This window comes from Streptomyces sp. NPDC002888 (assembly GCF_042888465.1).
Classification (GTDB): Bacteria; Actinomycetota; Actinomycetes; order Streptomycetales; family Streptomycetaceae; genus Streptomyces.
On sequence record NZ_JBIAPU010000001.1, the window covers coordinates 1 to 114365 of the forward strand.

Below are 114365 nucleotides of genomic sequence, written 5' to 3' on the forward strand. Positions count from 1 at the left end.
GCCCCCCCCCCGGCCGGCCCCCCCCGGGGGGGGGGGCGGCCCCCCGGGGGGGCGCCCCCCCGGGGGGCGGGGCCCCCCGGGCCCCGGGGGGCCGGGGGGGGGGGGGCCCCCCCCCGGGGGCCCCCCCCCCCCGGCCCGAGATGGTGTCCGGGGTCAGAAGCGGCCAGAGCCGCGGTAGAGCTCCAGTTCGCCGTCGAGTTCGACCGCGAGCACCGTGGCGTGCGGGTCGAGGTCGGCCTCGGCGGGCGGCTCGATCCACAGCACGCCGACCGCCTCGTGCAGCCCGCCCACGACCCGGTGGGCGAGTTCCGTACCGGTGCCGAGGACGGTGACCCTGCGGACCGGTGTGGCGAGGCCGCGGACGCCGATGTCGGCGCGCGGGGCGTCGAACAGGGTGAGGTAGAGCGTGCGGCGGTCGGCGGAGAGGGTGCTGGGACCGTAGTGGTGCCCGGCCGGGAGGCCGCGCACCGTCCCGTACACGGCCTCCGCGTGCCTGCCGATCCACTCCCCCAGCGCTTCGAGGCGCTCCACCTGCGGCTGCGGGATGGTGCCGTCCTCCCGCGGGCCGACGTCGAGCAGCAGGTTGCCGCCCCCGCCGATGGTCTCGGTGAAGTAGCGGATCAGCTGGTCGACCGACTTGTGGTTGTGGTCGTGGTGCTGGTAGCCCCAGGAGTCGTTGATGGTCAGGCACAGCTCCCACGGCTCCTCGGGCGGCACCACCGGGGCGCCCTGCTCGGGGGTGGCGTAGTCGCCCTCGCTGAGCATGCGGGCGTTGAAGACGACGTCCGGGACGTAACCGCGGATGAGCGCGGCGAGTTCGGGGATGCGCCACTGCTCCTCGCTGCGGTCCCACTCGCCGTCGAACCACAGCAGGTCCGGCCGGTAGCGGGAGGCCAGTTCGCGGATCTGGCCGTCGCGGTAGGCGAGGAACCGTTCCCAGGCGGCCAGGTCCTCGGACTCGGCCGCGACCTCGGAGTAGCGGTTGTCCTCCAGCTCCGGCGGGCGGCCCGGCTTGCGGGTGGAGGCGTAGTCGGGGTGGTTCCAGTCGGAGTGCGAGTAGTACAGGCCGACCTTGAGGCCCTTCTCGCGCAGGGCCTCGGTGTAGGGGCCGATGTAGTCCTTGCCGAGGTTGAGGTCGCCATGCGCCGTGTCCCACAGCGCCACGCCGTCATGGTGACGGCTCGTCAGCACCGCGTAGCGGGCGCCGGCCCGGGCGAACAGGTCCGCCCAGGCCTTCGGGTCGTACCTGGCGCCGGTGAAGCGGTCCAGCTGGGACATGTACTGCTCGTGCGGCACGATGTCGTCGTAGAACGACCAGGACTCCTGAACGCCGTCGACCGCGTAGATGCCCCAGTGCACGAAGATCCCCAACTTGGCGTCGGTGAACCACGGTTGCATGGACACGGGTCAGCTCACCCCGGCGCGCTTCAGACGGAGCGTCAGGATCTGGAAGGGGCGGAGCGACACCGCGACCCTGCCGTCGGCGTCCGCGTCCGCATCCTCCAGCGGCCGTTCCAGCAGATCGGTGACCTGGGCGCCGGCCAGCGGGAAGCCGGTACGCAGGGTGCCGGTGGCGCGGCCGCCGCGGGACTCGTACAGGCGGACCACGACGTCGCCGGACTCGTCGTCGGCGAGCTTGACCGCCTCGACGGTCACGCCCTCGCCGGTCACGGAGACGACCGGCTGCGGGGCGCCCGCCGACTCCGCCACGCGCAGCGGCAGGTTGAGGGCGTAGCCCTCGGCGACGGCGTCCTCGATGCTCGCGCCGGGCAGGAGGGAGTACGTGAAGCGGTGCCTGCCCTGGTCGGCTCCGGGGTCGGGGACGCGCGGGGCGCGGACCAGGCTGAGGCTGACCTTCGTCGTCGTGCCGCCGTCCTCGCGGACCGTGCGGGAGACGTCGTGGCCGTACGTCGAGTCGTTGATGACCGCGACGCCGTAGCCGGGCTCGCCGACGTGCACCCAGCGGTGGCCGGAGACCTCGAAGCGGGCCGCCTCCCAGCTGGTGTTGGTGTGGGTGGGGCGCTGGACGTGGCCGAACTGGATCTCCGCGGAGGAGTGCGGGGCCCGCACGTCCACCGGGAAACCGGCCTTGAGGAGCTTCTCGGCCTCGTGCCAGTCGATGTCGGTCTCGAAGTCGATACGGGGGCTTCCGGCGCGCAGGGTGATGGTCTGGGTGATCGTCGAGCCCTTGCCGAAGGAGCGGGTGACGCGGAGGGCGCCGAGCAGCGGATCGTCCTCGACCACGGTCACCGAGTCCGGGTCCAGCAGGTCGGTGAAGCGGTTCTTGTAGTGCTTGTCGATGTCCCAGGCGTCCCAGTAGTTCGGGAGGTCGGTGTGCAGGCGGAGCAGGTTGCCCTGGCCGGCGAGGACTTCACGGTTCGCCCGAAGATCGAATACGGACGACAGTGTGCCGTCTTCGGCCACCTCGACGCGGACCAGGCCGTTGTCGAGGACCCGGCCCGCGACCGTCACGGGCTGCGGCGACCCGACACCGGCCCCGGCGAGGGGCGCGCTGCCGCTCGCCGGCACCTCCACGTACGCCGGCGCGCCCGCGGAGGTGCGGATCACCTCGGCGCGGTCGTACGGGCTCGTGTTGAACACACTGGTCGCACCCCCGCCGAGCGCCGCCACCGCCTCCGCGGTCAGCGCCTCCAACTCCTGTGCCACCCGGGCGTACTCGGCCTCGGCCTCCCGGTGCACCCAGGCGATCGACGAGCCCGGCAGGATGTCGTGGAACTGGTGCAGCAGCACCGTCTTCCACAGACGGTCCAGCTTCTCGTACGGGTAGGCGTAGCCCGGCGCGTGCAGGGCCGCCGTCGTCGCCCACAACTCGGCCTCTCGCAGCTTGTGTTCGCTGCGCCGGTTGCCCTGCTTGGTGCGGGCCTGGGAGGTGTACGTGGCGCGGTGCAGCTCCAGGTAGAGCTCGCCGTTCCAGACCGGGGCGTCCGGGTACTCCTCGCGGGCCTTGGCGAAGAAGTCGTCCGGGTGCTCGACGACGACCTTGGGCGAACCCTCCAGGTCGGCGAGCCTGCGCGCCCGTTCCATGATCTCGCGGGTGGGGCCGCCACCGCCGTCGCCCCAGCCGAAGGGGGCGAGGGAGCGCGTACCGGCGCCCTTCTCGGAGTAGTTGCGGACCGCACGGTCCATCTCCTCGCCGCTGAAGCGGGCGTTGTAGGTGTCGACCGGCGGGAAGTGGGTGAAGATGCGGGTGCCGTCGATGCCCTCCCACCAGAAGGTGTGGTGGGGGAACTTGTTGGTCTGGTTCCAGGAGATCTTCTGGGTGAGGAACCAGTCGTTGCCTGCGAGCTTGGCGAGCTGCGGGTAGGCGGCGTTGTAGCCGAAGGAGTCCGGCAGCCAGACACCCTTGGTCTCGATGCCGAAGTGCTCGATGAAGAACCGCTTGCCGTGGACGAGCTGGCGGGCGATCGCCTCGCCGCCGGGCAGGTTGCCGTCGGACTCGACCCACATGCCGCCGACGGGCGCCCACTGGCCCTTCTTCACCGACTCCTGGATGCGCGCCCACACGTGCGGGTAGTGGTCGCGCACCCACTCGTACTGCTGGGCCTGGGAGCAGGCGAAGATGAAGTCGTCGTACTCGTCGGCCAGGGACGTCACGTTGGAGAAGGTCCGCGACGTCTTGCGCTTGGTCTCACGGATGGGCCACAGCCAGGCGGAGTCGATGTGGGCGTGGCCGACGCCGGAGATCGTGTGGGCGCTGGCGTGGGCGGGGCGGGCCAGGACCGGGGCCAGCACCTCGCGGACGGCCGGGGCGCTGCCCGAGATGTCGTCCAGGTCGAGGGCGTCCATGGCGCGGTCCAGGGCGTGCATGATCTCGTGGCGGCGCGGCTCGTGCTCACCGAGGTGGACCATGAGTTCGCGCAGCACCTGGAGGTCGAGGTCGAGGTGCCAGACCTCCTCGTCGAGGACGGCGATGTCGGCGCGCTGGAATGTATACAGTGGACGGTCGCCTGCCGTCAGTACATCGCCGAGCGGCGTCGGTGCCGCGAAGTTGTTCGCCAGGATGTCGGGGTTCGAGGCCGCCTCGACCAGGTAGTCGATCTGCTCCCCGCCCGTCGCCGGGTTGGCGATCGGCACGTACTGGTTGAGCGGGTTGACCGCCTTCAGGGGCCGGCCGTCGGGCAGGTGCACCAGCGCCTCGGCCTGGTTGCCCGGCCAGTCGCCCACGAAGCCGAGGTCGATGACCGCCTCGACGCGCCGGCCCGCCCACCCGGCGGGCACCTGGCCCCGCATGCGGAACCAGGTGGTGCCCCACGGCGGACCCCACGGGGTGTCCATGGCGAAGGGCTGATAGCGCGCGGCCGCGGCCTCCTCGAAGGAGACCGGCTCCCCCGGTGCCTGCCAGGCCTCGACCTCGAAGGGGACGGTGGCCGCGTAGATCGCGGGCTTGATGCGCTGGTTGTGGACGCGCTCGACGCGCTCCTCGATGCGGCGGCGTTCGTCGTGCATGAAGGTCTCCAGAGAGGGAGAGGTGTGGAGGGCGAGGCGCCGGGGAAAGCGCTTTCCGCCGCGAGCTTACTTGAGGTACCCGAGACCGGGGTGGACGGCCGTGTAGCCCTCGACCAGGCGCCGGGCCACGTTGACGGAGTCGACGAGCGGGTGCAGCGCGAACGCCTTCACTGCCGTCGTACGGGAGCCGGACCCGGCCGCGGCGAGCACCTCGCGCTCGACCGCCTTCACCGCGCAGACCAGGCCGGTGGCGTGGTCGGGCAGCGGGGCGACGGCGACCGGGTGGGCGCCGTTGGCGTCGACCAGGCAGGGGACCTCGATGACGGCGTCCCCGTCGAGCACCGAGAGGGTGCTCTGGTTGCGCACGTTGAGGATCAGGGTGGTGCGTTCGTCGCGGGCGATGGCCCGCATCAGGGCGAGAGCCACCTTCTCGTAGCCGCCGGAGAGGTCGTCGGCGTCGCGCTCGCCGGCGCCCGCGGTCTCCCGGTTCTCCGCCATGTAGGTGGCCTCGCGCTCGGCGCGGGTGCGGTCCCAGGCGGTGAGGGCGGCCGCGTCCGGGTCGCGCATCTCCTCGTAGAAGCGTGACTGCTGGTCGGCGAGGAACGCGCCGCGGGTCTTCTCGGCCTGCTGATAGGCGCGGACGGCCTCGCGGTTGAAGTAGTAGTAGTGCAGGTACTCGTTGGGGATCGCGCCGAGGGACTGCAGCCAGTCGACGCCGAAGAGCTTGCCCTCCTCGAAGGAGCCGAGCAGGTCGGCGTCGGCGAGCAGGCGCGGCAGCTCGTCCCGGCCGGCGATGTGCAGACCGCGCACCCAGCCGAGGTGGTTGAGGCCGACGTAGTCGATCCAGGCGTCCTGCGGGTTCGCGCCGAGGACGCGGGCGATACGGCGGCCGAGGCCGACCGGCGAGTCGCAGATGCCGATGACGCGGTCGCCGAGATGGCGGGACATGGCCTCGGTGACCAGACCGGCCGGGTTGGTGAAGTTGATGACCCAGGCGTCGGGGGCGAGGCGCGCCACCCGCCGGGCGATGTCCGTGGCGACGGGGACGGTGCGCAGTCCGTAGGCGATGCCGCCCGCGCCGACCGTCTCCTGGCCGAGAACGCCCTCCGCCAGCGCCACCCGCTCGTCGTCGGCGCGGCCCTGCAGGCCGCCGACGCGGATCGCGGAGAAGACGAAGTCGGCGCCGCGCAGGGCTTCGTCGAGGTCGGTGGTGGCGGTCACGGTGGGGGCGTCGGACACACCGGCGGCCTGTTCAGCCAGCACACGGGCGACCGCATGCAGTCGGCTGTCGTCCAGATCATGCAGAACGACCTCCGTGACCCGCCCCTCCGCGCGGTCCGTCAGAAGCGCTCCGTACACGAGCGGCACCCGGAACCCGCCGCCGCCCAGAATCGTCAGTTTCACCCTTGCACCTTTCCTGCCACGACCACCTCGACACCCGCCTCCTCCAGGGAGGACCGCGTCGTCACGTTCACCGGCGCGTTGGTCACCACCACGTCCAGTTCCTCGGGACCGCAGACCCTCGCCATGCCCGTACCCGGGAACTTCGCCGAGTCGGCGAGCAGGACGACCTGGTCACTGGCCTTGATCATGGCCCGTTTGACCGGCACCTCGACCACCGTCGTGTCCATCACCTGCCCGGCCGGGCGCACTCCACTGGTGCCGAGGAAAAGCCAGTCGGCGTGCAGCTGGCGCAGGTTGTCCTCGGTGAGGAAGCCGACCAGGGAGCGGTACTCGCGCCGGAGCATGCCGCCCAGCAGCACCAGCTCGATGCCCTCGTCGTCGGCGAGCTCCTCGTAGACCACGAGGTTGCTGGTGATCACGGTGAGCCGGCGGCCGTGCAGCTGACGGGCCAGGCGGTAGGCGGTGGTGCCGATGTCGAGCAGTACCGACTGACCGTCCCCGATCATCGCCGCCGCGTGCGCGGCTATGGCGTCCTTCTCGGACACGCGCACCTCGGCGACCTCGGCGAAGGGCTGGTCGCCCTCCTCGACGACGGCACCGCCGTGCACGCGCGTGAGGAGACCCTCTTCCTCCAGTTTGAGCAGGTCACGCCGGATTGTGGCGGGGCTCACGCTCAGCTGCTCGGAGAGATCGGTCACGGCGGCGGGGCCGCCGGAGCGCAGGGCGCGCAGGATGAGTTGGTGTCGTCGTTCTGCCAGCACGGCGTGAACACTACTCGTCATCTTCAATCATTTCCATGCTCGCTTCTGCTCGGGTATTGACCAATCTCCGGGGCGGCGCAACGATTCCGGTCATTGAAATGAAGAGTTTTGACGATCTCCCCCAGGATCCGACGAGCTCCGACGAGCTCTGCCGACCGACGAGAGGATGTGCACGCGTGGACGACGACCGGCCCGATGTGCTGCTGACCGGGCTGCTCTTCTACGACCTCGTCCTCACCGGTCTCGGCAAGCCGCCCACGCCGGGCGAGGAGATCTGGACCGCCGGGATGGGCTGCGGCCCCGGCGGCATCGCCAACCTGGCGGTGGCCGCGTCCCGGTTCGGCCTGCGCACCAGTCTCGCGACGGTCTTCGGCGACGACTTCTACGGCGCCCACTGCCAGGAGGTCCTCGCAGGTCAGGAGGGCGTCGACCTCTCGCTCTCCCGCGTCTTCGACGGCTGGCCCACGCCGGTCACCGTCTCCCTCGCGTACGGCCAGGACCGGGCCCTCGTCACCCACGGCCAGGAACCGCCGTACTCGCAGGACGAGCTGCTGGGCGACCCGCCCGAGGCGCGCACGGCCCTGGTGCACCTGGAGGCAGAACCGCGCGCGTGGCTCGCCAAGGCCGCCGCGAACGGCACCCACATCTACGCCGACGTCGGCTGGGACCCCACCCAGGAGTGGTCCAGGGACCTCCTGGACCAGCTCGCCCTGTGCCACGCCTTCCTCCCGAACGAGACCGAGGCGATGGCGTACACCCGCACGGACAGCGCGATCGCGGCCCTCGGGACGCTCTCCGAGCTGGTGCCGGTGGCCGTGGTCACGCGCGGCGGCGACGGCGCGGTCGCCGTCGACCAGACGACCGGCGAGTACGCCGAGGTCCCGGCCCTGGCCGTCGATGTCCTGGACGCCACGGGCGCCGGGGACGTCTTCGGCGCAAGCTTCGTCGCGGCCTCGCTCGGCGGCTGGCCGCTGGCGGAGCGGCTGCGGTTCGCGGTGCTCGCCGCGAGCCTGTCGGTCCGCCACCACAGCGGGGCCCTGGCGGCCCCGGGCTGGTACGGCGTCGACCGCTGGTGGCGGTCGCTGACCGACCCCGAGCTCAAGGCCGCGTACGGCTTCCTCACCGACCGGCTGCCGAGGGACCTCGGCGCTCCCGTCCGGTACGCGCCCGTCACCCCACCCGCACGGCAGCACTGACCCCCTGCACCGACCCCCTGCGCGAAGACGAAACCCCCCATGCGTGAAGACGAGAAGATCCGAAAGGCGGTGGGAGCTGTGCGGCTCTCACGAAGAGGCCTGCTGCGCGCGGGGCTGGCCGGTTCGGCCGCCACCGCGCTCGGCGGCCTGGCGTCCGGCTGTGCCGTCCCGACCGGGTCGACCGGCCGGAACATGGTCCTGTGGTACTGGGACGGCGGCCTGGGCGACACCGTCATCAAGAAGGCCAAGGCCCGCTACGACAGCTCGGTCGACCTCCAGGCCATCAAGATCGGCGGCTACTACCGCTCCAAACTGATCACCACATTGGCCGGCCGCGCCCACGTCCCCGACATCGCGGGCCTCAAGGGCGAGGACATGGCGTCCTACCTGCCCAACGCCGACCAGTTCGTGGACCTGCGCACGCTCGGCGCGCAGAAGTACAAGAGCCAGTACCTGCCGTGGAAGTGGGACCAGGGCATCGCCGACGACGGCTCGATGATCGGTTTCCCGATCGACTGCGGCCCGGTCGCGCACCTCTACCAGTACGAGGTCTTCCGCAAGGCGGGGCTGCCGTACGAGCCGGCCGACGTGTCCCAGGGGCTGAACACCTGGGAGAAGTTCTTCGCGGCCGGCGAGCGGCTCAAGCGGCGGATCCCGGGGACCTACCTGCTCACCGACGTCAACAGCGTCTTCGAGAACGCGGTGCAGCAGGGCAGCAGGCGGTACGTCGACAAGGACCGTCACTTCATCGGCGACCAGGAGCACGTGCGCGACGCCTGGGCGCTCGCCGTGGAGGCCAAGCGGCGCAAGATCGTCTCCAACCTCGTCAACGGCACCCCGGACCAGCTGTCGGCGATCGAGGAGGGCAAGCTGCCGAGCCAGCTGGGCGCCTCCTGGGCCACCAACGACATCAAGAACGGCGTGCCGAGGACCAAGGGCAGGTGGCGGGTGGCCGACATGCCGGTGCGGCCCTCCAACAACGGCGGATCGTTTCTGTCGATCACGAAGGCGTGCCGGGAGCCCGAGCGGGCCTTCGAGATCATCAGCTGGATGCTCGACGCGGGCAACCAGGCGCAGGGCTACGTCGACGCGGGTCTCTTCCCCTCGACGCCCGCCTCGTACGGCCTGAAGCAGCTGCGTGAGGCCGACCCCTTCTTCGGCGGCCAGGTCACGATGGACGTCTTCGGCCCCGCCGCGCAGAAGATCGTGGTCGCCTACAACAGCCCGTTCGACGTCGCGCTCGGGCAGCCGATCAAGGACGAGATCAAGAACGTGGGTGTCCTCGGCAAGGACCCGCGGAAGGCCTGGAAGGACGCCATGAGCAAGTGCAGGCGGATCGCGGCGCACCTGGGGGTGAGCTACTGATGGCCACCCTCCCCGCAGTCAAGACACCCCAGCCCCCGGCGCCGGTCGTGGCAGCGCCTTCCGCGCGGCCCCGGACGGGCTTTCGCAAGTACTGGCACCTCTACGCCGCGATCTCCCCCTTCTACCTGCTGTTCCTCTGCTTCGGCCTGATCCCCGTCGGCTTCTCGCTGTACCTGTCCTTCCACCGCTGGGACGGCCTCGGCCCGATGGAGTCCGCGGGCCTGTCGCAGTACACGTACCTGCTGAGCGACAGCGACTTCTGGAGCTCGATCGGGAACACGATCGTCATCTGGGCGCTCGCCACCTTCCCCATGATCTTCCTGGCGATGATCACAGCCGTGATGCTCAACTCGGCGGTCCGGTTCAAGAACGTCTACCGCTTCGCGTTCTTCCTGCCGAACGTGACCTCCGTCGTGGCGGTCGCGATCATCTTCGGCTCGGTGTTCTCCACGAACTTCGGCCTGATCAACGCCCTGTTGCAGGCGGTCGGGCTCGACCAGGTGGCGTGGCTGAACACACCGTGGGGTATCAAGGTCGCCGTCGCGACGCTGATGACCTGGCAGTGGACCGGCTACAACGCGATCATCTTCCTCGCTGGGCTCCAGACCATCCCGAGCGACCTGTACGAGGCGGCGCGCATCGACGGCGCCGGTCCCGTGCAGACGTTCTTCCGCATCACGCTGCCGCTGCTGCGGCCGACGCTGCTGTTCGTGCTCGTCGTCTCCACGGTGACGGGTCTGCAGAGCTTCTCCGAACCGCAGGTGCTGCTGCAGAACACCTCCAACGACTCGACGTTCTCGGGCGGTCCGGACCACGCGGGCCGGACGATGGTCCTCTACTTCTTCCAGCAGACCTTCGACAACAACGACTTCGGCTACGGCGCCGCCGTGGCCTGGGGCATCTTCCTCGTCGTCGTCCTCTTCTCGATCATCAACTGGCGCCTGGTGCAGCGCCGGGGCGAAGAACAGTGAGGCCGCACACCATGGCATCCCTCAAGGGCTCCGGGCGCCGGGGCATCGGACTGCACGTGTCGCTGATCGTCGGTGTGCTGCTGTCGGCCTTCCCGTTCTACTGGGCCGTCATCATGTCGACGCACACGACGACCGAGATCTTCTCCTACCCGCCGAAGCTGCTGCCGGGCACGCACTTCCTGGACAACGTCCGCAGTCTCTTCGACAACATCGACTTCTTCGGCTCGATGTTCAACTCACTGCTGGTCGCGAGTGCGGTGACGTTCCTCGTCCTGTTCTTCGACTCGCTCGCCGCGTTCGTGTTCGCCAAGTTCGAGTTCCCGGGCCGCAAGGTGCTGTTCGCGCTGCTGATGCTGATCTTCATGGTGCCGACGCAGCTCCAGGTGATCCCGCAGTTCGTGATCATGGCGAAGATCGGCTGGATCGGCTCGATGACGGCGCTGATCGTGCCGGCGGCGGCCAACGCGTTCGGCATCTTCTGGATGCGCCAGTACATGAGGAGCGCCATCCACGACGAACTGCTCGACGCCTCCAAGCTCGACGGGGCGGGCTTCCTGCGCCAGTACTGGCATGTGGCGCTCCCCGTGGTCCGCCCGGGGCTGGCCTTCCTCGGCATCTTCACCTTCATGGGCCAGTGGAACGACTACGCCTGGCCGCTGATCGCCCTCACCAACCCGGACAACGTCACTCTCCAGGTGGCGCTGTCCCAGCTCAACGGCGTCCACGGCACGACGGACTACGGCATGGTGATGACCGGTGCGCTGCTCGCCCTCGTCCCACTGCTGATCGTGTTCGCGGTGGGCGCCCGGCAGATCATCGGCGACCTCGGCAAGGGGGCGGTCCGAGGATGAACGATCCGTCGATCACCAGGCCCCCGACCACCGATCCCCTGATCGCCCTGCGTCCCTGGGAGGCACCCGAGGTCACCTCCTGGGGGCGGCTGCCCATGAACGCCGTCGACCGGCGCTCCGGATGCCTCTCCCTGGACGGCGACTGGCGCTTCAAGTTGCTGCCCGCTCCGGACGTGCCGGTCGGCGGTCCGTGGTCGTCGGCGTACGTCCCCGGCGTCTGGACCCTGCAGGACACGGACGACCTGCCGCAGTACACGAACGTCCGTATGCCGTACGCGGAATTCCCTCCGCAGTCGCCCGCCGCCAACCCGACGGGTGTCTACGAGCGGACGGTCGACGTGCCCGCCGAGTGGGCCGGACGCCGGATCGTGCTCCAGGTGGGGGCCGCCGAGAGCGTGCTTCTCGTGCATGTGGACGGGCGGCCCGTCGGCATCTCCAAGGACTCCCACCTCGCCGCCGAGTTCGACCTGACGGCGGTCGTGCGCCCCGGCGGCCGGGCCCTCGTACGGCTCACCGTGGTGAAGTGGTCGGACGCCTCGCACATCGAGGACCAGGACCAGTGGTGGCACGGCGGGATCACCCGGTCCGTGCTGCTGTACGCCACGGACCCGCTGCGTCTGGCCGACGTGACCGTGCGGGCCCGGCGTGACGGGGAGCTGCGGGTCGACTGCCAGGTGCGGGACGCGCGGGGCGCGCTGCCCGAGGGGTGGTCCGTCAGCGGGGACCTGGACGGTCATCCGCTCCCGCAGGACCGGGAGTTCGACCGCGCCAACGCCGAGGACGACCGGGTCTCCGACTTCCTGGGTGAGGCGCGGCTGCGCGCCACCGTGCCCGAGGTGCGCACCTGGACCGCCGAGACGCCCGAGCTGTACGACCTGACGGTCCGGCTGCACCGCGCCGACGGTACGGTCGCCGACACCTCCCGCCACCGCGTCGGCTTCCGCGACGTCGAGATCGTCGGCCGGGACCTGCTGGTCAACGGCGAGCGGGTGTTCATCCGTGGCGTCAACCGGCACGACTTCCACCCGCTGACCGGCCGGACGGTGTCGTACGACGACATGCGCGCGGACCTCGTCCTGCTGAAGCGTTTCGGCTTCAACGCGATCCGCACCGCGCACTACCCGAACGACCCGGCGCTGTACGACCTCGCCGACGAGCTCGGGTTCTACGTCGTCGACGAGGCGGACATCGAGTCCCACGACCACGCCCACGAGATCGCCGACGACCCGCGCTATCTGAACGCCTTCGTCGACCGTGTCTCGCGGATGGTGCTGCGGGACAAGAACCACCCGTCCGTCATCATCTGGTCGCTGGGCAACGAGTCCGACTACGGCGCGGGCCACGACGCGGCGGCGGGCTGGGTGCGCCGGCACGACCCGACCCGCCCCCTCCAGTACGAGGGCGCCGCCAAGCGCGGCTGGGCCGACCCGGACCTGGCCTCCGACATCGCCTGCCCCATGTACGCGCCGCTGGAGGAGTGCGTGGCGCACGCGCTGTCCGGGGAGCAGACCAAGCCGCTCATCCAGTGCGAGTACTCGCACGCCATGGGCAACAGCAACGGCACGCTCGCCGACCACTGGGCGGCCATCGAGGCAACCCCGGGTCTTCAGGGCGGCTTCATCTGGGAGTTCTGGGACCACGGCATCCTCCAGCGTGTGAACGACGGAAGACCGGCCGGACGTGGGGGCGTCGGGCTCTACGACAACGGTGTCGCCGCGCCCGGCCATCGCTGGGCGTACGGCGGCGACTTCGGCGAGACGATCCACGACGGCGCGTTCATCGCCGACGGGATCGTCTTCCCCGACCGCACGCCCAAGCCCGTGATGTACGAGCACCGCGAGATCGCCGCGCCGGTGCGCATCGACTGCTTCCGGCACGAGGGCGTCGTCCTCTCCAATCACCAGCACTTCCGCGGCCTGGAGTGGCTGTCCGCCGAGTGGGAGCTGTCGGTGGACGACGGCCGCACCTTGACGGCGCCGACCGAGCTGCCCGACCTGCGGCCGGGTGAGACGGCGGCGGTGCCGCTGCCGTTCGAGCTGCCGGAGGGCGGGGGCGAGGCCTGGCTGACCCTGCGGGTGACGACGGCCGAGGACCTGCCGTGGGCGCCGCGCGGCACGCAGGTGTGCGCACCACAGGTGCGGCTGCGCGTGGCCGAGCGGCCTCTCGCGACGGAGCCCGTCGAGGTCACCGAGCCCCTCGGGGCAGACCCCGTCGAGGTCGACACCGACGGACTCCTGGTCCATCCCCTGCTGACGGCCGCACCCACGCTCTCGCTGTGGCGGGCGCCCACCGACAACGACGAGCTGGGCGGGATGGCTCTGCGCTGGCGTGCCTGGGGGCTCGACTCGCTGGTGCGCAAGGTCGTCTCCGTGCACCGGGACGGGCCGGGCGTGACGGTGCTGGCCGAGTACGCCGGGGCCGTCGCGGCCGTGCGCCACCGGCAGGTGTTCACGCCGGTCGAGGGCGGGGTCCGGATCGAGGAGTGGGCCGAGCTGCCGGACGAGCTGCACGACGTGGCGCGGGTCGGGTCCGTGTTCGAGACGGTGCCGGGCCTCGATCTGCTGGAGTGGTTCGGTCAGGGCCCCTGGGAGTCGTACCCCGACCGCAGCGCGGGCGCGCCCGTGGGTCACCACTCCGTCCCCGTCGACGCGTTGTTCACCCCTTACCTGCGCCCGCAGGAGAGCGGCGGCCGGCACGGCGTACGGCGCTTCACACTGTCCGCGCCGGACGCCACCGGTCTCGCGGTCGAACTGGACGAGCCCCGCCAGGTCTCCGTCACCCGCTACCGTGCCGCCGATCTGACCGCGGCCGCGCACCACGACGAGCTGGTGCCGCGGCCCGGCTGCGTGGTGCACCTCGACGCGGCGCACCGGGGCCTCGGCACGGCCTCGTGCGGCCCCGACACCTCACCGTCGTATCTCGTGGCACCGGGCGTCCATCACTGGAGCTGGACGCTGCGGGTGCTGTGAACCCACCCCCCACGCTTCGTTGTCACTTCCCTTCCCACGGAGCAACACGTGTGCAATTCCCCTGAGCACGACCACGGCGAGGCCGAGCAGGCCGGTGCCGGAAGACGCGGTTTCCTGCGGGCGACCGCGCTGCTGGGCGCCCTCGCCACGGCCGGGGTCGCCCTCCCGGCCACCGCGGAGGCCGCGACGTCGGACCGGTGGCGGCCCGACCCGGAGAGCCGCCGCTTCACGCTCGCCGTCATGCCCGACACCCAGTACCTCTTCGACGGGCCGAGCATCGACAGGGCGCCGGTCGAGGCGTCCCTGCGCTACCTCCTGGAGCACGGCGAGGACGAGAACGTCGTCTTCCTGTCGCACCTCGGCGACCTCACGCAGAACGGCGCCCAGGCCGAGGTCGACGCGATCAGCGCGGCGTTCGGGCTGCTCGACCGGCGGGGTGTCGGCTACAGCGTCCTGGCCGGCAACCACGACGTGAAGTCGTCGACGGACGACCAGCGCGGGTCGACGCCGTACCTGAAGGCCTTCGGTCCGCAGCGGTTCAAGGGGAAGCCGACGTTCGGGGGCGCCTCGCAGGACGGCTACAACACCTACCACCTGTTCAGGGCCGCCGGGCGGGAGTGGATGGTGCTGGCCCTGGACTGGCGGCTGTCGGCGAAGGGGTACGCCTGGGCCAAGGAGGTCATCGCCGCGCACCCGGGAACGCCCGTCATCCTCACCACGCACGAGCTGGTCGTCGAGGACGACTCCCTCTCCGCGTACGGGCAGCAGCTGTGGGACCAGCTGGTCGAGGACCACGACCAGATCTTCCTCACCCTCAACGGCCACTACTGGCCGGCCGCCCGGTCGACGCGGAAGAACGCGGCCGGACATGACGTTCACCTGCATCTGACGAACTACCAGAACCGGTACTTCGGCGGCGCGGCGATGATCCGCCTCTACCGCTTCGACCTCGACCGGAACGTCATCGACGTGGAGACCGTCTCCCCGTGGATCCTGGGCCGGGCCGCGAAGGGGCTCAACGAGCTGGAACGGCAGGAGATCGAACTGAGCGGGGACGCCGACCGGTTCTCCGTCGACATCGACTTCCAGGAACGTTTCTCCGGCTTCGCCCCCGTACCGGCGCGACCGGCCCGGCCGACATCCCGGATCGTCGTGCCCGGCACGGTCGCCTACTGGCGCTTCGACGGGCACGAAGACGGTACGCCGGTGACCGGCACCGTCCGGGACCTGTCCGGTCGCGGCAACGACCTCACACTTGTCACGGTGGGCGGCGGTGCGCTGACCTGGTCGTCCGACCACCACCCCGACCAGCCGGGGCACGGCAGCCTGGAGTTCCAGGGCTTCAAGTCGCCGCTGAAGGGCGCGTATCTGCGCACGGTCGACGGGGCGCCGCTCAACGCGACCACGTTCAAGGACGGTTACACGGTCGAGGCCTTCTACCGCCTCCCCGCCGACTGGGACCCGGACCACCACGCCTGGTCCGGCATCGTGAGCCGCACCGGCACGGGCGGCGCCGCGGGCAAGACCGCCGACGACCCCGACGAGCCGCTCGCCACGCTGTCGCTGTCCAACGACCGCGAGCCGCAGTGGGCCGCGCGCCCGCTCAACCAGGAGGGCATCGCCACCAACTGGGGCCAGGAGACACCGCTGGAGACCTGGTGGCACCTCGCGGTCGTGAACGACGGCACGCACACCACGCTGTACGTCGAGGGCTGCCCGGTGGTCCGCAACCCGAAGGCGGCCGCCGCCGGGCTGACCTCGGTGGGGCTGCCCTGGCTGCTGGGCGGCTACGAGTACGCCGGGAAGATCGACCAGATCCTGCACGGACGGCTCGGTGACGTCCGGATCGTCGCACGGGCGCTGCCCGTCACCTCGTTCATGAACCACTGACGCCGTCTCGAGGATCACGATGACCGAGCAGCAGCTGCCCGACTGGGCCGACCCGTCCGTCTCCCCCGCCGACCTGGACGCGCAGGGCGTCTCCAGGCGCCAACTCCTCCGCCGCACCGGCCTGTTCGGTGCCGCCTTCGCCCTCGGGTCGGTGGCCACCCCCGCGCTGGCCTCGACGCAGCGCGGCTTCGGCGGCGAAGACCCGCGCCTCGCCTATCTCGTCGGCGACCACCACGTGCACTCCGTCTACAGCCACGACGCCAAGTACACCTTCTCCCAGCAGGCCCGCGCGGCCGCCAGGTACGGCCTGGACTGGATGGTCTTCAACGAGCACTCCAACTTCGGGCACGCCCACTACGGCGCCGAGCTGGAGCACGAGGAGATCCTCAAGGCCCGTGCCGACAACCCGCGCCAGCTGATCTTCCAGGGCCTGGAGTGGTACATCCCGGCCGCCGAGCACTGCACGGTGTTCGCCGCGCCCGGCAAGCACGAGGTCGACCTGCTCACGCGGTTCGAGCTCGCCTACGACGGCAAGCTGCTCGGCTACACCGAGGGTTCCGCCGGCGCCGCGGACACCGCCCGCAACGAGGCTCACGCCGTCAAGGCCATCCAGTGGCTGGCCGAGCAGCGCCGCACCGGGTACGTCGACGACGTCCTGGTCCTCGCCAACCACCCGCTGCGCCTCGGCATCGACTCCCCGCACGAGGTGCGCGCCTGGCGGGACGCCGCTCCCGAGATCATGATCGGCATGGAGGGCGCCCCCGGCGCCCAGGGCGCGGCGATCCCCGGCTGGCGCGGTGCGACGTCGATCCGCGGCGAGTACGAGAACAAGCCGTCGGCGCAGTCCTGGGCGGGCTACCCGGCGGACGCCTACCTCACGTACGGCGGCTTCGACTGGGCGACCGCGACCGTCGGCGGGCTGTGGGACTCGCTGCTCGCCGAGGGGCGGCTGTACACGATCACCACCAACTCCGACAACCACCGGACCGTCTTCGACACCTGGAAGAACGGCGACTGGCCGGCCGGGCAGAACTTCGACAACACCGGCAGGCTGCCCGACCCGGTCGACACCGACACCCCGCAGCCGGGCAGCGACTTCTGGCCGGGCCAGTTCAGCCGCACCCATGTGGGCGTGACCCGCTACGGCTACCGCGCGGTGATGGCGGGGCTGCGCGCGGGCCGTGTCTGGCTCGACCACGGGCATCTGCTCGACGGGCTCGACGTACGGGTGAAGCGGGACTGCGACGCGGGCCGGGGCGTCACGCTGGGCGGGCGGCTGCGCGTCCGCAAGGGCGAGAGGATCACGCTGAACGTGACGGTGACGACCGCGTCCCGCGCCAACCCCCAGGGAATCCTGCCGGAGTTGGCCCACGTCGACGTCATCCGGGGCGCGGTGCGCGGCCCGGTGACCGACCGGGACGCCTGGAAGGCCCCCGACACGAAGGTCGTCCACACCAAGGACGTCAGCGGCCGCAAGGGCACGTACACCCTGCGCATCCCGATCACGGCGGGCGACGAGTCCTTCTACCTCCGGCTGCGGGGCAGCGACGGCAAGCGCAACGGGGCGGGCTACCTGGGCGCCGCGATCGATCCCCACGGCCCGATTCCTCACGCACCCGGAGACGGTGACCCGTGGGCCGATACGTGGTTCTACTCCAACCCCGTCTTCGTCGAGGTGGCCGGAGCCTGATGAAGCGTCATCTCGCCATGACCCGCCCGCGGGACCGGGCGGTCAGCATCTCGTTGATGCGCACGTGTACATACCTATCGCCATCATCTGCGTCGCCCTCTTCGTCGCGGCGCTCGTCTTCGCTGCCAGGCACAGGCAGCAGTCCGTCCACAAATTCGCCGGACTCGGGGTGGCGGCCGCGAATCTCGCGGTGGCCTCGGTCATGTTGATCAACGCGCTGAACTCCCCCGGCACCTCCGCACCGGACGACACGAAATCGACGGACGTCACGATCGCGGGAGAACCGAACTCCCAGGTCGACCTGTGCTTCAAGGGCGCGCACGGTACTGGACGAGCCGGGAAGGGCTCGTCACTGGTGCTCTTGGTGCACGGCCTCGACAACGCGGAGTACCACCTCGCTCATCACATTGCGGACGAGCAGGAGTGGCGCGTGCCCACGTTCCAGGTAGGTGCCTCCAAGACACAAGCCGGAACGCGTTATGAACTCGTCGTCTGGAAGTTCGACGCGAAATCGACCGAGGTGGCGAGCCGCCTGAATCGCGCCCAGTTCGAGAGTCGCCCGCCCGGCGTCGAGGAAGTCGCAAGCCTTTCGGTCATCCGGAAGGCAGCGGGCGAAAAGGACCACTGTTGAGAGCACGCACAGGGGCCGCGGCCCCGCGGCGCGCTCCCACAGCGGTGGATCAGGCGTAGAACCGCGACAGGCTCTGCAGGACGGCGGCGGGCTTCCCGCCGCCGTCGATCTCGATCGTGCCGTCGACGGTGATCTGGACGCCGCCCGGCACCTCCTCGACCTCCGCCAGCTTCCCCACCAGCCGGATGCGTGAGCCGACCTTCACCGGGGAGGGGAAACGCACCTTGTTCAGGCCGTAGTTGACCTTCGTGGTGACGCCCTGGACGTCGAGCAGCTCGGTGAACAGGGGGATGAAGAGGGAGAGGGTGAGGTAGCCGTGGGCGATGGGGGCGCCGAAGGGGCCCTCGGCGGCCTTCTCGGGGTCCACGTGGATCCACTGGTGGTCGCCCGTGGCGTCGGCGAACGTGTTGATGCGCTCCTGCGTGACCTCGATCCACTCGCTCGTGCCGAGGTCGCTGCCGGCGAGCTTCTTGAGTTCGTCGATGCCGTTGACGGTGATACCCATGTGGCTTTCCCTATCTAGGAGTTGAACGTCAGGACTCGGCGCCGAAGCGCTTGCGCACCCGGGCCTTGAGGAGCTTTCCGGAGGCGGTGCGCGGGAGTTCGTCCGCGAGGACCACCGACTTCGGGATCTTGTACTTGGCGAGGCGGCCGGCCAGGGAGGCCAGCACCTCGTCGGGGTCGGGCGAGGCGCCCTCCCGTGGCACGACGACCGCGCGCGGCACCTCGCCCCACTTGTCGTCCGGCACGCCGATGACCGCGCACTCGACGATGTCCGGGTGGGCGAGGAGCAGGTCCTCGATCTCGGCGGGGTACACGTTCTCACCGCCGGAGATGATCATGTCTTTGATGCGGTCGACGATGTGCACGTATCCGTCTTCGTCGACCCGTGCCGCGTCACCGCTGCGGAACCAGCCGTCGGCGAAGGAGGCGGCCGTCTCCTCGGGCAGCCCCCAGTAGCCGGGCATGACGTGCGGTCCGCGCACCACGACCTCGCCGGTCTCACCGACCTCGACGGGTGCCAGGTCCGGCCGTACCACCCGGACGTCACTGAAGAAGTGCGGGACCCCGGCCGAGCCCGCCTTGCTGATGGCGTGCTCGGCATCCAGGAAGAGCGTGCCGGGGGCCGCCTCCGTCATGCCGTAGCCCTGGAGGAAGGTCAGGCCGCGCTCCTGGTATGCCGCGATGAGCGGCGAGGACACGGGGGAACCGCCGCAGGTCAGGATCCGCAGGGAGGACAGGTCCGCGCGCGGCCAGCGCGGATGCCGGGCCACCTGCTCGAACATGGTCGGCACCCCGAACATGAAGGTGATCCGGTGCCGTTCGATCATGTCGAAGGTGGCGTCCGGGTCGAACGCCTCCACCAGGACGCAGGTGCCGCCCTTGAGCAGGACCGGGAGGGTCAGCATGTTCAGGCCGGCCGTGTGGAACAGCGGGGCGGAGACCAGGGCGCGCTCGTCGGCGATCAGGTCGGTGTCGACGAGGACGTTGATCGCGTTCCAGGTCAGGTTGCCGTGCGTGAGCATGGCGCCCTTGGGGCGGCCGGTCGTCCCCGAGGTGTACATGATGATGCAGGTGTCGTCGGGACCGACCGGTTCGTCGATCGGCTCCCAGGCGGCGGCGGCCACCGCCTCCTCGTACTCGGCGCCGACCTCGACGTACGTCCGTACGTCCGTGCTGCCCGGCAGGCCCGCCACGAGGCCCGCGTGCGAGGGGCCGTAGACGAGGGCCTTGGCGCCGGAGTCGGCGAGCTGGTAGGCGATCTCGGGTCCGGCGAGGCGGGTGTTGAGCGGGACGAAGACCGCGCCGAGGGTGCCTGCCGCGAACAGGGTCTCGAGGTAGGAGGGGTGGTTCGGGCCGAGGTAGGCGATGCGGTCGCCGCGGCGCACGCCCCGGGCGCGCAGGGCGTGCGCGAGCCGGGTGGTGCGTGCATACAGGGTGCCGTAGTCGGTCGACTGCTCACCGTGGACCAGGGCCGTGCGGTGGGGGGTCTTGCGGGCCCGGCGTGCGGGCCACGACCCCAGTCCCTCGTTGCGCATCTGGACGCCCCTTACGGTGTGGTCAGCCCGAGCAGGCGGGCGGCGTTCTCCTTGAGGATCTTCGGCTTCACCTCGTCCTTGATCGACAGCTTCTCGAAGTCGGCGAGCCAGCGGTCGGGGGTGAGGACGGGGAAGTCGGAGCCGAAGAGGACCTTGTCCTTCAGCAGGGTGTTCGCGTACTGCACCAGCTGCGGCGGGAAGTACTTCGGCGACCAGCCGGACAGGTCGATGTGCACGCCCGGCTTGTGCGTGGCGACCGCCAGGGCCTCGTCCTGCCAGGGGAAGGACGGGTGCGCCAGGATGATCTTCAGGTGCGGGAAGTCCGCGGCCACGTCGTCGACGTGCAGCGGGTTGGAGTACTTGAGGCGGATCCCGCCCCCTCCCGGTACCCCGGCGCCGATGCCGGTCTGGCCGGTGTGGAACAGCGCGATCGTGCCGGTCTCCTCGATCACCTCGTACAGGTCGTACGCCACCGACCGGTCGTTGGGGAAGAAGCCCTGGATGCTGGGGTGGAACTTGAAGCCGCGCACCCCGTACTCCTCGACCAGGCGGCGGGCCTGCTTCACGCCCGCCTTCCCCCGGAAGGGGTCGATGGAGGCGAAGGGGATCAGGACGTCCGCGTTGGCGGCGGCCGCCTCGGCGACCTCCTCGTTGGGGACGGGGGCCGTCCCGGTCGCAGACTCGGCGTCCACCGTGAAGATCACGGCGGCCATCCGCCGCTCGCGGTAGTACGCAGCTGTCTCCTCCAGGGTGGGCTTGCGCTTCCCCTCGACCTTGAAGTAGGCGGAGGAGGCGTCGTGCAGGTCGTCGTCCAGGGAGGAGTGCCCCTTGGAGGACACCTCCGCGTGGGTGTGGACGTCGATCGCGACGAGTTCCTCGACATTGAGGGTCGCCATGCTCAGGCCTCCGGGAACTTCGGGGCGGGGATGCCGACCGTCTGGAGTTCCGCGCCGACCGAGGTGGGCCACGCGGCGGCCAGGGTGTCGGGCGTCCAGCCGCCATCGGCGTAGGCCGCCTTGATCTCCTGCGGATGCGACCAGAGTGCCACCTTGTCGCCGCCGATGCCGATGGCCTGGCCGGTGATGCCGCGGGCGGCCTCCGAGGCGAGGAACGGGACCAGGGCCGCGCAGTCCTCGGGGGTGCCGAAGCCTTCGCCCTTGCGCAGGAAGTCCGGGAACGGCTGCCCGTTCTTCAGGGCCTCGACGTACGGCGCGAAGGCGGGGATGGTCTCGGTCATCGCGGTCGCGGCGACCGGCACGATCGCGTTGACGGTGATGTTCGCGCGGCCCAGCTCCATGGCCCAGGTGCGGGCGAACGCGGCGATGCCGGCCTTGGCGGCGGCGTAGTTCGTCTGGCCGAAGTTGCCACGCTGGCCGGCCGGGGAGCCGACCAGGATCAGCGTGCCGCCCTCGCCCTGCTCGCGCATCCGTACGGCGGCGGCGCGGGCGCAGGTGAAGGTGCCCTTGAGGTGGGTGGCGATCACCGCGTCGAAGTCGTCGTCGGTCATCTTCCACAGGACCTTGTCGCGCAGGATGCCCGCGTTGGTGACCAGGATGTCGAGCCGCCCGAACTCCTCGACCGCCCGGTTCACGAGCCGGTCGGCGGCCTCGGTGGTGCCGACGGCGACGACCTCGGCGACGGCCTTGCCGCCCGCCTCGACGATCGACTTCACGGCCTGCTCGGCCACGGCCTCGTCGACGTCGTTGACGACCACGCGGGCGCCGTGGGCGGCCAGGGCGTGCGCGTAGGCGAGACCGAGGCCCCGGCCGCTGCCGGTGACGACGGCGACCTTTCCGGTGAGATCTGTGGTGGACACGAGCGAGTCCCTTCACGAGCGGATGCGGGGGTGAGTGCCGGATGGTGCGGCTCCGAGATCGAAGCTAAGAGCAATAATTGTTGACGTCAATAGTTGTTGATGACCTCGGGGTGCGGCATGCTGAAATCTCCCTCACGACGCACCACCCCGTCCGAGACAGATCACAGACCGAGTCCAGGGAGCCCGCCATCACCCGCCAGCACGCCATGAACCCGAATCCCATCGACGCGGACGAGCCGTGGATGCGCGGGCTGCACGCGGACACGGGCTACCTCCTGTACCGCCTGGGCCTGCGCTCCGGACAGTTGTTCAACACGTCCCTCCAGGAGTCGGGGCTGCGCCTGCGCCACTACGCGGTGCTGCGCTTCCTCGCCGGCGCCGACGGCGCGCTCCAGCGCGAGCTGAGCACCCGCCTCGGCTACGACCCGAGCGCGATCGTCGGTCTGGTCGACGACCTGGAGAAGCTGGGCTTCGCGGAGCGCCGCCCCTCCCCCGACGACCGCCGCAGCCGGATCGTCGTCCTCACCGAGGACGGCCGCGGATTCCTGCGCGACACCGACGAGGCGGGCCTGCGCGTGACGAACGAGCTGCTGGGCCCCCTCGACCCCGCCGAACGCCAGACGCTGCACGATCTCCTGCTGCGCGTCGCCGAGGACGGACTGACCTGACGAGGACCGGATGACCGCCACGACCACCACCCGCTCCGCGCCCGACCGGCTCCTGGCCGTGCTCGCCGCGTTCGACCACGAGCACACGGCGCTGTCCCTGACCGACATCAGCCGCCGGGCCGGTCTGACGCTGACCACCGCGCACCGCCTGGTGGCCGCCCTGACCTCGTGGGGTGCCCTGGAGCGGGACGGCGCCGGCGTCTACCACGTCGGACTGCGACTGTGGGAGGTCGCGGCGCTCGCACCGCGCGGTCTCGCGCTCAGGCAGATCGCGCTGCCGTACCTGGAGGACCTGTACGAAGCCACGCACGAGAACGTGCAGCTGGCGGTGCGGGACGGAGCGGAGGTCGTCTACACCGAGTGGCTCTCCGGGCGGTCGGCGGTCGGCGTGCACATCCGCGTCGGCGCGCGCTGGCCACTGCACGCCACGGGCGTCGGACTCGCGCTGCTGGCGCACTGCGCCCCGGAGGTCCAGGACCGGTACTGCGCGGGCCCCCTCGCGTCCTTCACCCCCTACACCATCACCGACGGCGAGCGGTTGCGCCGGGTGCTGGCCGAAGTACGGCGCACCGACGTGGCGGTGAGCAGCCGTCAGGTCACCGAGGACGCCCTGTCGGTGGCCGCGCCGGTGCACGGGGCGGGCGGTACGGTGGTCGCCGCCGTGTCGGTCGTCGTACCGCAGGCCGACGCACAGGTACCGGTGCTGATCCCCGCGGTGCGGATGGCGGCGCGCGGGATCTCACGGGCGTTGGGGTGGCAGCCGGGCACGGCCTGAACCGCGGGTCCGGCGCGGCCCGCACCCGCCCCGTCGACTCTGCCGGTGCACCGGGCGATCACCGGCTCAGGTACCGCGAAGACAGTCCTGCCGCGTCAGCTTCTCGTACGTGACGGACACCGGCGCCACCCGGACGCGGAACGCGTAGCAGTACCAGACGGCCGATGTCTCCCCCTCCAGCCGCACGAGCGCGGTCAGCCGGCCCTCGGCGTTCTCCTGGTCCTGGAGCCTGACGCCGCCGGTGCGCCACACCTCGGCGTCGCCGGCCGCGTCGAGTCCGTCGCGGGCGACGGTGGCGCGCAGCTCGGCGACGACGTCCGGGGCGACCTCCTCGGGTGCGCGGTAGCCGACGTGGGGCAGCTTCAGGCAGTCCTCGTAGGGGAGTTCACGCGCGGAGACGTCCGGCGGGTCGGCACGGAAGCGGTAGCAGCCGTCGGCCGTGGTGCCGCCCACCATCCAGCCCGGCGCCGCCCCGTGGAACCGGGCCGTCACGGTGACCGTGCGCCCCTGCCGCCGTACGTCGCCGCCCGGCATCGGCTTGCCGAGGCCCCGGGCGATCTCCGTGCCCAGCAGGGTGCCGTCTGCCGCGGAGGCGGCCAGCCGCTCCCGCACGGCCTCCGCGGCCCCCTTCATCTGGGCACGCGCCTGCGCCTCGTTGTCGTTCTCGGTGTCCACGGCCCACCACCAGAAGCCACCGGCCAGCAGCGCGACGAGCGCAACGAAGCCCAGCAGCACGGTCACGCAGCAGTCCGCCCCGTTCCGTCCCCCGTCAGTCCCCATGGCGCAAGGCTCTCCCGCGACGGCGGACGGGCCGGGTCCCGTGTCCGACACGTGATCGAACAGCAACCAGCCAACCGCCCCCACCGCTCCTTGCGGTGGGGGCGGAGGCACGAGCTCTGAACCTGACCTCCTATTCGGTGCGCAGGGCCGTGGCGGTTCGGGCCCTGGCGGCCCAGCCGGCGGGCAGGAACGCACCCAGGGTGGCGATGAGCAGGCCGCCGAGTGCGAGCGGGAGCAGTTCGGCCCCGTGGTAGACGGCGATGACGGAGTCGGGGAGGCGGAGCCCCACGCTGTCGCCCATCGCGGGCATGACCCAGCCGTGCAGGGCCACGCCGAGCGGCACGCCCAGAGCGCCCGCGACCAGTCCGGTCACGACGACCGAGGTGAGGACCATCGCGAGGGTCTGCCGGGGGGTCATGCCGAGCGCCTTGTGGACTCCGATCTCCCGGACGCGTTCGCGGGTGTCGAGCAGCACGCCGTTGAGCACGCCGAGCGCGGCGACGGCGACGAGCATCAGCGTGAGGATCGCGGACAGCGCGTTGAGCGTGAGGACCATGTCGCTGCCGGCGCCGAGCCCGCCGGCCAGAGCGGTGGCCCCCAGCGGTGCCAGATCCCTGTTCAGCGCGTCGACGTAGCCGGTCACGTCGGTGCCTGACGTGAGCGCGATGTGATGGCTCGTCTCCGTCAGGTCGGGATGTGCGGCCGTGAGGGTCGAGGCGTCGGTGAAGACCTGCATGCCGTCGTTACGGGGGTCGAGGACCTCACCGACGATCCGGACCGTGACCGGCTCGGCCAGGCCGTTCAGGGTGACGGTGTCGCCGATGCGGGTGCCGGTGGCGGCCAGGAAGGGGGTCGGGACGACGGCCTCGCCGGGCCTGTCGATCCAGCGGCCCGAGACCAACGCGAAGCCGCCCCAGGAGGCGTCGCCGGTGAAGGCGTTCACGTCGATGGTGCCGGTCAGGCCGGACACGGTCGCCCGTACCGTCGCGGCGCTGTAGTACTTCCCGGTTCCGGCGGCGGCCTCGATGGCCGCGGCGACCGCGGCGGGATCGGCCTTGGGCTGCTTCCCGGGGCCAGGGCCTTGTGGGCCTTGGGGTCCGAAGTCCGGCAAGGGCGCGGGCACGACGACATCGGCGGCGTCGTGGGCCTTGGCCTTCATCACCTGGCCGAGCGAGGCGCCCATTCCCACCGTGAACGTGACGGCGATGGCACCGAACAGGATCGCCGTGCCCATGGCCAGCGCGCGGGCGGGCCGCGCGAAGGGCCGGGCCAGGCCCAGGGCGACCGGCTGCGGCAACGGCAGCCGTCCGGCCAGGCGGGCCGCCCACCGGCCGCGCCCCGCCGAAGCGGTACGCCCGACAGCGAACGCATCGACCGTACGCAGCCGGCCGGCCCGCCAGGCACTCGCCCACGCGGTCGCCGCCACCAGGCCGAGCACCCCGGCGATCACCGCCAGGTCGACCCAGGGGGCGACGGTCGGGGACGAGGTGCCGTAGACCTCCCCGGTCTCGGCCAGTACGGGGACGGCGAGCAGGTGGCCGGCGAGGACACCGAGGGCCGTGCCGGCGGCGGCCGGGATCAGCGCCTGGCCCACGTAGGCCCGCACGACCTGGGCCGGGGTGAGGCCGACAGCCTTGAGGATGCCGATGCGGCGCGTTCCCGTGCCGACGGCCGACGCGACGACGTTGCCGACGATGAGCACCGACATGACCAGGCCCAGTGCGCCGAACGCGATGAGGAACGGGACGTAGACGGCGGTGTCGCGCTCGGCGCTCTTCTTGACGGTGAGCCAGGACTGTTCGCCGACGGCCGTTCCCGGCGGCAGGGATTCCGTCACGGCCTTGCCGCCCGCCGAGATCTGCGCGGCGGTGCCCGCGTCGGTGAAGCGGTAGAGCATCTGGTAGCCGCCGCTGCCGAGCGCGGTGAGTGCCGGCATCTGGGACGGAACCACCCAGGCGTCAGCGGTCTGCGTGACCGAGCGGGCCACACCGACCACCGTCACTGTCGGACCGCCGGGCAGATCGGGGAAGGCGAGCTTCATGCCCATGGTCGGGAAGAGCGAGGAGTTGGCGGACAGCACGATCTCGCCGGAGCGCGTGGGCCACCGCCCGTCGAGCAGTGCCACCTCGTCCACGTCCCGGCCGGGATCGCCCCGGCCGACCACGGTCATCGGCCCCCCGGGGCCCGCCCCGTCCGACCGCGGGGTGACCGTCGCCGTACGGAACGGCCCGGCTGCGGCGCTCACCCCTTCGGCGTCCTTGGACTTCGACAGCTGCCCGGCGCTCGCCTTGCCCGCGTCGAACTCTACGGACAGATGCGCGCCGTGCTGCCTCGCGAAGGCGTCGTCGAAGGGCGCGCCGGAAACCACGAGCAGCGATCCGCCGAGGACGGAGGCGGCCACCGCCATCATCGTGGCGAGCCCGATCACCAGCGTCTGCACCCGGCGTCGTCCCACCCCCGAGCGCACCACCTTGCCGAGCGCGCTCATCGGACGGCCTCCGGGGCGACGGCCCGCGACCGGACGTCTTCGGTGATCCGGCCGTCGGCGATCCGGACCGTACGGTTCGTGCAGGACCGGGCCAGAGCCAGGTCGTGGGTGACCACGACGATGGTCTGGCCCTCGGCATTGAGGCCGGTGAGCAGCCTGCTGACGTCCTGTCCGGCGGCCGTGTCCAGGGCCCCGGTCGGCTCGTCGGCCAGGAGCAGCGGCGGCCGGTTCATCAACGCCCGGGCCACCGCGACGCGTTGCCGCTCGCCGCCGGACAGCCGCGTCGGGTAGGCGCGGGCGTGCCGGTCGATGCCCAGCAGTTCCAGGAGTTCCACCGCCCGGCGGGCTGCCTCGCCACGTGCCATGCCCGCGAGGCGCGCGGGCAGGACGACATTGTCGGTGACGGTCAGATCGTCGAGCAGGTTGAAGAACTGGAAGATCATGCCGATCTTCGACCGCCGGTAGAGCGCCGATCCGGCTTCGCCCAGCCGGTCCACCCGCACCCCGTCCACGGTGACGGTCCCCGTATCGGGCCGGTCCAGACCCGCGATCAGATTGAGCAGCGTGGACTTGCCGCTGCCGGAAGGGCCGAGGATCGCGACGGCCTCGCCGGGCTGCACGGTCAGCGACGCCGCGTGCAGGGCGGGCGGGCCGTCGTCGTATCGGCGGCTCACCTCGCGCAGTTCGATCACCGGCATGGTCATGAAAGGCTCCTTGGGTACGGGCAGTTGGCTGCGTGAACGCTAGGAGCGGGCCCGGCCCGCGCGCGTCGGCCGCCCGGCCCCATTCCGGTACCGCGCTGGGATGAGCCCCAAAAACGTCATCCCTGCGATGTAGGCGGGTGATGTATCCGGTGCGGCGGGAATGACCACCGGGACGGACTCCGCGGGTCCGTTGCGGCGGCGACAATGAACCGGTGATGGACGTAGGTACGACGCTGGAGCGGCTGCGGGAAGCCGCCCGCCGGACGGTCCGCGACGCCGGGCTTCCGAGCGGTCCGCCGCTGCGGCCCACCCGGCGCGCCTGGCAGTTCGACGCGCTGGTGGCACTGGCACTCGGAATCGCCACCGTCTACTACGGCATCGACAACGCCAATAACGTCGTAGTGCGTGAGATCGCACCCGGCGTGGAGCGCGTCGTGCCGCGCCCGTCCGGCCCCGGCGGAATGGCCTTCATGGTGACCCTCGCGGTCATCGCCTCGAGTGCCCTGGCGCTGCGCCGCCGCTACCCGCTCGCTGTGCTGTGCGTCGTGACGGCCGCGACGCTGGCGACACCGCAGAGCGTCCTGCGGCTGACCTTCTACGCGTTCGTCATCGCCGTCTACAGCGCGGCCGTGTTCAGCCCGTACCGGGTGGCGACCCTGGCGGCGCTGCCGGTGTCGGTCGTCCTGGTCGGCACCTCGGGGAACTCGGTGACACCGATCGTCCCCAACGAATACATCGCTCTTCTGATCCTGGTCCCGATGGCCGTGGCCGCCGTCGGCCTGCGTACCTGGAAACTCCGGACCGACGAGGGCCGCACCCGGCTCTCCGCCCTGGAACGCGAACAGGCCGAGGCGCTGCGCCGGGCCGTCGAGCACGAGCGGGCCAGGATCGCCCGCGAACTGCACGACGTCGTCACGCACAACGTCAGCGTGATGATCATCCAGGCGGGCGCCGCCCGCAAGATCATGAAAACCTCCCCCGAGCAGGCCGGCGAGGCGCTGCTCGCCGTCGAGGCGGGCGGACGGGCGGCCATGACCGAGCTGCGCCACGTCATGGGGCTGCTCACCATGGCCGACGAGGGCGAGGGGACGGACAAAGGTGCGGACCTGGCCGATACGGCGGCGGAGCTGGCCCCGCAACCCGGCCTGGACCAGCTGGAAACGCTGGTCGGGCGGGTCCGGGACACCGGACTGCCCGTCGACCTGACCGTGGCCGGCCCGCCCCGTCCCCTCCCGCCCGGCCTCGAACTCGCCGCCTACCGCGTGGTTCAGGAAGCCCTGACCAACACCGTGAAGCACGCGTCCGGCGCCACCGCCGCCGTGACCGTCGAATACGGCCCGCAGCGGCTCCGGGTGGAAGTCACCGACACCGGTGGAAACCCGGGCGCGGGCGCGCCCACCGGCAACGGCCGGGGCCTGATCGGCCTGCGGGAGCGCCTCGCCGTCCACGACGGAACCCTGAACACCGGCCGGCGCCTGACCGGCGGCTACCGTGTGGAGGCCCTGATCCCCTTGGAGACACCGTGACCGAGCCCCTGCGTGTGCTCCTCGCCGACGACCAGACCCTGGTCCGCACCGGATTCCGGTTGATCCTCGGCGCCGACGGCATCGACGTCGTCGCCGAGGCGACCAACGGAACCGAAGCGGTCGAGGCCGCCCGCCGCACCCGTCCCGACGTGGTCCTGATGGACGTCCGGATGCCCGAGATGGACGGCCTGGAGGCCACCCGCCGTATCCTCACCGGCGCCTCCGACAAACCCCGCGTCATCATCCTGACCACCTTCGACCTCGACCGATACGTCTACGCGGCACTGTCCGCCGGGGCCAGCGGCTTCCTCCTCAAGGACGTCACCCCCGAGCATCTGACCGCGGCCGTCCGCACGGTCCGTACCGGCGACGCTCTCCTCGCGCCTGCCATCACCCGCCGCCTCGTGCAACGGTTCGCCCAGAGCGGCGGCGACACCGCCGCCCTCCACCACGACCTCGCCTCGCTCACGCCGCGCGAACTGGAGGTCCTCGGCCTGCTGGCCCGCGGACTGAGCAACGCCGAACTCGCCACCCGCCTCCACCTGGCCGAGGCGACCGTCAAGACGCACGTCGCCCGCATCCTCGCCAAGCTCGGACTCCGTGACCGTGTCCAGGCCGTCATCCTCGCCTACGAGACAGGACTGGTCAGCGCCGGCGCACACGAGGCCGCCCGGCAGTCCACCGAGGAGACGTAGACCGAAGCCGCAGCTCAAGAGATGACGACACAGCCGTCGTCCGCTGAGCGCAAGGGTCGACCGGCACCTGTCGGCCGCGGTCTTCACCGGGTGAACCGCCGTGCCCCAGAACGACATTCTCTGCTTCACCTCTTGACGACCGGGATGGCTGAGAGCACATTGGGCGCACTTTGAGAGCGCTCTCAAAGACTCTCGAAGGGCTGTCCCAGGCACCCGCGCACCCCACTCCGTACCCGAGAGGCATCCCCCCCATGAGTGAAACCTCCGGCATACCCCGCAGACGGCGCCCCCTGAGGCGGGCGCTCGTCGCCGTGATCGGCACCCTGGGCCTGGCGGCGGCCGCCGCCACCACCGCCGTCCTCCCCGCGAACGCCTCCGCGCCCACGCCCCCGTCGGGCTGGACCCAGGTCTTCCTGGACGACTTCAACGGCGCCGCGGGCACCGGCGTCAACACGGGCAACTGGCAGTACGCGACCGGGACTTCGTATCCGGGCGGCCCCGCCAACTGGGGCACCGGCGAGGTCGAGACGATGACCAACAGCACCAACAACGTCTCGCTCGACGGCAACGGCAACCTGCGTATCACCCCGCTGCGCGACGCGGCCGGCAAGTGGACCTCGGGCCGCATCGAGACCAACCGCACCGACTTCCAGCCCCCGTCCGGCGGCAGGCTGCGCGTCGAGGCGCGCCTGCAGATGCCCAACGTCACCGGCACCGCCGCCGAGGGCTACTGGCCGGCGTTCTGGATGCTGGGCGCGCCGTACCGGGGCAACTACCAGAACTGGCCGAGCGTCGGCGAGCTGGACATCATGGAGAACGTCCAGGGCCGCAACACGGTGTGGGCCACGATGCACTGCGGCACCAACCCGGGCGGTCCGTGCAACGAGACGTCCGGTATCGGCAACAACACCGCGTGCCCCAACACCACCTGCCAGTCCGGCTTCCACACCTACACCATGGAGTGGGACCGCTCGGTCAGCCCGGAGGCGATCCGCTTCTCCGTCGACGGCGTCACCTTCCACACCGTGACGGCCAACCAGGTCGACGCGACGACCTGGTCCAACGCCACCAACCACGGGTTCTTCGTCATCCTGAACGTGGCGATGGGCGGCGCCTTCCCGGACGCGTTCGGCGGCGGCCTGGACGGTGACACTCGCTCCGGCGTCCCGATGGTCGTGGACTATGTGCAGGTGCTCCAGTCGACGGGCGGTGGGGGCGGTACCACTCCCCCGCCGACCGGCAACCGCGACGCCTACAGCGCCGTCCAGGCCGAGTCCTACGACGGCCAGTCGGGCGTGAGCACCGAGTCGACGTCCGACACCGGCGGCGGCCAGGACATCGGCTCGCTGGCAGGCGGCGACTGGGCCCTCTTCAAGGGCGTCAACTTCGGCTCCAGCGCGGCCAAGCAGTTCTACGCCCGGGTGGCGAGCGGCGCGGCGGGCGGTGTCAGCGGGCTGGTCGAGGTCCGCCTGGACAATCGCACCAACGCCCCCGTCGGCAGCTTCTCCGTGGCCAACACGGGTGGTTGGCAGTCGTGGAAGACCGTCCCGGCGAACATCACCTCCGTGACCGGTACGCACGACGTGTATCTGACCTTCACCAGTGGCCAGCCGTCGGACTTCGTGAACGTCAACTGGTTCAACTTCGGTCACTGACACGGCGGTACACGGGTGCCCCGCGAGGAGGACCTCGCGGGGTCACTCGCGTCACCGGCCGGAAAAGAGACAGAACTCGTTGCCCTCGGGATCCCCCAGGACGACATGATCCGCATGCCGGCCGACGATGCTCGCGCCCAGCTCGCCCAACCGCTCGACCTCCCCCTCCAGATCCTCGGCACGCAGGTCCACGTGCACGCGGTTCTTCCCGCACTTGCCCTCCGGCACCCGCTGGAACCACAACCGCGGCCCGCCGTCCGCCGGTTCGACCAGCACGGTCGGATCGTCCTCGGTGCTGGTGATGCCGAGCGCGCGCAGGCGGGCGAGTTCGGTGTCGTCGTAGGGGGCGACGGCGTACCCCTCCAGGGCCGCGGCCCAGAAGCGGGCTGTCGCGGCGGGCCGAGCGCAGTCGAAGACGATGTCGTGAAGTCGCGCCACGCGGCCCATGATCCGCCCCCGTGGCGCACACGTCACCCCTGAACCGCGCGCCGGTTCACCGCAGCTCCGCCCGGAACGCCGCCGGCGTCAGGTCCGTGTGCTGGTGGAAGAACTTGGAGAAGTTCGCCGCGTCGGGGAAGCCGACCGCCGCGCCGACGCGGCCGATGGGCAGGGCCGTGTGGGCGAGGAGGCGTTTGGCCTCCAGGACGACCCGCTTGTCGATGAAGCCCTTGGGCGTCTCGCCGGTGGCGGCGCGGACCGCGCGGACGAGGGTGCGGCGGGAGTAACCGAGGGCGTCGGCGTAGGCGCTGACGCTGTGGTTGGTGGCGAATCCCTTCTCGACGGCGTCCCGGAAGAGGGTGAAGGTGGTGTCGGCCTGGCGGCGCTCCGCCTCGGCGGAGCGGGACGCGAGGTGTGACAGGCGCAGCAGGAACGCCGTGAGGGAGTGGCGCAGGACGGCGGTGTGCAGGCTCGGCGGCAGGGTCTCGGTGTCCTCGTACTCGCGTCTCAGCTGGGTGAGGGCCGCGCGCAGGGCGGCGAGGTGGGGCTCGTCGGGGTGGAGCAGGGGCGGCAGGTCGTAGCGGTACAGGCCGGTGGCCTCCACCGTGGCGCGGGGCAGGAAGCCGGGCTGCATGGTCAGGACGGTTCCGCGGTACTCGCTCGTGCGCGAGAAGCGGTGGACCTGGCCCGGGCGGATCCACAGCACGTCGCCGGCCGTGGCCTCGTACTCGGCGAAGTCGACCATGTGCCGGACCGGGCCGTCGCCGAACAGCATCACGACATGGAAGTCGATGCGGTGGACACGCTCGAGAGGGGCGTCGGCGTGCCAGGTGCGGTCGGTGCCCATCGGGCCGACCTGCATCCCCACGCCGCCGACGCTGAGACCGACCGGGAAGGGGAACGTTCTGATCGCGTTGGTGCCGCCGTCACCGTCCGCGGGTTGGATGGTTTCGTCCGCCATGTCCTTCTCGTGCCGCCTCAGGCCTGGTGTTGGTGTCCCACTTTCACCAAAGGCTGGCACACGGAGACCTACCACCGTAAAAGTCAGACTTTTAAGTTTGAACACGTCAGAGCAGCTTCCCCGCTCCCATCGAGGACTTCTTGAAGATGAGCACGCAGACGCCCGACAGCTTCGAGTGGACCGAACTCGACCGGCGTGCCGTCGACACCGCCCGCCTTCTGGCGGCGGATGCCGTACAGCAGGTCGGCAACGGCCACCCGGGCACCGCCATGGCCCTGGCCCCGGCGGCGTACACGATCTTTCAGAAGGTGATGCGCCATGACCCGGCCGACCCGGAGTGGACCGGCCGCGACCGGTTCGTGCTCTCCCCCGGCCACACCTCGCTGACCCTCTACACCCAGCTCTTCCTCGCCGGCTACGAGCTGGAGCTCGACGACCTGAGGGCGTTCCGGACGCACGGCTCGAAGACCCCCGGCCACCCCGAGTACGGGCACACCGCCGGCGTCGAGACCACCACGGGACCGCTCGGCCAGGGGGTCGCGAACGCGGTGGGCATGGCGATGGCCGCCCGCTACGAACGCGGCCTGTTCGACCCCGACGCCCCCGAGGGCACCTCCCCCTTCGACCACACCATCTGGGCGATCGTCTCCGACGGCGACCTCCAGGAGGGCGTCTCCGCCGAGGCGTCCTCCCTGGCCGGGCACCAGCAGCTCGGCAACCTGGTCTTCCTCTACGACGACAACCACATCTCCATCGAGGGCGACACCGCCACCGCGTTCTCCGAGGACGTGCTGAAGCGGTACGAGGCGTACGGCTGGCACGTGCAGCGGATCGAGCCGGCGGAGAACGGCGACGTCGACGTGCACGCGCTGCACGCCGCCCTGAAGGCGGCGCGGGCCGAGACCGGGCGCCCCTCGATCGTCGCGATGCGCACGATCATCGCCTGGCCCGCCCCGAACGCGCAGAACACCGAGGCCTCGCACGGCTCCGCGCTCGGCGAGGACGAGGTCGCCGCCACCAAGCGCGTCCTCGGCTTCGACCCCGCGCAGAGCTTCCAGGTCGCCGACGACGTCCTCGCCCACACCCGGACGGCCCTGGACCGGGGCGCCGAGGCGCACAACGTCTGGGACAAGCGGATCGCCGAGTGGCGCGCCGCAAGCCCGGAGCGCGCCGAGGTGTTCGACCGGGTCGTCGCCGGTCAGCTCCCCGAGGGCTGGGAGGACGCCCTGCCGGTGTTCGAGGAGGGCCAGTCCCTCGCGACCCGCGCCGCCTCCGGCAAGGTGCTCCAGTCGCTCGGCGCCGTGATCCCCGAGCTGTGGGGCGGCTCCGCCGACCTCGCCGGTTCGAACAACACCACCATCGACAAGACGTCGTCGTTCCTGCCGAGGGGCAACCCGCTGCCCGAGGCCGACCCGTACGGCCGAACGATCCACTTCGGCATCCGTGAGTTCTCGATGGCCGCGGAGATGAACGGCATCGCCCTGCACGGCAACACCCGTATCTACGGCGGTACGTTCCTGGTCTTCTCCGACTACATGCGCAACGCCGTGCGGATGTCGGCCCTGATGCAGCTGCCGGTGACGTACGTGTGGACGCACGACTCCATCGGCCTCGGCGAGGACGGCCCCACCCACCAGCCGGTCGAGCATCTGGCCGCCCTGCGGGCCATTCCCGGTCTGAACGTGGTCCGTCCGGCCGACGCCAACGAGACCGCGATCGCGTGGGCGGAGATCCTCAGGCGGCACTCCACCGACCCGGCCCCGCACGGCCTCGCCCTCACCCGTCAGGGTGTACCGACCTACGCGCCGAACCCGGACGCCGCGCGCGGCGGGTACGTGCTGAAGGACTCCTCCGGCGAGACCCCGGACGTCGTCCTGATCGCCACCGGTTCCGAGGTCCGGCTCGCCGTCGCGGCCCGCGAGGCGCTGGAGGCCGAGGGGATCGGCACCCGTGTGGTGTCGATGCCGTCGGTGGAGTGGTTCGAGGAGCAGCCGCGTGCTTACCGCGAGAGCGTCCTTCCACCGTCCGTGCGGGCCCGCGTCGCAGTCGAGGCCGGGATCGGTCTGACGTGGTACCGGTTCACAGGAGACGCCGGACGCATCGTCTCCCTCGAACACTTCGGTGCCTCCGCCGACGCGAAGGTGCTGTTCGCCGAGTTCGGCTTCACCCCCGAGAACGTCGTCGCCGCAGCCCGGGATTCCCTGGCCGCCGCGCGTGGTTGATCCGACCGCCAGAAAGAAGATGATCACTGTGAGCGAAGCAACCGCGAACGCGGGAGCACTGAAGCGCCTGTCCGACGAGGGCGTCTCGATCTGGTTGGACGACCTGTCCCGCAGGCGCATCGAGTCCGGCAACCTCGCCGAACTCGTCGAGACCAGGAACGTGGTGGGTGTCACCACCAACCCGTCCATCTTCCAGGCCGCGATCGGCTCGGGTGAGGGCTACGAGGAGCAGCTCGCCGACCTCGCCGCGCGGAGCGTGACGGTCGACGAGGCCGTCCGGATGATGACGACCGCCGACGTGCGTGCCGCCGCCGATGTGCTGCATTCCGTCTACACCGCGACCGACGGCCGCGACGGCCGGGTCTCCATCGAGGTCGACCCCCGCCTCGCCCACCACACCGCGGCCACGATCGCCGAGGCCAAGCAGCTCGCCTGGCTCGTCGACCGCCCCAACGTGATGATCAAGATTCCGGCGACGAAGGCGGGCCTGCCGGCCATCACCGAGGTCGTCGGCCTCGGCATCAGCGTCAACGTCACGCTGATCTTCTCCCTGGAGCGCTACAGCGAGGTCATGGACGCCTACCTCGCCGGCCTGGAGAAGGCACGGGCGGCCGGCCTCGACCTGTCCCGCATCCACTCCGTGGCCTCCTTCTTCGTCTCCCGCGTCGACTCCGAGATCGACAAGCGGCTCACCGTCCTCGGCACGGACGAGGCCCTCGCGCTGAAGGGCAGGGCCGCGCTGGCCAACGCCCGGCTCGCCTACGAGGCGTACGAGGCCGTGTTCGGCTTTGCCGACAGTTCGACACAGCCCGGTGCGCGCTGGACCGCCCTCGCCGGGGCGAAGGCCAACAAGCAGCGCCCGCTGTGGGCCTCGACCGGCGTGAAGGACCCGGCGTACAAGGACACCCTGTACGTGGACGAGCTGGTCGCGCCCGGCACGGTCAACACCATGCCGGAGGCCACCCTGAACGCCACCGCGGATCACGGGCGGATCACCGGGAACACGGTCACCGGCGGCTACGCCCAGGCCCGCGCGGACCTCGCCGCCGTGGAGCGGCTCGGCATCTCCTACGACGAGGTCGTGCAGCGCCTGGAGGACGAGGGCGTAGCCAAGTTCGAGGCGGCCTGGGACGACCTGCTGGCCGCCGTGACGAAGGCACTGGACAGCAAGGGAGTTGAGGGGGAATGACCTCCGACTGGACCAACCCGCTCCGCGACGAGCGCGACCGGCGGCTGCCGCGGATCGCCGGTCCGTCCGGGCTCGTCATCTTCGGCGTCACCGGCGACCTGTCCCGCAAGAAGCTGATGCCGGCCGTCTACGACCTGGCCAACCGCGGTCTGCTGCCGCCGGGCTTCTCCCTGGTGGGCTTCGCCCGCCGCGACTGGGAGGACCAGGACTTCGCGCAGGTCGTCCACGACGCCGTCCGCGAGCACGCGCGCACCGAGTTCCGCGAGGAGGTCTGGCAGCAGCTCGCCGAGGGCATGCGGTTCATCCCCGGCGACTTCGACGACGACACGGCGTTCAAGTCGCTGCGCCAGACGGTGGACGACCTCGACGCGGCCCGCGGCACCAGTGGCAACTACGCCTTCTATCTCTCCGTACCGCCGAAGTTCTTCCCCAAGGTCGTCCAGCAACTGAAGAAGCACGGGCTGGCGAAGGCCCGGGAGGGGTCCTGGCGGCGCGCGGTCATCGAGAAGCCGTTCGGGCGCGACCTGACGAGCGCGCGTGAGCTGAACGCGATCGTGCACGACGTGTTCGAGCCGGACCAGGTGTTCCGCATCGACCACTACCTGGGCAAGGAGACCGTCCAGAACATCCTGGCGCTGCGCTTCGCCAACGAGATGTACGAGCCGATCTGGAACCGGTCGTACGTCGACCACATCCAGATCACGATGGCCGAGGACATCGGCATCGGCGGCCGCGCCGGCTACTACGACGGCATCGGCGCCGCCCGTGACGTCATCCAGAACCACCTCCTGCAGCTGATGGCGCTCACCGCGATGGAGGAACCCATCGCCTTCGACGCCGAGGCGCTGCTCACGGAGAAGCTCAAGGTGCTGAAGTCCGTGCGGCTGCCGGAGAACCTGGGCGAGCACACCGTCCTCGCGCAGTACGCGGAGGGCTGGCAGGGCGGCGAGAAGGTGGCCGGCTACCTCCAGGAGGAGGGCATCGACCCGGCCTCCGGGACCGACACCTACGCGGCGATCAAGCTGGAGGTGGACAACCGCCGCTGGGCGGGCGTGCCCTTCTACCTGCGCACCGGCAAGCGGCTGGGCCGCCGGGTCACCGAGATCGCGGTGGTCTTCAAGCGGGCCCCGCACTCCCCCTTCGACTCCACCGCCACGGAGGAGCTCGGGCAGAACGCGATCGTCTTCCGCGTCCAGCCCGACGAGGGCATGACGGTCCGTTTCGGTTCGAAGGTGCCGGGCACCTCGATGGAGATCAGGGACGTGTCGATGGACTTCGCCTACGGCGAGTCCTTCACCGAGTCCAGCCCGGAGGCGTACGAGCGGCTCATCCTGGACGTGCTGCTCGGCGACGCCAACCTGTTCCCCCGCCACCAGGAAGTGGAAGAGTCCTGGAAGATCCTCGATCCGATCGAGGAGTACTGGGCGACACACGGCAGGCCCGCGCAGTACCCCTCGGGCAGCTGGGGACCCGGGGAAGCGGACGAGATGCTCGCACGAGACGGACGGAGCTGGCGCAGGCCATGAAGATCGACCTGACCGACACCACGGCAAGCAAGATCAACAAGGCGCTGGTGCAGGGGCGCCGCGCCATCGGCACCCCCGCCGTGGGCATGGTCCTGACGATGGTGATCGTCACGGACGAGGAGAACGCCTACGACGCGATCAAGGCCGCCGAGGCGGCCTCGCACGAGCACCCCTCGCGCACCCTGGTCGTCATCAAGCGGCAGGCCCGCACCCCGCGCGACCGGACCCGCTCGCACCTGGACGCGGAGGTGCGCGTGGGCGCCGACGCGGGCACCGGCGAGACGGTCATCCTGCGGACGTACGGCGAGGTGTCCGACCACGCCGACTCCGTGGTGCTGCCGCTGCTGCTGCCGGACGCGCCGGTGGTCGTGTGGTGGCCGGTGGACGCGCCCGAGGTGCCCTCGAAGGACCCGCTGGGCGCGCTGGCGCAGCGCAGGATCACCGACCTGTACGCGGTGGACAACGCGATCGACGTGCTGCGGTCGCGGGTGCGCTCGTACGCGCCGGGTGACACCGACCTGGCCTGGACCCGGCTGACGCCGTGGCGCTCGATGCTGGCCGCGGCCCTGGACCAGGCCCGCGCGAGGATCATCTCGGCGGCGGTGGAGGCCGAGGCCGAGAACCCGGCCGCCGAGCTGCTCGCGCGCTGGCTGGAGGCCCGTCTCGGCGTCAGGGTCGACCGGGTCGTCACCGCGGGCCCGGTCGTCACGGCCGTGCGCCTGGGCACCGAGAACGGCGAGATCGTCATCGACCGCCCCGAGGGCCCGCTCGCCACGCTCTCGCTGCCGCACCAGCCCCCGCGCACCCTCGCGCTGAAGGTCCGCACCACCTCCGAACTCATCGCCGAGGAGCTCAGGCGCCTCGACGCCGACGAGATGTACGCCGTCGCCCTGCGCGGCGAGGGCACCAAGGAGACCGTCTGAGATGTCCGAGACACCCCTGCTCACCCGGCGGCCCGAGTGGACCGCCCTGGAGGACCACCGCGCCGGGTGGAAGGCGCATCTGCGGGAGCTGTTCGCGACGGACCCCTCACGCGCGGAGCGGTACGTGGTGCGCGTCGGTGACCTGCGCATCGACTACTCCAAGCACCTCGTCACCGACGAGACACTCGCCCTGCTCCAGGAACTGGCCACCGCCACCGACGTGTTCGGGCTGCGCGACGCCATGTTCCGCGGCGAGAAGATCAACATCACCGAGGACCGCGCCGTGCTGCACACCGCGCTGCGCGCCCCGCGCGACGCGGTGATCGAGGTCGACGGCGAGAACGTGGTCCCGGGGGTCCACGCGGTGCTCGACAGGATGAGCGACTTCGCTCAGCGTGTCCGCTCCGGCGAGTGGACCGGCCACACGGGCCGGCGCATCCGCAACGTCGTCAACATCGGCATCGGCGGCTCCGACCTGGGCCCGGCGATGGCGTACGAGACGCTTCGGGCGCACACCGACCGGTCGCTGACCTTCCGGTTCGTCTCGAACGTCGACGGCGCCGACCTCCACGAGGCGGTACGGGACCTGGACCCGGCGGAGACGCTGTTCATCGTCGCCTCCAAGACCTTCACCACGATCGAGACGATCACCAACGCCACCTCGGCCCGCTCCTGGCTGCTGAACGGCCCCGGCGGCCTCGGCGAGGAGAAGGCGGTCGCCCAGCACTTCGTGGCGCTGTCGACGAACGCCGAGAAGGTCGCCGGGTTCGGCATCGACGTGGACAACATGTTCGAGTTCTGGGACTGGGTCGGAGGCCGCTACTCCTACGACTCCGCCATCGGCCTGTCCCTGATGATCGCCATCGGCCCGGACCGCTTCCGCGAGATGCTCGACGGCTTCCGCATCGTCGACGAGCACTTCCGCAACGCCCGCGCCGAGGCCAACGCGCCCGTTCTGATGGGCCTGTTGGGCGTCTGGTACGACAACTTCCTCGACGCGCAGACGCACGCCGTGCTGCCGTACAGCCACTACCTGTCGAAGTTCACCGCGTATCTCCAGCAGCTGGACATGGAGTCCAACGGCAAGTCGGTGGACCGTGACGGCAATCCCGTGGAGTGGCAGACCGGTCCGGTGGTGTGGGGCACGCCCGGCACCAACGGGCAGCACGCCTACTACCAGTTGATCCACCAGGGCACGAAGCTCATCCCGGCCGACCTCATCGGCTTCGCCCGCCCCGTCGCCGAGATGAGCGACGAACTCAGGGCGCAGCACGACCTGTTGATGGCCAACCTGTTCGCCCAGGGGCAGGCGCTCGCCTTCGGCAAGACCGCCGAGGAGGTGCGCGCGGAGGGCGTGGCCGAGGAGCAGGTCGCGCACCGCACCTTCAAGGGCAACCACCCCACGACCACGATCCTCGCCCGCGAGCTCACCCCGTCGGTCCTCGGCCAGCTCATCGCCCTCTACGAGCACAAGGTGTTCGTCCAGGGCGCGATCTGGAACATCGACTCCTTCGACCAGTGGGGCGTGGAACTCGGCAAGGTCCTCGCCAAGCGCGTCGAACCCGCTCTCACCGAGGGCACTGACGTCCCCGGCCTCGACCCTTCCACCGCCGCCCTCGTGGCCGCCTACCGTGAACTCAAGGAAGTGAACTGACCATGCAGCTCGGTCTCATCGGCCTCGGCAAGATGGGCGGCAACATGCGCGAGCGCATCCGCCGCGCCGGCCACACCGTCATCGGCTACGACCGCAACCCCGAAGTCTCCGACGTGGCCAGCCTCGCCGAGCTGGTCGACAAGCTCGAAGCCCCCCGTGTCGTCTGGGTGATGGTCCCGGCCGGCGCCGCGACCCAGTCGGTCGTCGACGAACTCGGCGGGCTGCTCCAGTCCGGCGACACCGTCGTCGACGGCGGCAACTCCCGCTGGACGGACGACGAGAAGCACGCCGAGGAACTCGGCACCCGGGGCGTCGGCTTCGTCGACGCGGGCGTCTCCGGCGGCGTGTGGGGCCTGAAGAACGGCTACGCCCTGATGGTCGGCGGCGACAAGGAGCACGTCGACCGCCTCCAGCCGATCTTCGAGGCGCTCAAGCCGGAGGGCCCCTACGGCTACGTCCACGCCGGCAAGGTCGGCGCCGGGCACTTCTCCAAGATGGTCCACAACGGCATCGAGTACGCCATGATGCAGGCCTACGCCGAGGGCTGGGAGCTGCTGGAGAAGGTCGACTCCGTCACGGACGTGCGCGAGGTCTTCCGCTCCTGGCAGGACGGCACCGTCATCCGTTCCTGGCTGCTCGACCTCGCGGTCAACGCCCTCGACGAGGACGAGCACCTCGAGCGGCTGCGCGGGTACGCGCAGGACTCCGGCGAGGGCCGCTGGACCGTGGAGGCCGCCATCGACAACTCGGTGCCGCTACCGGCGATCACGGCGTCCCTCTTCACACGGTTCGCGTCCCGCCAGGAGGACTCGCCGCAGATGAAGATGATCGCCGCGCTGCGCAACCAGTTCGGCGGCCATGCCGTCGAGTCCACCAAGGAGTAGTCCGACCGTGGGGGATCTTCTTCTGGTCCGCCACGGCGAGACGGAGTGGAGCGTGTCGGGCCGGCACACCAGCTGGACCGACCTGCCCCTCACCCAGCACGGCGAGGAACAGGCCAAGTCCCTCGCTCCACTCCTGTCCGCCCGGACCTTCGCCCTGACACTCACCAGCCCACTGCACCGCGCGATCCGCACCGCCGAACTCGCGGGCCTCACCGGTGCCGTACCCGACCCCGACCTGCACGAGTGGGACTACGGCGGCTACGAGGGCATCACCACCGTCGACATCCACCGCGCCCGCCCCGACTGGGACCTGTGGACCCACGGCGTACCGCCGGGCCCGGACGGCCACCCCGGCGAGTCGCCCGAGGAGATCGGGCTGCGTGCCGACCGGGTGCTCGCCCGGGTGGACACCGCCCTCCCGGACGGCGACGTCGTCCTGGTCGCCCACGGCCACTTCCTACGGGTCCTGACGGCCCGTCGCCTCGGACTCCCGCCCGCCGAAGGGCGGTTGTTCCAGCTGGCGACCGCCACGGTGAGCCGACTGTCGACGGAACACGGACGGCCCGTGATCGCGGAGTGGAACACCAGACCGTGAGGCCGTGAGGCCGTGAACCACGGTCGTTGACGGGCCTCTTCGGCGCGGCGGTCTCCCAAGGACGGGAGACCGCCGCGCCACCCGCTCAGACCGCGGTCCGCTCCACGGGGATCCACAGCTCCGCGTCGGCCTGTGCGGCGTCCTGCGACAGCCGGGTGCGCAGGAGCTCCGGTCCCGGCCTGCTCTGGAACGGATTGGACGGGAACCACTGGGTGAAGACGTCCCGCCACAGGTACTGGAGCGCCTGCGGGAACGGCCCGGAGTTCTCGAAGACGGCCCATGTCCCCGCAGGGACGACGAGCTCGTCCAGGTCCTTGGGAGCCGGACCCGCGGTCACCACCGCGTGGTAGTAGTCGAGTTCGGTTCCCTCCGCCCGGCTCGGGTCGAGGTTGTCGCTGACGCCCAGGATGCCCTCCGGCTCCTGATCGGACAGCTCGCCGACTCGCCGTATCGTCTCCTTGTCGAGACCCCGGATGAACTCCGCGATCTGCGGGTTCAGCCCCTCATGGACGAGCGGGACCCGGACCTTCTTGCCGACCACACGGAACTGCTTTTTCTCCACGATCCGGTATCGCATACTGCTGCTCCCTTCGATGACGAGACGGAAGGACATCCGAGGCTGGGAGCACAGAGTGGCGCCGTTCCGCCGGGCCTCGCCCGGGCCCACACCGTGCATGGTGCGGAACGCGCGCGCGAACGCCTCCCCCGAGCCGTAGCCGTAGCGCACCGCGATCTCCAGGAGTGTCCGCTCCCCGGCGAGCACTTCGGCCCCCGCGACGGTGAGCCGCCTGCGCCGGACGTACTCCGACAGCGAGATCCCCGCCAGCGCGGAGAACAGCCGGCGGAAGTGGTACTCCGACGTCACCGCGATCCGCGCCAGCTCGGTCACCTCGATCCGCTGATCGAGATGCGACTCGATGTGTTCCAGGGCCTCGTTCAGCCGCTCCAGCACCTCGGTCTCCTTCCCTTACGCCCTTCACGTTAGGAAGGCCGCCCCCTGCCGGACCCGACATCCTGTGCCCGGTGTGATCGGGTGTGTTGACAGGCCAAGTCGATCACGTAAGAGTCCCCGCTGATGGAGATCAACGATCTGACCCCGGCCGAACAACGCGTCTGGCGCGCCTTCGCCACGGGTACGGAGGTCGACTTCCGTGACGCGGCCGACGACTGGGGCCCCGAACGGACCGTCCGGGCCGCGGTGTTGCGGGCGCTGCTCCTCAACGGGCCCCATGAGCCGGGGGAGATAGCGGCCCTCAAGATCAGGGGAGCGCGTATCACCGGCGCGTTGGAACTGCGGTACGCGGCGGTCGACAGCGTCATCCATCTGACCCACTGCCGCTTCGAGGCCGCCCCGGACTTCATCGGCGCCCACCTGCGCTACCTCAGCCTGCGCGACTCGGAGATGCCCGGTCTGTCGGTGACACGGGCCCGGATCGACGGCAGCCTGCGGCTGACGCGCTGCCGGTTCAGCGGGCCGGTGCGGCTCGACGGGGCGCAGATCGCGGGTGCTCTGTTCCTGGAGCGTGCGGAGGTCGACGTGGAGGCTCCCACGGCACCCACGCACCCCGTGCTGCAGCTCAACCAGGTCGGCGTCGACGACGACCTGTGCGCCCGGGGCCTGCGCGCACACGGTCTGGTCCGGCTCGACGGCGCCACCGTGGCCGGCTCACTCGACCTGGAGGACGCCGAGCTGAGCAACCCCGGCGCCCAGGTGCTCGAGGCGGAGGCTCTCGAGATCGGTGCCAACCTGCTGGGCCGACGGCTGCGCGCCCAGGGCCGGATCGACCTGCGCGGCGCCCGGATACCGGGCCGCGTGGATCTGCTGGACGCCCGCCTGTCCAACCCCGGCGGCACCGCCCTGCGGGCCAGCAGCTGCGTGATCGGCGAGTTCTGGCTGCGCCGGGGTCCGCAGGTCGAGGGGCTGCTGAACCTGCGCCGGGCCGAGATCAACCAGTTCGACGTGGAGCCGGAGATGCTGCCCGACCAGGTGCGGCTGCTCGACCTCACCTACACCTTCCTCACCCCGCACGAGCCCGCCGAGCGCCGGCTGCCGATGCTGGAGCGCGACGACGGCGGTTTCGACCCGCACGCCTACGAACAGGTGACGGCCGCGTACCGCCGGATCGGCGACGACCAGGCGGCCCGGCTCGTCCAACTCGCCAAGCAGCGCCGCCGCCGGTCCACGCTCCCCTGGTACGGCCGGATGTGGGGCCACCTCCAGGACGGGGCCGTCGGCTACGGCTTCCGCCCGCTGCGCGCCGCCGTCTGGCTGCTGTCCCTGCTCGCCGTCGGCTCGGTCGCGTACGCCACGCACCACCCGCCCGCGCTCAAGGCGTCCGAGGCGCCCCGCTTCGACCCGGTGTTCTACACCCTCGACCTGCTCCTGCCGGTGATCTCCTTCGGGCAGGAGGCCGCGTTCGCGCCGACCGGCTGGTACCAGACGCTGTCGTACGTCCTCATCGTCACCGGCTGGATCCTGGCCACGACGGTCGTCGCGGGCGTGACCAGGACCGTCAGCCGGCAGTGAGGCGGTGCGTCAGCGGGCCATGTGCTGGGCGGCCAGCCTCACCTGCGCGTTCGCGGCGCCGTAGCCCTGGTAGCTCCCGTCGCGCTGGACGAGTTCGAAGAAGACGCGGCCGACGGTGTGGGTGTAGCAGTGCCGGAACACCCCGTGCGCGTCCCGGTCGTAGAGGATGCCGAGTGCGCGGTACGTCTCCAACTCGCCCTCGGCGAACTCGAAGCGGGCCGCGAGGTCGTCGTAGTAGTTGGCGGGGATCGGAAGCAGGCGGCCGCCGGCCCCGGTGAAGCGGCGGGCCGCGGCGACCACGTCGTCGGTGGCCAGCGCGATGTGGCGGGCGTGCGCCGTGTCGTCACCGGGCGCCGCGCCGACCGTGAGCGGGATACGGACACTGCCGTCGGCGTTGGTGACCGCGCGGCTGCGCAGCAGACCGTACGGGTCGGCGACGTCCACGCTCTCCTGGGCGTCGAGCCCGAGCACACTGCGGTGGAAGAGGACGGCCTCGTCGTAGTGGTGCCAGGGCTGGGTGAGGGAGAGGTGGTCGATACGGACCGGGCTCGCGGCGGCAGCGGCGTCCGGGGCGGTGTCCTCGAAGTCCGCGCGCCAGTTGGACAGCCCGGGCCGGTCCGTCGCGCACAGGAAGAGTTCCGTGCCGTCGGGGGCTGCCACGGCGTCGAGGGGTGCGTCCTCGGGGGCGCGGCGGCGCGGCAGGACGGGGGCGAGGAGGGCCTCGGCGCGGCGGGCGGCGGCGGAGGGGTCCGGTGACTCCAGGCCGATCGCGGCGAGGCAGGTGCCGTCGACGGGGGTCCCCCCGCTCGAGCGGAGCCGAGAGTGGGCGAGGGCGGCCGGGCCGGTGTTGACCAGGACCCGGGCCTCGCCCTGCTCCCACAGCTCGACGGGCTTGCCGCGGTGGCGGGCGGTACGGGCGAAGCCGAGAGCGACGAGGAGGGCGGAGACGGGTGCGGCGTCGGGGGTGACCAGCTCGGCGAAGGCGACCCCGGTGGGGGCGGTGGGCGGGGGCAGCGCGGCGAGGCCGACCTCCTCCCCGAGGACGAGCAGCGAGCGGCGGGCGTCCACGGCGGTCGGGCCGGCCTCGGCCTGCCGGAACACGTCGTTGAAGACCTCCAGGGAGAGCGGTCCGTCGTAGCCGGTGCGCAGCACGTGCCGTACGAGCCCGGCGACGTCGAAGCCGCCCTGGCCGGGGAAGCACCGATGGTGGCGGCTCCACTGCAGGACGTCCATGGCGAGCAGCGGGGCGTCGGCCAACTGGAGGAAGAAGATCTTCTCGCCGGGGATGTCCGCGATACCTTCGAGATCCTTGGGTTCGGAGCTCCGGGAGAGGATGTGGAAGCTGTCCAGGCAGGTACCGAGCGCCGGGTGGCCGGCGGTGTCGACGATGCGCCAGGCATGGTCGTACGTGCTGACGTGCCGCCCCCAGGCGAGTGCCTCGTAGGCGACGCGGATGCCGAACTCCTGTGCCAGGTCGGCGAGTCGGCTCAGCTGCTCGGCGGCGAGGGCGTCGTCGTCGACAGCGAGCGGGTGGACGCTGGAGCAGACGAGGACGGTGTCCGCGCCGAGCCTGCGCATCAGCGCGAACTTGTGGCGGGCGCGCCGCAGGTTGCCGTCGAACTCCTCGGCGGGCACGGCCTCGATGTCGCGCATCGGCTGGTAGAGGTCGATGCCGAGGCCGAGGTCGGCGCAGCGGGCGCGGATCTCCTCCGGGGTGAGGGGGCTCGCGAGCAGGTCGTTCTCGAAGATCTCGACGCCGTCGAAGCCGGCCCGGGCGGCCGCGGTGAGCTTCTCGGTGAGGGATCCGCTCAGCGAGACGGTGGCGATGGACGTGCGCACCTCGGTACCTCTCTCTCCTCGGGTCTCTACTTGGGGGCCTTCACGGCCCCGGCCAGCTCGGCGAACGCGGCGAGCATCCGCGCGCTGTCGGGTTCCCGTCCGGTGAACAGACGGAACGCGTCGACGGCCTGGAAGACGGCCATGCCGCCGCCGTCGAGGGTGGCGCAGCCCAGCGCGCGGGCGGTGCGCAGCAGCTCGGTCTCCAGTGGCCGGTAGACCACCTCGGCGACCCACAGCCGGGGGTGCAGCAGTTCGGCGGACAGGGGCAGTCCGGGGTGGGCGGCCATTCCGGTGGGGGTCGCGTTGATGAGGCCGCCGGTGCCGTCGGCGTCGGCGAGCAGGCCGGGCAGGTGGTCGGGGCCCGCGGCGGCCGCCCGGCCGTCCCCGAAGCTGCTGTTCAGGGACGCGGCGAGGGCGGCGGCCCGCTCGGGCAGCGCGTCGACGACGGTGACCCGCTCGGCGCCGAGGGTGAGCGTGGCGTGCGCGACGGCCGCGCCCGCGCCGCCGGCGCCCAGCTGCACGACCCGCTCCAGCGGTACGTCGGGCAGGCCGCGCGCGAAGGAGGCGGCGAAGCCGGTGACGTCGGTGTTGTGGCCGACCGCGCGGCCGCCGTCGAACACCACGGTGTTGACCGCGCCGAGCGCCTCGGCCTGCGGGGAGAGGTCGTCGAGGTGCGGGATGACCAGCTGCTTGCAGGGGTGGGTGATGTTCAGCCCGTCGAAGCCCAGGTCCCGGGCGGCCCGCACCAGGTCGCCCACCGCCTCGGGCGGGACGCCCAGGGTGTCGATGTCGATCAGCCGGTAGAGGAGGCGCAGGCCTTGGTGGTCGGCCTCCCGCTGATGCAGCGCCGGGCTCAGCGAGGGGCCGATTCCGGAACCGATCAGCCCCACGAGATACGAGTCCTTGGGCACGTGGCCTCCCGAGCCGCTCAGCAATGTACGAACCAGTGAGTTAGTCATAGCAGCAGGCGCCGACCTCTGGGAACCCCCTGCCGGGCAACGAACTGCCGGGCAACGAACGCGCGCCCGGACCTCCGCACGCCCGGGCTTCTACAATCACCGGCACAGGCCCTACGCCCGAAGGAACCCGATGACCAGCGTCGACGAACCGGCAGCACCGAACGGGCGCATCCGTGACGCCGCCCGCACCCAGGCCGAGATCCTCGACGTGGCCACGCAGGAGTTCGCCCGGGCCGGCTACGACGGGGCCCGCGTGGACGAGATCGCCGCCCGCACCCGCACCACCAAGCGGATGATCTACTACTACTTCGGCGGCAAGGAACAGCTGTTCACGACCGTCCTGGAGCGGGCGTACGGCGTGATCCGCGAGGCCGAGCAGCGGCTCGACGTCGAACACCTCGACCCGGTAGCGGCCATCCGGCGCCTGGCCGAGCTCACCTTCGACCACCACGAGCAGCACCCCGACTTCATCCGCCTGGTCAGCATCGAGAACATCCACGGCGCGGAGCACATCGCGGCCTCCGAGAAGCTCGGCAGGATCGGCTCGCCCGCCCTCGACGTGATCCGCCGGATCCTGGCGACGGGCCAGGAGTCCGGCCTGTTCACGGCCGATGTCGACGCCGTCGACCTGCACGCGATGATCAGCTCGTTCTGTTTCTTCCGGGTGGCCAACCGGCACACCTTCCGCGTGCTGTTCGACCGCGACCTGGTGGACCCGGCCGAGCGCGAGCGCTACCGCACCATGCTGGGCGACATGGTGATCGCCTACCTGACGGCGGAGCGCGCGGCGGAGTAGGCGCCCGGCGCGGGACCCCTTGACACCCGGGGAAACTTCGGCGCAACATCCCACCCACCGCGACTAACTACCCAGTGGGTTAATTAGCCGAGATCCGGCCCTCCCCCCTCCGCTCACTCCGCCTATGGTGGAGCCCCCCGAAGGAGCACGCCGTGTCCGTCCCCGCCGCCTCCCCGCCCACGGGCCAGCCGAAGAAAGCCGCCACTGCGGCCTGGATCGGCAGCGCCCTGGAGTACTACGACTTCTTCATCTACGGCAGTGCCGCCGCGCTGATCTTCCCCGAGGTCTTCTTCGACGAGTCCGACCCGGCGACCGCCACCCTGCTGTCGCTGGCCACCTTCGGTGTCGCGTACGCCGCCCGCCCCGTGGGCGCCCTGTTCCTCGGGCACTTCGGCGACCGGGTCGGCCGTAAGAAGATCATGGTCTTCACGCTGATCCTCATGGGCCTGTCGACGTTCCTCATCGGCTGCCTCCCCACCCGCGGCCAGGTCGGCACCCTCGCTCCCGTCCTGCTGGTCCTGTGCCGTGTGCTCCAGGGCATCTCGGCGGCGGGCGAGCAGGCCAGCGCCAACTCGATGACGCTGGAACACGCGCCACCGCACCGGCGCGGCTTCTTCACCAGCTTCACGCTCAGCGGCACCCAGGGCGGGCAGCTCCTCGCCACGCTGGTCTTCATCCCGGTCGCCGCGCTCCCCGACGACCAACTGCTGTCCTGGGGCTGGCGGATCCCGTTCTGGCTGAGCGTCGCGGTCGCGGTCGTGGGCTACGTCATCCGGCGCAAGCTGGAGGAGACCCCGGTCTTCGCCCAGCAGCAGGCCTCGGGCGACGGCGTCGCCAAGCTGCCGCTGGTGGTGCTGCTGCGCGAGCACTGGGCGGATGTGCTGCGGGTGATCGCGGGCGCGCTCGTCGCCTCGGTCAGCACGATCTTCACGGTGTGGGCGCTGGCGTACGCGACGAGCGACTCCGTCGGGATGAGCCGCTCCTCGATGCTGTGGGTGGGCGCGCTGGCCAACCTGGTGGCGCTGGCCGCGATCCCCCTGTGGGCCACGCTGTCGGACCGCGTGGGCCGCCGCCCGGTGTACCTGATCGGCGCCGCGGGCAGCGCGGTGGCGATGTTCGCCTACCTCTGGGCGATCTCCACGGGCTCCTACCCCCTGACCCTCGTCCTGGGCGTCGTCGCCTTCGGTGTCCTCTACAGCGCCGCGAACGGCGTGTGGCCCTCCTTCTACGGCGAGATGTTCCCGACCCGCGTCCGCCTGTCCGGCATGGCCGTCGGCACGCAGATCGGCTTCGCCGTCGCCGGCTTCGCGGTCACCTTCGCCGCGCAGATCGCCGGCCCGGACGGCGCCGACTGGTCGGCGGTGGCCTTCTTCACCGCGGCCCTGTGCGTCCCGCCGGTCGTCGCCGCCCTGTCGGCCCGCGAGACCGCGAAGGTGCCGACGGAGGAACTCGGCGAGCGGTCGCGGCGGGAGGCGTCCCAGCCGGAGACGGTGACGGCCTGACGGCCGGGGGTGCGGCGCCGGGGCTGCGCCTCGCCCCCGGCCTACCGGTTGGACCAGCCCCTCCGGCACAGCACCAGCCGGTACCCGTCCGGGTCCTCGATCGTCACACCCCACTCGTTCCAGTACGGGTTGGGCGACGGGACCCGCTTGCCGCCGTGCGCCTCCAGCCGGGCGACCAGGTCGTCCGGCACCGGCCCGTCCACGTACACGACCAGCAGGTCCTCCTCGGTGGGCCGCGGCTCCACGGGGTGGGCGGCATCATGCACGAGCTCCAGATGCCAGTCGGCGTCCGGCCACCCCACCATCAGCAGATCATGCTCTCCCGGCGCCTCACCCTCGGTTCGCCACACGACCCCGAGCCCCAGCCCCTCCACCCAGAACCGCTCGGCCGCGTCGAGGTCGCGCGATGGACGGGCGATACGGATGTGACTGCGACCGTTGACGGACATACGGGCTTCTCCTCTTCCTGCTGAATCTCGCGGGACAACGTGCGGCTGCCTACCCGTCGGAAATACGTTGCCTCCCGACAACGAGGCAGCCTACGGTCTCGATCATGCTGCCTCCGGTGGAAACTGACGAAGAGTGGGACGCGGTCGTTCCCGACGAGAGGGTGATGCGGGCCGGGGCGGAGCACCTCTGCGGGCGCCTCGGTCTGGCGGGCGCACCGCTGACCCGCTTCCCGGACGGGTCGCAGCCGGTCTACGCCGTGGGTGACGATCTCGTCCTCAAACTGTTTCCCGGAGCCGCCGCGCAGGACGGCGTCGCCGAAGGCCGTGTGCTGTCCCATCTCCACGGGTTGCTGCCGGTGCCGACGCCACGGGTGCAGGACTTCGGGCCGTACGAGAACGGCTGGCAGTACGTGCTGATGTCGCGGCTGCGCGGCGAGAACCTCGCCCACGCCTGGGAGCGCGTACCGCAGGCCGACCGTGAACGGCTCGTCGCCGAGATCGGCAGGCTTCTCGCCGTACTCCACTCCCTGGATCCCGCACCTCTGGAGGACGTGCTGGGGCCCGGCAGTTGGGGCGCCTTCACGGACCGCCGTCGTCGAGACGCCGTGGAACAGCAGCGCGGACACGGGCTGTCGGCCGCCTGGCTGGAGCAGATTCCCGCCTTCCTCACCACGATTCCCCTGCCGCCGGCTCCGCGCCGCTCGCTGTTGCACACCGAGGTCATGCGCCAGCACTTCCTCGTCGACCCCGACGGGTGGCGTCTGACGGGGCTCTTCGACTTCGAGCCGGCCATGATCGGCGACCGCGCCTACGACTTCGTCGGAGTCGGCCTGTTCGTCACCCGGGGCGACCCGAAGCTGATGGGCCGCCTCGCCAACTCCTACGGCCACCCCATCGAGCCGCAGGTGCTGATGGCGTACACGCTGCTGCACGTGTACAGCAACCTCCCCCGGTACCTGCGCGAACTGGGCTCCCCCGCCCAGGCCACGCTGCCCGCGCTGGCCCGGGCGTGGTTCGGCACCGCCTGAGCAGCCCCGCTCCCGGCGCGGCCCGACGCGTCAGCCCTCCTTCCACACCAGCACCTTCAGCACGGCGCTGGTGACCCGCACCGGCGCCGTTTCGAAGGCCTTCAGCCGGATGCGCATCTGGCGACCGGAGCCGATGCGGCCGGTGATGGGCGACTTGCCGAACGTCTCGCCCGAGGTGCCGATGAGTTCGCCGATGGGGTGGTCGGTGACGTACCCGCCGGTGGAGTCCACCTCGGACTGGCGGATCTGCAGGACGCGGCCCGCGGGGAGGCCGGAGACGCGCAGGTTGAGTTCGCCGGTGAAGCGGGCCGGGCCGCGGACGAAGACGGAGCCGTCGTTGGCGTGGCCGCCGGGCTCGTCGGTCCACTCGGCGGTGAACTCGATGGCGTCCCAGTCGCCGCCGGGCCTGAGCTCGAAGGGCGCGTCGATGCCGAGGTTGACGTAGAGGGGCATGGGGTCCTCCTTCTCCCAGTGGCCCGCCGGCAGCGCCAGGCAGTCGGCCAGATCACGGCGGAAGTCCTTCATGTCGAAGCCGCGCGGGTCGGGCTTCCAGTCGCTCCACTCCAGGTGGCCGATCGCGCTCTTGCGGCTCCAGCCGTGGGCGCGGCAGATCGCGGCGTCGGCCTTGACCATCGCCACGTACTGGGCGCGCGGCCACGGGTCCTTGCCGGTGCCGAGGTTCTCGCACTCGAAGCCGTAGAAGTGGCGGTTGCCGTCGACGGCGCCGGCGGAGCCCTCGTGCTGGTGCGGAGCGGGCGGGCGGTCGCCGTACGACTCGTCGCGCACGGCGGCCAGGACTCTCCCGTCGCCGCCACCGGCGTGGTTGGCGCGGCCGTTGCCGACGAGGTGGACGACGCCGTCCTTGGTGATGCAGCCGGTGGCGAGCGGGCCGGGCAGGTCGCTGCGTCCGTCGTAGATGAGGTCGACGACGTCGACTCCGGATCCGGTCGCGGTGTGGTGGTTCATCACGCCGTACACCGGGCCCCAGGCGCCCACACCGTTGCGGTTGTGGGTCCGCCAGCTGCGGACCTCGTGCACGGTGCAGCCCTCGGCGAGAAGTGCGGCGAGCAGTCTGGCAGCGCTGAGCGGTGTGGCCATCGAGCCTCCGTTCCCTCTGTCGTCCCGTCGTCCCCCCGTCCCCCGTCGTCTCCATGCGTCGCCGTACGCAGCGTAGGGCGGCTGCGCTTGGGCGGCTGGAGGAATCCAAGCCATCACACGAACGAGCGGCTGCCGCTTGAATCTGACATCCGTGTCAGGGTCGAGCCTGCGGGCATGCGAAATCGAACTCTTCAACCAACCCGCCCCGCGGGAGGCGTTGAGAACTCCACGCTGCCGCTCCGCGCCCTGCTCGCCCTGGCCACCGCCGTGTTCGTCACCAGCCTGACCGAGACCCTGCCCGCGGGGCTGCTGCCCGCGATGGGCGCGGGGCTCGGCGTCGGCGAGTCCGCGGCGGGGCAGTCCGTGACCGTGTACGCGGTCGGTACGGCGCTCACCGCGATCCCCCTGTCGGCGGCGACGGCGACCTGGCGGCGCAAGCGGCTGCTGCTGGCGGCGATGACGGGCTTCGCCGTCGCCAACACGGTCACCGCCGCCTCGGCGAGCTATCCCCTGACCATGGCGGCACGGTTCGTCGCGGGCGTGGCCGCGGGCCTGGCGTGGGCGCTCCTTGCCGGGTACGCCCGCGGTCTGGTGCCCGCGCCTCTGCGGGGGCGGGCGGTCGCGGTCGTCATGACCGGTATTCCCGTGGCGCTGTCGCTGGGGGTGCCCGCGGGCACGTTCGTCGGTGAGGCGCTGGGCTGGCGGGCGGCGTTCTGGCTGATGACCGTCGTCGCCGTGGCGCTGCTCGGCTGGATCGCGCTGCTGGTTCCGGACCGGCCCGGGCAGGAACGCGGCGGCGGGGCACCGGTGCGGGGGGCCCTGGCCGTCCCGGGGGTCGTGGCCGTCCTGTTCGTCACCCTCGTGCTCGTCCTCGCGCACACCGTCCTGTACGCCTACATCGCCACGTTCCTGGACCGGATCGGCATGGGCGGGGCGGCGGATGTGGTGCTGCTGGTGTTCGGCGGCGCCTCCCTGATGAGTATCTGGGTCACCGGCTCCCGCGTCGACCGCCGGCTGCGCGCGCTCACCGTGGCGGGCGTCCTGCTGATCGGGGCCGCCGCGGCCCTGCTGGCCCTGGTCGCCGACAGCCCGGTCGCGGTCTACGCGGCGGCCGCGCTGTGGGGGCTCGGCTGGGGCGGGGTGCCCACGCTGCTCCAGACCGCGGTGGCCGAGGCGGGCGGCGAACGGGCGGAGTCCGCGCAGGCGATGCTGGTCACCCTGTGGAACGTGGCGATGGCCGGCGGCGGGGCGGCCGGCGGGATCCTCCTCGACCTGTTCGGCGCGAGCGCGTTCCCGTGGAGCGTGCTCGCGCTGCTCCTGCCGGTCCTCGCCGTGGTGACGGGCGCGCGCAGGCACGGCTTCCCGACGCCGGGGTCGTGACCGGTGCGCCTATGGGGCCCGGGCCGGACTCAGGCCTGGGCGCCCTTGGGGATGCCGTACGCCCGTTCCACGCGCAGCCGCACCACCAAACGGCGGTCCCGGACCATGGCGGCGCGGTAGTCGTCCCAGTCGGGGTGCTCGCCGACGACGTCGCGGTAGAGGCGGACCAGTTCCTCGACGGTCTCGTCGTACGGTTCCTTCGCGACGGGCGAGAGGTCGGCCGTGCCCTCGACGACCGTGTAGGCACGGTGGTTCGAAGAGGTCACGTGGTAAGAGGCCCGCGGATCCCGGCGCAGGTTGCGGGCCTTGGCGCGGTCGTCGGTGACCGAGATCCGGACGACCCCCTCCTCCGGGTAGTAGTGGTGGCTCACGTTCGAGAGTTGGGGGCGGCCGTCGCGTTTGAGGGTGACCAGCACCCCGCCGCGGCCGTCGGAGAGCAGCGCGAGCAGTGCGTTCTGGTTCGCGTCCTGGGTCATGCCTGGGACAACCCGGGCCACCGGCGTCTGCATTCCCTCATGGCAGTAGACACTGTCTACGAGTCACCGGTAGACACTGTCTACGAGCCGCTGGTAGACAGTGTCCATGACCTCATCCGAGACAGGGCCGGATCTGCGCTCCCGCCTCATCGACGTCGGCGTGGACCTGGTGACCCGCGAGGGCGCAAACGCGCTGACCCTGCGGGAGATCGCCCGGCGGGCCGGTGTCTCGCACGGCGCGCCCCGCCGGTACTTCCCCACCCATCTGGAACTGCTGTCGGCCATCGCGCGCCGTGGCTTCGCCGACCTGGGCGACCGGGCCGTGGCGGCGGTCGACGACGGTACGGCGAGCCCCCGCGCGCAGGTGGCGACGCTGGGGCGGGTGTACCTGGAGTTCGCGCTGGGCAACCCCGGAATGTATGAACTGATGTTCCGACACGACCTTCTGGAGAGCGGCCACTTGGGCCTACGGGACACCAGTCTTCCGCTCTTCGGTGTGCTGGTGGAGCTGGTCGGGCGGGCCCGCCCGGACGCGGACGCCCGGGCCGTCGCGGGCGTGTTGTGGGCGAACCTGCACGGCATCGCCCAGCTGTGGGGCTGGGGCAGCCTCCAACTGGCCACCGGCACCGATGACTTCGTACCGCTGCTGCGGACGGCCCTGGACGCGCACCTCGGGCCGGAGGACGGCCGGTGAACCGCGCGCTGACACTGGCGAGCAGCGTGGCCGGAGCGGTGATCGTCGCTCTGGACGGCACGGTGCTCGTCGTCGCGCAGCCCACCCTGCGGCGCGACCTGGACGCCTCCCTCACTCAGGTCCAGTGGACCAGCACCGGGTATCTCATCGCGGTGGCGGGCCTGTTGGTGTTCGCGGGTCGGCTCGGCGACCGGTTCGGGCACCACCGGACCTTCGGTGTCGGCATGGTCGGCTTCGCGGTCGCCTCGGCGGGGATCGGGCTCGCGCCCGGGGTCGGATGGGTGATCGGACTGCGGGTCGTGCAGGGGGTGTTCGGCGCGCTGTCGCAGCCGGCCACGCTCGGGATGCTGCGGGCCGCGTTCCCGCCGGAGCGGCTGCGGCGGCCGCTCGCGGTGCGGACCGCCGGCATCGGTGTGGCGGCCGCCGTGGGGCCGGTCGTCGGCGGAGCCCTGGTGACGGGCTTCGGATGGCGGGCGGTGTTCTTCCTCAACGTGGTACCGGCCCTGGTGCTCGGCGTGCTCGCCCTCGGAGTCAGGAGCGCGCCGAGGCCCACCCGGGCGGGGGCGCCCCGGCTGGACCTGCCCGGTGCCCTGCTCCTCGCGCTCTGCCTCGCCTGTCTGGTCCACACCCTCGTCGCGCTCCCCGCGTCGGGGCGGCCCCCGGCCGACGGGCTCGGCCTGGCCGTGGCCGTCGTCGCCGGCGTCGCCCTCGTCCGGCACGAGCGGCGGACCGTGAGCCCGCTCGTGCCGTCGGACGTCGTCGGCGTACCGGCCGTGGGCGCGGCGCTCGGGGTCCTGGTCGCCGCGTCGGCCGCCCTGAACGGCACGCTGTTCGCGTGCGTCCACGTCCTCCAGGGCGAGCTGGGCCTCGACGCGTTCCACAGCGCCCTGATCAGCCTGCCGCTCGCCGTGCTGATGGTGGGCGCGGCGGCGGGCTGCCCGCTGCTGCTGCGCCAGGCCGGCGCCCGTCGTACGACGGTGGGGGCGACGGTCGTGCTCGCGCTCGGCGTCCTGGTGCTCGTCCGGGCGGCGGGCACGCCCGCGCTGTGCGCCGGCTTCGCGCTGCTGGGCGCGGGGTTCGGGACGGTGATGGTGGCGGCGACGCATGTCGTCGTACGGCAGGCTCCCGTGGAGTCGGCAGGGGTGGCGGGCGGGCTGCAGCAGACAGCGATGAACGTCGGGCCGGTGCTGGGCGTCGCCGTGGCGGCCCTGCTCATGGGGCTCGGCACGGCACGCTCCCCGCTGCTCGCCCTGGCCGCGATGGCCGGACTCGGGGCGGTGGCGGGATGCGCGCTGCCGGGGCGCACCGTCGCGACGATCACAGATCGGGGCGATGTGGGGACCCGCTCAGGTGTTCCTGCGGGACGATGAACCTGAGGCCGTCCGGGCGGGGTATGCCCGAGCGCACCTCGACGGACACAACGGAGGAAAAGAACGATGGCACAGCTGCGACAAGAGGTCGACCCGCGCGAGGTCGGGCTGGACGCGAAGGCGCTGGAGCGCCTCGACCGGTACGTCGCCCGCTTCGTCGACGAGGGGCGCCTGCCCGGCTTCCTCATGGCGGTCTCCCGCGGCGGCCGCGTCGCCCACCTCACCACGCACGGTCATCGTGACGTCACGGCCGGTCTCCCGGTCGAGCCCGACACCCTGTACCGCATCTACTCCATGACCAAGCCGGTCACGTCGGTCGCCGCGCTGATGCTGGTGGAGGAGGGCAGGCTGTCGCTCGACGACCCGGTCTCCGACCATCTCCCGGCCTTCGGCGACCAGCGGGTGTACGTCGGCGGCTCCGGTGCCGGGATGGAGACCCGTCCGGTCGAACGGCCCATACGCGTGCGGCACCTGATGACCCACACCGCCGGTCTGACCTTCGCCTTCTACCACTGCCACCCCGTCGACGCCCTCTACCGCGAGGCCGGCCTGGAGTCGGCGGTGCTGCCGGGCTCGGACCTGGCCGAGACCGTCGAGGCGTACGCGCGGCTGCCGTTGCAGTTCGAGCCGGGGACGCAGTGGAACTACTCGGTGGCCACCAACGTCCTGGGCCGGGTCATCGAGGTCGTCTCCGGGCAGCCGCTGGACGCGTTCCTCGCCGAGCGGATCTTCCGCCCGCTCGGCATGACCGACGCCGGGTTCCAGGTCACGGACGAACAGGCCGGGCGGCTGGCCGAGTTGTACGGTGACACCGACAGCGGCGGCATAGAGCCGATTGCCGGCCTGCCGTTGTTCGGCCGCCCCCGGTTCCTGTCGGGCAGCGGCGGCATGGTGGCGACCGCCTACGACATCCACCGGTTCACGGAGCTGCTGCGGCGGCGCGGCGAACTCGACGGCACCCGCCTGCTAGAGCCCGGCACCGTGGACCTGATGGCCAGCAACCACCTGCCGGGCGGCGCCGACCTGCGCGAGATCGGCAGCCGCCCCGCCCACGACGAACCCGGCAACGACGGCGTCGGGTTCGGCCTCGGCGTCTCCGTGGTGATCGACCCCCGGCGCACCCAGGCCCCGTCCGGCCTCGGCACCTACGGCTGGAGCGGCGTGGCCACGACGACGTTCTGGGTCGACCCCGGCCGTGACCTGACCGTCCAGTTCCTGACACAGCTGCGCCCGCGCAAGTCCCTGAAGCTCTACCCCGAACTCAAGCGGCTGGTCCACGAGGCGATCACGGACTGACCTGCCCGGTCAGCCGTCGACACGGCCGACCCGACCGGGTCACTCGACACGCAGGGTGAACTCAAGCCCTTCCCGGGCGAGTTCGCCGAGCCACTCCTGCGAACGGGACGCCGTCTCGGCGGCGCGGCTCAACCCGGACGGCAGGGAGCCGTCGAGGATGTGGCGGACGCCGAGGGCGAGGGTGCGGGAGACGCAACGGGCCATGGCGCTCTCGTCCGCGTCGCCCTCCAGGTCGAGGAGGTAACTGCCGGACCACGCACGGTCGCCCGCACCTCGCACGGCCAGTGAGACGGCCAGGACGACGCGGTCGCGGTCGGCGTCCGTGGTGGGGTGGATGTCCGCCAGCTCCCGCGCCAGGGCGGCGATCCGGGCGTCGTCGCCCGCCTTGAGCTCCTCGAACACCGCGTCCCAGGCCCGCAGCCAGCCGTCCAGCCGCAGGGTGCCGCGCACGAAGCCCAACGGCTTCCAGGCCGACGGAAGTTCGTACTGTTCGACGAACGGCACGCTGTCACGGTTGGGGTAGACCTCGAAGGTCTCGCCGTCGACGACGTGCGCGCGGGTGGCCTCCCAGGGCCGCTCCGCGACGGTCTCGGCACCGTCCTCGATGTAACGGGCGGGCGAGCGCAGGGCGTTGAGGACGCCGAGGGGCGCCCAGCTGAAGCGGTACCGGAAGTCGTTGGGGACCGCGGGGATGCCCCCGCAGTACGAGGTGAGGTCGTACGAGGCCGCCGCCGCGTCACCGATCGCCTCCCGGGCGCGGGCGACGAGGCTGTGCGCGAAGAGGTGGTCGATGCCCGGGTCGAGCCCGGCCTCGGTCAGCACGACGATCCCGGCGGCCGTGGCCTCGGGCACCAGCTCCAGGACGGCATCCGAAACGTAGCTGGAGCAGGCGAAGTGGGCCCGTCGCCGCACACACGCCGCCAGCAGGGACGCGTGCTCCGGGGCGGGCAGCATCGACACGACGACGTCCCCGGGCGCCAGCTCGGCGGTGAGCGCCTCAAGCGTGTACGTGCGGGGCTCGGCGCGGCCGGTGAGGCCCAGTCGGCCGAGGGCCTCGGCCGCGCGCTCCTCGGTGCGGTGCCACAGCCGTACCCGCTCGGCGTCGCCGCACAGCGCGGACAGACCGCTTCCGGTGGACAGTCCGGCGCCGACCCAGTGGACGGTGCCGCTCGCGGAAACCGGCTCAGTCATTGCGGAAGTCCCCTTCCTCGATGCCGAGTTCACGGCAGGTCTGGTGGAACCGGTCCAGACAGCGTCCCCACGGGCCGCCGGTGGTGAAGTCGAGCAGCTGGAGCAGCAGGGCCGCCGAGAAGTCGGTGCTGGACTCGCGGGGCAGGAGGGAGGGCAGGTTGTCGATGGCGATCAGGTCGAGCGGGGGTTCCTTGCGCAGCCGCCGTACGGGGTCCGTCCACTCGGTGGTGCGGTCGTAGACCGGCAGGACGTTGAGGGGCGAGCCGACGTCGCAGGTGACGTCGGAGAGGGTGCGCAGGCGGCGGGCGGGGTCGTCGAGGTCCTGTTCCCGGACGAAGGGCGGGACCGGGGTGGTGGCGAGGACGCAGTTGACCAGGACATCGTGGTCCAGCAGGGCGCGGCGGTCCAGGTCGCGGGTCTCGGCGAGGTCCCAGCAGGTGGGCTCGATCCCGGCGGTGTGGAACGCGACGCGCGCCCCGCGGCCGCTGCGGCCCAGGGCGCCGATCACGAGCGCGGTGAAGCCCTCGGCCCCGGTGGCCGCGCGCAGCGTCTCGTCCAGCTCGTCCTTGTCGGTGGGCCGCAGCGGCGCCGCGAGACGGCCGCGGTGCTGGAGCACGGCCAGGGCGGCGCCCAGGTAGCCGGCCCAGAAGCCGAAGGCGGCGAGGCGGCGGCCCACGTCGTCGACCAGGTACTCCAGGTCGAGCAGCGCCCCTCCCCCGGCGGCGAACCGGCGCAGCAGGTCGGCGGCCCCGGGCTGACGTTTGTAGGCGTGCCCGAAGAAGATGTGCCGGTGCGTCAGTTCGCCCGGCTCGTCGGGGAGTTCCTTGAGGCCGAGGACAACGGCGTCGCGCGGCGCCGACACCCAGGAGCCCGCGGGGGCGACACGGCAGCCGACCGCCTCGTACTCCTCCACGGGGAAGATGCGCTGCGGGGACTCCTCGACGGTCAGTGCCACTTTGGCCTCCACGAGCCGCCGGGCGTCGGAGGGCACGATGGGGGTGCGCCGCTCGGTGGTGCGGACCTCGTGGCGCAGCCACAGGTGGAGCTCCGTCATACGCAGTTGACCTCCGGACGCGGGGCGTCGGCCTCGAACCGGCCGGCGCTCAGGGGGCTGACGTCCACGAAGGGTACGCGGCCCAGGTACAGGTCGCGGATCACCTCGCCGACGGCCGGTCCCTGGAGGAAACCGTGCCCCGAGAAGCCGGTCGCATACAGAAAACGGGATACCGAAGTCGCCTCGCCGATCAGCGCGTTGTGGTCCGGGGTGACCTCGTACAGGCCGGCCCAGCCGCCGGTGCGGCGCGTGTCGAGCAGGGCGGGGGCGCGACGCTGCATGGCCGCGGCGAGGCGGGGGATCCAGCGGTCGTGGGTGTCGGTGGCGAAGCCGGGGCGTTCGTCGGGGTCGGACATGCCGACGAGGAGGCCGGGCCCCTCCGCGTGGAAGTAGAGGCTGCTGGCGAAGTCGATGGTCATGGGCAGCTCGGGCGGCAGTCCGGGCACCGCCTCCGTGACCGCGATCTGCCGGCGCAGCGGCTGCACCGGCAGGTCCACGCCGACCATGGCGCCGATCGCCCGGGACCAGGCGCCGGCCGCGCAGATCACCGTGTCGGTGGCGATCCGGCCGAGGGTGGTCACCACGGCCGTGATGGTGTCGCCGCGCCGTTCGATGCCGGTGACCGCGGTGTGGCGCAGGATCTGCACACCGCGCCCGCGGGCGGCGGCCGCGTAACCGTGCACGACGGCTTCGGGGGTGCAGTGGCCGTCGTCCGGCGAGTAGGCGGCCGCGTGCAGGCCGTCGGTGGTGATCAGCGGGGAGAGGCGGCGGGCCTCGGCCGGGGTGATCATGCGGCTGGGCACGCCGAGGGAGTTCTGCAGCGCGACGCCCGCCTCGAAGGCGGCCACCTCCTCGGGCGTCGACAGCAGGAACAGATAGCCGACCCGGCGCAGCCCGATGTCCTGTCCGAACTCCTCCTCGAACCGGCCGAACGCCTCCAGGCTGCGCGCCCCGAGCCGGACGTTGAGCGCGTCGGAGAACTGGGCGCGGACCCCGCCCGCGGCCTTCGAGGTGGACCCGGCGGCCAGTTCGTCGCGTTCGACGAGGACGACGTCGCGGACACCGGCGGCGGCCAGGTGGTGGGCGATGCTGGTGCCCATCACTCCGCCACCGATGACGACGACAGAGGCATGCGTGTTCACGCGGGCGGCTCCCTTCCGGCGAGCGGCCCCGGCCATGGCGCCGAGGCCGGATACGTACTCCTAGGACACCGCCCGGACCCGGGTCAGGACCAGTGCGCCACCGCGTCCAGATGGGGCAGGTGGTGATCGAGGCGCTCCCGCTTGGTCCTGAGGTAGGTGATGTTGCTCTCGCACGGCGGTATGAGCAGCGGAACCTGCTCGGCGACCTGGATGCCGTTCTCCGTCAGCGCGTCGCGCTTGCGCGGGTTGTTCGACATCAGGCGCACGGACCGCACGCCCAGGTCCTTCAGCATCTCCGCGGCGACGCCGTAGTCGCGGGCGTCCACCGGCAGGCCGAGGGCGAGGTTGGCCTCGACGGTGTCCAGACCCTCCGCCTGCAGGGCCATCGCGCGCAGCTTGGCGAGCAGGCCGATGCCGCGGCCTTCATGCCCTCTGAGGTAGACGACGATCCCGCTGCCCTCTGCGACGACCGCACGCAGCGCCGAGGCCAACTGGTCGCCGCACTCGCAGTGCTGGGAGCCGAAGGCGTCACCGGTCAGGCACTCGGAGTGCAGCCGGGTCAGGACATCGTCCGTGCCGATGTCGCCGTAGACCAGGGCCACCTGTTCGTCGCCGCGGTCGTGGTCGAGGTAACCGACCGCCTGGAATTTCCCGTACACGGTGGGCAGCGGGGCATTCACCACACGCTCCACGCCCGTGCGCTGCGGTGACTTCTTGCCGAGCACACCAATTTTTTCTGTCATGATCTGGGTTCCTAAGCAGAGACGAAAGGCCGTGAAAAGATGAGTGGTTCGGGAATACGGTCGGAGGCGTACGGTCTGGTGCCGGCGGACACTACCGAAGACGTACGGACGCGAGGCGCGGTCGTCTCAACGCAGGTCGCGATCCTTCCGGTCGGAAGCTTCGAACAGCACGGCCCGTACCTGCCGCTGGCCACCGACACGCTGGTGGCCTGTGCCATCGCACGGGAGATCGCCGCCACGTATCCCGTGCACCTCCTTCCTCCGGTGACCATCGGCTGCTCGCACGAGCACGCGGACTGGCCGGGAACCGTCAGCATCTCCTCCGTGACCCTTCACGCGGTGGTACAGGACATCGCGGCGTCGCTGCGCCGCTCGGGCGTCGAGGCCCTGGTGGTCGTCAACGGGCACGGGGGCAACTACGTCCTGGGCAACGTGGTCCAGGAGGCCTCCGCGCGCGGTGAGCGGATGGCGCTCTTCCCGGCCCCGGAGGACTGGGAGGCGGCGCGGGAGCGGGCCGGGGTGGTGACCTCGCTGCTCACCGACATGCACGCCGGGGAAATCGAGACCTCCATCCTCCTGCACGCTCATCCCGAATTGATCCGCCCCGGTTATGAGTCCGCCGATTTCGTCGCGGACGACCGCCGTCATCTCCTCACCGTGGGAATGTCCGCCTATACCGATTCGGGCGTCATCGGCCGTCCCTCCCTCGGTTCCGCGGAAAAGGGGAAGGAACTCCTGGCGAGCTTCGCCGATTCCTTCAACTCGTATTTCTCGCTGCTGACTTCGGCGGCGGACGGGACGACGGACACCGGGCGCGCGTAACCGCCCCGACGTACCGCGGAGCGGGGCTCCGGGACCGCCACGACGGCCCCGGCCCCGGCGGACACGACGGCCTCCGACCGAGCAGGCACTGCGGCCCCGGGCCCGGCGGGCATCGCGGCTCCCGAGCCGGCGGACACGACGGCTTCCAGCCCGGCAGGCACCGCGGCCACGGACTCGGCGGGCACCGCGGCCCCCGAGCCGGCGGACACGACGGTCTCCGGCCGGGCGGGCCCGGCAGTTTCCGACCGGGCGGGCCCGGCAGTTGAGGACGCGGCCGCTACGGCGACCTCGGCCCCTCCGGATCCGGTGTCCCCCGGCGCCGCGGGTACCGCGGAGCCGGACCCGGCGCGCAGGCCCGTGTACCAGCGGGCGATCAGGACGAGGGCGCCCGGCAGGGCGGCGACGAAGCTCAGCACCCCGTACACGACGGCCACGGCGAGTCCGGTGCCCGCGCCGAGTCCGGCGGCGCCGAACGCCCAGACGGTGACGCCCTCGCGGGGGCCCCAGCCGCCGACGTTCAGCGGCAGGCCCATGGCGAGCAGGGCGAGGACTGCGAGCGGCAGCAGCGCCACGACGGAGGCGGCGGAGCCGGCGACCCGGGCGGCGAGCACGAACATCGCGACGTGACCGGCCAGTACGGCGAGGGAGGACACCAGGACGCCCGGGCCGTTGCGCCGCGACAGCAGCCCCTCGCGCGCCTCGGCCAGCAACCCGCGCAGGGCCCGGCCCCGGCGGGAGACGGACGACGCGCGGTTCATCCGCAGCGCGAGGACCACGGCGAGCGCGCCCACCGCGGCCAGGGCGAACAGCGGGAGGAGGCCGCGTACGTCCTGCCGTACCGGGGAGTCCACGGTGAGCAGGACCGATACTCCTGCGACGACCAGGACGAGCTGCCCCGCGGTGCGCTCCAGGACCACGGCCTTGACGCCGCGCGCGAGGTCGCCCTCGCTCTTCCCGTGCCGTACCGCCCGGTGCACGTCGCCGAGGACGCCGCCGGGCAGGGCCGCGTTGAGGAACAGCGCGCGGTAGTAGTCGGCGACGGCCGCGCCGAACGGGAGCCGGATGCGCAGGCCGCGGGCCACGAGCGCCCACCGCCACGCGCTGAGCACGGTGGTGGCGGCGCCGATCCCGAGCGCCGCCAGCAGCGTCGGTGCGTCGATGCGCCGCAGTCCGTCCAGGAAGACTCCGGTGCCCATCCGCCACAGCAGCACGGCGAGGATGGCGACACCGGCGGCCGTACCCAGGTGGGTGCGCAGGCGAGCGCGGGATCGGGGTGCCTTCGTCGTGTCCTCGGCCTGGTGGGGCGTGGAGACGATGACTCCGATGCGGTCCTCGGACACGGCCGCGTCGTCCCGTACACGGGACGTCGTCGGGTCGGCCCGAACGACGGGTGCGCCCGCCTCCACGCTCATGAGGCCCCGCCCGTCGGTCGGGGCAGCGCCAGCAGGTCGCTGTGGTGGACCGTGACGCGCAGCTCCCCGGCGGCGCAGGCCGCGAGGCGGGACGCCAGGTACTTCTCGGCGCGGGGCGCGAGTTCGGGCCGCTGCTCGACGGCGGCACCGACCCAGCCGCGCAGCCACTGCGCCGTCAGCGCCGACTGGTCGGGGCCGAGCCGCCAGGGGCTCGGGTGCAGCCGTACGGTCGCGCCGCGCTCGGCGAAGGCCTCGGCGGCCGCGGTGACCGCGTCGGGGCCGAGGAGGCCGCCGCCCCGCTGGTGGTCGTTGAAGGCGGCGGCGATCTCCGCGTCCAGCGGGTCGCCGGGGCTGAGATCGACGCGGCCGGCCACGGAGAGCGTCAGCAGGGCCGGACAGCCCGCCCCGACGCACGCGGCGGCGAGGGTGTCGATCTCCTCGCGGGTGAGCACGTCGAGCAGCGCGGAGGCGGTGACCAGCGAGGCGCCGCGCAGGGCGTCCGGGGTGAGCCGGGCGACGTCGCCGCGCCGCGTCTCGACGGTGACCCGGCTGCCGTCGGCGGCGGCCCGCGGGGAGGCCACGGCGGCGAAGTGCAGCAGGTAGGGGTCGCGGTCGTGCAGGACCCAGTGCTGGGCGCCGTCGAGGTGGGAGGCGAGCCAGCGCCCCATCGAGCCGGTGCCGCACCCCAGGTCGTGGATGGCCAGCCCGCCGACGGCCCGGCCGGGCAGGTTGGCGAGCCGGATCCGCAACGGGTCCAGCAGATCCAGGGCTCGGGCGGAGGCGTCCGCCGGCTCCCTCAACTGCAGCCACTCCGGCGCGTACCGGGGCCCTTCCTCCTCCCCGCCGTCCCGCAGCCGTACGGTCGGCCGCTCCCCGGGCCGGGTGACGGGCCCGGCACCGGCGATGACGTCGTCGGAGGACGCGCCCTCACCCGTCGCCACTGCGACCACGGGTATCACCGCGCCGCCCGCGGCGGCAGACCCGCCCTCCGCCGCACCCGCCGATATCGCCCCGTCAGACGCGTCCACGCCCTGCACCTCCACTCCGCCGGAGGCAGCCGCCCCCTCGGCCACGGATGCCCCGGCCCGGCCGGCACCATTCGTGTCCCTCGGTCCCGGCTGCGCCGGTATGCGGCCCGTCTGCCGTGCCGTGTCGGCCGCGGTCGCCGTCGTCTTCCTCATGCCGCCCTCCGGGGTTCGCTGGGGAGCCGGCTCAGTACGCCGGCGAGGCTCTTCGCGGTCGTCGCCCAGCCGTCGAGGGCGGCGCGTCGGCCGCGCGCGGCGGCCTTGAGGCGGCGTCGGACGTCCGCCTCGCCGAACCAGCCGCGCAGCTCCGCGGCGAGTGCGGCCGGGTCCTCCGGCGGTACGAGGATGCCGGGGACCCCGCCGTCGGGGGCCCGGCCGACCGCCTCGGGCAGTCCGCCGACGTCCGTCGCGAGGACGGGGATGCCGCGCGCGAGGGCCTCGGTCACCGCCATGCCGTACGTCTCGGCGTACGAGGTGAGGACCATCAGGTCGGCGGCGGCGTAACTGGCGTCGAGCGCGGCGCCGGACTGCGGGCCCGCCAGCTCCAGGCGGTCCTGAAGGCCGTACTTCTTGATGAGTCCGCGCAGATGGGCGACGTACTCGGGGTCCTGGGTGAGGCCGCCGACGCACACGCAGCTCCACGGCAGGTCGGTCGCCGCGGCGAGCGCCTCCACCAGCCGGTGCTGCCCCTTGCGCGGCGTCACCGCGGCCACGCACAGCAGACGCGAGACGCCGTCGGTGCCGGAGGCGAGGGGCGCGATGTCGGCGCCCGGCGCGGCCACGTGCACGCGCTCGGGGGCGAGGCCGTGGTGGGAGACGAGGCGGCGGACCGCCCAGTCGCTGGTCGCGATCACCGCCGGGACCGCCCGCAGCACGGCACGCTCCTTGGCGTCGAGCTCCGTCGCCACCTCGGGTGCGAGTCCGCGCTCGTCGCCGAGCGGGAGGTGGACCAGCACGGCGAGGCCCAGCCGGTCGGCCTCGGGGACGATGATCTCCGGGACGCCGCAGGCGACGAGGCCGTCGATGAGAACGGCCGTACCGTCCGGCAGTTCGCGCAGCGTCCGCGCGAGTTCCGCACGGGCGGCCGCGCCCGGCCGGGGCCACTCCCCGTCGACCAGGTGCTTGTGGACCTGCCAGCCGAAGCCGGGGAGGTCCAGGCAGACCCGGCGGTCGTAGGCGTTGCCGCCGCTGGGCGTGGCCAGGTCGTCGACACCGCCCGGCATGACGAAGTGCACGGAGCGCAGGGACATGGGGATGATGTCGGCGTTCTTGAGAGCGGAGTGCTGCACGGGCACGTAGGCGAGGGCCGCGGTCTGCACGGCCGGCGCCGCCTGCACGGTCGCCACCTTCTCCAGGGTCACGTCGGTCACAGCGCACGCTCGTAACTCGCCCAGGCGACGTGCGACTCGTGCAGGGTGACGGAGATGGCCGCGATGCCCTTGGCGCCCTCGCCCAGCGCACCCTTGTGGATCCGCTCGGCGAGACGGTCGGCGATCACCTTGGCCAGGAACTCCGTCGACGTGTTGATCCCGGCGAAGTCGGGCTCGTTGTCGAGGTTGCGGTAGTTCAACTCGCTGACGACGGCACCGAGCTCTTGGGTGACGAGTCCGATGTCGACGACGATATTGTCGTCGTCCAGCTGCTCACGCCGGAATGTGGCGTCCACGAGGAACGTCGCTCCGTGCAGGCGCTGCGCGGGTCCGAAGACCTCGCCGCGGAAGCTGTGGGCGATCATGATGTGATCGCGGACGGTGACACTGAACAACGGACGACCCTCCAGGTGCGGCGCGTCTGGTCCCCCGGCGAAGTCCTGCCGGGGGATGCCGAGTAGTACGGCTCATCGCTTCCCCGTGTTCAGCCGACTCTCACTCTTTTCTCAGGTCAGGCGCTTTTGCCGTACCTGACCCGGTGACACAGCGCCGGGATCTCGCCCGACGCGAGCTTCGGCATCACCTCCGGCAGCTCTTCGAAGGCGGACTCACCGGTGACGAGAGCGTCGAGCGCCGGGTCGGCGAGCAGCTCCAGGGCGAGGGCGAGCCGGTCGGCGTACGTACGGCTGGAACGGCGGGCCGGGGAGACCGTGCCGACCTGGCTGCTGCGGATGACGAGCCGCCGGGAGTGGAAGGCCTCGCCGAGCGGGAGGCTCACCTGCCGGTCGCCGTACCAGCTGAGTTCGAGGACGGTGCCCTCGGCGCGGAGGAGTTCCAGGGAGCGGGCGAGGCCCTGCTCGGTGGCGCTGGCGTGGACGACGAGGTCACAGCCGTCGAGGGCGTCCTCGGGGGCGGCGAAGTCGACACCGAGTGCCTGGGCGACCTTGGCCCGTGCCGGGTCGGCGTCCACCAACTGCACCCGTACGCCGGGGAAGCGAGCGAGCAGCGCGGCGACCGAGCAGCCGACCATGCCGCCGCCGACCACGGCGATCCGGTCGCCGACCAGGGGAGCCGCGTCCCACAGCGCGTTGACGGCGGTCTCCACGGTGCCGGCGAGGACGGCCCGTTCGGCGGGCACGCTCTCGGGTATCGGTGTGACGGCGCTCACGGGGACGACGTAGCGTGTCTGGTGCGGGTAGAGGCAGAAGACGGTGCGGCCGACCAGCTCCCGCGGCCCCTCCTCGACCTCCCCGACACCGAGGTAGCCGTACTTCACGGGAGCCGGGAAGTCGCCCTCCTGGAACGGCGCCCGCATCGCCGCGTGCTGGCTCTCGGGCACCCCGCCGCGGAAGACCAGGGTCTCCGTTCCGCGGCTGACGCCGGAGTAGAGCGCGCGGACCACGACCTCCCCCTCGGCGGGATCCGGAAGGACGACATCGCGTATCTCGCCCTCCCCGGGGGAGCAGAGCCAAAACGCACGTGCGGTGCGCTTCATCGAGGTCCTCCTGAACGATCTGGAACTTGCTTGCGTACCGAGGTGTGCACAGGCCGCGCACAGTACGCGGCACTGATCGAATCTGTCACACGGCCGGAGGATGTTCGGTGGCCCTGAACAACACTTACGAGGCAAGGCTCCAGCAGGAGACCGCGGTGGGCGCGGGTGTGCAGATCCTGCTGCTGGCCCTGCTCGGCACCGGGATAGGCATGGGAACTGCGGGCTGGGTGACCGGTCTCGTCTTCGCCATCGCCACCTGGGCGGTGCTGTCCCGGGCCCTGCACCGTTCGCCGCTGCGATCCTTCGGCCCCGCGAACCGGGTCACCCTCGGCCGGGCCACCCTGGTCGGCGGGGTGACCGCCCTGGTCGCCGACTCCTTCGAGAGCTCACCGCCGGTCACGCTCCTCGTGGTCCTGACGACCGTCGCCCTGATACTCGACGGCGTCGACGGCAAGGTCGCCCGCCGCACCAACACCTCGACGGCGCTGGGCGCCCGCTTCGACATGGAAGTCGACGCCTTCCTGATCCTGGTGCTGAGCGTCTACGTCTCGACGCAGCTCGGCCCCTGGGTGCTGCTGATGGGCGGCATGCGCTACGCGTTCGTCGCCGCGGCCCGCGTCTGGCCGTGGCTCAACGCCGCGCTCCCGCCGAGCACCGCCCGCAAGACGGTCGCCGCGCTCCAGGGCATCTGCCTCCTCCTCGCGGCCTCCCAGCTGCTGCCCTACGTGGCCAACTTCGGGGTCGCGCTGCTGGCACTGGGGTCGCTGGTGTGGTCGTTCGGCCGTGACGTGCTGTGGCTGTGGCGGACCTCGCGGGTCGTCGCCCAGGAGGCCCCGGCGAGGGAGCAGACGAAGGAGAACAAGCAGGTGCTGGAGCTGGCCGCTGGGTGAGCCGAGCCGACGTGAAGGGCCCGGATCGTGCGCACACGATCCGGGCCCTTCGGCTTGCGGGCACTACGGCTTGCGGGCACTACGGCTTGCGGGCACTACGGCTTGCGGGCACTACGGCTTGCGGGCACTACGGCTTGTGGGCACTACGGCTTGTGGGCACTACGGCCGACGCGGCAGGAGCGCGATCGCGGCGGCCGGTACGGCGGCCAGGACGAGCCAGGGCACGGCTGACGGCAGACCCGCGTCGAGGAGGGTGCCGGTGGCCGCGCTGCCGAGCAGCACGATCAGGCCCGAGACCGAGGAGAGGGCACCGGTGTACAGGCCGAGCCTGCCGTCTTCCGCGAGGTCGGGGACCCAGGCGCGGGCGACGGGCGCGACAAGCATCTGGCCGAAGGTGAGCAGCACGACGAACCCGGCGGCGGGCAGCAGCCCCGCGGTTCCGGTCCAGCCGGCGGGCCGGGCGGCGGCCACGACCGCGAACCCCGCGGCGATGAGCAGCAGTCCGGCCATCATGGACCGGCGCAGGGTGATCCGCTCCCCCGCCCATCGGGTCACCGGCAGCTGCGCGGTCACCACGAGCAGCGAGGACAGCGCGAACAGCCAGGCCAGCGGCGCCTGCGAACCGGCCGCGCGCTCCACCTCGGCGGGCAGGGCGAGGTAGAGCTGGTTGTAGGCGAGCAGATAGGCGCCGTAGGCGCAGCACAGGGCGAGAAAGCGTCGGTTGCGCAGCAAGAGCCTTGTCCCGCCGCGGACTTGGACGCTCGCCCGGCCCGGGATGTGCTGCGGCAGCAGCCACGCGTGACCCGCGAGGAGGAGCACGAAGATCCCGGCTCCGGCCAGGCACACCGTGCGGAAGTCGACCGACAGCAGCAGCGCGCCCAGCAGCGGCCCGACGAACGCCCCGGCCTGTCCGGCGACGGTGAACAGCGCCAGCACTCGCGTGCGCGAACCGCCGCCCGCCTCCTCCCTGGCCACGGCCTGCCGGGCCACCTCGGACTCGACGGCGGGCGAGAACAGCGCGGCCGCGAACCCGATCAGCAGCACCGCCCCGACGACCGTCCAGGTCCGCTCGGCGTACCCGAGCCAGGCGAACCCCGCGATCCGCAGCGCACACCCGGCGAGCACCACGGGCCGGATGCCGTACCGGTCGGCCAGCGCCCCGCCCACCACGAACAGCCCCTGCTGGCTGAAGGTCCTGAGCCCGAGCACGAGCCCGACCAGCCAACCCGCCATACCGATCGCCCCGCCCAGATACTCGGCGAGGAAGGGCAGCACGGCGAAGAAGCCGACATTGAAGGCGAGTTGAGTGAGGATCAGCAACCGTAGGAGCGGTGAGAGACGGGCGGTGCCGCGCAGGGGGAGCGAGAGCGAGGTCATCGGGACGCCATCAACTCGGGTGCGGGCGAGGGCTGTCGGGTGGCCTTCGCGGCCGCCGTACGGAGCCGTGGCCGCCGTATTCCGCCGGCTGCCGCCACGGCGAGCGCGCCGAGCAGGGCGAGTACGGCGGCGGGGGCGAGGACCGACCAGGGGGCGCGCTCGGCGTAGGGCTGGTTCTCGGCGAGCAGCAGGCCCCACTCCGGGGACGGCGGCTGGGCGCCGAGGCCGAGGAAGCCGAGGGAGGCGAGGGCGAGGGCAACCCCGGGCAGGCGGAGCAGGGCGTGGCGGGTGACGGGCGGGAGCACGGCGGGCAGGAGCTCGTGGCGCAGCACGTACCAGGGTCCTGCGCCCAGGGCGCGGGTGGCGGTGAGGTGGAGGGTGGCGCGCTCCTGTCGCAGCAGCGCGGAGGTGTGCGCGGCGAGCGGTGCCCAGGCGACGGCGGTCACGGCGAGCGCGGGTGTGAGGGGCCCGCTCCCCCAGGCCGCGGCGACGAGGAGCGCGACGAGGACGGGCGGTACGGCGTTGACGGTGTCGACGAGCGGCCCCGAGAGGCGGGGCAGCAGTCCGAGTACGACGCCGGTGAGCAGGGCGGCCGCGCTGATGGCGAGGGCGAGGGCGAGCGTGTCGAGGGCGCCGTGGGCGATGCGGGCGAGCATGTCCCGGCCGAGGGCGTCGGTGCCGAACGGGTGCGACGGGGAGGGGGGTTGAAGGCGTGCGGTGGTGTCGAGGGCGAGCGGGTCGCGGGGGAGGCCGAGCGCGATGACGGCGAACAGCGCTGTGCCGTACACAAAAGGCAGGATCCTGCCGACCGGCGGCTGCGGACGGTGCAGTGAGGACAGGGAACCGTCGCGCAGTGCGGGTCCGACGAGACGGCGGGCGGCGAGGCGGGTGGCTCCCGTCGTGACGGCCGCGAGCAGGACGAGGGCGAGGGTGCCGGCCTGGAGGACGGGCAGGTCCTGGGCGAGCGCGGCCTGGAGGGTCGTACGGCCCAGGCCCGGGATGTCGAAGATCTGCTCGACCGCGACGGAACCCCCGGTCAGTCCGACGACGAACAGGCCGAGGTTGGGCAGCAGTCCGGGCAGGCAGCGGCGCAGCGCCTTGCGGGCGATGCTCCTTCGGGGCAGTCCGCGTGCGGCGGCAGCCAGTGCCCAGGGCTCGGCGAAGGCGCCGGGCAGCAGGTCGTCCAGCAGTCGCCCGAGGACGGCACCGGCGGGCAGACCGAGGGCGAGGGCGGGCAGTACCGTCCACTGGGGGCCGTACCAGCCGAGGGCCGGCAGCCAGCCCAGCTGCACCCCGACGACGGTGGCGAGGACGGACGCGGTGAGGAACTCGGGCAGCGCGGCGAGCACGGCGGAGGCCGAGCCGACGGTGCGTCGAGGAGCGCCGGTGCGCAGGGTGCGCGCGCACAGCAGCGCGGCCGTGCAGCCGGCGACCACGAGGGCCACCGCCATCAGCAGCAGCGACACGCCGAGCGCCTGGAACACCCCGGGCATGACCTCCGCCCCGGAGATCCACGACCGCCCGGCGTCCCCGCGCGGCAGCCCACCGAGCCACTCCCCCAGTAGCCGCAACGGCCCTTCGTCCAGCCCGAGTTGGGCCCGGATGTCGGCCAGCACCTCCGGGGTGGGGTCGCGGTCCGCCGAGCGCGCCTTCAGTACGGTGAGCGCCGGGTCGGTGTGCGAGAACCAGGGCAGCAGCCCGATCCCGCACACCAACAGCGCACCGAGGCAGACACGCCAGACCAGCGTGCCGACAGTGCTCTTCATGCCTCAGGGCTCCTCGTGGTTCAGCGCCGCGTGCCGGTGCCGAGGAGGGTGCGCTCGTACGGGTCGAGGAGCACGCCCTGCAGCGAGGCGCCGACGCCGGTGATGACGCGCTGGTGGACCAGCGGTACGACGGCGTCGGTGCCGAGGATCGCCGCCTCGGCGGTCATGGCGGCGTCCTGCCGCTTGCCGGGGTCGGCGAGGCCCGCGGCCTTGGTCACGGCCCGGTCGACGCCCTTGTCGCACAGCAGGGCGAGGTTGTAGCCGCCGTCACAGGTGTAGTCACTGGCGAGGACGGCGACGGGGTCGCCGGTGTCCAGCAGGCTGTTGCGGGCCCCGACGACTGCGTCGAACTTCCCGGCCAGGGCGTCGCTCTCCAGCCGCGAGTACTCGCGCACCTCGAGCTTGACCGCGAACCCGGCCTTCTCCAGCTGCTGCTTCAACACCTGGGCGACTTCGGGGAGTTCGGGCCTGTTGTCGTAGGTGGCGAGGGTGAGGGAGGTGCCGCTGGCCTTCCCTGCCTTCGCGCGTCCGGTGGGCTCCTTCCGCTTGCCCTCGGCCCAGGTGACGGCGGGTCCGTAGATGCCGGTTCCGGGGTCGGCGTGGCCCTCGTAGACACCCTGGGCGAGTGCGGAGGGGTCGACGGCGGCGCGGGCGGCGGCACGCAGCGCCGGGGCCTTGAACGGGCCGGACTTGCTGTTGAGCAGCAGGCTCGTGGTGCGGGTGGTCGCGGTCTCCTTGCGCGTGCCCTTGTCGAGGGAGGCGGCCTGGGCGACGGGGATCGCCTCGGCGACGTCGACCTGACCGGTGCGCAGGGCGTTGGCGCGGGCGGTGCCGTCGGCGATGAACCGGGCGTCCACGCCGGAGGCCTGGGCGCGGCCGCCCCAGTAGTCGTCGTGGCGGTCCAGGGTGGCGGCGGTACTGCCGGTGACCTTGGTGAGCTCGAAGGGTCCGGTGGCGGTGCCGACCGGGTCGACGCGGTCCTTGTCGCCGTAGGCCTTCGGGGAGAGGACCGCGAGGCTGGGGCTGGAGAGCCGCAGCGGCAGCACGGGGTCGGGTGCGGCGGTGGTGACCCGTACGCCCGTACCGCCGGCGCCGCCCGCACCTTCCGCCGCCTTCGCCGTGAGGGTCACGCCGGAGAGGGCGGCGGGTGCGGGCTTGGCTTCGGTGGCGTGGGTGAGCGCGGCGGCGACCGCGGACGGGGTGACGTCGGTGCCGTCCTGGAAGGTGGCCTCGCGCAGCGTGAACAGCCAGGTGCGGTCGTCCTCGCGACGCCAGGACGCGGCGAGCGCCGGGGTGGCGGTGCCGTTGGCATCCAGGGCGGTCAGCCCCTCGGTGACGCCGAGCCGGCTGAGGAGCGTGGCGTCGGCGCCGTACGGGGAGAGGTTCTCGGCGGGCGGGAAGGCGAGGGCGACGCGGAGTCGGGAGCCGTCCTTGCCGTCGGCCGTCCCGCCGCCGGCACCACCGGAGGCGAAGCAGCCGGCGAGCAGCGGGGTGAGCAGGAGGGCGGCGTGGAGCCGCGGGCGGCGGGGGAAGCGCATGGGTTATCGGCCTATGGGGTGAGGGGAGGGAGGGGCGGAGCGGGCGGAGAAGGAGGCACCGAGGCGGGCGTCGAGGGGGACGTCAAAGTGCACGATCCCCTGGCCGCCGCCGGGGTCCTCGCGCTCGTCGTGCACGATGGCGCCGAGTGACCGCCAGAAGCCTTCGGCGCCTTCCACGGACGGGTCCGTGTGCAGGTAGACGGACCGGTAACCGCCGTCCGCGGCCGCGAAGGCGAGCAGTTCGGCGACCAGCCGCCGGGCCAGACCACGCCTGCGGTGCTCCCGGCGGACGTAGACGCGGCGCAGTTGGGCGGTCTCGCCGGAGGGGTAACGTACCGCCACGTGCCGCGGGTTCGGCGGATGGGCGGGGCCGCGGGAGTCGAGTGCGGCCGTGGCGATCACGTCGCCGCCCTCACCGTCGAGCGCGACCAGCAGCGTGTGGCGGGCCGGGACCAGATACGCGGCGGCCGGGTCGACAATGTCACCGTGCCAGCGGGGCACGTATCCGGTGCCGAAGTCACGGTAGACGGTGTCGAGCATGACGGCTCGGGCGCCGTCGAGGTCGTCTGGGCCCGCGGGCCGAATGCAGTAACTGGGCACTTGCGCATCATATGCATTAAGCCTCCGATGAAGATCATCCACCCGCGCGCCCGGTCACGACACCTTCACGCGGCTGACTTGACAGTGATCATGTAGCCGCCTACAACCTAGTCACATGACATTCATTTTCAAAATGATGGCGCGGTAATGCGCGTCGCGTTCGTCGGCAAGGGTGGCAGCGGCAAGACCACCCTGTCGGCGCTCTTCTCCCGACGGCTGGCCCACTCCGGCGCACCCGTGCTCGCCATCGACGGCGACATCAACCAGCACCTGGCCGAGGCGCTCGACCCCGCGGACGGCACCTTCACGGCCCCGCCCCTGGCCACGCGCCTGGGCGAGATCAAAGACTTCCTGCGCGGCTCCAACCCGCGCATCGCCTCCCGCGAGGCGATGATCAAGACGACTCCGCCCGGCCGCGGCTCCCGCCTGCTGCGCCCGCTCGGCGACGACGAGCTGCACGCGCGTCACGTCCAACGCGTGGGCGGCGTACCGCTGATGGTGACGGGCGAGTTCGACGAGAGCGACCTCGGGGTGGCCTGCTACCACTCCAAGCTCGGCGCGGTCGAGCTCTACCTGAGCCACCTCGTCGACGGCCCCGGCGAGTACGTCGTCGTCGACATGACGGCGGGCGCCGACGCGTTCGCGTCAGGCCTGTTCACCCGCTTCGACCTCACGGTCCTGGTGGCCGAACCGACCCGCAAGGGCGTCTCCGTCTACCGCCAGTACCGCGACCACGCCCAGGAGTTCGGCATCCCGCTCGCCGTCGTCGGCAACAAGGTGACCGGCGAGGACGACCTGCTCTTCCTCAAGGAGGAGGTCGGCGACGACCTCCTCACCCACCTGGTGCACTCGCCGTGGGTACGGTCGGCCGAGCAGGGCCGCACGACGACCACATCCGTGGATTCTCTGGAACCCCACAACCGCCACGCCCTGAACGTCCTGCGCGAGGCCGTCGACGCCCGCCCCAAGGACTGGACGACCCTCCACCGCCACGCCGTCGACTTCCACCTGCGCAACGCCCACGCATGGGCGGACGCGGCGACGGGCCTCGACCTGGCGGCACAGGTGGACCCGGACTTCGTACCGGGCCCGGCGTCGCTGACCTGATCCCCGTCTCCCCGTCTCTCAAAAACAGCACACAGAACTGCACACAGACAGGACACCCCCCTCATGTCTCTCGACGTCTCCCCCAAGCTCCTCGCCGAAGCCGAGCAGGGCTCCATCCGCGAGGAGGACTTCGTGGGCACCGTCCGCACGTCCCTCCCCTACGCCTACGATCTCATCGCTTCCCTCGCCACCGAGCTCGACTCCACCACCGCCGAGTTCACCGACAACCAGACCCCTCCCCCCTCCGAGCACGAGCGCGGCCAACTCCTCCGCGCCCTCGCCAGCGACGCCATCCGCACCAGCCTGGAACGCCACTTCGACGTCACCCTGGCCTTCCAGAACTGCCACCGGGTGGCGGCGTTCCGGCCGGGGGCGCGGGGCGGGGAGACGTACGCGAAGTTCACGTCGCTGCGGGCACAGGTGCTGAACCAGTCGCCGGAGTTCAGGGACTGCTGAACCGGAGCGCGGGGCCGCCGTCGGAAGGGACGGCGGCCCCGCGCACAATTTCCCCACTGAAACGTGCAACCATTTACACATACGGAGGGTCGATGTCTGCATGCACCACCGATCCCCGGGCCATGACACCCTCCGGCCCGTCGACACCCGCTCGCCGTCAGAGATACGCGCCGAGCGCCGCAGGCTCATCGAGTCCATCCGCGCCCACCGCCGCCTCCTCGCCAAGCGGCCTTCCTTCGAGCAGGCCGACCAGCGGCGCCTGAACCGCGAAGCGAGGGACCACGACCGCGCCGAGACCGCCCACGGCAAGGCCCTCCAGCGCATCCACGAGCGGCGTGCGCGTCAGGAGACCTCACTCAACCGTCAGCTGAGCGGACTCGACGGCAAGCGCGAGCACCAGGAGAAGCAGGCTCTCGCGGTCCTGCGCCGCGAATCCATCGAGCGCAGTCTCGCCGCCACCTACCTCTCCGCGAGCCAGGTGAACGGCATCGGCAGCGGACTGGTTCGCGACCTCGCGGCCCAGGGCGTCAGAACGGCCGCCGACTTCAAGCGTGTCAGCTGGGGCACGGCACCCAACGGCAAGGGCGGCCAGGTGCTCTACATCCACCGCACGAAGGGCGGCAAGGTCCACATCAACGGCATCGGCGAGCACCGCGGCCGGCCGCTGATGGAGTGGCGCCAGTCAGCCGTCGCCCGCGCCGAGGCCCGCGCCCCACACGTACTCCCGCCCGACGAGCGGCACCGTATCGCCGAGATCATCGAGGCTGAGCGCACCCGTCTGCAGAAGGAGTTGGCAGACGTGCCGGGCGCGGCCGAAGCCGCACGCACGGAAGCGGTACGGCTGCACGCCGACGCTCTTGAGCAGCTGGCCGCCTCCACCCGCGAGGCAGCCCTGCGCGCCGATGAACGCCGGGCCGAGTTCGACGCCATGGCCGAGCAGTTGCTCGCCCTCCAAGCACAACTGTCCGCGCACATCGACCAGTACGGCGATGTGGGCCGCCTTGTCCGCCGCGCCCAGGTCCGCGCGCTCCGGCCGCTTCCGGAGGCTCCGGCACTGCCGGCCATCCCCTCTCCCCGCATCCCGGACACACCGGCCCGCCCACGGGTCAGTCTTGAGAAAGCCGCTACCGTCGAGGCATCCCACCCGACTCCCGGAATCCGGGCAAGCCTCGGCTGGCTCGTGCCGATCGTCTTCCTCGGTCTGACGGCGATCCTGGGGGTGGGCGAGACGGACGCCACGGCTCCGACGTGGTTCAGGATCGCGACCCGGCTCGCGGCTCTCGCGATGACCGCGGAACTACTGCGCCTCTGGGTCCCGCGAAGGCGGTGGCGAACGGCCAACCGCATGCCCTCGGGGACCGGTCCTCTGGCCACAGGGGTGTTCTTCGCCCTGGTCGCCGCGAGTATGTTCGCGGACACCGAACCGGACGGCGGAGCGTCATGGGCCGCGTCGGTCGTGTCGCTGGTCCTCGTGGTGGTGGGCACTGCCCTCCGCGCGGGCAAGGGGAAGGGCGCCGAGGTTTCCAACTGACCGGGCGGAGGGCTGTTGCGGCGAGGGTTCAGTCGTGCGCGGCAAACCGCACGAACTGGGCCCAGCCGTCGGGCTCCACGGCGAAGTGGGGGCGGGCCACGTCCTTGGAGTCCCGTACGTAGATGGCCTGTTCCGTGACAGCCACCTCAACGCAGCTGTCGCCCTGGGTACCGCTGTAGCTGGACTTGAACCAGGCGAGTTCCGTCGTGCTCATGTCTCTCCTCGCAGTCGCTCCAGCAGGCCTCGTGAATCCTTGGGGTGCAGGGCCTGCGAGCGCAGTGTGTCATAGCGCTGATAAAGGAGGCTCACCTCTTTCACGTCGGAGATCAGACGGCCGTTCTGCTGCCCCTCCGAGTACCCCAGCCGCCGTCGTTCAGGGGTTTCGAGAAGCTGAACGGAGCCATCGAGGCATCCATGGGTCTCGGCCTCCACAGGCATGATCTGAAGCGTCACGTTCCTCTGCGCTGTCAGCTTCAGCACGTGATCGAGCATCCCTCGCATCACGCCATCGCCGCCGAGCGGACGCCGGAACAGGTGCTCCTCGACGATGAAGCTGAAGGGCACATTGGGGCGCTCAGTCAGCATCCGCTGTCGCTCCAGTCGCGCGGCGACCTGCGCCTCCAACTGCTCGTCCGACAGCGGCGGAATGCTGTTGTCGAAGACCGCCCGCGCATACCCCTCCGACTGCAACAACCCCGGCACCAACCGGCACTCGTACGTACACATGCTCACCGCCACCCGCTCCAGCCTGGCCCACCGCCGGAACCAGGCCGCCAGCCCCGCCTCCCCCCTCGTCAGGAACCGGGCGGACCGCCGCAGCGCCCCCGTGTTGCCCAGCACCTCCTCCGCCCGTTCGACGAAAGACTCGTCCGGCATCCGGCGCCCCAACTCCACCGACTCCACGGTGTGCTTGGAGAAGCGGACGAGCGCCGCGAACTCGGCCCGGCTGAAGCCCGCGTTCTCACGCAGGGCCTGGACGACGGCCCCGAAGGTCCGCAGACTGTCCGACGGGTCGGGTTCCCGCTCCCCCTCGCAGACCGCCGGCTCGTCACTCATCTCCACGCCGCCCGTCATACGCGCACACCTCCAGTGCCAGATGCATCCCTGCACCCAGCGTGACGGCAGGGCGGCCGTACCGTCCACCGAACGTGCCCGTACGCTGACGCAGCGTACGGGCCAGGCTTCTGGAATACACACCCGCGCACCCGTCACCGTGACCCCATGAACGTGACCACGCCCCATCTGGCCACCCCCGTCCAGATGTTCGCGCAGCGCCTGTCCTCGACCCGTCGTGGCGCCCGCCTCGCACGCCTGCTCGCCCACGAGCAGCTCCGAACCTGGCAGGTATCACCTGGCGTCATCGAGCGGGCGGAGCACATCGTCGCCGAACTCGCCGCCAACGCCGCGCTGCACGGCCGCGTCCAGGGCCGCGACTTCCGCCTCGCCCTCATCTTCGACCCGGGCGTCGGCCTCCTCCGCATCGCTGTCACGGACGCCCGTGGTGAGCAACTCCCGGCCCCCTCGACCGACTTCGCGCCTGCAGGGGACACCGAGTCGGGCCGCGGCCTCCTCCTGGTCGACGCCCTCGCCGACCGCTGGGGTACAGAACCCTGGCCGCCGTCCGGCAAGACCGTCTGGGCGGAACTCGACACCCGCTCCACAAGAGGCATGGGGCATTAGTGGGCGAAAGTGAGATCGGCACTCCCCTTCTCCCCTCCACCGGTTTGCGAGCGCCGCCGAGAACCGAACGCGTCCCCCGCGCGTGGTACCGGAGAACGTGTTGGCATGCACACGAGACGGGGGAACGCGAGTGGGATCAACAGCACGCGCGAGAACGGCGGCGGTGGCCGCCGTGGTGGCCGGGGCGCTGGTCACGGGGGCGGTATCGGCAGGGGGCCAGCCGGCGCAAGCCGTCGGCTCCGCCGCACATGACGGGACGAAGGCTCCGGCGAAGGCGAAGCCACCGGCGACCGTCACGCTGATCAGCGGCGACCGCGTGGTCGTCGGCTCAGACGGCCGGGTGGTTCGGCTCGTGCGCGGCAAGGGCCGCGAGGGGATCGGTTTCTCGGTGCGGCGCGAGGCCGGCCACACGTACGTCGTCCCGCAGGACGCCCTGCGCCTGGTCGCCGACGGCGTGCTCGACCGGCGGCTCTTCGACGTCGCGCAGCTGGTCGAAGACGGGTACGACGACGCGCACCGCACCACGCTGCCGCTGATCGTCGGCTACCGGCGGGACGGCGCCGGAGCAGGGGGTTTCACCGCCGCCCGCGACCCGTTCGCGGGCGTCGTCGTCCGGGAGCGCCGTGCGCTGCCCGCGGTCGACGGCGAGGCCTTCGAGGCGCCCAAGGCCGGTGCCCCGGCCCTGTGGGCGGCCGTCACAGGCCGCTCTTCGGCCCGTACGGCAGGCGGTACGGCCGCCGCCGCGCGGCCCGTCGCCCATGTCTGGCTGGACGCGAAGGTCCGGGCCGCGCTGGCCGAGAGCGTGCCGCAGATCGGTGCGCCCGCCATGTGGAAGTCGGGTTACACCGGCAAGGGCATCAAGGTGGCGGTCCTGGACACGGGCGTGGACCAGACCCACCCGGACCTCAAGGGCGTCGAGACGGCGCAGAAGAACTTCAGCGAGTCCCCCGACGTCAAGGACCGCTTCGGGCACGGTACGCACGTGGCCTCCATCCTCGCCGGGAGCGGTGCGAAGTCCGGCGGCCGCTACAAGGGCGTGGCGCCCGACGTGAAGCTGCTGGACGGCAAGGTCCTGGCCGATGACGGCTTCGGAGAGACCTCGAACATCGTCGCCGGTATGCAGTGGGCCGTCGACCAGGGCGCGCAGGTCGTCAACATGAGTCTGGGCCACCCCGACACCCCGGGTGTCGACCCGCTGGAGGCGGCAGTCGCCCGGCTCTCCGGCAAGGCCCTGTTCGTGGTGGCCGCGGGCAACGAGGGCGACGGGCCCCGCACGCTCGGATCGCCCGGCAGCGCCCCCGCGGCGCTCACCGTCGGGGCCGTGGACAAGCAGGACCAGATCGCCGACTTCTCCAGCCGCGGCCCGAACCTCGACGGCACGCCCAAGCCGGACATCACCGGCCCCGGCGTGGACATCACCGCCGCCCTGACCACGCAGGGCGAGCAGCCCCCAGGTGAGGGCTATGTGTCGCAATCCGGCACGTCGATGGCCTCCCCGCACGTCGCGGGCGCCGCCGCCCTGGTGCTCCAGCAGCACCCGGACTGGAGCGGGGCCCGGCTGAAGTCGCTCCTGACCGGTTCGGCCAAGCCCAACCCGCTGCTGAACGCCCACCAGCAGGGCGCGGGCCGGGTGGACCTGGCGCGCGCCGCCACGGCGCTGGTCGTCTCCGAGCCCGGCTCCCTCGGCTTCGGCATGCACGCCTGGCCGCACGCCGACGACAAGCCGGCTTCCAAGACCCTCACCTACCGCAACTACGGCACCCGGGCCGTCACCCTGCGGCTGAGTGCCTCCGGGGCCGACCCGTCGGGCCGCCCCGCCCCGGCCGGCATGTTCACCGTCAAGGACGCCCAGCTCACCGTTCCGGCCGGCGGCACCGCGAAGACCACCGTCACCGCAGACACGCGCAAGGGCACCGTCGACGGCGTCTTCGGTGGCACGGTGCTGGCGTCGGGAGGCGGCCAGCAGGTGCGTACCGGTCTCGTGGTCGAAAGGGAGGTGGAGTCGTACGACGTCACGGTGCGGCACATCGACGCCGACGGGGCGAACCCGGCCACCTACGCGACGACGATCAACCCCCGCGACGGGCTCGGCAAGTCCGTGGAGCTCCCGTACCGCGCGAACGGCACGGTGGTCCAGCGGCTGCCCAAGGGCTCCTACCAGCTGGAGAGCCTGGTCTTCGCGGAGGACAACGAGGTGGGCTTCTTCGTCCAGCCGGTTCTGGAGGTGACCGGGAAGGTCACGGTCACCCTCGACTCCCGCAAGGCGAAGCCGTTCGCCGTGAAGGCCCCGGATCCGGCCGCGAAGCTCGTCACCTCCATCGTCGGCTACTACGACGAGGCCGCGGGCGTGGCCAACTCCTGGTCCACCAACGGCGTGCCGCCGATCCGCACCGCCGCCCTCGGCCCGGCATCCGCCACGATGCGGGCCCAGTTCAACGGGGTGTGGAAGACGCCCGGCGCGGCCGGCAAGAACGTCGACTACCGGCTTGCCTTCAACCGCAAGGGGAGCTTCTTCACCGGCCTGACCCGCACCGTCGCCCGGTCCGAGGTCGCCGAGGTGAAGCTCGGCTTCGGCGCGTCCGTCACCGGGGCCAAGGGCCAGGTCCACATCACGCCGCTGGACGAGCTCGGGAGCAGCGTCGGCATCCAGGAACCGCAGGTGCAGAAGCTGCCGCAGGCCACCACGCACTACCTCAGCACGGCCGGCGTGCGCTGGTCCTGGACTGCCGCGCAGCTCGACGCCCGCAGCGAGGTGCGCATGATCTACACGAAGGAGCGGGTGACCTACAAGCCGGGCTCCAGCTACACCCTGAGGTTCAACACCGGTGTCGTCGGCCCCGATCTCGCGGCAGGGAGCCCGCAGGAGCAGGGTGCCAATCGGACCGGTGACTACATCGACGCCAGGATCCCGCTGTTCAACGACGGCAGCGGCAACCCGGGGTCCTCGGTCGTCACCAGCGGGTTCGCCCGGCTGGAATCCGGCGGGCGGATCCTCGGCGAGGGCTCGGCCACGGACTGGCTGAGCGCCGAAGTTCCCGCCGCCTCCGCCGCGTACCGCCTGACGGTCGAGGCGAGCCGCTCCGCCGAGGACACCTCCACCAGTACGAAGGTGGCAGGGGTGTGGACGTTCACCTCGGCCCGGCCGGCGTCGGACCGCACGACCAGGCTGCCCCTGTCGACGGTGCGGCTCGCGCCGAAGCTGAGCTTGCACGGGACGGCTCCGGCGGGCAGCACGCTCACGGTGCCGCTGAAGCTGAGCGGTGCGGCCGCCGCGGCCGGGCAGGTCGCCGCGCTGACCGTGAACGTCTCCTACGACGGCGGCCGGACCTGGAAGCCGCTCACCGTGACGACCGACGCGAAGGGGGCGCGCTCGGTGAGCGTGAAGCACCCGGCGACCGCCAAGGCCGTGTCCTTCCGGGTGGACCTGAAGGACAGGGGCGGCAACACCGTGCGCGAGACGATCACGAACGCCTACCGGCTCGCTCCGTGAGGTGACCCTACGACGGTGACCGTTGCCCAGCGCCGCTGAACCCTCCGGCCTGACCCCCGCACCTGCGGGGACCGGGCCGGATCCGCGTCAAGCGAGAAACCCCGACACCAACGCCACGAACCTGTCGGGCAGCACCGCAGGCAATCGAGTTACCGCGGGGATGGCCCCGATCAGTGGCGGCCCCGCCCTGCCCGTGTGGGCGGGGCGGGGCCGCTCTCTGCTACCGCGCGGGTACGGCGGCCGGTGCCGGCGCATACCCCGTGGGCCGGGCCGTGAAGGTGCCGCGGCCCTGGGTGCGGCTGCGCAGACGGGTCGCGTAGCCGAACAGCTCCGCCAGGGGCACGGTGGCGGTGACGACCGCGGCGCCGCCGCGCGTGGCCGAGCCCGTCACTCGGCCGCGCCGGGCCGCGAGGTCGCCGAGGACCGAGCCCACGGCGTCCTCGGGCACGGTGACCGTGACCTCGACGACCGGCTCCAGGAGGAGCATCGCGCAGCCGCGCAGCGCCTCCCGCAGTGCGAGCCGGCCCGCCGTGCGGAAGGCCATCTCGGAGGAGTCCTTCACATGGGTCGCCCCGTCGGTCAGGGTGACGCGCAACCCGGTCACCGGGTGCCCGCCGAGGGGACCCTCGCCGAGGGCGTCCCGGCAGCCGGCCTCCACCGCGCGCACGTACTCCTGTGGCACCCGCCCGCCGACCACGGCCGAGCGGAACTCGAAGCCCTCGGCGCCGTCTTCGGACTCCAGCGGCTCCACGTCGAGCACGACATGGGCGAACTGACCCGCCCCACCGTCCTGTTTGACGTGCCGGAAGACCAGACCGGACACGCCGCCGGCGACCGTCTCGCGGTAACTCACCCTGGGACGGCCTACGTTGACGTCCAGGCCCTGGTCACGGCGGATCTTCTCCACCGCGACCTCCAGGTGCAGTTCACCCATGCCGGACAGCACCGTCTGACCGGTCTCCGCGTCGGTGCGGACGACCAGGGACGGATCCTCCTCGGCCAGCCGCGCCAGCGCCGACGCCAGCCGTTCGGCGTCGGTGCTTCTGCGCGCCTCGACCGCCACCGAGACCACCGGGTCGGCGACACTCGGCGGTTCGAGGACGAGCGGGGCACCCGGCGCGCACAGCGTCGAGCCGGCGCGCGCGGACTTCAGCCCGACGACGGCGACGATGTCCCCGGCGACCGCCCGGTCGAGCTGGGCGTGGCGGTCGGCCTGGACCCGCAGGATCCGGCCGATCCGCTCGGTGCGCCGCGCACCCGCGTCCCATACCGTGGCTCCCTTCTCGATCGTTCCCGAGTACACGCGCAGGTAGGTGAGGCGGCCCGTGGGGGTGGCGTTGACCTTGAAGGCGAGAGCCGCGAACGGGGCCGCGGGGTCGGCGGGCCGTCGCTCGTCGACACCATCGTGCATGCCGCACACAGCCGGCACGTCCAGCGGCGACGGCAGATAGGCGACCACGGCGTCGAGCAATGGTTCGACACCGCGGTTGCGGTAGGCCGAGCCGCACAGCACGACCACGCCGTCGCCGCTGTGCGTGAGGTCGCGCAGCGCCGCGGCAAGGGTGCCCGCGGAGAGCGTCTCCCGGTCGCAGAACTCCTCCAGCGCGGCCGGATGGCGTTCCGCCACGGCCTCCTCCAGCAGTCGGCGTCGCCGCCCCGCCTCCTCGGCCAGGGCGTCCGGCACCGGCCCCTCCGTGGCCGTGCCGCCGTCGTCGTCCCAGGTCAGCGCCCGCATGCGCAGCAGGTCGACGACGCCGGTGAATTCGTCCTCCGCACCGATCGGCAGCTGTACCACGAGCGGAGTCGGGTGCAGCCGCTCGCGGATCGACGCGACGGCCGTGTCGAGGTCGGCGCCGGCCCGGTCCAGCTTGTTGACGAAGGCGATCCTCGGTACGCCGTGCCGGTCGGCCTGCCGCCACACCGACTCGCTCTGCGGCTCCACGCCCGCCACCGCGTCGAACACGGCGACCGCGCCGTCGAGCACCCGCAGCGAACGCTCCACCTCGTCGGCGAAGTCGACGTGCCCCGGGGTGTCGATCAGGTTGACGCGGTGGCCGTCCCAGGCGCAGCTGACGGCCGCGGCGAAGATGGTGATGCCACGGTCGCGCTCCTGGGAGTCGAAGTCGGTGACGGTCGTGCCCTCGTGAACCTCGCCGCGCTTGTGCGTGGTCCCGGTGGCGAACAGGATCCGCTCGGTGACGGTCGTCTTGCCGGCGTCGACGTGGGCGAGGATGCCCAGGTTGCGGACGGCGGCGAGCGGGTTGGTCAGGTGACGGTCGAGGTTGGTGCGCACGGCCCGTGGCCTTTCGGAATCTGATCAGGAAAGGGGCAGCGCGATTTCCGGACGAGGCGTCGAGGCGTGCGGGCAGCCTGCTGACATGACGTCAGCAGGCTGCCGCGGAACAGCTGGTGGTCTTCTCAGACGTTCGTCACGGTCATCCGGCACCGGCCGCGCAGCGGGTACCGGGCCGACGAGGACACGAGGATCACCTCGTACCGGGACGGGGAGACGACGAAAGCGGTGTGGTCACGCATGGTCTTCTCCCCTCACTCGTCAGGACGGCGGCCCGCTCAAGCAGTGGGCGGCGCTGGATACTTGGCGACTGTAGAGGCATCCGCGCCGTCGCGCACCCCCATTCTTGTTTTTCCGCGTTACGCGTTCTGCGCCACGTGGGAGTAGAAGTGGCGGCGGACCCGGCGCAGCCACGCGTCGGCGGCCGACTCGTCGGGGTGGTCGGGCAGCACGGAGGGTGTCTCGGCGAAGCCCGTCTCGAACCGGCGCAGCAGTGGCAGCGCGGCCGTGGGGTCGGCGGCGGCCTGTTCGCCGAAGCGGTGGTAGCTCTCGGGGTCCTCGACCCGGATGGTCAACCGGCCGGTCGCGTACAGCTCGTAGCCCTGCTCGCACAGCCGCTTGAGGTGGCGGGCGTGCTTGGCGGTGCGCCTGCGGCTTTCCGCCGAGAACGAGCCGTCACCGCGGCTCTGGAGCTTCCTGAACTGCTGGGTGGCGTAGCCGAGATAGGCGTCGCGCACGCGCCGGGCGCTCAGGAAGGAAGCGCGGATGCCGATGAGCTCGTCGCCGAGGGGAGTCCGCACCTCGTACAACTCGTCGGGCAGCCAGACGAGTTCCATCACCGTCGGGTTGCCGCCGAGGGCCAGCCGGCACCACTTGGCCGCCTCGTGCAGGGTGCGGTCCGGTGCGGTGCTGACGTGGGACTCCTTCGGCCCGCGCAGGCCGTGAAGTTCCTCGGTGGGCGCGGCGAACATCCCGAGCCGGTCGATGTCGGAGCCCTCGCGGGCGAGTCCGTACGCGGTCGAGCCGACGACGCCCGACAGCAGGATGTTCTCGACGGTCACGGCTGCCCCCGATGGTGATGTCCCGCCCCCGTGGCGGGGCGGCGGACCGCCATGATGCCGCGCCGACGGGGTCGGCCACCTGGCAATTTTCCGCGGGCGGCGCAGGTCTCCGCGATCGGCGCCCGCTCACCCGTACGGCCCCGTGCGCTGGTCCCGCCCGGGGCCCGATGGTGCCGTGAGAGGGAGCACTGCGAGAAGAGCACCGGGGGACGCCGGGAAACCGCGCGTCCGGAAACACCCGGGGTTCGCCCTCAGGAGGCATCCGTGATGACCCCGCATCCGTCCCGTCCCGCCCGTGTCCTCGCCGCCGCCCTGGCCGTGGGCACGCTGTTCACCACGGCGGCCTGCTCCTCCGACGGCGACGGCGGTGACACGGACACCCGCTCGGGACACGCCGCCTCCCCCGTGGCCAGGCGGACCGTGACCGCGTCGGCCGCCGCGCCCCTCACAGAGGCCGGGGCCCGGACGGCGCTCATCACGGAGGGCGACCTGGAGGACGACTGGACGCAGGTCAAGGGCGCGAACGGCTGGCGGGACTCCCTGCTCGTCGGCAAGGTGGACGTGGCCGACTTCCTCACCGCCGAGGCGGACGCCACCGAGTGCCAGCGCCTGCTCGACTCCCTCTACGACGACGGCCTCCTGGGCAAGCCGTACGGCGCGTCGGCGCTCACCGGCTTCCGCGAGGGCGACGCCCGGCTCCTCTACCAGGTCGCCGCGTACCGCAGGGCCGACCTCGACAAGTCGCTCGCCTGGCTGGGCTCCCTGCCGGACAAGTGCGACCAGTTCACCGCGACCGGCACGGGCGGCGAGCGGACCGTGCAGGTGGTGGATGCCTCCCTGCCCAAGGAGGGCGACGCCCGGCAGGGCCTGACGGTCACGGTCAAGGGCACCGCGGACGGCTCCCCCGTCATGCTCACCCTGGACGTGGCCGCCGTCCGCGTCGGCACGGACGCGATCACGGTCGTCAACGGAGGGCTCGACGGCGCGGACCACGACAGCACCGAGCAGGCCGTGAAGGAGGGCACCGCGCGGTTGAAGGACGTCCAGGCGGGTCGGACTCCGGCGGAAGAGCCGAGCGTGGAGTGACAGGGTCTGTCGACGCCCAGAAGTGTGTGACATATTACTGCCGTGACCAACGGACTCTGTGATGTCGTGGTCGTCGGCGCCGGCATGGTCGGCGCCGCCTGCGCGCTGTACGCGGCCCGCGCCGGGCTCGACGTCGTGGTGGTGGACCGCGGCCCGGTGGCCGGCGGCACGACCGGCGCGGGCGAGGGCAACCTGCTCGTCTCCGACAAGGAGCCCGGCCCCGAACTCGCACTCGCCCTGCTGTCCGGCCGGTTGTGGACCGAGCTGGCCCAGGAGCTGGGCAGCGCGATCGAGTACGAGCCCAAGGGCGGGGTCGTCGTCTCCGCCACGCCCGAAGGGCTGTCCGCCCTTGCGGAGCTGGCCGCCGCCCAACGCGCCGCCGGAGTCGAGACGGTGAGCGTCGACACGGACCAACTCCAGCACCTCGAGCCCTACTTGGCGCCCGGCCTCGCGGGCGGCGTGCTCTACCCGCAGGACGCCCAGGTCATGCCGACCCTGGCCGCCGCACACCTCCTACGGGCCTCGGGCGCACGCCTGGAGACCGGCCGGACCGTGACGCGGGTGCTGCGCGGCGCCGACGGTGCCGTGCGCGGCGTGGCGACCGACCGGGGCGACCTCCACGCGCCGGCCGTGGTGAACGCGGCCGGTACATGGGGCGGTGAGGTGGCCCGGCTCGCGGGAGTGCACCTGCCGGTGCTGCCGCGGCGCGGCTTCGTCCTGGTCACCGAGCCCCTGCCGCGCCGGGTGCGCCACAAGGTGTACGCCGCGGACTACGTGGCCGACGTGGCGAGCGACTCGGCGGCGCTCCAGACCTCACCGGTGGTCGAGGGAACCGCCGCGGGGCCCGTCCTCATCGGCGCCAGCCGCGAACGGGTGGGCTTCGACCGGTCCTTCTCACCGCCGGTGGTACGGGCACTGGCGGCGGGGGCGACGCGGCTGTTCCCGTTCCTGGAGCGGGTGCGGGCGATGCGCACGTATCTCGGCTTCCGGCCCTACATGCCGGATCACCTGCCCGCCGTGGGGCCCGACCCTCGCGTGCCCGGCCTGTTCCACGCCTGCGGGCACGAGGGTGCGGGCATCGGGCTCGCCACCGGCACCGGGCATCTGATCGCGCAGGTGCTGGGCGGCAGGACCCCCGATCTGGACCTCACGCCGTTTCGCCCCGACCGATTCGCCGAGGAGGCCGCTTCGTGAACCACCCTGGACCTCTCGTGCACCCCCTGGAGCTCTCGTGAACCCTCTGGAGCTGACGCGGGCCCGGCCCGGCGCCCCGTTCACCGTCACCTTCGACGGACGGGAGATCGAGGCGCTGCCCGGGCAGACGGTGGCCGCGGCACTGTGGTCGGCGGGGATCACCTCCTGGCGCACCACCCGGGGCGAGGGCCGGCCGCGCGGTGTGTTCTGCGGGATCGGCGTCTGCTTCGACTGCCTGGTGACCGTCGACGGACGGCCCAACCAGCGGGCCTGCCTGGTTCCGGCCGAGCCCGGGGCGGAGATCCGTACACAGGAGGGGACGGGGCACGATGACTGAGCGTCCGCGTCTCGTCGTGGTCGGCGCGGGTCCCGCGGGGCTCGCCGCCACCCTCGCGGCCGCCGCGCGGGGCGTTCACGTCGTCCTTCTCGACTCCGCCGCCGAACCCGGCGGACAGTTCTACCGGCAGCCCGCCCCGGGCCTCGGTGCCCGCCGGCCTGAGGCGCTGCACCACCAGTGGCGCACCTGGGAGCGGCTGCGCGACGGACTGGACGCGCATCTCGGCGCCGGGCGCGTCACGTACCTGAGGGATCATCATGTGTGGTGCGTGGAACGGGAGTCGACGCTCGGCAAGGGCGGCGTCAGCAACTCGGACACGCCCACGTTCACCGTGCACGCGCTGCTCGGCCCGGAGCAGGAACGCCCTGCCGCCGTACCCGCGGACGCGGTGCTGCTCGCGACCGGCGGCTACGAGAAGGTGCTCCCGTTCCCGGGCTGGACGCTGCCCGGTGTGGTCACCGCCGGTGGCGCCCAGGCCATGCTGAAGGGCGGGCTGGTGCTGCCGGGGCGGAGGGCGGTCGTGGCCGGCACCGGGCCGCTGCTGCTGCCCGTGGCGACCGGGCTCGCCGCGGCGGGCGCCGAGGTCGCCGCGCTGGTCGAGTCCGCCGACCCGAAGGACTTCGTACGGCGCACCAGCGCCCTGGCCACCCAGCCGGCCAAGCTCGCCGAGGGCGCCGGGTACGCGGCCGCGCTGCTGCGTCACCGGATCCCGGTGCGGGCGCGTCACACGGTCGTCGCGGCGCACGGCGGCGAACGTCTCGAAGCGGTGAGCGTCGCCGCGCTGGACCCCGAGGGCCGACCCGCGCCCGGCACGGAACGGCGCATCGCCTGCGACACCCTCGCCGTCGGACACGGCATGCTGCCGCACACCGACCTCGCCGAGGGCCTCGGCTGCCGGCTCGACGGGCCGAACGTGCACGTCGACGACGAGCAGCGCACCGACGTCCCGGGCGTGTGGGCCGCCGGGGAGGCCACCGGGATCGGTGGCGCGGCCCTGTCGCTGGCCGAGGGGCACATCGCCGGGCGGTCGGTCGCGGCGCGGCTGGCGGGAACCGTGCCCGACCCGCGCGCGTGGGCCGCGGCCGCCCGGGGCCGTACCCGGCAGCGGGCGTTCTTCGCGGCGGTCGACGGGGCGTACGCACCGCCCGCGCGCTGGGCGGACCAGGTCACCGACGACACGGTCGTGTGCCGCTGCGAGGAGGTCACCGCCGGGGCCGTCCGGCAGGCCGTCGGGGAACTCGGCGCGGGCGACCTGCGCACGGTGAAACTGCTGACGCGGGCCGGGATGGGCTGGTGCCAGGGCCGGATGTGCGCTCCCGGGGTCGCGGGCGTCGCCGGATGCGAACTCACCCCGGGGCGGCGGATGCCGGCCCGGCCGGTCCCGCTCGGGGTGCTCGCCGCACAGGCCGACCCGCCCAGCGAGAACCCATCAGTCCAGTAATATGTCACACCCTATAGAAGGGGGCTCCACCCGATGACCACCCCGCAGCACCGCCCCTGGCGCGGCGTCCTCGTCGCCACCGCGCTCCCACTCCGCGACGACCTCTCCGTCGACCACGACCGGTACGCCGAGCACTGCGCCTGGCTGGTCGACAACGGCTGCGACGGCGTCGTACCGAACGGCTCGCTCGGCGAGTACCAGGTGCTCACCCCCGAGGAGCGCGCCAAGGTCGTCGAGACGGCCGTGGCCGCCATCGGCGGCGCGCGGGTGATGCCCGGGGTCGCCGCGTACGGCTCGGCCGAGTCGCGCCGCTGGGCCGAGCAGGCGCGCGACGCGGGCTGCGCGGCCGTCATGCTGCTGCCGCCCAACTCCTACCGCGCGGACGAGCGTTCGGTCCTCGCCCACTACGCGGAGGTCGCGAAGGCGGGCGTGCCGATCGTCGCGTACAACAACCCGATCGACACGAAGGTCGACCTGGTGCCGGAACTCCTCGCCGCCCTGCACGCCGAGGGATACATCCACGGCGTGAAGGAGTTCTCCGGCGATGTCCGGCGCGCCTACCGGATCGCGGAACTCGCCCCGGAACTCGACCTGCTGATCGGCGCCGACGACGTGCTGCTGGAGCTGGCGGTCGCGGGTGCCAAGGGCTGGGTGGCCGGCTACCCGAACGCGCTGCCGCGGGCGTCGGTGGAGCTGTACCGCGCCGCCGTCGCCGGGGACCTCGACACCGCGCTGCCCCTGTACCGGCAGTTGCACCCGTTGCTGCGCTGGGACTCCCGCGTGGAGTTCGTGCAGGCGATCAAGCTGTCCATGGACATCGTCGGCCGTCACGGCGGCGCCTGCCGTCCGCCCCGCGTACCGCTGCTGCCCGAGCAGGAGGCGGCCGTCCGCGCGGCGACCGAGAAGGCCGTCGCGGCGGGCCTGGCATAACGCCCCCGTAGGAAAGGGACCTCATGCGCAGCAAGCTCGTCCTGCACGCCGTCGACTCGCACACCGAGGGCATGCCCACCCGCGTGATCACCGGCGGGATCGGGACCATCCCCGGCGCGACGATGAACGAGCGGCGGCTGTACTTCCGTGAACACCGCGACGACATCAAGCAGTTGCTGATGAACGAACCGCGCGGCCACTCCGCGATGAGCGGCGCGATCCTGCAGCCGCCCACTCGCCCGGACTGCGACTGGGGCGTCGTCTACATCGAGGTCTCCGGCTATCTGCCGATGTGCGGGCACGGCACGATCGGGGTGGCGACGGTGCTCGTCGAGACCGGGATGGTCGAGGTCGTCGAGCCGGTGACCACCATCCGCCTCGACACCCCGGCGGGGGTGGTGGTCGCCGAGGTCGCGGTGGAGGACGGTGCGGCCCGGGCGGTGACGCTCCAGAACGTGCCGTCCTTCTCGGTCGGCCTCGACCGCAAGGCGACGCTGGCGGACGGCCGTACGGTGACGTACGACCTGGCGTACGGCGGCAACTTCTACGCGATCCTGCCGCTGGAGGAGTTCGGGCTGCCCTTCGACCGGGCCCGCAAGGACGACATCCTCGCGGTGGGGCTGTCGCTGATGGAGGCGATCAACGCCGAGGAGGAGCCGGTCCATCCGCAGGACCCGTCGATCCGCGGCTGCCACCACGTCCACCTGTACGCGCCCGGCGCCACGGCCCGCCACTCCCGGCACGCGATGGCCATCCACCCCGGCTGGTTCGACCGCTCTCCCTGCGGTACGGGGACCAGCGCGCGGATGGCGCAACTGCATGCGCGGGGCGAGCTGCCGCTGCACACCGAGTTCGTGAACGAGTCCTTCATCGGCACCCACTTCACGGGCCGGCTGCTCGGCACGACCGAGGTGGCCGGTGTGCCCGCCGTGCTGCCGAGCTTCACCGGGCGGGCCTGGATCACGGGTACGGCACAGTATCTGCTGGACCCGACGGATCCGTTCCCGGCGGGGTTCGTCCTCTGATTCCCGTTGTTCGCCCCCCCCTGTTTGCTCCAAGGAGAACCCCATGGCCGCCCAGCGCAGCAGCAGCACGCCGCCTGCCGCCGCTCCCGCCCTGCCCCAGCTGGGCGGCCGCCGCAGCAGCTACCGCGAACGGGTCGCCGACGCCCTGCGCGCCGCGCTGATCGCGGGTGAGCTGCGGCCGGGCGAGGTGTACTCCGCGCCGGGCCTCGCCGCCCGCTTCGGCGTCTCCGCGACCCCGGTGCGCGAGGCGATGCTGGATCTCGCGAAGGAGGGGCTGGTCGACACCGTCCCCAACAAGGGGTTCCGGGTCACTCAGGTCTCGGAGAAGCAGCTCGACGAGTACACCCACATCCGTGCGCTCGTCGAGATCCCGACCGTCACGGCGCTGGCGGGCACGGCCGACCCGGTCTCGCTGGAGGCGCTGCGCCCGGCCGCCCGGGAGATCGTCGTCGCCGCGGTGGCCGGTGACCTCATCGCGTACGTGGAGGCCGACACCCGCTTCCATCTGGGCCTGCTGGCCCTGGCCGGCAACGCCCACCTGGTCGAGGTCGTCCGCGACCTGCGCGGCCGCTCCCGTCTCTACGGGCTCACAGCCCTCCTTGAGTCGGGCCGTCTGCTGGCCTCGGCGGAGGAACATCTGGAACTCCTCGACGCCCTGCTGGCACGCGACGAGCGGGCGGTGCGCGAGGTCATGAGCCGGCACCTGGGGCATGTACGGGGTCTGTGGGCCGCCGGAGCATGACGGCACCATCGGGCCGAGTCGGCGCACCACACCGCGCCCGCGCTCACCAGGTCCGCGCCGCGCTCACCAGGTGCTCGCGCACCCGCGCCACGTCGGGGTTCTCCACGGACCCGGGCCGCTGGACCAGGAAGCCCGTGTTGATCGGCGGGTCGTCCGGCTCGTGGAGCGGTACGAGGGTGCCCGACGCCAGCTCGTCGAGGCAGAGGTAGCGGGGCAGGACGGTGAAGCCGGCGCCCGCGACCACGGCCGCCAGCACCCCGCGCAGGTCGGGCACGGTCACGGCGGCGGGGCTGGAGAGCCGTCGGCCGAAGACATGACGCCAGTAGCGGCGGGCGATGGGGAGATCCTCGGCGTACGTGACCAGCGGCACGCCGTGCAGGGCGGCGGGCCCCTCGGCTGCCAGGCGCTCCGCCAGCCGCTCGGCCCACTCGGGCGCGGCGATCAGGACGAACTCCTCGTCCATCAGCGGCACCGCGCTCAGGGCGCGGCCGCGCGGGCGGACGGTGGAGATCACCAGGTCGTGGCGGCCGGCCCGTAGTTCGTCGAGCAGCGGGTCGGTCAGCCCGGTCGCCACGCGCAGCCGGACGCCCTGCGCGACCAGCGGCGCCAGGGCCGGCAGCGCGCGGGTGCACAGCAGCTCGGCGGGCCCGGCGAGATGGACCGGCTCGGTCCGGCCGCCCGCCACCGGCTCGGGGCCGGTCACCGTCGCCAGTTCGTCGAGCGGTGCCGCGATCCGGGCCGCCAGCTCGTCGGCGACGGCGGTCGGGGCGACACCGCGCGGCAGCCGTTCGAACAGCTCTCGCCCGGCCTGCCGCTCCAGGGCCCGCATCTGCGTCGTCACGGTGGGCTGCGACAGACCCAGCAGCTGGGCGGCGCCGGTGAACGAGCCCGACCGGTACACCGCGAGAAACGTACGCAGCAGATTCAGGTCGAGCTGGTGCGGTGCGGGGTAGTCGCTTTCCACGGGGCCCAGTATTCCCCGTGGACCCATAGAGGATCCAATGTGAGACATTACGTGCTTCATTGGTTCCCTATGGGTCGGTGACCCTATCGTTGAACCCGTAACTTCAGCTTCCCCCCACACCCACAATGACTCGGAGAAACCATGTCGAAGATCCTCTTCGTGATCACCGGCGCCGACCACTGGACGCTCGCCGACGGCACCCAGCACCCCTCCGGCTTCTGGGCCGAGGAGGCCGTCGCCCCGTACGAGGCGTTCAAGGCCGCCGGACACGAGATCGTCGTCGCCACACCGGGCGGGGTCGTCCCGACCGTGGACAAGGGCAGCCTCGCCGCCGAAGTGAACGGCGGCCAGGAGAACGCCGACCGGGTCGCGGGGGTGCTCACCGGTATGGCAGAGCTGCGGCAGCCGATCCGGCTGGAGGACGTACGGCTCGACGACTACGCCGCCGTGTTCTACCCGGGTGGCCACGGCCCCATGGAGGACCTGGCCGTCGACGCCGTGTCCGGCAGGCTGCTCGTCGACGCGCTGGAGTCGGGCAGGCCGCTCGGCGTGGTCTGCCACGGGCCCGCGGCGCTGCTGGCCGCCGAGAAGGAGGGCGGCGCGAACGCGTTCGCCGGATACCAGGTGGCCGCGTTCACCAACGCCGAGGAGACGCAGGCCGGTCTCGCCGAGCAGGCGAAGTGGCTGCTCCAGGACCGGCTCACCGCGGCGGGCGTCGAGGTGCAGGTGGGAGAGCCGTGGGCGCCGCACGTGGTCGTCGACCGCAACCTCGTCACCGGCCAGAACCCGGCCTCCTCCGCCCCGCTCGCCGCCGAGCTCCTGAAGAAGCTGGCCTGAGGCTTCCCCATCGCACTCCCACGACCGCAGTCCCTGTGAACCCGCGCCCCTTGGTGTGAGGCGCGGGGCTCCTGGGCAGTCAATGCCGGAAGGATCAAGAGGCGTCCTGTGGGGGGAGCTTTGGGTAAGTCATCCGCTGCGGCGGTGTGCGTCATAGGCACGGGCCTGTCGGGCCTGGCGGCGGCGCACGCCCTCGCGGTCAGAGGCATCGACTTCGTCTGCCTGGAGAAAGCGCCGGACGTCGGAGGCATCTGGCGCCGGCCGCAGGCGGGCGAGGAGGGCCCGGGTTATCTGTCGCTGCACCTCAACACGGCGAAGCAGCTCACCGCGTACTCCGGCTTCCCGATGCCCGACTCCTACCCCCTCTACCCCCGGCACGACGCCGTCGCCGCCTATCTGCGGTCCTTCGCCGAGTGGGCCGACATCCTGCCGCGCGTCGAACTGGGCACCGAGGTGGTGTCCGTACGGCAGGACCCCGACGGGGCGTGGACGGTCACCAGCCGGGACGCCGACGGCCAGGTGACGTCGCGGAACTTCGCCCATGTGCTCGTCGCCTCGGGGCACAACACGGATCCGCTGCTGCCCGATCCCCTGCCGTCCGGCTCCGAATCCTTCGCGGGAACGATTCTCCACTCCCGCGACTACCGGGACGGCGCCGACTTCGCCGAGCGACGTGTCGTCGTGGTGGGGCTCGGGGCGTCGGCGGTGGACATCGCCGCCGACCTCTCCCGGCACGCCGCGCACACCGTGCTGTCGGTGCGCCGGGGACTGCACATCGTCCCCAAACAGCTCTTCGGCGTGTCCGTCGACGAGATCGCCGACGCCCCGTGGTGGACCCGGATGTCCTTCGCGGAGCAGCGCCGCTTCGTCGAACAGGCCCTGCTCGTAGCGCGGGGCAGACTGGGCGACTACGGCCTGCCCGAGCCGGACCACCCGATCTTCTCCTCGGCCGTGACCATCTCGGACGAGATCCTCAGCCGCATCCGGCACGGCGCCGTGACCCCGAAGCCGGCCATCGAGTCGTTCGACGGCGGCCGGGTCGTGTTCACCGACGGCACGTCGACGGAAGCCGACGCCGTCGTCTACTGCACCGGTTTCCGCATGTCCTTCCCCTTCCTGCCCGCCGGGGTTCCGGCCGGTCCGCAGGGGTCGGTCGAGCTGTACAAGCGGGTCGTCGCACCCGATCACCCCGGTCTGCACTTCGTCGGCCTGGTCCGCCCCGTGGGCGCCATCACCCGGCTCGTGGAGGCGCAGGCGCGCTGGGTCGCGCGGATCATCGGCGGCGAGGCCGTCCTGCCGTCCGCGGAGGTCATGCGCAAGGAGATCAGTACGTATCTGAGCGGCATCACGGGCCGCTACGGGGCAGCGGAAGGCGCGTCCGTCCAGGTCGACGTCGCGCCCTACCTTCAGGAGCTGCGGGACGAATAGGGCGGCCGGCTCGACCGGCGCCCCCTCTCACGAGGCTCCTGGTGAACGGAATCGCCCTGGTCGGGCACCGTCCACCGGGAGCGTCGGCCTCGCAGCCGGGGGTGCGTCACCCCACGGCTTCGACCCGCGGCGACTCCAGGGCGGCGGGCGGCCGGACCTCGTAGGCCTCCGAGGAGATGTACGCGGTCACCCGCGGCGGCCGGCCCTGCTGGTGGGCGAGGGCCAGGTAGGCGATGAGCCCCACGCCGTCCTCGAGTCGGCGTGCGGTGACGGCGGACAGGGACCGGCCGAGCGGCGCGGGATCCACGCCGTACCGGCGGAGCAGGGTCTCGGCGCGCGCCAGGGCCTCGCCGTCGTGGCGTACGTAGTCCCGGACCGGGATGTGGAGGGTGAAGCCGCTCGGCACGATGCTCGCCGGGTCGGTGAAGGAGTGACAGGTCAGGACGGGCCGCCTGTCGAGTCGTACGTCGGCCCCGTCACCGGCGTCGACGTCGGCGTCGGCGTCGAGCCCGGCGGCCGTACGGAAGAACTCCTCGACGTCCGTGTGTGAGGGGCCGGAGTCCGCCCGCGACAGCAGGCCCGCCTCCGTGGCCGCGAGGTCCGGGTGCCTGACGTACACCTTCGCCCGGGGGGCTTCCCAGTCGCCGAGGTCGAGGGAGAGGAAGGGGTAGCCGTCGGCCGGAGGAAGCGACTCGAACGCCTCCGGGTGGCCGAGGCGGGTCAACGCCTCCCGAACCGTGTGGGCGGAACGTTCCGTCCCGGAGGCGGCGGGGTTGAGATACACCTTCAGCTTCGGGACGCCGCCGGGTCTCAGCTCCAGCGCGCACCACAGGGTCAACGGGCCCTGGGGGGAGGCGGGGAAGAACAGGTCCTCCAGCTCGTCGAGCCGGTCGGTGGTGAAGTCCCAGCGCCTGGCCATCTCGCGCACCACGCGCAGTCCGGTACGGCCGTTCTGCAGCAGGCCCGCGCTGCCGTACCCCGGTTCGATCAACACACGGAGCGCGGGGGCCGCGTCCGGGAAAAAGGAGAGTGAGAACTCGACGGGGGTCTGGTCGTCGGAGAGAAAGGTAGGAGTGGGGGGCGGCAGATCCAGGGGCCGTTCGGCCACCGGGCCCAGCGCGTCGGTCAGCGTCTGCGCGTAGGACCCGGCGTCGGCCATGTCCAGTCCCGCGACGTCGCACAGGCGCAGCAACTGCCCCGCCGTGTGTCCGCCGAGCGTCGAGGCCCCCGAAGCCGTTGCGTCACCGAACCGGGAGTCGATCACCGGCCCTCCCGCCACACGGCGGAGCGCACATGAAAATACCCGCCTGCGAAGGCGGGTATCTCGTCTGCTGGACTGTGGAGTTGGAGTCGGCCGGAGGGGGCGTTCGCACGCCCCCCGGATATGTGGGGGCCGGGGTGGAGCAACACGGTCGCGTACCGAACGAAAGCGGCGTCGGTGGATATGTGGTCCACGACACCTCCTTTGCCTCGTAACCAACACGGATACCGCGTTGCTCACTACCCCCGCGGTTGAAACTTCATGCAGTCCGGGAGAGTTGGTGGCGTGTTGCGAGAATCACCTCGTCAGCCAGGTCAGGAACTGGCTCCACACACCGGACCGTTCGGACCTGCGGGCCCCCTGCTCGGCGTGAGCCGCGGGCGCCGGAGTCTCCGTCCGAGCCGGCGCCGCCGGCCGTCGCGCCGCCTGAACCGGCGTGAAACGAACGGGGAGTTGGGCCAGCGCTCGGTGAAAGGGACCCTGCCGCCAGGCCAGGCTGTCCGACGGTACGGAGAGTTCGACGTCGGGGAGCCGGTTGAGCAGGTGCTCGAGGGCCGTCACGGTGATGTGCCGGACCGGTTCCTTGGACGGGCAGGCGTGCGGGCCCGCGCTCCAGGACAGGTGGGCCCGGTTGCTGCCCGCCTGGCGTGCGGCGGTCAGCGCCGGGCCGGTGTTGGCGGCCGCGAAGCTGACCACGACCAGGTCGCCCGCCGTCAGCTTCTGACCGGCGAACTCCATGTCGGCCGCCGGGTAGTGCGGCGCGTAGTTCGCCATGGGCGGGTTGTCCCACAGCGTGTCGTCGAGCGCTTCCTCGATCAGACCGCCCTTGTAGGCGTATCGGTCGTCGGTGAGCAGCCGGTGCAGGGTGTTGCCGATGAGGTTGCGCAGGGGCTCGACGCCGGAGCCGAGGAGGAGGGCGAGCTGGTGGACCATCTCCTCGTCGGTGAGGCGTGACTGATGCTGCATCAGCCAGGAGGTGACGTCCTCGCCGGGCTTGGCCCGCTTCAGCGCCACCAGTTCGCCGACCGCCTGGAACAGCACCTGGGCGGCCTTCTCGGCGTTGTTGCCGTCGAACATGCCGGAGATGCCGAAGAGCACCCGGTCGCCGATGTCCGCCGGGCAGCCGAAGAGGTCGTTCAGCACGAACAGCGGCAGCTGCTTGGCGTAGTCGCCGAGCAGGTCGGCCGAACCGCGGGTGCTGAACTGGGAGATGAGGTAGTCGGAGATGCGCTCGGTGCTCTGGCCCAGCCGACGCGAGTCGACGCGGGCCATGCTGTCGGTAACTGCCTGACGCAGCCTCAGATGCTCGGCGCCGTCGCTGAACATGCAGTTGGGCCGGTAGGCGAGCAGAGGGAAGACCGGGCTCTCCGGGCTCACCTTGCCGTCGTTGAAGTCCCGCCAGCGACGGGCGTCCTTGCGGAAGGAGCTGGAGTCCTGGAGGAGTTGGAGCGCCGTCGTGTAGTCCGTGACGAGGGTCGCCTCCACGCCCGGCGCGAGCTCCACGGGTGCGGTCGGCCCGTAGTGGCGCAGATAGTCGTAGTACGCCTGCGGATCGGCCGCGAACTCCGGCCCGTGCAGCGGCACCCGGGCGCCGGTGTGGTGGGCCGGGCACCCGGGCGGCGGGACGGGGGCGGTGGGTTGAACGTCCATGCTTGCTCCTAGTGAGCGCGTTCCAGCAAATAGCGGACGAGGGTGATCAGTGCGTCGGCCGACGACTTCTCGTCGCGTGCGTCGCAGGTCACGACGGGCGTGTCGTCCAGCAGATCGAGTGCCTCGCGCAGCGCCCTCTCCTCGCGAGGCGTGGTGCCGTCGAACCGGTTGACGGCGATGGCGTAGTCGAGTCCGTACTGCTCGATCAGGTCGATCACGGCGAAGGAGTCCGCCAGCCGCTCGGGGTCGACCAGCACCAGCGCCCCGAGCGCGCCGCGCGCCATGTCCTCCCACATCTGCACGAACCGCTGCTGACCGGGCGTGCCGAACAGGTACAGCACGACCCGGTCGCTGATGGTCAGGCGACCGAAGTCCATGGCCACCGTGGTGGTGGTCTTGCCCCGTACGCCCTTGAGGTCGTCGAACGACTCCCCGGCCCGGGTCATCGTCTCCTCGGTGGACAGCGGGGTGATCTCCGAGATCGCCCCGATGAAGGTGGTCTTGCCCACCGCGAAGTGCCCGACGACGAGGATCTTCACGGCGGTCTGCGTCGCCCCGTCGCGGACGTAGTCCTGCTCATCCAAACTTGGCCCTGAGACCATTCAGCACCTCCTCCAGGATCTGCCGGTCGGCGAGCGGAGCCCGCTGAACGGGCGGGCGGGTGATGAGGTAGCCGCCCTCGGTGAGGGCGGAGAGCAGGATCTTCACCACGCCCAGCGGCAGGTGGGTGTGCCCGGCGACCTCGGCGACCGAGAGGTAGCCCGCCGAGCAGAGCTCCAGCAGCTTCTGCTCCTCGGGCGAGAGCCGGGTCGGACGCTGCTGGTGATCGGCCGTCGCCGTGACCAGGGTGATCAGGGAGAGCTGCGCCTCGTCGGGCAGACCCCGTCCCTTGGTGATGACATACGGACGCACTAATTCGGCGGCCTCGGGCTCCAGGGCGTCGCGACCGGTCATGAGCGCGCGCCGAGGTTCTCGCGCGGCGGCGTCGTCAGGGCCTTGCCCAGTTGCCCGACGAGCTGCTGCATACGGAAGGTGATGTCCGCCATGTCGACGTCCGGGGAGGCGGAGACGCCGAGGTAGGCGCCCTCGCCGGCGGAGATCAGGAAGACCCAGCCCTCTTCGAACTCGACGAGCGTCTGGCGCCAGTGGTGCCGGGTGCCGCCGATGAAGAAGCCGAGCGAGCGGCTGAGCGACTGGACCCCGCTCATCCCGGCGGCAACCCGGTCCGCGTCGTCCTTGCCGAAGTCCTGTGTCCGGGCCATCAGCAGACCGTCGGCGGAGATCAGTACCGCGTGCAGGGCCCCGGGGATCTCCAGGGCACTGTCAAGCATCCATGACAGATCGTCGTTCACGAGACCTCATGTCCTTCGCTGCTCGCATCACGTGTGCTGCTGGTCTGCTCGGCGGTGTCCGCCTGCGTGGCGCGGCCGGACTGCGTGCCCCGCTGGAAGGCGCCCATGATCGCGGCGGTCTCCGCGCCCGAGCGGGCCGACGTGCGCGTGGCCGAAGTGCTGCCCGGGACGATGGCCATGGGCCGCTTGCGGCGCCGCTTGGGCAGGCCGTCGACGGTCGAGGACGCGGTCAGCGCGGGATCGGGGTCATCGAGGTCCGGCGCGGAGGGGGCGGGGACCGCGGCGGACGCGGCGGCGGGTACGGCCGGCGCGGGCGCCTTGTGCTCCGGCATGCCGGTGAGCAGCTCGTGCGGCAGGAGGACGACCGCGCGGACGCCGCCGTACGGAGAGCTGGAATCCACGGACACCTCGAATCCGAAGCGTTCGCAGAGCACGCCGATGACGGCGAAGCCGAACTGCGGCGGATTGCCGAGCTCGGAGACGCCCGAGACCCGCTCGCTGGACAGGAGTTTCTGTGCCTTCGCCCGCTCCTCGTCGTTCATGCCGACACCCGCGTCGTCGACGACGATGCAAATACCCTTGGGCACGGTGCGAATGTTGATTTCGACGACCGTGTCCGGGCTGGAATAACTGGTGGCGTTGTCGAGCACTTCCGCGAGGGCCAGTGCCACCGGTTCCACGGCACGGCTGGTGATACCGAAATCGACCTGCGAAAGAATTTCGACGCGCCGGTAGTGCCGGACCCTGCCCTGCGCACTGCGGACCACGTCGTAAACCGATGCGACATCGCGCTGCCGGCCCAGCCAGCCGTCGCACAGCACGGCGATGGACTGGGCGCGCCGACCGAACTGCGAATTCGTGTGGTCGATCTCCAGGAGGTCCTGGAGAATCACCGACTCGCCATACTTGTTCTGCAGCCTGGAAACGATCAACTGCTGCTCGGCGGCGAGGCCTTGAAGGGTCCGCATGGCGGACTTGAGGACCGTTTTCGTCGCTTCTTCGGCCCGTTCCTGCGCCGCCTCGACGGATTCCGAGTACTGATTCTCAAGCTCGGAGTAATGACTTCTGAGCCCCGTGATCTCCTGCTTGAAATCCCTTGCCGCCCTGCGTTGGCGGACGATGACCGCGATCGCGGCAAGGATGACGACCAGGAGAGCCCAGAATACTGGGTTCTGTATGTATTGCGTCATAAGACTCTCTTCAGGCGACTGACGGCCAGCTGCTGAATTCCCGTCAATAACGGGTGGACCGGCGGACCGCCCATCCGCCCGCTCTACAAGCGCGGTGATCGTATCATCGTAGGAACCGGTCACTGGCCGCCAATATGCTCTCTTTGCTGGACCATTGACGGTCAGTCAGCTCATGTTGGTTGACATCGGCGCAAGCCTGGCCCGGTCCATGGGCCCCGGCCTCGAAACTTTCGACGAACTGAGCGCACCTTCGCCGCGACGATGCCACTTCAGCCAACCCTCACGTCGCGCGACGCACTCCATTGACTCCCTCAGAACCGGGCCCTACTGTCTGCGCATCCATCCGGAAATCGTCTCGAAACTTTCGGGATCCCTGTACCTGTCATGTACCCGCTACGGCCGGGGCTCCGGCCGGGCTGTCCAGCACATCGGGAGAACAACCGGCAAAAGGAGACGACATGGTTATCTACGCACCCCTCAACAGCCCGCCCGGGGGCTCCTGTTGGCGCCCACGCGTCCGAGGGATGGTGACTCTCGGCATGGCGGGCCTGCTCGCCACGGCCGGCGTCACCGTGCTCGCGGGGACGGCCGAGGCCGCGAGCACCCTGGGCTCCGCGGCCGCGGGCAAGGGCCGCTACTTCGGTGCCGCGGTCGCGGCGAACCACCTCGGTGAATCCCCGTATGCCACCACGCTCGACACCGAGTTCAGCTCGGTGACGCCGGAGAACGAGATGAAGTGGGACGCCACCGAGCGCACCCGGGGCTCCTTCTCCTTCGGCTCCGCCGACCAGATCGTGAGCCACGCCCAGAGCAAGGGCATGAAGGTCCGCGGGCACACCCTGGTGTGGCACTCCCAACTGCCCAGCTGGGTGGGCGGATTGGGCACCGCCGACCTCAGAACGGCGATGAACAACCACATCACGCAGGTCATGCAGCACTACAAGGGGAAGATCCACTCGTGGGACGTCGTCAACGAGGCCTTCCAGGACGGCAGTAGCGGCGCCCGGCGCAGTTCGCCCTTCCAGGACAAGCTCGGCAACGGCTTCATCGAGGAGGCGTTCCGCACCGCGCGGGCCGCGGACCCGGCCGCGAAGCTCTGCTACAACGACTACAACACCGACGGTGTCAACGCGAAGAGCAACGCCGTCTACAACCTGGTCAAGGACTTCAAGGCACGCGGCGTGCCGATCGACTGCGTGGGCTTCCAGTCCCACCTCAACAGCGCTTCCCCCCTTCCCGGTGACTACCGGGCGAACCTGCAGCGCTTCGCCGACCTCGGCGTCGACGTGCAGATCACCGAGTTGGACATCGCAGGCTCCGGAACCGCCCAGGCCAACAGCTACAGCAGCGTGGTGCAGTCCTGCCTGGCCGTCTCCCGCTGCACCGGCATCACCGTCTGGGGCGTCACCGACAAGTACTCGTGGCGTGCGAGCAGCACGCCCCTGCTGTTCGACGGCAACTACGCGAAGAAGTCCGCGTACACCGCGGTGCTCAACGCGCTCGGCGGATCCTCCGGGGGCGGCGGTGGCAGCGCGACGTGTACGGCGACGTACAGCAAGGCCGAGGAGTGGAGCGACCGCTTCAACGGCAAGGTGACGATCACGGCGGGTTCGTCCGCGATCAGCAGTTGGACCACGACCGTCACGTTGACGTCCCCGCAGAAGGTCTCCGCCACCTGGAACGGCACGCCCTCGTGGGACAGCAGTGGGAATGTCATGACCATGAAGCCGAATGGCAACGGAACGCTCGCCGCCGGGGCGTCGACCAGCTTCGGGTTCACGGTGATGAAGAACGGGAACTCCGCGGCGCCAGTGGTCGGTGGCTGCGCGGTGTGATGCGCATGTGATGCATGCGGTGCACAAAAAACCTCGTGCGGGTCGAGACTTCGCTCGACCCGCACGAGGTGGGTGGTGTCCGAGGGGGGACTTGAACCCCCACGCCCGATAAAGGGCACTAGCACCTCAAGCTAGCGCGTCTGCCATTCCGCCACCCGGACCAGGTGTCTGTCGCCTTGACGCGGGTGTTCCCCGCAGCGACATGGACAAGAATACCAAGCTTTCGGAGTGCCCTTCACCTGCGTTTCCACCCCCGGAGGCGCCCGGGCAGGGGCAGCACGGGAGCGTCACCCGGGGTGATATCTCGGTCACCCCGGGGTGGGTCGCGCCTTGTCTCAGCCGCCCCGCCTCATCCTCCTCAGGGCATGAGCTGGTACTCCGGCTCAGGGCATGAGCTGATACTCCGGCTCAGGGCATGAGCTGATACTCCGGGAAGTTCCCGGGCAGCCGCTCCCCCGCCGGGCCCCGCGTCACCGCGCGCACCAGCAGTTTGCCGCCGACGAAGGCCCCGCGCCAGGACGCGCCGAAGCCGCCGAACAGCTCGTCGCGGTCCCCGCGCGAGCGTGGGGCGCCGTGGCCGACCTTGAAGGCGCGGATCTGCGGGGCCAGCCTGTCGTACGTCGCCCGGTCGTCCGTGGACAGCGTGGCGACCAGCGCGCCGTTGGAGGCATTCATCGCGGCGAGCAGCTCGGCCTCCGTGTCGACCAGGACGATCGTGTCGACCGGGCCGAACGGCTCCGCGTGGTGCAACGGCGACGAGGGCGGCGGGCCCAGGAGCGTGACCGGCTGGACGTACGCCGAGGTGTCCTGGCCAGGGAGGAAGCGGGCGTCCGCCGGTGTGCCGCGGTGCAGCGGGACGGCGCCCCGGTCGATGGCCTCCGCGACCTGGTCGTGCAGCTCCTTGGCCTTGGCCGCATTGATCACCGGCCCGAAGTCCAGCTTCGGGTAGGGATCGCCGGGGTGCTCCACCGCCAGGGGATGGCCGACCCTGAGCGTGCGGACCGCCGGGAGGTACGCCGCCAGGAACGCGTCGAACAGCTCGCGCTGGACGACGAAGCGCGGGTAAGCCGTGCAGCGCTGCTTGCCGTAGTCGAAGAGCTTGGGAACGACCGCCGTGAGTGCGCCCCAGTCCGAGAAGTTCCAGATGCCCCAGGTGTTGAGTCCCTCCTGTTCGAGGATGTGCCGTTTGCCCAGGTCGGCGACGGCCGTGGCCACAGCGGCGCCGGTGTCGCGGCCGCCGACGAAGGAGACGCAGCCGATCTCGGGCGCTCGCACGAGCGCCTCCGACAGCTCGCCGCCGCTGCCGCTGACGAGGGTCACGGGAAGCCCCTCGCGCGCGGCCAGCGCACAGGCCAGGGTCAGACAGGCGACACCGCCGTCGGTCGGGGTCTTGGCGATGACCGCGTTGCCTGCCAGGGCCTGTACCAGCACTGCGTGAACGAGCACGCTCATCGGGTAGTTCCAGCTGGCGATGTTGGACACCGGGCCGTCCAGCGGGGCCCGGCCGGCGACCATCGGCTCGATGCCGTCGACGTACCAGCGCACCCCGTCGACGGCCCGGTCGACGTCGGCCTGCGCGAGCCGCCACGGCTTGCCGATCTCCCACACCAGCAGGAGCGCGAGGAGCTCGCGGTGTGCGGTCAGGGCGTCGAGGGTGGCCGCCACGCGGGCCCTGCGCTCTTCGAGGGGCAGGTGACGCCAGGCGCGGTGCTGGTCGAGGGAAGCGCGTACGGCCTGGTGGGCGGTGGCCCCGTCCAGGCGGGGCGGGCCCGCGACGGGGCTTCCGTCGACGGGGCTGGTGGCGGGCAGCGCACGGCCGTCCGCCTGCCAGGTGGAACCCCAGAGGTTGAGGACACGGTCGTCCCGGAACGCCTCGGGAGCTACGGCGAGGCAGCGCCGCCAGGCGTCGGACCAGGAGGTGCCCGCTTTGAGGGTGAGGGTGGTTGTTGCCTTGGTTGCCTTGGTTGCCATGGGGTTGCTCCGCTCTCGGTACACGGTCGAGAGGAGGAGGGCCGGTAGCTCTCCTTGGAAGTGGGGCGGTTCGGGAGACGGGCGGGTGTTGCCCCTCAGGGCGCTCGCCGCCGCGCACGGCCCTGGGGGGGCCGCGTGCTGTCAGAGCAGGTCCGACAGCAGTCGGGCCGTCTCCGTCGGGGTGCCGCCCACCCGGACGCCGACCGCCTCCAACGCCTCCTTCTTCACTTGGGCCGTTCCGGACGAACCGGACACGATGGCGCCCGCGTGTCCCATCGTCCTGCCCTCGGGGGCCGTGAAACCAGCGATGTAGCCGACGACCGGCTTGGTGACGTGCGCGCGGATGTACGCGGCGGCGCGCTCCTCCGCGTCGCCGCCGATCTCTCCGATGAGGACGATCATCTCGGTGTCGGGGTCGTCCTGGAACGCGGCCAGGCAGTCGATGTGGCTGGTGCCGACGACGGGGTCCCCGCCGATGCCGACGCACGTCGAGAAGCCGATGTCCCGCAGCTCGTACATCAACTGGTACGTCAGCGTGCCGGACTTGGAGACCAGGCCGATGCGCCCGGGCTTGGTGATGTCCGCGGGGATGATGCCCGCGTTGGCCTGCCCGGGGCTGATCAGCCCCGGGCAGTTGGGGCCGACGACGCGCGTGCCGCGCTTCTTCGCGTACGTGGTGAAGGCGACGGAGTCGTGGACGGGGATGCCCTCGGTGATCACGACGGCGAGCCCGATTCCGGCGTCGGCCGCCTCCATGACGGCCGCCTCCGCGAAGGCGGGCGGCACGAAGACGACAGTGACGTCGGCGCCCGTCGACTGCACCCCGTCGACGACCGACCCGAAGACGGGGACGTCCCGCTCGTCGAAGTCGACGGTACGGCCGGCCTTGCGGGGGTTGACGCCGCCGACGACATCGGTACCGGCGGCGAGCATGCGCCGGGTGTGCTTCATGCCCTCGCCGCCGGTCATGCCCTGGACGAGGACCTTGCTCTCCTTGGTGAGGTAGATCGCCATGTCCCGTCTCCTCAGGCTGTGGTGGCGAGTTGGGCGGCACGGCGGGCGGCGCCGTCCATGGTGGTGGCCTGCTGGACCAGTGGGTGCGCGCGTTCGTCGAGGAGGGCGCGGCCGCGGGCGGCGTTGTTGCCGTCGAGGCGGACGACGAGCGGCTTGGTCAACCGGACGGTGTCCAGGGCCTGCACGATGCCGTCGGCGACCGCGTCGCACGCGGTGATACCGCCGAAGACGTTGACGAAGACCGACTTCACGGCCGGGTCGGAGAGGACGAGCGACAGCCCGTCGGCCATGATCCGGGCCGACGCCCCGCCGCCGATGTCGAGGAAGTTGGCGGGGCGCGCGCCGCAGCCCGCGACCACGTCGAGCGTCGACATGACGAGGCCCGCGCCGTTGCCGATGATGCCGACCTCGCCGTCGAGCCTGACGTAGTTGAGGCCCTTGGCGGCGGCCGCCGCCTCCAGCGGGTCGTCGTGCGCCTGACTGTCCGCACCCCAACGCGCCTGCCGGAAGGAGGCGTTGTCGTCGAGGGTGACCTTGCCGTCGAGAGCGACGATCTGCCCCTGTGCGGTGCGGACGAGGGGGTTGACCTCGACGAGGAGGGCGTCCTCGCGGATCAGCACCTCCCACAGCCGTACGAGCACGTCGACGGTCTGCGGGGGCAGCCCGCCCGTTTCGGCGATCTCGGCAGCCTTCGCCGAGGTGACGCCCTCGGCCGGGTCGATGTGTATACGGGCGACAGCATCCGGTCGACTGGCGGCCACCTCCTCGATCTCCATGCCGCCCTCCGCGGAGGCGATCGCGAGGAAACCACCGGCCGCGCGGTCGAGAACGTAGGAGACGTAGAACTCGTCCTCGATGTCGACGGGTTGGGCCAGCATGACCCTGCCGACCCTGTGGCCCTTGATGTCCATGCCCAGGATCTGGCGTGCCGTCAGTTCGGCGGCGGCCGGGTCCGCGGCGAGCTTCACACCCCCCGCTTTGCCTCGTCCTCCGGTCTTGACCTGGGCCTTCACGACGACCCGGCCCCCGAGCCTGCGGGCGATCTCGCGGGCCCCCTTGGACGAGCCGTCACTTCGGCCCTCGGCACCAAGATGCCGTACTCCTCGAAGAGTTCCCTTGCCTGGTGCTCGTACAGGTCCATCTCGGCTCCTGTCTGGAAAGTGCCGCACGCCCCCTGGACACCACCCACCGGATGCGGGATAACAAGCTTCATACAGTATTCGTCGACTGTATGCAATGTACCGCGAGAGCCTTCCAACCCCCTACGAAGGGACAGGACTTCGCCATGCCCGACGACACCCAGGACGTCATCTCCGGTGGTCATCTCGTTGCCAAGGCGCTGAAGGCCGAGGGGGTCGACCGCATCTACACGCTGTGCGGCGGCCACATCATCGACATCTACGACGGCTGCGTCGACGAGGGCATAGAAGTCGTCGACGTGCGCCACGAACAGGTCGCCGCCCACGCCGCCGACGGCTACGCGCGCATCACCGGCAAGCCGGGCTGCGCGGTCGTCACCGCCGGGCCGGGTACGACCGACGCCGTCACCGGTGTCGCCAATGCCTTCCGCGCGGAGTCCCCAATGCTGCTGATAGGCGGTCAGGGCGCACTCACACAGCACAAGATGGGGTCCCTCCAGGACCTCCCGCACGTCGACATGATGACGCCGATCACGAAGTTCGCGGCGGCCGTGCCGGACACGGCCCGCGCGGCGGACATGGTGTCGATGGCGTTCCGCGAGTGCTACCACGGCGCGCCCGGACCCTCCTTCCTGGAGATCCCGCGCGACGTCCTCGACGCCAAGGTGCCGACGGCCAAGGCGCGCGTGCCGAAACCCGGCGCCTACCGCGCCTCGACCCGCTCCCCCGGCGACCCCGAGGCGATAGAGAAGCTCGCCGACCTCCTCGTTCACGCCGAGAAACCGGCCATCCTGCTGGGCAGCCAGGTGTGGACGACCCGCGGCACCGAGGCGGCCGTCGAGCTGGTGCGCACGCTGAACATCCCGGCCTACATGAACGGCGCGGGCCGCGGCACGCTGCCGCCCGGCGACCCGCACCACTTCCAGCTGTCGCGCCGCTACGCCTTCTCCAACGCCGATGTGATCGTCATCGTCGGTACGCCCTTCGACTTCCGCATGGGCTACGGCAAACGGCTCTCCCCGGACGCCACCGTCGTGCAGATCGACCTCGACTACCGGACCGTCGGCAAGAACCGCGACATCGACCTCGGCATCGTCGGCGACGCAGGACTGGTGCTGAAGTCGGTGGCCGAGGCCGCCTCCGGGCGCCTCAACGGGGGCGCGTCGAAGCGCAAGGAGTGGCTCGACGAACTGCGCGCCGCCGAGCAGACCGCCATCGAGAAGCGGCTGCCGAGCCTCAGGTCGGACGCCTCACCGATCCACCCCTACCGTCTGGTGAGCGAGATCAACGACTTCCTCACCGAGGAGTCGATCTACATCGGTGACGGCGGCGACATCGTCACCTTCTCGGGTCAGGTCGTGCAGCCCAAGTCGCCCGGACACTGGATGGACCCCGGTCCGCTGGGCACCCTCGGCGTCGGTGTCCCGTTCGTGCTCGCGGCCAAGCAGGCGCGGCCCGACAAGGAGGTCGTCGCCCTCTTCGGCGACGGGGCGTTCTCCCTCACCGGCTGGGACTTCGAGACCCTCGTCCGCTACGACCTCCCCTTCGTCGGAATCGTCGGCAACAACTCCTCCATGAACCAGATCCGCTACGGCCAGGCCCGGAAGTACGGCCTGGAGCGCGAGCGGGTCGGCAACACCCTCGGTGACGTCCACTACGACAAGTTCGCGCAGATGCTGGGCGGTTACGGCGAGGAGGTGCGCGACCCCGCCGACATCGGCCCCGCGCTGCGGCGCGCCCGCGAGTCCGGGAAGCCCTCGCTGATCAACGTCTGGGTCGACCCCGACGCGTACGCCCCCGGAACCATGAACCAGACCATGTACAAGTGAGGTGAGCCCGGTGACCACCAAGGCACTCGACGGCATCCGCGTCCTGGACATGACCCACGTCCAGTCCGGACCATCCGCGACCCAGCTGCTCGCCTGGCTCGGTGCGGACGTCATCAAGCTGGAGGCGCCGACCGGTGACATCACGCGCAAGCAGCTGCGCGACCTCCCGGACGTCGACTCCCTCTACTTCACGATGCTCAACTGCAACAAGCGGAGCATCACCCTCAACACCAAGACCGAGCGCGGCAAGGAGATCCTCACCGAGCTGATCCGGCGCTCGGACGTCATGGTCGAGAACTTCGGACCGGGCGCGGTCGACCGCATGGGCTTCACCTGGGACCGCATCCAGGAGATCAATCCACGGATCGTCTATGCCTCCATCAAGGGGTTCGGGGACGGCCCGTACACCGACTTCAAGGCGTACGAGGTCGTCGCTCAGGCCATGGGCGGGTCGATGTCGACCACCGGTTTCGAGGACGGGCCGCCGCTGGCGACGGGGGCCCAGATCGGGGACTCGGGCACGGGCGTCCACGCCGTGGCGGGCATCCTCGCCGCTCTGTACCAGCGGGAGCACACCGGGCGCGGGCAGCGGGTCAACGTGGCCATGCAGCACGCTGTGCTCAACCTCTGCCGGGTGAAGCTGCGCGACCAGCAGCGCCTGGCACACGGCCCGCTCGCTGAATATCCAAACGACGACTTCGGCGACGAGGTTCCCCGTTCGGGAAACGCGTCCGGCGGCGGCCAGCCCGGGTGGGCGGTCAAGTGCGCGCCGGGCGGCCCCAACGACTACGTGTACGTCATCGTGCAGCCGGTCGGCTGGGAGCCGATCAGCGAGCTCATCGGCCGGCCGGAGCTGGCCGACGACCCGGAGTGGGCGACGCCGGGGGCCCGTCTGCCCAAGCTCACCAAGATGTTCCAGCTGATCGAGGAGTGGTCCTCGACGCTGCCCAAGTGGGAGGTGCTGGAGCGGCTCAACGCGCACAACATCCCGTGCGGGCCGATCCTGTCCACCAAGGAGATCATCGAGGACGGGTCGCTGGTCGCCAACGAGATGGTCGTCACCGTGCCGCACCCCGAGCGGGGCGAGTTCGTGACCGTGGGCAGCCCGCTCAAGCTCTCCGACTCCCCGGTCGACGTGACCACGTCACCGCTGCTGGGCGAGCACAACGCGGAGATCTACGTCGGCGAGCTCGGTCTCGGCGACGCGGAGTTGCGCCTGCTCAAGTCGAACGGAGTGATCTGACGTGATGGCCGAAGACCGGGTGCTGAGGGTGCGGTCGCTTCTCGACGCCGTGCGCGCGGAGGGGCGGACGGCGCTGACCGCTCCCGAGGGCAAGGTGGTCGCCGACGCGTACGGGATCGCCGTACCGGGCGAGGAGCTGGCGAGGGACGTGGAGGAGGCGGTGGCGTACGCGGCGCGCTTCGGCGGGCCCGTCGTGATGAAGATCGTCTCCCCGGACATCCTGCACAAGACCGACGCCGGGGGTGTGATCGTCGGGGTCGAGGGCGCGGCGGACGTACGGGCCGCGTTCCACGGAATCATCGAGAACACGCGCGCGTACGACGCGGGAGCGCGCATCGAGGGCGTGCAGGTGCAGGAGTTGCTGCCGAAGGGGCAGGAGGTCATCGTCGGCGCGGTCACGGACCCGACGTTCGGGAAGGTCGTGGCCTTCGGGCTCGGCGGGGTGCTCGTCGAGGTACTCAAGGACGTCACCTTCCGGCTCGCTCCCGTCTCCGCCGACGAGGCCCTGTCCATGCTGGACTCGATCCGGGCGGCCGAGGTCCTGCGCGGGGTGCGCGGGCAGGCCGGCGTGGACCGGTGGGCGGTCGCCGAGCAGATCCGGCGGGTTTCCCAACTGGTCGCCGACTTCCCGGAGATCGCCGAGGTGGACCTCAACCCGGTGATCGCCACCGCGGAGGGCGCGGTCGCGGCCGACATCCGCGTGATCCTCTCCGAGGCGCCCGTGAAGTCGCGCCGCCGCTACACGCGCGAGGAGATCCTCACCTCCATGCGCCGGTTGATGAAGCCGAGCTCGGTCGCCGTGATAGGCGCCTCCAACGAGCAGGGCAAGATCGGCAACTCGGTGATGCGCAACCTCGTCGACGGCGGTTTCGCCGGGGACATCCATCCGGTGAACCCCAGGGCCGATGACATTCTGGGCCGCAAGGCGTACAAGAGTGTCACCGACGTTCCCGGTGAGGTGGATGTGGCGGTCTTCGCGATCCCCGCCAAGTTCGTGGCCTCGGCCCTGGAGGAGGTGGGACGCAAGAAGATCCCCAACGCCGTGCTGATCCCGTCCGGGTTCGCGGAGACCGGGGAGCACGAACTCCAGGCGGAGATCGTGGCGATCGCGGAGCGGCACGGCGTCCGCCTGCTCGGGCCGAACATCTACGGCTACTACTCGACCTGGCATGATCTGTGCGCCACGTTCTGCACGCCGTACGACGTCAAGGGCGGGGTGGCGCTCACCTCGCAGTCCGGTGGCATCGGGATGGCCATCCTGGGCTTCGCCCGGGCCACGAAGACGGGCGTCTCGGCGATCGTCGGGCTCGGCAACAAGTCGGACCTGGACGAGGACGACCTGCTGACGTGGTTCGGCGAGGACCCGCACACCGAATGCATCGCGATGCACCTGGAGGACCTCAAGGACGGGCGGGCCTTCGTGGAGGCCGCGCGGGCGACCGTGCAGAAGAAGCCCGTCGTGGTGCTGAAGGCGGGGCGTACGGCAGCGGGCGCCAGGGCCGCCGGTTCGCACACCGGAGCCCTCGCGGGCGACGACGCGGTGTACGACGACATCCTCCGGCAGGCCGGTGTCATCAGGGCGCCGGGCCTGAACGACATGCTGGAGTACGCGCGCGCGTTGCCGGTCCTTCCCACCCCGCGCGGGGACAACGTCGTGATCATCACAGGGGCCGGCGGCAGCGGAGTGCTGCTGTCGGACGCGGTGACCGACAACGGCCTGTCCCTGATGGAGATCCCGGCGGACCTGGACGAGGCCTTCCGGAAGTTCATCCCGCCCTTCGGAGCCGCCGGCAACCCGGTGGACATCACCGGAGGCGAGCCGCCGTCGACGTACGAGGCGACGATCCGGCTCGGTCTGGAGGACCCGCGCATCCACGCGCTCGTCCTCGGCTACTGGCACACCATCGTGACCCCTCCCATGGTGTTCGCCGAGCTCACCGCGCGCGTGGTGGCCGATTTTCGCGAGCGGGGTATCGAGAAGCCCGTGGTGGCGTCGCTCGCGGGCGACGTCGAGGTGGAGGAGGCCTGCCAGTACCTCTTCGAGCGGGGGGTCGTGGCGTACCCGTACACGACGGAGAAGCCGGTGGCCGTGCTCGGCGCGAAGTACCGCTGGGCGCGGGCGGCAGGACTGTTGGGGGGCGGTTCATGAGGTGACCGAGCCCGGGGCGGCCGACGGTGCGCGTCGGCCGGCCCCGGAGCCCGAGCGCGCACGAAAGGCACGGGACAGGGGGCGCTGGCCAGTTCTTTCGACGCAAGGGGTGCGAAACGACATGACAACCACCGACTACACCACGTCCGTCGCCTACAGGGAGGTGACGGACCGCAACGGCCGCGTGTACCGGATCGGCGAGTCCGATCTGGACGTCATGGGCCGTAAACGCAGGTGGATGGTCATCCTGCCCTGGGTGGGCATGATGGGCATCAGCTCCGCCGAGTACGCGTTCACGTCGGCGGAGGACACGCTCCACGAGGCTCATCTGTGGAGCAGCGGACACATCTTCTGGCTGATGGGCGTCTGGGTGTTCTTCCAGGCGGCCGTGGCCTTCCCGGCCGGACAGTTGCGGGAGAGCGGCAGACTGCCCGCCCGTACGGCCATGCTGATCGGCGCGGTCGGCACGCTGCTGGGCTATCTGTCGCTGGCGTACGCGCCGAACGTGCTCGTCGCCTACTTCGGCTTCGGCATGTGCAGCGGAATCGGTGCCGGTCTGGTCTACGCGACCTGCGTGAACATGGTCGGCAAGTGGTATCCGGAGCGCAAGGGCGGCAAGACGGGCTTCGTCAACGGTGGTTTCGCCTACGGCTCGGTGCCCTTCGTGTTCCTGTTCACCTCGTACATGGACCTGGGCAACTACCAGGGCGTGCTCGTCTCGGTGGGTGTCGGGCTGTGCCTGGTGGTGGCCACGGCGGGCTGGTTCTTCAGAGACCCGCCGAAGAACTGGTGGCCCGCGCACGTGGACCCGCTCAGGGTGGCCGACGACCCGAAGATCCGCCGGGCGCTGGAGAAGAACCCGCCGGCGGTCAAGCAGTACACCCCGAAGGAGGCCGCTCGCACTCCCGTCCTGTGGATGATGTGGTTCTGTCTGCTGTGCACGGCCGGCATCAACATCTTCGGCATCGCCTTCCAGGTGCCGTTCGGCAAGGACATGGGGTTCGCGGGCGGGATCGTGGCCACGGCGATGTCCCTGAAGGCGATCGTCAACGGCACCGGGCGCGGGGTGATCGGCTGGATCTCCGACAGGTTCGGCCGCCGCAACACACTGATCATCGTGTGTCTGGTGCTGGGCACCGCCCAGTTCGGGGTGCTGGTCTCCGGCCAGATGGGCAGCATGCCGTTCTTCCTGTTCTGCTCGATGGTCTCCGGATTCGGCGGCGGGGCGATCTTCCCGCTGTTCGCGGCCATGACGGCGGACTACTTCGGCGAGAACAACAACGCCTCCAACTACGGCATGGTCTACAGCTCGAAGCTGATCTCGGGCCTGGTGGGCTCCGGGATGGGCAAGCTCGTGGTCGACGCGTGGGACTACGAGGGCGCGTTCGTCATAGCGGGCTCCATCGGGCTGGCCTCCGCGGTGCTGGCGCTCTTCCTGAAGGCTCCGGGCAGGCCGAAGGCCCGAGGCGTCGTCCCCAACCCACAGCCGCTCGGTGAGGAGATGGCGTGACATGACGGCCGACCCCGTCGCTGCGAACAGCTCGTTCGGCACATCCCGACGCCGCGAACCGTCCCTACCCGGCGGCGGCCTCGGCTCCGTGGTGGTCGCGACCTGGGCTACGACGGGTGCGTACGCGCTGGCCGGCGGGGTGTCGATGGTGGCGGCGGCGATCGCGCCGCTGCTGCGGCAGCCCGGGCACGACAGAGACGGGGCACGGACCGCTCAGCCGCAGGCGGCCGGCTGATCCGGTCGCGTCCTGTTCATGAGGCGGCTCTCCCCGAGGCGGCCCTCCCCGCGTTCGGACTCGGGGAGGGCCGCCTCACGCGCGCGTGCGGGTCAGCACTTCTCGCGCAGCGAGTGCAGGTGCTCACTCGAACGCCGCGCGAACGTGAACGACTCGGTCGGGTTGTCGTGTTCGGCCTGCCAGTGGTGGGCGAGCCGTTCGCCGCGCAGTCGGGTCACGGCGGAGATGAAACGCTGGTAGTCGATGTCGCCGTCGCCGACGTCGGTCATGCGGTAGCCGTACTGGTTCTCCGGGTCGCTCACGCCGTCCTTGACGTGGAAGAGCGGGTAGCGGTGGGGCTGCCTGAGGACGTAGTCGAGCGGTTCGAAGGGCGCGGGCGTGCCGTCGGGCCGCTTCGAGAAGCGGAACTGGCCCGAGTACGCCCAGAAGATGTCCATCTCCAGGAAGACGAGGTGGGGGTCGGTCTCGGCGAGCAGCACGTCGTACAGCCGCACCTTGGGGTTGTCCGTGGCGAAGGAGAACTCCTCGGAGTGGTTGTGCTGGTAGAACTTGATGCCGCGTGCCCGCGCCGCCGCCCCGTACGTGTTGAACTCCTCGGCGGCGCGTTTCCACGCGTCGACGGTGGAGCCGTAGCGGAACGGGCCGGAGGCGGTGCCGATGTGCTTGAGGCCGAGCGCCTCGGCGTCGTCGAGGACCTTGGTGAGGTTCTGCGCGAAGGTGTAGGCGCCCGGGTCGCTGGAGTAGTAGCCGACGTGGCTGCCGATCGGATTCAGGCCGTGGTTCCTCGCCAGCCGCTTGAGCTGGGCGAGGGTG

Annotated in this window: 95 protein-coding genes, 1 tRNA gene and 2 pseudogenes (1 of these 98 running past the window's edge); 50 read left to right on the plus strand and 48 right to left on the minus strand. The window is 71.4% G+C overall.

Features of this window, described 5'->3' with window-relative positions; all coding sequences use genetic code 11:
• Positions 1-153: 153 nt before the first annotated feature.
• The 4 genes from ACFYWX_RS00005 to ACFYWX_RS00020 all read right to left on the minus strand — a co-directional run bounded on the left by ACFYWX_RS00005 (position 154) and on the right by ACFYWX_RS00020 (position 6632).
• A complete protein-coding gene (locus tag ACFYWX_RS00005) occupies positions 154-1404 on the minus strand; it encodes an alpha-L-fucosidase (protein WP_389421709.1) in 1251 nt (416 codons plus the stop codon).
• Positions 1405-1407: 3 nt separating this feature from the next.
• Entirely contained in the window at positions 1408-4467 is a 3060-nt protein-coding gene (locus ACFYWX_RS00010; RefSeq protein WP_389421710.1) for an alpha-mannosidase, read from the minus strand.
• 66 nt (positions 4468-4533) lie between these two features.
• Complete coding sequence (locus tag ACFYWX_RS00015; protein ID WP_389421711.1) at positions 4534-5871, minus strand: 6-phospho-beta-glucosidase; 1338 nt, start codon at positions 5869-5871, stop codon at positions 4534-4536.
• Positions 5868-6632: a DeoR/GlpR family DNA-binding transcription regulator gene (locus ACFYWX_RS00020; protein ID WP_389422151.1), complete on the minus strand. Its 765-nt coding sequence runs from the start codon at positions 6630-6632 to the stop codon at positions 5868-5870. Before ACFYWX_RS00020 ends, ACFYWX_RS00015 begins: the two co-directional genes overlap by 4 nt.
• A 176-nt stretch (positions 6633-6808) precedes the next feature.
• On the opposite strand from ACFYWX_RS00020, the gene ACFYWX_RS00025 reads away from it, so the two are divergent.
• The 8 genes from ACFYWX_RS00025 to ACFYWX_RS00060 all read left to right on the plus strand — a co-directional run bounded on the left by ACFYWX_RS00025 (position 6809) and on the right by ACFYWX_RS00060 (position 18195).
• Positions 6809-7828: a carbohydrate kinase family protein gene (locus ACFYWX_RS00025; protein ID WP_389421712.1), complete on the plus strand. Its 1020-nt coding sequence runs from the start codon at positions 6809-6811 to the stop codon at positions 7826-7828.
• A 78-nt stretch (positions 7829-7906) separates the two neighbouring features.
• Positions 7907-9193: an extracellular solute-binding protein gene (locus ACFYWX_RS00030; protein WP_389422152.1), complete on the plus strand. Its 1287-nt coding sequence runs from the start codon at positions 7907-7909 to the stop codon at positions 9191-9193.
• The gene (locus ACFYWX_RS00035; RefSeq protein WP_389421713.1) at positions 9193-10164 is read left to right on the plus strand and encodes a carbohydrate ABC transporter permease; all 972 of its coding nucleotides are present in this window, start codon (positions 9193-9195) and stop codon (positions 10162-10164) included. Before ACFYWX_RS00030 ends, ACFYWX_RS00035 begins: the two co-directional genes overlap by 1 nt.
• An 11-nt stretch (positions 10165-10175) precedes the next feature.
• The gene (locus tag ACFYWX_RS00040; RefSeq protein WP_389421714.1) at positions 10176-11015 is read left to right on the plus strand and encodes a carbohydrate ABC transporter permease; all 840 of its coding nucleotides are present in this window, start codon (positions 10176-10178) and stop codon (positions 11013-11015) included.
• Positions 11012-13984, plus strand: a complete 2973-nt coding sequence (locus ACFYWX_RS00045) for a glycoside hydrolase family 2 TIM barrel-domain containing protein (RefSeq protein WP_389421715.1) — start codon at positions 11012-11014, stop codon at positions 13982-13984. The genes ACFYWX_RS00040 and ACFYWX_RS00045 overlap by 4 nt, the downstream gene beginning before the upstream one ends.
• Positions 13985-14032: 48 nt before the next feature.
• A complete protein-coding gene (locus ACFYWX_RS00050) occupies positions 14033-15874 on the plus strand; it encodes a LamG-like jellyroll fold domain-containing protein (RefSeq protein WP_389421716.1) in 1842 nt (613 codons plus the stop codon).
• A gap of 19 nt (positions 15875-15893) precedes the next feature.
• Positions 15894-17564, plus strand: a complete 1671-nt coding sequence (locus tag ACFYWX_RS00055) for a histidinol-phosphatase (RefSeq protein WP_389421717.1) — start codon at positions 15894-15896, stop codon at positions 17562-17564.
• A gap of 64 nt (positions 17565-17628) precedes the next feature.
• Positions 17629-18195 (plus strand): hypothetical protein, encoded by a 567-nt coding sequence (locus ACFYWX_RS00060; protein WP_389421718.1) that lies wholly within the window; start codon positions 17629-17631, stop codon positions 18193-18195.
• A 49-nt stretch (positions 18196-18244) separates the two neighbouring features.
• On the opposite strand, the gene ACFYWX_RS00065 is transcribed toward ACFYWX_RS00060, so the two are convergent.
• From ACFYWX_RS00065 to ACFYWX_RS00080, 4 genes are read right to left on the minus strand one after another with little or no spacing between them, the layout of a single operon-like run.
• On the minus strand, positions 18245-18700 hold the full coding sequence (locus ACFYWX_RS00065) for a MaoC family dehydratase (RefSeq protein ID WP_389421719.1): 456 nt from the start codon (positions 18698-18700) through the stop codon (positions 18245-18247).
• Positions 18701-18728: 28 nt separating this feature from the next.
• Positions 18729-20234, minus strand: coding sequence for a long-chain fatty acid--CoA ligase (locus ACFYWX_RS00070; protein WP_389421720.1), 1506 nt, complete (start codon positions 20232-20234; stop codon positions 18729-18731).
• 11 nt (positions 20235-20245) lie between these two features.
• Complete coding sequence (locus tag ACFYWX_RS00075; RefSeq protein ID WP_389421721.1) at positions 20246-21130, minus strand: amidohydrolase family protein; 885 nt, start codon at positions 21128-21130, stop codon at positions 20246-20248.
• 2 nt (positions 21131-21132) lie between these two features.
• Positions 21133-22050, minus strand: a complete 918-nt coding sequence (locus tag ACFYWX_RS00080; protein ID WP_389421722.1) for an SDR family NAD(P)-dependent oxidoreductase — start codon at positions 22048-22050, stop codon at positions 21133-21135.
• Positions 22051-22256: 206 nt separating this feature from the next.
• Between ACFYWX_RS00080 and ACFYWX_RS00085 the strand changes: the two genes are divergently transcribed.
• The gene (locus ACFYWX_RS00085) at positions 22257-22718 is read left to right on the plus strand and encodes a MarR family winged helix-turn-helix transcriptional regulator (RefSeq protein WP_389421723.1); all 462 of its coding nucleotides are present in this window, start codon (positions 22257-22259) and stop codon (positions 22716-22718) included.
• 10 nt (positions 22719-22728) lie between these two features.
• Positions 22729-23493 carry an IclR family transcriptional regulator gene (locus tag ACFYWX_RS00090; RefSeq protein ID WP_389421724.1) on the plus strand — a complete coding sequence of 255 codons (765 nt, stop codon included), beginning with the start codon at positions 22729-22731 and terminating at the stop codon, positions 23491-23493.
• A gap of 66 nt (positions 23494-23559) precedes the next feature.
• Here the strand turns inward: ACFYWX_RS00090 and ACFYWX_RS00095 are convergent, their stop codons facing one another.
• The 3 genes from ACFYWX_RS00095 to ACFYWX_RS00105 all read right to left on the minus strand — a co-directional run bounded on the left by ACFYWX_RS00095 (position 23560) and on the right by ACFYWX_RS00105 (position 27465).
• Complete coding sequence (locus ACFYWX_RS00095; protein WP_389421725.1) at positions 23560-24273, minus strand: hypothetical protein; 714 nt, start codon at positions 24271-24273, stop codon at positions 23560-23562.
• 130 nt (positions 24274-24403) lie between these two features.
• On the minus strand, positions 24404-26761 hold the full coding sequence (locus ACFYWX_RS00100; protein WP_389421726.1) for an ABC transporter permease: 2358 nt from the start codon (positions 26759-26761) through the stop codon (positions 24404-24406).
• Positions 26758-27465, minus strand: a complete 708-nt coding sequence (locus tag ACFYWX_RS00105) for an ABC transporter ATP-binding protein (RefSeq protein ID WP_389421727.1) — start codon at positions 27463-27465, stop codon at positions 26758-26760. The genes ACFYWX_RS00100 and ACFYWX_RS00105 overlap by 4 nt, the downstream gene beginning before the upstream one ends.
• Before the next feature lie 215 nt (positions 27466-27680).
• On the opposite strand from ACFYWX_RS00105, the gene ACFYWX_RS00110 reads away from it, so the two are divergent.
• From ACFYWX_RS00110 to ACFYWX_RS00120, 3 genes are all read left to right on the plus strand, one after another.
• Complete coding sequence (locus tag ACFYWX_RS00110) at positions 27681-28991, plus strand: sensor histidine kinase (RefSeq protein ID WP_389421728.1); 1311 nt, start codon at positions 27681-27683, stop codon at positions 28989-28991.
• Positions 28988-29686, plus strand: a complete 699-nt coding sequence (locus tag ACFYWX_RS00115) for a response regulator (protein WP_389421729.1) — start codon at positions 28988-28990, stop codon at positions 29684-29686. Before ACFYWX_RS00110 ends, ACFYWX_RS00115 begins: the two co-directional genes overlap by 4 nt.
• Before the next feature lie 251 nt (positions 29687-29937).
• Positions 29938-31341, plus strand: a complete 1404-nt coding sequence (locus ACFYWX_RS00120) for a glycoside hydrolase family 16 protein (RefSeq protein WP_389421730.1) — start codon at positions 29938-29940, stop codon at positions 31339-31341.
• A 51-nt stretch (positions 31342-31392) separates the two neighbouring features.
• Here ACFYWX_RS00120 and ACFYWX_RS00125 read toward each other — a convergent pair whose 3' ends face one another.
• A complete protein-coding gene (locus tag ACFYWX_RS00125; protein WP_389421731.1) occupies positions 31393-31779 on the minus strand; it encodes a VOC family protein in 387 nt (128 codons plus the stop codon).
• Positions 31780-31834: 55 nt separating this feature from the next.
• Positions 31835-32740 carry a helix-turn-helix domain-containing protein gene (locus ACFYWX_RS00130; RefSeq protein WP_389421732.1) on the minus strand — a complete coding sequence of 302 codons (906 nt, stop codon included), beginning with the start codon at positions 32738-32740 and terminating at the stop codon, positions 31835-31837.
• 146 nt (positions 32741-32886) lie between these two features.
• On the opposite strand from ACFYWX_RS00130, the gene tkt reads away from it, so the two are divergent.
• Genes tkt through ACFYWX_RS00165 form a run of 7 tightly spaced genes read left to right on the plus strand, consistent with a single transcriptional unit; the run spans position 32887 to position 41733 of the window.
• Complete coding sequence (tkt, locus tag ACFYWX_RS00135; protein ID WP_389421733.1) at positions 32887-34962, plus strand: transketolase; 2076 nt, start codon at positions 32887-32889, stop codon at positions 34960-34962.
• A 19-nt stretch (positions 34963-34981) separates the two neighbouring features.
• On the plus strand, positions 34982-36151 hold the full coding sequence (gene tal, locus ACFYWX_RS00140) for a transaldolase (protein ID WP_389421734.1): 1170 nt from the start codon (positions 34982-34984) through the stop codon (positions 36149-36151).
• Positions 36148-37677, plus strand: a complete 1530-nt coding sequence (gene zwf / locus ACFYWX_RS00145; protein ID WP_389421735.1) for a glucose-6-phosphate dehydrogenase — start codon at positions 36148-36150, stop codon at positions 37675-37677. The genes tal and zwf overlap by 4 nt, the downstream gene beginning before the upstream one ends.
• The gene (opcA, locus tag ACFYWX_RS00150; RefSeq protein ID WP_389421736.1) at positions 37674-38600 is read left to right on the plus strand and encodes a glucose-6-phosphate dehydrogenase assembly protein OpcA; all 927 of its coding nucleotides are present in this window, start codon (positions 37674-37676) and stop codon (positions 38598-38600) included. Before zwf ends, opcA begins: the two co-directional genes overlap by 4 nt.
• Before the next feature lies 1 nt (position 38601).
• The gene (gene pgi / locus ACFYWX_RS00155) at positions 38602-40254 is read left to right on the plus strand and encodes a glucose-6-phosphate isomerase (protein WP_389421737.1); all 1653 of its coding nucleotides are present in this window, start codon (positions 38602-38604) and stop codon (positions 40252-40254) included.
• A gap of 2 nt (positions 40255-40256) precedes the next feature.
• Entirely contained in the window at positions 40257-41138 is an 882-nt protein-coding gene (gene gnd, locus ACFYWX_RS00160) for a phosphogluconate dehydrogenase (NAD(+)-dependent, decarboxylating) (RefSeq protein WP_389421738.1), read from the plus strand.
• Between the two features lie 7 nt (positions 41139-41145).
• Positions 41146-41733, plus strand: a complete 588-nt coding sequence (locus tag ACFYWX_RS00165) for a histidine phosphatase family protein (RefSeq protein WP_389421739.1) — start codon at positions 41146-41148, stop codon at positions 41731-41733.
• 85 nt (positions 41734-41818) lie between these two features.
• On the opposite strand, the gene ACFYWX_RS00170 is transcribed toward ACFYWX_RS00165, so the two are convergent.
• The gene (locus ACFYWX_RS00170; RefSeq protein ID WP_389421740.1) at positions 41819-42685 is read right to left on the minus strand and encodes a GyrI-like domain-containing protein; all 867 of its coding nucleotides are present in this window, start codon (positions 42683-42685) and stop codon (positions 41819-41821) included.
• Between the two features lie 123 nt (positions 42686-42808).
• Here ACFYWX_RS00170 and ACFYWX_RS00175 point away from each other — a divergent pair, with 123 nt between their 5' ends.
• Positions 42809-44260 (plus strand): membrane-associated oxidoreductase, encoded by a 1452-nt coding sequence (locus tag ACFYWX_RS00175; RefSeq protein WP_389421741.1) that lies wholly within the window; start codon positions 42809-42811, stop codon positions 44258-44260.
• 9 nt (positions 44261-44269) lie between these two features.
• Here ACFYWX_RS00175 and ACFYWX_RS00180 read toward each other — a convergent pair whose 3' ends face one another.
• Positions 44270-46099 carry a bifunctional sugar phosphate isomerase/epimerase/4-hydroxyphenylpyruvate dioxygenase family protein gene (locus ACFYWX_RS00180; RefSeq protein WP_389421742.1) on the minus strand — a complete coding sequence of 610 codons (1830 nt, stop codon included), beginning with the start codon at positions 46097-46099 and terminating at the stop codon, positions 44270-44272.
• Between the two features lie 26 nt (positions 46100-46125).
• Positions 46126-47010: a shikimate dehydrogenase gene (locus tag ACFYWX_RS00185; protein ID WP_389421743.1), complete on the minus strand. Its 885-nt coding sequence runs from the start codon at positions 47008-47010 to the stop codon at positions 46126-46128.
• Positions 47011-47188: 178 nt separating this feature from the next.
• Here ACFYWX_RS00185 and ACFYWX_RS00190 point away from each other — a divergent pair, with 178 nt between their 5' ends.
• The gene (locus tag ACFYWX_RS00190; protein ID WP_389421744.1) at positions 47189-47854 is read left to right on the plus strand and encodes a TetR/AcrR family transcriptional regulator; all 666 of its coding nucleotides are present in this window, start codon (positions 47189-47191) and stop codon (positions 47852-47854) included.
• A gap of 152 nt (positions 47855-48006) precedes the next feature.
• Positions 48007-49356 (plus strand): MFS transporter, encoded by a 1350-nt coding sequence (locus tag ACFYWX_RS00195; RefSeq protein ID WP_389421745.1) that lies wholly within the window; start codon positions 48007-48009, stop codon positions 49354-49356.
• A gap of 41 nt (positions 49357-49397) precedes the next feature.
• On the opposite strand, the gene ACFYWX_RS00200 is transcribed toward ACFYWX_RS00195, so the two are convergent.
• Positions 49398-49805 carry a VOC family protein gene (locus ACFYWX_RS00200; protein ID WP_389421746.1) on the minus strand — a complete coding sequence of 136 codons (408 nt, stop codon included), beginning with the start codon at positions 49803-49805 and terminating at the stop codon, positions 49398-49400.
• Between the two features lie 104 nt (positions 49806-49909).
• Between ACFYWX_RS00200 and ACFYWX_RS00205 the strand changes: the two genes are divergently transcribed.
• The gene (locus ACFYWX_RS00205; protein WP_389421747.1) at positions 49910-50833 is read left to right on the plus strand and encodes a phosphotransferase family protein; all 924 of its coding nucleotides are present in this window, start codon (positions 49910-49912) and stop codon (positions 50831-50833) included.
• 30 nt (positions 50834-50863) lie between these two features.
• On the opposite strand, the gene ACFYWX_RS00210 is transcribed toward ACFYWX_RS00205, so the two are convergent.
• The gene (locus ACFYWX_RS00210; protein WP_389421748.1) at positions 50864-51931 is read right to left on the minus strand and encodes an N-acetylmuramoyl-L-alanine amidase; all 1068 of its coding nucleotides are present in this window, start codon (positions 51929-51931) and stop codon (positions 50864-50866) included.
• Positions 51932-52105: 174 nt separating this feature from the next.
• On the opposite strand from ACFYWX_RS00210, the gene ACFYWX_RS00215 reads away from it, so the two are divergent.
• The gene (locus ACFYWX_RS00215) at positions 52106-53311 is read left to right on the plus strand and encodes an MFS transporter (protein ID WP_389421749.1); all 1206 of its coding nucleotides are present in this window, start codon (positions 52106-52108) and stop codon (positions 53309-53311) included.
• A gap of 29 nt (positions 53312-53340) precedes the next feature.
• Here ACFYWX_RS00215 and ACFYWX_RS00220 read toward each other — a convergent pair whose 3' ends face one another.
• Positions 53341-53787: a TIGR03618 family F420-dependent PPOX class oxidoreductase gene (locus ACFYWX_RS00220; protein ID WP_389421750.1), complete on the minus strand. Its 447-nt coding sequence runs from the start codon at positions 53785-53787 to the stop codon at positions 53341-53343.
• Positions 53788-53893: 106 nt separating this feature from the next.
• Between ACFYWX_RS00220 and ACFYWX_RS00225 the strand changes: the two genes are divergently transcribed.
• From ACFYWX_RS00225 to ACFYWX_RS00235, 3 genes are all read left to right on the plus strand, one after another.
• The gene (locus ACFYWX_RS00225) at positions 53894-54481 is read left to right on the plus strand and encodes a TetR/AcrR family transcriptional regulator (RefSeq protein ID WP_389421751.1); all 588 of its coding nucleotides are present in this window, start codon (positions 53894-53896) and stop codon (positions 54479-54481) included.
• Positions 54478-55851: an MFS transporter gene (locus ACFYWX_RS00230; protein ID WP_389421752.1), complete on the plus strand. Its 1374-nt coding sequence runs from the start codon at positions 54478-54480 to the stop codon at positions 55849-55851. Before ACFYWX_RS00225 ends, ACFYWX_RS00230 begins: the two co-directional genes overlap by 4 nt.
• 66 nt (positions 55852-55917) lie before the next feature.
• Complete coding sequence (locus ACFYWX_RS00235; protein ID WP_389421753.1) at positions 55918-57147, plus strand: serine hydrolase domain-containing protein; 1230 nt, start codon at positions 55918-55920, stop codon at positions 57145-57147.
• Between the two features lie 39 nt (positions 57148-57186).
• Here ACFYWX_RS00235 and ACFYWX_RS00240 read toward each other — a convergent pair whose 3' ends face one another.
• The 4 genes from ACFYWX_RS00240 to ribA form a co-directional block, all read right to left on the minus strand.
• Positions 57187-58338 carry a saccharopine dehydrogenase family protein gene (locus ACFYWX_RS00240; protein WP_389421754.1) on the minus strand — a complete coding sequence of 384 codons (1152 nt, stop codon included), beginning with the start codon at positions 58336-58338 and terminating at the stop codon, positions 57187-57189.
• A complete protein-coding gene (locus ACFYWX_RS00245) occupies positions 58331-59392 on the minus strand; it encodes a saccharopine dehydrogenase (protein ID WP_389421755.1) in 1062 nt (353 codons plus the stop codon). Before ACFYWX_RS00245 ends, ACFYWX_RS00240 begins: the two co-directional genes overlap by 8 nt.
• Positions 59389-60534, minus strand: a complete 1146-nt coding sequence (locus ACFYWX_RS00250) for an NAD(P)/FAD-dependent oxidoreductase (RefSeq protein WP_389421756.1) — start codon at positions 60532-60534, stop codon at positions 59389-59391. The genes ACFYWX_RS00245 and ACFYWX_RS00250 overlap by 4 nt, the downstream gene beginning before the upstream one ends.
• Before the next feature lie 83 nt (positions 60535-60617).
• Positions 60618-61277: a GTP cyclohydrolase II gene (ribA, locus tag ACFYWX_RS00255; protein WP_389421757.1), complete on the minus strand. Its 660-nt coding sequence runs from the start codon at positions 61275-61277 to the stop codon at positions 60618-60620.
• Between the two features lie 39 nt (positions 61278-61316).
• On the opposite strand from ribA, the gene ACFYWX_RS00260 reads away from it, so the two are divergent.
• Positions 61317-62099 (plus strand): creatininase family protein, encoded by a 783-nt coding sequence (locus tag ACFYWX_RS00260; RefSeq protein WP_389421758.1) that lies wholly within the window; start codon positions 61317-61319, stop codon positions 62097-62099.
• 446 nt (positions 62100-62545) lie between these two features.
• Here the strand turns inward: ACFYWX_RS00260 and ACFYWX_RS00265 are convergent.
• The 5 genes and pseudogenes from ACFYWX_RS00265 to ACFYWX_RS00285 all read right to left on the minus strand — a co-directional run.
• Positions 62546-63511, minus strand: a pseudogene (locus ACFYWX_RS00265) (lysylphosphatidylglycerol synthase transmembrane domain-containing protein); the annotation flags it as partial.
• Positions 63508-64692, minus strand: coding sequence for a trans-aconitate methyltransferase (locus ACFYWX_RS00270; protein WP_389421759.1), 1185 nt, complete (start codon positions 64690-64692; stop codon positions 63508-63510). The gene ACFYWX_RS00270 and the pseudogene ACFYWX_RS00265, both read right to left, overlap by 4 nt.
• Positions 64689-65906 (minus strand): glycosyltransferase family 4 protein, encoded by a 1218-nt coding sequence (locus ACFYWX_RS00275; RefSeq protein WP_389421760.1) that lies wholly within the window; start codon positions 65904-65906, stop codon positions 64689-64691. The genes ACFYWX_RS00270 and ACFYWX_RS00275 overlap by 4 nt, the downstream gene beginning before the upstream one ends.
• Entirely contained in the window at positions 65903-66301 is a 399-nt protein-coding gene (locus tag ACFYWX_RS00280) for a 6-pyruvoyl tetrahydropterin synthase family protein (protein ID WP_389421761.1), read from the minus strand. Before ACFYWX_RS00280 ends, ACFYWX_RS00275 begins: the two co-directional genes overlap by 4 nt.
• 116 nt (positions 66302-66417) lie before the next feature.
• Complete coding sequence (locus ACFYWX_RS00285) at positions 66418-67401, minus strand: zinc-binding alcohol dehydrogenase (protein ID WP_389421762.1); 984 nt, start codon at positions 67399-67401, stop codon at positions 66418-66420.
• Positions 67402-67508: 107 nt separating this feature from the next.
• Between ACFYWX_RS00285 and ACFYWX_RS00290 the strand changes: the two genes are divergently transcribed.
• Entirely contained in the window at positions 67509-68291 is a 783-nt protein-coding gene (locus tag ACFYWX_RS00290; RefSeq protein WP_389421763.1) for a CDP-alcohol phosphatidyltransferase family protein, read from the plus strand.
• 159 nt (positions 68292-68450) lie between these two features.
• On the opposite strand, the gene ACFYWX_RS00295 is transcribed toward ACFYWX_RS00290, so the two are convergent.
• The 4 genes from ACFYWX_RS00295 to ACFYWX_RS00310 are packed head-to-tail and all read right to left on the minus strand — an operon-like array spanning position 68451 to position 73572.
• Positions 68451-69668 carry an MDR family MFS transporter gene (locus ACFYWX_RS00295; protein WP_389421764.1) on the minus strand — a complete coding sequence of 406 codons (1218 nt, stop codon included), beginning with the start codon at positions 69666-69668 and terminating at the stop codon, positions 68451-68453.
• Positions 69665-71434 carry an ABC transporter permease subunit gene (locus ACFYWX_RS00300; RefSeq protein WP_389421765.1) on the minus strand — a complete coding sequence of 590 codons (1770 nt, stop codon included), beginning with the start codon at positions 71432-71434 and terminating at the stop codon, positions 69665-69667. Before ACFYWX_RS00300 ends, ACFYWX_RS00295 begins: the two co-directional genes overlap by 4 nt.
• A 20-nt stretch (positions 71435-71454) precedes the next feature.
• Positions 71455-72972, minus strand: a complete 1518-nt coding sequence (locus ACFYWX_RS00305) for an ABC transporter substrate-binding protein (protein ID WP_389421766.1) — start codon at positions 72970-72972, stop codon at positions 71455-71457.
• Between the two features lie 3 nt (positions 72973-72975).
• Positions 72976-73572: a GNAT family N-acetyltransferase gene (locus ACFYWX_RS00310; RefSeq protein WP_389421767.1), complete on the minus strand. Its 597-nt coding sequence runs from the start codon at positions 73570-73572 to the stop codon at positions 72976-72978.
• A gap of 147 nt (positions 73573-73719) precedes the next feature.
• Here ACFYWX_RS00310 and ACFYWX_RS00315 point away from each other — a divergent pair, with 147 nt between their 5' ends.
• The 3 genes from ACFYWX_RS00315 to ACFYWX_RS00325 all read left to right on the plus strand — a co-directional run bounded on the left by ACFYWX_RS00315 (position 73720) and on the right by ACFYWX_RS00325 (position 76666).
• A complete protein-coding gene (locus tag ACFYWX_RS00315; protein WP_389421768.1) occupies positions 73720-74679 on the plus strand; it encodes an ATP-binding protein in 960 nt (319 codons plus the stop codon).
• A 63-nt stretch (positions 74680-74742) separates the two neighbouring features.
• A complete protein-coding gene (locus ACFYWX_RS00320) occupies positions 74743-75135 on the plus strand; it encodes an SCO5389 family protein (RefSeq protein ID WP_389421769.1) in 393 nt (130 codons plus the stop codon).
• Positions 75136-75235: 100 nt separating this feature from the next.
• Positions 75236-76666: a hypothetical protein gene (locus ACFYWX_RS00325; RefSeq protein ID WP_389421770.1), complete on the plus strand. Its 1431-nt coding sequence runs from the start codon at positions 75236-75238 to the stop codon at positions 76664-76666.
• 28 nt (positions 76667-76694) lie between these two features.
• Here the strand turns inward: ACFYWX_RS00325 and ACFYWX_RS00330 are convergent, their stop codons facing one another.
• Together ACFYWX_RS00330 and ACFYWX_RS00335 are read right to left on the minus strand one after the other, a co-directional pair.
• Entirely contained in the window at positions 76695-76880 is a 186-nt protein-coding gene (locus ACFYWX_RS00330) for a DUF397 domain-containing protein (protein WP_389421771.1), read from the minus strand.
• The gene (locus ACFYWX_RS00335; protein ID WP_389421772.1) at positions 76877-77740 is read right to left on the minus strand and encodes a Scr1 family TA system antitoxin-like transcriptional regulator; all 864 of its coding nucleotides are present in this window, start codon (positions 77738-77740) and stop codon (positions 76877-76879) included. The genes ACFYWX_RS00330 and ACFYWX_RS00335 overlap by 4 nt, the downstream gene beginning before the upstream one ends.
• 147 nt (positions 77741-77887) lie before the next feature.
• On the opposite strand from ACFYWX_RS00335, the gene ACFYWX_RS00340 reads away from it, so the two are divergent.
• On the plus strand, positions 77888-78346 hold the full coding sequence (locus tag ACFYWX_RS00340; RefSeq protein ID WP_389421773.1) for an ATP-binding protein: 459 nt from the start codon (positions 77888-77890) through the stop codon (positions 78344-78346).
• 130 nt (positions 78347-78476) lie between these two features.
• Positions 78477-81836 (plus strand): S8 family serine peptidase, encoded by a 3360-nt coding sequence (locus ACFYWX_RS00345; RefSeq protein ID WP_389421774.1) that lies wholly within the window; start codon positions 78477-78479, stop codon positions 81834-81836.
• A 220-nt stretch (positions 81837-82056) separates the two neighbouring features.
• Here the strand turns inward: ACFYWX_RS00345 and fusA are convergent, their stop codons facing one another.
• Both fusA and ACFYWX_RS00355 read right to left on the minus strand, forming a co-directional pair.
• Positions 82057-84129 (minus strand): elongation factor G, encoded by a 2073-nt coding sequence (fusA, locus tag ACFYWX_RS00350; protein WP_389421775.1) that lies wholly within the window; start codon positions 84127-84129, stop codon positions 82057-82059.
• 359 nt (positions 84130-84488) lie between these two features.
• The gene (locus ACFYWX_RS00355) at positions 84489-85190 is read right to left on the minus strand and encodes a DNA polymerase beta superfamily protein (protein WP_389421776.1); all 702 of its coding nucleotides are present in this window, start codon (positions 85188-85190) and stop codon (positions 84489-84491) included.
• A 267-nt stretch (positions 85191-85457) separates the two neighbouring features.
• On the opposite strand from ACFYWX_RS00355, the gene ACFYWX_RS00360 reads away from it, so the two are divergent.
• The 7 genes from ACFYWX_RS00360 to ACFYWX_RS00390 are packed head-to-tail and all read left to right on the plus strand — an operon-like array spanning position 85458 to position 91945.
• The gene (locus ACFYWX_RS00360) at positions 85458-86276 is read left to right on the plus strand and encodes a hypothetical protein (protein WP_389421777.1); all 819 of its coding nucleotides are present in this window, start codon (positions 85458-85460) and stop codon (positions 86274-86276) included.
• Positions 86277-86318: 42 nt separating this feature from the next.
• Complete coding sequence (locus tag ACFYWX_RS00365; protein ID WP_389421778.1) at positions 86319-87470, plus strand: NAD(P)/FAD-dependent oxidoreductase; 1152 nt, start codon at positions 86319-86321, stop codon at positions 87468-87470.
• A 37-nt stretch (positions 87471-87507) separates the two neighbouring features.
• Positions 87508-87807, plus strand: a complete 300-nt coding sequence (locus ACFYWX_RS00370; protein WP_389421779.1) for a (2Fe-2S)-binding protein — start codon at positions 87508-87510, stop codon at positions 87805-87807.
• Entirely contained in the window at positions 87800-89248 is a 1449-nt protein-coding gene (locus ACFYWX_RS00375; RefSeq protein WP_389421780.1) for an FAD-dependent oxidoreductase, read from the plus strand. Before ACFYWX_RS00370 ends, ACFYWX_RS00375 begins: the two co-directional genes overlap by 8 nt.
• 33 nt (positions 89249-89281) lie before the next feature.
• Positions 89282-90178 (plus strand): dihydrodipicolinate synthase family protein, encoded by an 897-nt coding sequence (locus tag ACFYWX_RS00380; RefSeq protein ID WP_389421781.1) that lies wholly within the window; start codon positions 89282-89284, stop codon positions 90176-90178.
• Between the two features lie 23 nt (positions 90179-90201).
• On the plus strand, positions 90202-91203 hold the full coding sequence (locus ACFYWX_RS00385; RefSeq protein ID WP_389421782.1) for a proline racemase family protein: 1002 nt from the start codon (positions 90202-90204) through the stop codon (positions 91201-91203).
• A 43-nt stretch (positions 91204-91246) separates the two neighbouring features.
• Positions 91247-91945 (plus strand): GntR family transcriptional regulator, encoded by a 699-nt coding sequence (locus ACFYWX_RS00390; protein WP_389421783.1) that lies wholly within the window; start codon positions 91247-91249, stop codon positions 91943-91945.
• A gap of 43 nt (positions 91946-91988) precedes the next feature.
• Here ACFYWX_RS00390 and ACFYWX_RS00395 read toward each other — a convergent pair whose 3' ends face one another.
• The gene (locus tag ACFYWX_RS00395) at positions 91989-92936 is read right to left on the minus strand and encodes a LysR family transcriptional regulator (RefSeq protein WP_389421784.1); all 948 of its coding nucleotides are present in this window, start codon (positions 92934-92936) and stop codon (positions 91989-91991) included.
• Positions 92937-93050: 114 nt separating this feature from the next.
• Between ACFYWX_RS00395 and ACFYWX_RS00400 the strand changes: the two genes are divergently transcribed.
• Both ACFYWX_RS00400 and ACFYWX_RS00405 read left to right on the plus strand, forming a co-directional pair.
• A complete protein-coding gene (locus tag ACFYWX_RS00400) occupies positions 93051-93746 on the plus strand; it encodes a type 1 glutamine amidotransferase domain-containing protein (protein WP_389421785.1) in 696 nt (231 codons plus the stop codon).
• Positions 93747-93866: 120 nt separating this feature from the next.
• Positions 93867-95174, plus strand: coding sequence for a flavin-containing monooxygenase (locus tag ACFYWX_RS00405; RefSeq protein WP_389421786.1), 1308 nt, complete (start codon positions 93867-93869; stop codon positions 95172-95174).
• A 106-nt stretch (positions 95175-95280) separates the two neighbouring features.
• Here ACFYWX_RS00405 and ACFYWX_RS00410 read toward each other — a convergent pair whose 3' ends face one another.
• The 6 genes from ACFYWX_RS00410 to ACFYWX_RS00435 form a co-directional block, all read right to left on the minus strand.
• Positions 95281-96438: a tryptophan dimethylallyltransferase family protein gene (locus tag ACFYWX_RS00410; protein ID WP_389421787.1), complete on the minus strand. Its 1158-nt coding sequence runs from the start codon at positions 96436-96438 to the stop codon at positions 95281-95283.
• Between the two features lie 294 nt (positions 96439-96732).
• Complete coding sequence (locus tag ACFYWX_RS00415) at positions 96733-98085, minus strand: cytochrome P450 (protein ID WP_389421788.1); 1353 nt, start codon at positions 98083-98085, stop codon at positions 96733-96735.
• 8 nt (positions 98086-98093) lie between these two features.
• Entirely contained in the window at positions 98094-98687 is a 594-nt protein-coding gene (locus ACFYWX_RS00420; RefSeq protein WP_389421789.1) for an ATP/GTP-binding protein, read from the minus strand.
• Positions 98662-99039, minus strand: coding sequence for a DUF742 domain-containing protein (locus ACFYWX_RS00425; RefSeq protein WP_389421790.1), 378 nt, complete (start codon positions 99037-99039; stop codon positions 98662-98664). Before ACFYWX_RS00425 ends, ACFYWX_RS00420 begins: the two co-directional genes overlap by 26 nt.
• On the minus strand, positions 99036-99437 hold the full coding sequence (locus tag ACFYWX_RS00430; protein ID WP_389421791.1) for a roadblock/LC7 domain-containing protein: 402 nt from the start codon (positions 99435-99437) through the stop codon (positions 99036-99038). The genes ACFYWX_RS00425 and ACFYWX_RS00430 overlap by 4 nt, the downstream gene beginning before the upstream one ends.
• A complete protein-coding gene (locus ACFYWX_RS00435) occupies positions 99434-100627 on the minus strand; it encodes an ATP-binding protein (protein ID WP_389421792.1) in 1194 nt (397 codons plus the stop codon). Before ACFYWX_RS00435 ends, ACFYWX_RS00430 begins: the two co-directional genes overlap by 4 nt.
• A 524-nt stretch (positions 100628-101151) precedes the next feature.
• On the opposite strand from ACFYWX_RS00435, the gene ACFYWX_RS00440 reads away from it, so the two are divergent.
• Positions 101152-102462: an endo-1,4-beta-xylanase gene (locus ACFYWX_RS00440; RefSeq protein ID WP_389422153.1), complete on the plus strand. Its 1311-nt coding sequence runs from the start codon at positions 101152-101154 to the stop codon at positions 102460-102462.
• A gap of 73 nt (positions 102463-102535) precedes the next feature.
• Here ACFYWX_RS00440 and ACFYWX_RS00445 read toward each other — a convergent pair.
• The 4 genes and pseudogenes from ACFYWX_RS00445 to sucC all read right to left on the minus strand — a co-directional run bounded on the left by ACFYWX_RS00445 (position 102536) and on the right by sucC (position 106588).
• Positions 102536-102623: transfer RNA gene (locus tag ACFYWX_RS00445), tRNA-Leu, on the minus strand.
• Positions 102624-102870: 247 nt separating this feature from the next.
• Positions 102871-104433 carry an aldehyde dehydrogenase family protein gene (locus ACFYWX_RS00450; RefSeq protein WP_389421793.1) on the minus strand — a complete coding sequence of 521 codons (1563 nt, stop codon included), beginning with the start codon at positions 104431-104433 and terminating at the stop codon, positions 102871-102873.
• A gap of 141 nt (positions 104434-104574) precedes the next feature.
• Positions 104575-105447, minus strand: coding sequence for a succinate--CoA ligase subunit alpha (gene sucD / locus ACFYWX_RS00455; protein WP_389421794.1), 873 nt, complete (start codon positions 105445-105447; stop codon positions 104575-104577).
• An 11-nt stretch (positions 105448-105458) separates the two neighbouring features.
• A pseudogene (sucC, locus tag ACFYWX_RS00460) lies at positions 105459-106588 on the minus strand (ADP-forming succinate--CoA ligase subunit beta).
• A gap of 144 nt (positions 106589-106732) precedes the next feature.
• On the opposite strand from sucC, the gene ACFYWX_RS00465 reads away from it, so the two are divergent.
• The 5 genes from ACFYWX_RS00465 (at position 106733) to ACFYWX_RS00485 (ending at position 113552) form a co-directional block, all read left to right on the plus strand.
• A complete protein-coding gene (locus tag ACFYWX_RS00465; protein WP_389421795.1) occupies positions 106733-108415 on the plus strand; it encodes a thiamine pyrophosphate-binding protein in 1683 nt (560 codons plus the stop codon).
• 10 nt (positions 108416-108425) lie between these two features.
• Entirely contained in the window at positions 108426-109658 is a 1233-nt protein-coding gene (frc, locus tag ACFYWX_RS00470) for a formyl-CoA transferase (RefSeq protein ID WP_389421796.1), read from the plus strand.
• A 4-nt stretch (positions 109659-109662) separates the two neighbouring features.
• On the plus strand, positions 109663-111807 hold the full coding sequence (locus ACFYWX_RS00475) for an acetate--CoA ligase family protein (RefSeq protein ID WP_389422154.1): 2145 nt from the start codon (positions 109663-109665) through the stop codon (positions 111805-111807).
• Between the two features lie 121 nt (positions 111808-111928).
• A complete protein-coding gene (locus ACFYWX_RS00480) occupies positions 111929-113317 on the plus strand; it encodes an OFA family MFS transporter (RefSeq protein ID WP_389421797.1) in 1389 nt (462 codons plus the stop codon).
• A gap of 1 nt (position 113318) precedes the next feature.
• Positions 113319-113552 carry a hypothetical protein gene (locus ACFYWX_RS00485; RefSeq protein WP_389421798.1) on the plus strand — a complete coding sequence of 78 codons (234 nt, stop codon included), beginning with the start codon at positions 113319-113321 and terminating at the stop codon, positions 113550-113552.
• Between the two features lie 92 nt (positions 113553-113644).
• Here the strand turns inward: ACFYWX_RS00485 and ACFYWX_RS00490 are convergent, their stop codons facing one another.
• Positions 113645-114365: the 3' portion of a sugar phosphate isomerase/epimerase family protein gene (locus ACFYWX_RS00490; RefSeq protein ID WP_389421799.1), read on the minus strand. The gene runs 329 nt beyond the window's last position; only the last 721 of its 1050 coding nucleotides appear in the window; its start codon lies off the right edge, out of view — the gene reads right to left on this strand; the stop codon is at positions 113645-113647.

Excerpts from the sequence above, each read along its gene's own strand:
- ACFYWX_RS00010 (WP_389421710.1), bottom strand. The coding sequence starts at position 4,467 with ATGCACGACGAACGCCGCCGCATCGAGGAGCGCGTCGAGCGCGTCCAC.
- ACFYWX_RS00035 (WP_389421713.1), top strand. The coding sequence starts at position 9,193 with ATGGCCACCCTCCCCGCAGTCAAGACACCCCAGCCCCCGGCGCCGGTC.
- ACFYWX_RS00040 (WP_389421714.1), top strand. The coding sequence starts at position 10,176 with ATGGCATCCCTCAAGGGCTCCGGGCGCCGGGGCATCGGACTGCACGTG.
- ACFYWX_RS00045 (WP_389421715.1), top strand. The coding sequence starts at position 11,012 with ATGAACGATCCGTCGATCACCAGGCCCCCGACCACCGATCCCCTGATC.
- ACFYWX_RS00055 (WP_389421717.1), top strand. The coding sequence starts at position 15,894 with ATGACCGAGCAGCAGCTGCCCGACTGGGCCGACCCGTCCGTCTCCCCC.
- ACFYWX_RS00065 (WP_389421719.1), bottom strand. The coding sequence starts at position 18,700 with ATGGGTATCACCGTCAACGGCATCGACGAACTCAAGAAGCTCGCCGGC.
- ACFYWX_RS00070 (WP_389421720.1), bottom strand. The coding sequence starts at position 20,234 with ATGCGCAACGAGGGACTGGGGTCGTGGCCCGCACGCCGGGCCCGCAAG.
- ACFYWX_RS00075 (WP_389421721.1), bottom strand. The coding sequence starts at position 21,130 with ATGGCGACCCTCAATGTCGAGGAACTCGTCGCGATCGACGTCCACACC.
- ACFYWX_RS00085 (WP_389421723.1), top strand. The coding sequence starts at position 22,257 with ATGAACCCGAATCCCATCGACGCGGACGAGCCGTGGATGCGCGGGCTG.
- ACFYWX_RS00090 (WP_389421724.1), top strand. The coding sequence starts at position 22,729 with ATGACCGCCACGACCACCACCCGCTCCGCGCCCGACCGGCTCCTGGCC.
- ACFYWX_RS00095 (WP_389421725.1), bottom strand. The coding sequence starts at position 24,273 with ATGGGGACTGACGGGGGACGGAACGGGGCGGACTGCTGCGTGACCGTG.
- ACFYWX_RS00100 (WP_389421726.1), bottom strand. The coding sequence starts at position 26,761 with ATGAGCGCGCTCGGCAAGGTGGTGCGCTCGGGGGTGGGACGACGCCGG.
- ACFYWX_RS00105 (WP_389421727.1), bottom strand. The coding sequence starts at position 27,465 with ATGACCATGCCGGTGATCGAACTGCGCGAGGTGAGCCGCCGATACGAC.
- ACFYWX_RS00110 (WP_389421728.1), top strand. The coding sequence starts at position 27,681 with ATGGACGTAGGTACGACGCTGGAGCGGCTGCGGGAAGCCGCCCGCCGG.
- ACFYWX_RS00120 (WP_389421730.1), top strand. The coding sequence starts at position 29,938 with ATGAGTGAAACCTCCGGCATACCCCGCAGACGGCGCCCCCTGAGGCGG.
- ACFYWX_RS00130 (WP_389421732.1), bottom strand. The coding sequence starts at position 32,740 with ATGGCGGACGAAACCATCCAACCCGCGGACGGTGACGGCGGCACCAAC.
- tkt (WP_389421733.1), top strand. The coding sequence starts at position 32,887 with ATGAGCACGCAGACGCCCGACAGCTTCGAGTGGACCGAACTCGACCGG.
- tal (WP_389421734.1), top strand. The coding sequence starts at position 34,982 with ATGATCACTGTGAGCGAAGCAACCGCGAACGCGGGAGCACTGAAGCGC.
- zwf (WP_389421735.1), top strand. The coding sequence starts at position 36,148 with ATGACCTCCGACTGGACCAACCCGCTCCGCGACGAGCGCGACCGGCGG.
- opcA (WP_389421736.1), top strand. The coding sequence starts at position 37,674 with ATGAAGATCGACCTGACCGACACCACGGCAAGCAAGATCAACAAGGCG.
- pgi (WP_389421737.1), top strand. The coding sequence starts at position 38,602 with ATGTCCGAGACACCCCTGCTCACCCGGCGGCCCGAGTGGACCGCCCTG.
- gnd (WP_389421738.1), top strand. The coding sequence starts at position 40,257 with ATGCAGCTCGGTCTCATCGGCCTCGGCAAGATGGGCGGCAACATGCGC.
- ACFYWX_RS00175 (WP_389421741.1), top strand. The coding sequence starts at position 42,809 with ATGGAGATCAACGATCTGACCCCGGCCGAACAACGCGTCTGGCGCGCC.
- ACFYWX_RS00190 (WP_389421744.1), top strand. The coding sequence starts at position 47,189 with ATGACCAGCGTCGACGAACCGGCAGCACCGAACGGGCGCATCCGTGAC.
- ACFYWX_RS00200 (WP_389421746.1), bottom strand. The coding sequence starts at position 49,805 with ATGTCCGTCAACGGTCGCAGTCACATCCGTATCGCCCGTCCATCGCGC.
- ACFYWX_RS00205 (WP_389421747.1), top strand. The coding sequence starts at position 49,910 with ATGCTGCCTCCGGTGGAAACTGACGAAGAGTGGGACGCGGTCGTTCCC.
- ACFYWX_RS00210 (WP_389421748.1), bottom strand. The coding sequence starts at position 51,931 with ATGGCCACACCGCTCAGCGCTGCCAGACTGCTCGCCGCACTTCTCGCC.
- ACFYWX_RS00215 (WP_389421749.1), top strand. The coding sequence starts at position 52,106 with ATGCGAAATCGAACTCTTCAACCAACCCGCCCCGCGGGAGGCGTTGAG.
- ACFYWX_RS00220 (WP_389421750.1), bottom strand. The coding sequence starts at position 53,787 with ATGACCCAGGACGCGAACCAGAACGCACTGCTCGCGCTGCTCTCCGAC.
- ACFYWX_RS00225 (WP_389421751.1), top strand. The coding sequence starts at position 53,894 with ATGACCTCATCCGAGACAGGGCCGGATCTGCGCTCCCGCCTCATCGAC.
- ACFYWX_RS00235 (WP_389421753.1), top strand. The coding sequence starts at position 55,918 with ATGGCACAGCTGCGACAAGAGGTCGACCCGCGCGAGGTCGGGCTGGAC.
- ACFYWX_RS00240 (WP_389421754.1), bottom strand. The coding sequence starts at position 58,338 with ATGACTGAGCCGGTTTCCGCGAGCGGCACCGTCCACTGGGTCGGCGCC.
- ACFYWX_RS00245 (WP_389421755.1), bottom strand. The coding sequence starts at position 59,392 with ATGACGGAGCTCCACCTGTGGCTGCGCCACGAGGTCCGCACCACCGAG.
- ribA (WP_389421757.1), bottom strand. The coding sequence starts at position 61,277 with ATGACAGAAAAAATTGGTGTGCTCGGCAAGAAGTCACCGCAGCGCACG.
- ACFYWX_RS00260 (WP_389421758.1), top strand. The coding sequence starts at position 61,317 with ATGAGTGGTTCGGGAATACGGTCGGAGGCGTACGGTCTGGTGCCGGCG.
- ACFYWX_RS00270 (WP_389421759.1), bottom strand. The coding sequence starts at position 64,692 with ATGAGGAAGACGACGGCGACCGCGGCCGACACGGCACGGCAGACGGGC.
- ACFYWX_RS00285 (WP_389421762.1), bottom strand. The coding sequence starts at position 67,401 with ATGAAGCGCACCGCACGTGCGTTTTGGCTCTGCTCCCCCGGGGAGGGC.
- ACFYWX_RS00295 (WP_389421764.1), bottom strand. The coding sequence starts at position 69,668 with ATGACCTCGCTCTCGCTCCCCCTGCGCGGCACCGCCCGTCTCTCACCG.
- ACFYWX_RS00300 (WP_389421765.1), bottom strand. The coding sequence starts at position 71,434 with ATGAAGAGCACTGTCGGCACGCTGGTCTGGCGTGTCTGCCTCGGTGCG.
- ACFYWX_RS00305 (WP_389421766.1), bottom strand. The coding sequence starts at position 72,972 with ATGCGCTTCCCCCGCCGCCCGCGGCTCCACGCCGCCCTCCTGCTCACC.
- ACFYWX_RS00315 (WP_389421768.1), top strand. The coding sequence starts at position 73,720 with ATGCGCGTCGCGTTCGTCGGCAAGGGTGGCAGCGGCAAGACCACCCTG.
- ACFYWX_RS00320 (WP_389421769.1), top strand. The coding sequence starts at position 74,743 with ATGTCTCTCGACGTCTCCCCCAAGCTCCTCGCCGAAGCCGAGCAGGGC.
- ACFYWX_RS00325 (WP_389421770.1), top strand. The coding sequence starts at position 75,236 with ATGCACCACCGATCCCCGGGCCATGACACCCTCCGGCCCGTCGACACC.
- ACFYWX_RS00330 (WP_389421771.1), bottom strand. The coding sequence starts at position 76,880 with ATGAGCACGACGGAACTCGCCTGGTTCAAGTCCAGCTACAGCGGTACC.
- ACFYWX_RS00335 (WP_389421772.1), bottom strand. The coding sequence starts at position 77,740 with ATGACGGGCGGCGTGGAGATGAGTGACGAGCCGGCGGTCTGCGAGGGG.
- ACFYWX_RS00340 (WP_389421773.1), top strand. The coding sequence starts at position 77,888 with ATGAACGTGACCACGCCCCATCTGGCCACCCCCGTCCAGATGTTCGCG.
- ACFYWX_RS00360 (WP_389421777.1), top strand. The coding sequence starts at position 85,458 with ATGACCCCGCATCCGTCCCGTCCCGCCCGTGTCCTCGCCGCCGCCCTG.
- ACFYWX_RS00375 (WP_389421780.1), top strand. The coding sequence starts at position 87,800 with ATGACTGAGCGTCCGCGTCTCGTCGTGGTCGGCGCGGGTCCCGCGGGG.
- ACFYWX_RS00380 (WP_389421781.1), top strand. The coding sequence starts at position 89,282 with ATGACCACCCCGCAGCACCGCCCCTGGCGCGGCGTCCTCGTCGCCACC.
- ACFYWX_RS00385 (WP_389421782.1), top strand. The coding sequence starts at position 90,202 with ATGCGCAGCAAGCTCGTCCTGCACGCCGTCGACTCGCACACCGAGGGC.
- ACFYWX_RS00390 (WP_389421783.1), top strand. The coding sequence starts at position 91,247 with ATGGCCGCCCAGCGCAGCAGCAGCACGCCGCCTGCCGCCGCTCCCGCC.
- ACFYWX_RS00395 (WP_389421784.1), bottom strand. The coding sequence starts at position 92,936 with ATGGGTCCACGGGGAATACTGGGCCCCGTGGAAAGCGACTACCCCGCA.
- ACFYWX_RS00400 (WP_389421785.1), top strand. The coding sequence starts at position 93,051 with ATGTCGAAGATCCTCTTCGTGATCACCGGCGCCGACCACTGGACGCTC.
- ACFYWX_RS00415 (WP_389421788.1), bottom strand. The coding sequence starts at position 98,085 with ATGGACGTTCAACCCACCGCCCCCGTCCCGCCGCCCGGGTGCCCGGCC.
- ACFYWX_RS00420 (WP_389421789.1), bottom strand. The coding sequence starts at position 98,687 with ATGGTCTCAGGGCCAAGTTTGGATGAGCAGGACTACGTCCGCGACGGG.
- ACFYWX_RS00425 (WP_389421790.1), bottom strand. The coding sequence starts at position 99,039 with ATGACCGGTCGCGACGCCCTGGAGCCCGAGGCCGCCGAATTAGTGCGT.
- ACFYWX_RS00435 (WP_389421792.1), bottom strand. The coding sequence starts at position 100,627 with ATGACGCAATACATACAGAACCCAGTATTCTGGGCTCTCCTGGTCGTC.
- ACFYWX_RS00440 (WP_389422153.1), top strand. The coding sequence starts at position 101,152 with ATGGTGACTCTCGGCATGGCGGGCCTGCTCGCCACGGCCGGCGTCACC.
- ACFYWX_RS00450 (WP_389421793.1), bottom strand. The coding sequence starts at position 104,433 with ATGGCAACCAAGGCAACCAAGGCAACAACCACCCTCACCCTCAAAGCG.
- sucD (WP_389421794.1), bottom strand. The coding sequence starts at position 105,447 with ATGGCGATCTACCTCACCAAGGAGAGCAAGGTCCTCGTCCAGGGCATG.
- ACFYWX_RS00465 (WP_389421795.1), top strand. The coding sequence starts at position 106,733 with ATGCCCGACGACACCCAGGACGTCATCTCCGGTGGTCATCTCGTTGCC.
- ACFYWX_RS00475 (WP_389422154.1), top strand. The coding sequence starts at position 109,663 with ATGGCCGAAGACCGGGTGCTGAGGGTGCGGTCGCTTCTCGACGCCGTG.
- ACFYWX_RS00480 (WP_389421797.1), top strand. The coding sequence starts at position 111,929 with ATGACAACCACCGACTACACCACGTCCGTCGCCTACAGGGAGGTGACG.
- ACFYWX_RS00485 (WP_389421798.1), top strand. The coding sequence starts at position 113,319 with ATGACGGCCGACCCCGTCGCTGCGAACAGCTCGTTCGGCACATCCCGA.